The organism is Kosakonia pseudosacchari, assembly GCF_900184035.1.
GTDB lineage: Bacteria > Pseudomonadota > Gammaproteobacteria > Enterobacterales > Enterobacteriaceae > Kosakonia > Kosakonia pseudosacchari.
This window is the reverse complement of record NZ_FXWP01000025.1, coordinates 571,618-657,053: the sequence shown is the minus strand read 5'-3', so window position 1 is coordinate 657,053 and position 85,436 is coordinate 571,618. Positions and strand designations below refer to the sequence as shown.

At 51.2% G+C, this 85,436-nt stretch carries 98 protein-coding genes, 1 rRNA gene, 1 other RNA gene, 1 pseudogene and 1 other annotated feature; of the genes and pseudogenes, 64 read left to right on the top strand and 37 right to left on the bottom strand.

What is annotated here, in order from left to right; genetic code table 11:
* From BN2591_RS21835 to rluD, 4 genes are all read right to left on the bottom strand, one after another.
* Positions 1-108: ribosomal RNA gene (locus BN2591_RS21835) — 16S ribosomal RNA — on the bottom strand; the annotation flags it as partial.
* Between the two features lie 449 nt (positions 109-557).
* The gene (clpB, locus tag BN2591_RS21830) at positions 558-3,131 is read right to left on the bottom strand and encodes an ATP-dependent chaperone ClpB (protein ID WP_086873847.1); all 2,574 of its coding nucleotides are present in this window, start codon (positions 3,129-3,131) and stop codon (positions 558-560) included.
* A gap of 129 nt (positions 3,132-3,260) precedes the next feature.
* Entirely contained in the window at positions 3,261-3,992 is a 732-nt protein-coding gene (gene yfiH, locus BN2591_RS21825) for a purine nucleoside phosphorylase YfiH (RefSeq protein WP_086873846.1), read from the bottom strand.
* Positions 3,989-4,969, bottom strand: a complete 981-nt coding sequence (gene rluD, locus BN2591_RS21820) for a 23S rRNA pseudouridine(1911/1915/1917) synthase RluD (RefSeq protein ID WP_086873845.1) — start codon at positions 4,967-4,969, stop codon at positions 3,989-3,991. The genes yfiH and rluD overlap by 4 nt, the downstream gene beginning before the upstream one ends.
* A gap of 131 nt (positions 4,970-5,100) precedes the next feature.
* Here rluD and bamD point away from each other — a divergent pair, with 131 nt between their 5' ends.
* The 4 genes from bamD to pheA all read left to right on the top strand — a co-directional run bounded on the left by bamD (position 5,101) and on the right by pheA (position 7,870).
* Positions 5,101-5,838, top strand: a complete 738-nt coding sequence (gene bamD / locus BN2591_RS21815; RefSeq protein ID WP_086873844.1) for an outer membrane protein assembly factor BamD — start codon at positions 5,101-5,103, stop codon at positions 5,836-5,838.
* A gap of 275 nt (positions 5,839-6,113) precedes the next feature.
* On the top strand, positions 6,114-6,452 hold the full coding sequence (raiA, locus tag BN2591_RS21810; protein WP_044489450.1) for a ribosome-associated translation inhibitor RaiA: 339 nt from the start codon (positions 6,114-6,116) through the stop codon (positions 6,450-6,452).
* 101 nt (positions 6,453-6,553) lie between these two features.
* Positions 6,554-6,679, top strand: a sequence feature (Phe leader region).
* Entirely contained in the window at positions 6,555-6,605 is a 51-nt protein-coding gene (gene pheL / locus BN2591_RS24660; protein ID WP_189660115.1) for a pheA operon leader peptide PheL, read from the top strand. (Overlaps the previous feature by 51 nt.)
* Positions 6,680-6,709: 30 nt before the next feature.
* The gene (gene pheA / locus BN2591_RS21805) at positions 6,710-7,870 is read left to right on the top strand and encodes a bifunctional chorismate mutase/prephenate dehydratase (RefSeq protein WP_086873843.1); all 1,161 of its coding nucleotides are present in this window, start codon (positions 6,710-6,712) and stop codon (positions 7,868-7,870) included.
* Here pheA and BN2591_RS21800 read toward each other — a convergent pair.
* The 6 genes from BN2591_RS21800 to BN2591_RS21775 all read right to left on the bottom strand — a co-directional run bounded on the left by BN2591_RS21800 (position 7,867) and on the right by BN2591_RS21775 (position 14,130).
* A complete protein-coding gene (locus BN2591_RS21800) occupies positions 7,867-8,739 on the bottom strand; it encodes an SMP-30/gluconolactonase/LRE family protein (RefSeq protein ID WP_086873842.1) in 873 nt (290 codons plus the stop codon). The genes pheA and BN2591_RS21800 overlap by 4 nt on opposite strands.
* Positions 8,740-8,807: 68 nt before the next feature.
* On the bottom strand, positions 8,808-9,929 hold the full coding sequence (gene tyrA, locus BN2591_RS21795) for a bifunctional chorismate mutase/prephenate dehydrogenase (protein ID WP_086873841.1): 1,122 nt from the start codon (positions 9,927-9,929) through the stop codon (positions 8,808-8,810).
* Positions 9,930-9,938: 9 nt separating this feature from the next.
* On the bottom strand, positions 9,939-11,009 hold the full coding sequence (gene aroF, locus BN2591_RS21790) for a 3-deoxy-7-phosphoheptulonate synthase AroF (RefSeq protein ID WP_086873840.1): 1,071 nt from the start codon (positions 11,007-11,009) through the stop codon (positions 9,939-9,941).
* A 183-nt stretch (positions 11,010-11,192) separates the two neighbouring features.
* Positions 11,193-12,554, bottom strand: coding sequence for a PepSY-associated TM helix domain-containing protein (locus BN2591_RS21785; protein WP_086873839.1), 1,362 nt, complete (start codon positions 12,552-12,554; stop codon positions 11,193-11,195).
* 61 nt (positions 12,555-12,615) lie between these two features.
* Positions 12,616-13,197 (bottom strand): DUF2946 family protein, encoded by a 582-nt coding sequence (locus BN2591_RS21780; RefSeq protein WP_143468277.1) that lies wholly within the window; start codon positions 13,195-13,197, stop codon positions 12,616-12,618.
* An 81-nt stretch (positions 13,198-13,278) separates the two neighbouring features.
* The gene (locus BN2591_RS21775; RefSeq protein WP_086873837.1) at positions 13,279-14,130 is read right to left on the bottom strand and encodes a phage repressor protein CI; all 852 of its coding nucleotides are present in this window, start codon (positions 14,128-14,130) and stop codon (positions 13,279-13,281) included.
* Between the two features lie 163 nt (positions 14,131-14,293).
* Here BN2591_RS21775 and BN2591_RS24415 point away from each other — a divergent pair, with 163 nt between their 5' ends.
* The 29 genes from BN2591_RS24415 (at position 14,294) to BN2591_RS21635 (ending at position 33,244) form a co-directional block, all read left to right on the top strand.
* Complete coding sequence (locus tag BN2591_RS24415; RefSeq protein WP_143468276.1) at positions 14,294-14,623, top strand: hypothetical protein; 330 nt, start codon at positions 14,294-14,296, stop codon at positions 14,621-14,623.
* Between the two features lie 38 nt (positions 14,624-14,661).
* Positions 14,662-15,000, top strand: coding sequence for a DUF5347 family protein (locus BN2591_RS21770; protein WP_086873836.1), 339 nt, complete (start codon positions 14,662-14,664; stop codon positions 14,998-15,000).
* Between the two features lie 67 nt (positions 15,001-15,067).
* Entirely contained in the window at positions 15,068-15,295 is a 228-nt protein-coding gene (locus tag BN2591_RS21765; RefSeq protein ID WP_086873835.1) for a DUF2732 family protein, read from the top strand.
* Positions 15,295-15,516, top strand: a complete 222-nt coding sequence (locus BN2591_RS21760; protein WP_020454778.1) for a TraR/DksA family transcriptional regulator — start codon at positions 15,295-15,297, stop codon at positions 15,514-15,516. Before BN2591_RS21765 ends, BN2591_RS21760 begins: the two co-directional genes overlap by 1 nt.
* Positions 15,517-17,571: a replication endonuclease gene (locus tag BN2591_RS21755; protein ID WP_086873834.1), complete on the top strand. Its 2,055-nt coding sequence runs from the start codon at positions 15,517-15,519 to the stop codon at positions 17,569-17,571.
* A gap of 74 nt (positions 17,572-17,645) precedes the next feature.
* Complete coding sequence (locus BN2591_RS21750) at positions 17,646-17,831, top strand: hypothetical protein (protein WP_017459947.1); 186 nt, start codon at positions 17,646-17,648, stop codon at positions 17,829-17,831.
* A 210-nt stretch (positions 17,832-18,041) separates the two neighbouring features.
* On the top strand, positions 18,042-18,245 hold the full coding sequence (locus BN2591_RS21745) for a tail protein X (RefSeq protein ID WP_086873833.1): 204 nt from the start codon (positions 18,042-18,044) through the stop codon (positions 18,243-18,245).
* Entirely contained in the window at positions 18,236-18,466 is a 231-nt protein-coding gene (locus tag BN2591_RS21740) for an HP1 family phage holin (RefSeq protein ID WP_017459945.1), read from the top strand. Before BN2591_RS21745 ends, BN2591_RS21740 begins: the two co-directional genes overlap by 10 nt.
* Positions 18,441-18,950, top strand: a complete 510-nt coding sequence (locus BN2591_RS21735) for a lysozyme (RefSeq protein ID WP_086873832.1) — start codon at positions 18,441-18,443, stop codon at positions 18,948-18,950. Before BN2591_RS21740 ends, BN2591_RS21735 begins: the two co-directional genes overlap by 26 nt.
* Positions 18,947-19,372: an Rz-like lysis system protein LysB gene (gene lysB / locus BN2591_RS21730; protein ID WP_086873831.1), complete on the top strand. Its 426-nt coding sequence runs from the start codon at positions 18,947-18,949 to the stop codon at positions 19,370-19,372. Before BN2591_RS21735 ends, lysB begins: the two co-directional genes overlap by 4 nt.
* The gene (gene lysC / locus BN2591_RS24815) at positions 19,257-19,505 is read left to right on the top strand and encodes an Rz1-like lysis system protein LysC (RefSeq protein ID WP_244173048.1); all 249 of its coding nucleotides are present in this window, start codon (positions 19,257-19,259) and stop codon (positions 19,503-19,505) included. The genes lysB and lysC overlap by 116 nt, the downstream gene beginning before the upstream one ends.
* Positions 19,468-19,935, top strand: a complete 468-nt coding sequence (locus tag BN2591_RS21720; protein ID WP_086873830.1) for a phage tail protein — start codon at positions 19,468-19,470, stop codon at positions 19,933-19,935. The genes lysC and BN2591_RS21720 overlap by 38 nt, the downstream gene beginning before the upstream one ends.
* Before the next feature lie 77 nt (positions 19,936-20,012).
* The gene (locus BN2591_RS21715) at positions 20,013-20,648 is read left to right on the top strand and encodes a phage baseplate assembly protein V (RefSeq protein WP_086873829.1); all 636 of its coding nucleotides are present in this window, start codon (positions 20,013-20,015) and stop codon (positions 20,646-20,648) included.
* Complete coding sequence (locus tag BN2591_RS21710) at positions 20,645-20,992, top strand: GPW/gp25 family protein (protein ID WP_086873828.1); 348 nt, start codon at positions 20,645-20,647, stop codon at positions 20,990-20,992. Before BN2591_RS21715 ends, BN2591_RS21710 begins: the two co-directional genes overlap by 4 nt.
* Positions 20,993-20,996: 4 nt before the next feature.
* Positions 20,997-21,905 carry a baseplate assembly protein gene (locus BN2591_RS21705; protein WP_086873827.1) on the top strand — a complete coding sequence of 303 codons (909 nt, stop codon included), beginning with the start codon at positions 20,997-20,999 and terminating at the stop codon, positions 21,903-21,905.
* Entirely contained in the window at positions 21,898-22,506 is a 609-nt protein-coding gene (locus BN2591_RS21700) for a phage tail protein I (RefSeq protein ID WP_086873826.1), read from the top strand. The genes BN2591_RS21705 and BN2591_RS21700 overlap by 8 nt, the downstream gene beginning before the upstream one ends.
* A 155-nt stretch (positions 22,507-22,661) precedes the next feature.
* Positions 22,662-23,789, top strand: a complete 1,128-nt coding sequence (locus BN2591_RS21695; protein WP_086873825.1) for a phage tail protein — start codon at positions 22,662-22,664, stop codon at positions 23,787-23,789.
* Positions 23,789-24,385: a tail fiber assembly protein gene (locus BN2591_RS21690; RefSeq protein WP_086873824.1), complete on the top strand. Its 597-nt coding sequence runs from the start codon at positions 23,789-23,791 to the stop codon at positions 24,383-24,385. Before BN2591_RS21695 ends, BN2591_RS21690 begins: the two co-directional genes overlap by 1 nt.
* Before the next feature lie 130 nt (positions 24,386-24,515).
* Positions 24,516-25,538, top strand: a complete 1,023-nt coding sequence (locus BN2591_RS21685) for a phage tail protein (RefSeq protein ID WP_086873823.1) — start codon at positions 24,516-24,518, stop codon at positions 25,536-25,538.
* Positions 25,538-26,134, top strand: a complete 597-nt coding sequence (locus BN2591_RS21680) for a tail fiber assembly protein (protein WP_086873822.1) — start codon at positions 25,538-25,540, stop codon at positions 26,132-26,134. The genes BN2591_RS21685 and BN2591_RS21680 overlap by 1 nt, the downstream gene beginning before the upstream one ends.
* 126 nt (positions 26,135-26,260) lie before the next feature.
* Positions 26,261-27,193 carry a phage tail protein gene (locus BN2591_RS21675; protein ID WP_086873821.1) on the top strand — a complete coding sequence of 311 codons (933 nt, stop codon included), beginning with the start codon at positions 26,261-26,263 and terminating at the stop codon, positions 27,191-27,193.
* Positions 27,194-27,391: 198 nt separating this feature from the next.
* Positions 27,392-28,573, top strand: a complete 1,182-nt coding sequence (locus BN2591_RS21670; RefSeq protein WP_086873820.1) for a phage tail sheath protein — start codon at positions 27,392-27,394, stop codon at positions 28,571-28,573.
* A 12-nt stretch (positions 28,574-28,585) separates the two neighbouring features.
* Positions 28,586-29,104, top strand: a complete 519-nt coding sequence (locus BN2591_RS21665) for a phage major tail tube protein (protein WP_086873819.1) — start codon at positions 28,586-28,588, stop codon at positions 29,102-29,104.
* 59 nt (positions 29,105-29,163) lie between these two features.
* Positions 29,164-29,445, top strand: coding sequence for a phage tail assembly protein (locus BN2591_RS21660; RefSeq protein ID WP_086873818.1), 282 nt, complete (start codon positions 29,164-29,166; stop codon positions 29,443-29,445).
* A 32-nt stretch (positions 29,446-29,477) separates the two neighbouring features.
* The gene (locus BN2591_RS21655) at positions 29,478-29,597 is read left to right on the top strand and encodes a GpE family phage tail protein (protein ID WP_086873817.1); all 120 of its coding nucleotides are present in this window, start codon (positions 29,478-29,480) and stop codon (positions 29,595-29,597) included.
* Positions 29,590-31,362, top strand: coding sequence for a phage tail tape measure protein (locus BN2591_RS21650; protein ID WP_086873816.1), 1,773 nt, complete (start codon positions 29,590-29,592; stop codon positions 31,360-31,362). The genes BN2591_RS21655 and BN2591_RS21650 overlap by 8 nt, the downstream gene beginning before the upstream one ends.
* A 14-nt stretch (positions 31,363-31,376) precedes the next feature.
* Entirely contained in the window at positions 31,377-31,835 is a 459-nt protein-coding gene (locus BN2591_RS21645) for a phage tail protein (RefSeq protein ID WP_086873815.1), read from the top strand.
* Positions 31,835-32,971, top strand: coding sequence for a phage late control D family protein (locus BN2591_RS21640; protein ID WP_086873814.1), 1,137 nt, complete (start codon positions 31,835-31,837; stop codon positions 32,969-32,971). The genes BN2591_RS21645 and BN2591_RS21640 overlap by 1 nt, the downstream gene beginning before the upstream one ends.
* Before the next feature lie 78 nt (positions 32,972-33,049).
* Positions 33,050-33,244 carry an ogr/Delta-like zinc finger family protein gene (locus BN2591_RS21635; RefSeq protein ID WP_086873813.1) on the top strand — a complete coding sequence of 65 codons (195 nt, stop codon included), beginning with the start codon at positions 33,050-33,052 and terminating at the stop codon, positions 33,242-33,244.
* Positions 33,245-33,664: 420 nt separating this feature from the next.
* Here the strand turns inward: BN2591_RS21635 and rplS are convergent, their stop codons facing one another.
* From rplS to ffh, 5 genes are all read right to left on the bottom strand, one after another.
* Positions 33,665-34,012: a 50S ribosomal protein L19 gene (rplS, locus tag BN2591_RS21630; protein WP_004104634.1), complete on the bottom strand. Its 348-nt coding sequence runs from the start codon at positions 34,010-34,012 to the stop codon at positions 33,665-33,667.
* A gap of 44 nt (positions 34,013-34,056) precedes the next feature.
* Positions 34,057-34,824: a tRNA (guanosine(37)-N1)-methyltransferase TrmD gene (trmD, locus tag BN2591_RS21625; RefSeq protein WP_086873812.1), complete on the bottom strand. Its 768-nt coding sequence runs from the start codon at positions 34,822-34,824 to the stop codon at positions 34,057-34,059.
* Between the two features lie 30 nt (positions 34,825-34,854).
* On the bottom strand, positions 34,855-35,403 hold the full coding sequence (gene rimM / locus BN2591_RS21620) for a ribosome maturation factor RimM (protein WP_017459924.1): 549 nt from the start codon (positions 35,401-35,403) through the stop codon (positions 34,855-34,857).
* 18 nt (positions 35,404-35,421) lie between these two features.
* Positions 35,422-35,670 carry a 30S ribosomal protein S16 gene (gene rpsP, locus BN2591_RS21615; protein ID WP_017459923.1) on the bottom strand — a complete coding sequence of 83 codons (249 nt, stop codon included), beginning with the start codon at positions 35,668-35,670 and terminating at the stop codon, positions 35,422-35,424.
* A gap of 258 nt (positions 35,671-35,928) precedes the next feature.
* Entirely contained in the window at positions 35,929-37,290 is a 1,362-nt protein-coding gene (gene ffh, locus BN2591_RS21610; protein ID WP_017459922.1) for a signal recognition particle protein, read from the bottom strand.
* Between the two features lie 166 nt (positions 37,291-37,456).
* Between ffh and BN2591_RS21605 the strand changes: the two genes are divergently transcribed.
* Together BN2591_RS21605 and BN2591_RS21600 are read left to right on the top strand one after the other, a co-directional pair.
* Positions 37,457-38,245, top strand: a complete 789-nt coding sequence (locus tag BN2591_RS21605) for a cytochrome C assembly family protein (RefSeq protein WP_017459920.1) — start codon at positions 37,457-37,459, stop codon at positions 38,243-38,245.
* 17 nt (positions 38,246-38,262) lie between these two features.
* Positions 38,263-39,549: an HlyC/CorC family transporter gene (locus BN2591_RS21600; protein WP_086873811.1), complete on the top strand. Its 1,287-nt coding sequence runs from the start codon at positions 38,263-38,265 to the stop codon at positions 39,547-39,549.
* A gap of 45 nt (positions 39,550-39,594) precedes the next feature.
* Here the strand turns inward: BN2591_RS21600 and grpE are convergent, their stop codons facing one another.
* Positions 39,595-40,191, bottom strand: coding sequence for a nucleotide exchange factor GrpE (grpE, locus tag BN2591_RS21595; protein WP_141399377.1), 597 nt, complete (start codon positions 40,189-40,191; stop codon positions 39,595-39,597).
* A gap of 123 nt (positions 40,192-40,314) precedes the next feature.
* On the opposite strand from grpE, the gene nadK reads away from it, so the two are divergent.
* From nadK to bamE, 3 genes are all read left to right on the top strand, one after another.
* Positions 40,315-41,193: an NAD(+) kinase gene (gene nadK, locus BN2591_RS24655; RefSeq protein ID WP_020454803.1), complete on the top strand. Its 879-nt coding sequence runs from the start codon at positions 40,315-40,317 to the stop codon at positions 41,191-41,193.
* Positions 41,194-41,280: 87 nt separating this feature from the next.
* Positions 41,281-42,942, top strand: a complete 1,662-nt coding sequence (recN, locus tag BN2591_RS24650; protein ID WP_086873809.1) for a DNA repair protein RecN — start codon at positions 41,281-41,283, stop codon at positions 42,940-42,942.
* Positions 42,943-43,089: 147 nt separating this feature from the next.
* Positions 43,090-43,431 (top strand): outer membrane protein assembly factor BamE, encoded by a 342-nt coding sequence (bamE, locus tag BN2591_RS21580; protein WP_017459915.1) that lies wholly within the window; start codon positions 43,090-43,092, stop codon positions 43,429-43,431.
* A 127-nt stretch (positions 43,432-43,558) separates the two neighbouring features.
* Here bamE and BN2591_RS21575 read toward each other — a convergent pair whose 3' ends face one another.
* A complete protein-coding gene (locus BN2591_RS21575; protein WP_086873808.1) occupies positions 43,559-43,852 on the bottom strand; it encodes an RnfH family protein in 294 nt (97 codons plus the stop codon).
* Positions 43,842-44,279: a type II toxin-antitoxin system RatA family toxin gene (locus BN2591_RS21570; protein ID WP_208616155.1), complete on the bottom strand. Its 438-nt coding sequence runs from the start codon at positions 44,277-44,279 to the stop codon at positions 43,842-43,844. The genes BN2591_RS21575 and BN2591_RS21570 overlap by 11 nt, the downstream gene beginning before the upstream one ends.
* A gap of 158 nt (positions 44,280-44,437) precedes the next feature.
* On the opposite strand from BN2591_RS21570, the gene smpB reads away from it, so the two are divergent.
* From smpB to BN2591_RS21540, 6 genes are all read left to right on the top strand, one after another.
* On the top strand, positions 44,438-44,920 hold the full coding sequence (smpB, locus tag BN2591_RS21565; RefSeq protein WP_017459912.1) for an SsrA-binding protein SmpB: 483 nt from the start codon (positions 44,438-44,440) through the stop codon (positions 44,918-44,920).
* Between the two features lie 403 nt (positions 44,921-45,323).
* Positions 45,324-45,687, top strand: a transfer-messenger RNA (tmRNA) gene (gene ssrA, locus BN2591_RS21560).
* Positions 45,688-45,891: 204 nt separating this feature from the next.
* Positions 45,892-47,133 carry an integrase gene (locus BN2591_RS21555; RefSeq protein WP_086873806.1) on the top strand — a complete coding sequence of 414 codons (1,242 nt, stop codon included), beginning with the start codon at positions 45,892-45,894 and terminating at the stop codon, positions 47,131-47,133.
* Positions 47,134-47,355: 222 nt separating this feature from the next.
* Complete coding sequence (locus BN2591_RS21550) at positions 47,356-48,582, top strand: hypothetical protein (RefSeq protein ID WP_086873875.1); 1,227 nt, start codon at positions 47,356-47,358, stop codon at positions 48,580-48,582.
* The gene (locus BN2591_RS21545; protein ID WP_047361111.1) at positions 48,582-49,043 is read left to right on the top strand and encodes a three component ABC system middle component; all 462 of its coding nucleotides are present in this window, start codon (positions 48,582-48,584) and stop codon (positions 49,041-49,043) included. The genes BN2591_RS21550 and BN2591_RS21545 overlap by 1 nt, the downstream gene beginning before the upstream one ends.
* Entirely contained in the window at positions 49,040-51,043 is a 2,004-nt protein-coding gene (locus BN2591_RS21540; RefSeq protein WP_086873805.1) for a DUF3732 domain-containing protein, read from the top strand. Before BN2591_RS21545 ends, BN2591_RS21540 begins: the two co-directional genes overlap by 4 nt.
* 78 nt (positions 51,044-51,121) lie before the next feature.
* Here the strand turns inward: BN2591_RS21540 and BN2591_RS21535 are convergent, their stop codons facing one another.
* A complete protein-coding gene (locus BN2591_RS21535) occupies positions 51,122-52,414 on the bottom strand; it encodes a hypothetical protein (RefSeq protein WP_244173045.1) in 1,293 nt (430 codons plus the stop codon).
* 96 nt (positions 52,415-52,510) lie between these two features.
* On the opposite strand from BN2591_RS21535, the gene BN2591_RS21530 reads away from it, so the two are divergent.
* Both BN2591_RS21530 and BN2591_RS21525 read left to right on the top strand, forming a co-directional pair.
* Positions 52,511-52,726, top strand: a complete 216-nt coding sequence (locus BN2591_RS21530; RefSeq protein WP_086873804.1) for an AlpA family phage regulatory protein — start codon at positions 52,511-52,513, stop codon at positions 52,724-52,726.
* A gap of 96 nt (positions 52,727-52,822) precedes the next feature.
* A complete protein-coding gene (locus tag BN2591_RS21525) occupies positions 52,823-54,235 on the top strand; it encodes a YfjI family protein (protein WP_086873873.1) in 1,413 nt (470 codons plus the stop codon).
* A 248-nt stretch (positions 54,236-54,483) separates the two neighbouring features.
* Here the strand turns inward: BN2591_RS21525 and BN2591_RS21520 are convergent, their stop codons facing one another.
* On the bottom strand, positions 54,484-55,110 hold the full coding sequence (locus tag BN2591_RS21520; RefSeq protein ID WP_086873803.1) for an inovirus Gp2 family protein: 627 nt from the start codon (positions 55,108-55,110) through the stop codon (positions 54,484-54,486).
* A 560-nt stretch (positions 55,111-55,670) separates the two neighbouring features.
* Between BN2591_RS21520 and BN2591_RS21515 the strand changes: the two genes are divergently transcribed.
* The 5 genes from BN2591_RS21515 (at position 55,671) to BN2591_RS21495 (ending at position 58,604) form a co-directional block, all read left to right on the top strand.
* On the top strand, positions 55,671-56,171 hold the full coding sequence (locus BN2591_RS21515) for a hypothetical protein (protein ID WP_143468275.1): 501 nt from the start codon (positions 55,671-55,673) through the stop codon (positions 56,169-56,171).
* Between the two features lie 141 nt (positions 56,172-56,312).
* The gene (locus BN2591_RS21510; protein WP_080781774.1) at positions 56,313-57,050 is read left to right on the top strand and encodes a YaaW family protein; all 738 of its coding nucleotides are present in this window, start codon (positions 56,313-56,315) and stop codon (positions 57,048-57,050) included.
* A gap of 20 nt (positions 57,051-57,070) precedes the next feature.
* A complete protein-coding gene (locus BN2591_RS21505; RefSeq protein WP_063845096.1) occupies positions 57,071-57,757 on the top strand; it encodes a helix-turn-helix transcriptional regulator in 687 nt (228 codons plus the stop codon).
* Between the two features lie 8 nt (positions 57,758-57,765).
* Positions 57,766-58,206 (top strand): hypothetical protein, encoded by a 441-nt coding sequence (locus tag BN2591_RS21500; RefSeq protein ID WP_080781775.1) that lies wholly within the window; start codon positions 57,766-57,768, stop codon positions 58,204-58,206.
* A gap of 47 nt (positions 58,207-58,253) precedes the next feature.
* On the top strand, positions 58,254-58,604 hold the full coding sequence (locus BN2591_RS21495) for a hypothetical protein (protein WP_244173044.1): 351 nt from the start codon (positions 58,254-58,256) through the stop codon (positions 58,602-58,604).
* 245 nt (positions 58,605-58,849) lie between these two features.
* Here BN2591_RS21495 and BN2591_RS24645 read toward each other — a convergent pair whose 3' ends face one another.
* Positions 58,850-60,442 carry a hypothetical protein gene (locus tag BN2591_RS24645; protein WP_208616154.1) on the bottom strand — a complete coding sequence of 531 codons (1,593 nt, stop codon included), beginning with the start codon at positions 60,440-60,442 and terminating at the stop codon, positions 58,850-58,852.
* Positions 60,443-60,514: 72 nt separating this feature from the next.
* On the opposite strand from BN2591_RS24645, the gene BN2591_RS21485 reads away from it, so the two are divergent.
* Positions 60,515-60,778, top strand: a complete 264-nt coding sequence (locus tag BN2591_RS21485; RefSeq protein ID WP_086873801.1) for a hypothetical protein — start codon at positions 60,515-60,517, stop codon at positions 60,776-60,778.
* Between the two features lie 184 nt (positions 60,779-60,962).
* Here BN2591_RS21485 and BN2591_RS21480 read toward each other — a convergent pair whose 3' ends face one another.
* A complete protein-coding gene (locus BN2591_RS21480) occupies positions 60,963-61,853 on the bottom strand; it encodes an HNH endonuclease (protein WP_086873800.1) in 891 nt (296 codons plus the stop codon).
* On the bottom strand, positions 61,850-63,427 hold the full coding sequence (locus tag BN2591_RS21475; RefSeq protein ID WP_086873799.1) for an AAA family ATPase: 1,578 nt from the start codon (positions 63,425-63,427) through the stop codon (positions 61,850-61,852). The genes BN2591_RS21480 and BN2591_RS21475 overlap by 4 nt, the downstream gene beginning before the upstream one ends.
* A gap of 369 nt (positions 63,428-63,796) precedes the next feature.
* Here BN2591_RS21475 and BN2591_RS21470 point away from each other — a divergent pair, with 369 nt between their 5' ends.
* From BN2591_RS21470 to flhC, 11 genes and pseudogenes are all read left to right on the top strand, one after another.
* Positions 63,797-64,618, top strand: a complete 822-nt coding sequence (locus tag BN2591_RS21470) for a DUF932 domain-containing protein (RefSeq protein ID WP_086873798.1) — start codon at positions 63,797-63,799, stop codon at positions 64,616-64,618.
* 32 nt (positions 64,619-64,650) lie between these two features.
* Positions 64,651-65,121 carry a RadC family protein gene (radC, locus tag BN2591_RS21465; protein WP_032642914.1) on the top strand — a complete coding sequence of 157 codons (471 nt, stop codon included), beginning with the start codon at positions 64,651-64,653 and terminating at the stop codon, positions 65,119-65,121.
* Positions 65,122-65,129: 8 nt separating this feature from the next.
* On the top strand, positions 65,130-65,351 hold the full coding sequence (locus tag BN2591_RS21460; RefSeq protein ID WP_032642916.1) for a DUF987 domain-containing protein: 222 nt from the start codon (positions 65,130-65,132) through the stop codon (positions 65,349-65,351).
* Positions 65,352-65,372: 21 nt separating this feature from the next.
* Entirely contained in the window at positions 65,373-65,696 is a 324-nt protein-coding gene (locus tag BN2591_RS21455) for a type IV toxin-antitoxin system YeeU family antitoxin (RefSeq protein WP_032642918.1), read from the top strand.
* 31 nt (positions 65,697-65,727) lie between these two features.
* Positions 65,728-66,051 (top strand): TA system toxin CbtA family protein, encoded by a 324-nt coding sequence (locus BN2591_RS21450; protein ID WP_032949840.1) that lies wholly within the window; start codon positions 65,728-65,730, stop codon positions 66,049-66,051.
* 752 nt (positions 66,052-66,803) lie between these two features.
* Positions 66,804-67,190 (top strand): hypothetical protein, encoded by a 387-nt coding sequence (locus BN2591_RS21445; protein WP_086873797.1) that lies wholly within the window; start codon positions 66,804-66,806, stop codon positions 67,188-67,190.
* A 47-nt stretch (positions 67,191-67,237) separates the two neighbouring features.
* A pseudogene (locus tag BN2591_RS21440) lies at positions 67,238-67,882 on the top strand (phage integrase); the annotation flags it as partial.
* 2 nt (positions 67,883-67,884) lie between these two features.
* On the top strand, positions 67,885-69,015 hold the full coding sequence (locus BN2591_RS21435) for a hypothetical protein (protein ID WP_086873795.1): 1,131 nt from the start codon (positions 67,885-67,887) through the stop codon (positions 69,013-69,015).
* A 465-nt stretch (positions 69,016-69,480) separates the two neighbouring features.
* The gene (locus BN2591_RS21430; protein ID WP_159457506.1) at positions 69,481-71,715 is read left to right on the top strand and encodes a KAP family P-loop NTPase fold protein; all 2,235 of its coding nucleotides are present in this window, start codon (positions 69,481-69,483) and stop codon (positions 71,713-71,715) included.
* A 693-nt stretch (positions 71,716-72,408) separates the two neighbouring features.
* Positions 72,409-72,756 carry a flagellar transcriptional regulator FlhD gene (gene flhD / locus BN2591_RS21425; protein WP_086873793.1) on the top strand — a complete coding sequence of 116 codons (348 nt, stop codon included), beginning with the start codon at positions 72,409-72,411 and terminating at the stop codon, positions 72,754-72,756.
* Positions 72,757-72,770: 14 nt separating this feature from the next.
* Positions 72,771-73,328, top strand: a complete 558-nt coding sequence (gene flhC / locus BN2591_RS21420; RefSeq protein WP_162842166.1) for a flagellar transcriptional regulator FlhC — start codon at positions 72,771-72,773, stop codon at positions 73,326-73,328.
* 116 nt (positions 73,329-73,444) lie between these two features.
* On the opposite strand, the gene BN2591_RS21415 is transcribed toward flhC, so the two are convergent.
* The 14 genes from BN2591_RS21415 to fliF form a co-directional block, all read right to left on the bottom strand.
* Positions 73,445-74,044: a helix-turn-helix domain-containing protein gene (locus BN2591_RS21415; RefSeq protein ID WP_086873791.1), complete on the bottom strand. Its 600-nt coding sequence runs from the start codon at positions 74,042-74,044 to the stop codon at positions 73,445-73,447.
* A gap of 68 nt (positions 74,045-74,112) precedes the next feature.
* Entirely contained in the window at positions 74,113-74,892 is a 780-nt protein-coding gene (fliR, locus tag BN2591_RS21410; protein ID WP_086873790.1) for a flagellar biosynthetic protein FliR, read from the bottom strand.
* A gap of 2 nt (positions 74,893-74,894) precedes the next feature.
* Positions 74,895-75,164 carry a flagellar biosynthesis protein FliQ gene (gene fliQ / locus BN2591_RS21405; protein WP_044489457.1) on the bottom strand — a complete coding sequence of 90 codons (270 nt, stop codon included), beginning with the start codon at positions 75,162-75,164 and terminating at the stop codon, positions 74,895-74,897.
* 10 nt (positions 75,165-75,174) lie between these two features.
* Positions 75,175-75,924, bottom strand: coding sequence for a flagellar type III secretion system pore protein FliP (gene fliP / locus BN2591_RS21400; RefSeq protein ID WP_086873789.1), 750 nt, complete (start codon positions 75,922-75,924; stop codon positions 75,175-75,177).
* The gene (gene fliO / locus BN2591_RS21395) at positions 75,921-76,325 is read right to left on the bottom strand and encodes a flagellar biosynthetic protein FliO (protein ID WP_086873788.1); all 405 of its coding nucleotides are present in this window, start codon (positions 76,323-76,325) and stop codon (positions 75,921-75,923) included. Before fliO ends, fliP begins: the two co-directional genes overlap by 4 nt.
* The gene (fliN, locus tag BN2591_RS21390) at positions 76,325-76,726 is read right to left on the bottom strand and encodes a flagellar motor switch protein FliN (RefSeq protein ID WP_086873787.1); all 402 of its coding nucleotides are present in this window, start codon (positions 76,724-76,726) and stop codon (positions 76,325-76,327) included. Before fliN ends, fliO begins: the two co-directional genes overlap by 1 nt.
* 7 nt (positions 76,727-76,733) lie before the next feature.
* Positions 76,734-77,738 carry a flagellar motor switch protein FliM gene (gene fliM / locus BN2591_RS21385; RefSeq protein ID WP_086873786.1) on the bottom strand — a complete coding sequence of 335 codons (1,005 nt, stop codon included), beginning with the start codon at positions 77,736-77,738 and terminating at the stop codon, positions 76,734-76,736.
* A 5-nt stretch (positions 77,739-77,743) separates the two neighbouring features.
* Complete coding sequence (gene fliL / locus BN2591_RS21380; protein ID WP_086873785.1) at positions 77,744-78,247, bottom strand: flagellar basal body-associated protein FliL; 504 nt, start codon at positions 78,245-78,247, stop codon at positions 77,744-77,746.
* Positions 78,248-78,400: 153 nt separating this feature from the next.
* On the bottom strand, positions 78,401-79,654 hold the full coding sequence (locus tag BN2591_RS24640) for a flagellar hook-length control protein FliK (protein ID WP_208616153.1): 1,254 nt from the start codon (positions 79,652-79,654) through the stop codon (positions 78,401-78,403).
* A 1-nt stretch (position 79,655) separates the two neighbouring features.
* A complete protein-coding gene (gene fliJ, locus BN2591_RS21370) occupies positions 79,656-80,099 on the bottom strand; it encodes a flagellar export protein FliJ (RefSeq protein WP_086873784.1) in 444 nt (147 codons plus the stop codon).
* Between the two features lie 15 nt (positions 80,100-80,114).
* A complete protein-coding gene (gene fliI / locus BN2591_RS21365; protein ID WP_086873783.1) occupies positions 80,115-81,482 on the bottom strand; it encodes a flagellar protein export ATPase FliI in 1,368 nt (455 codons plus the stop codon).
* The gene (locus BN2591_RS21360; RefSeq protein ID WP_086873782.1) at positions 81,479-82,192 is read right to left on the bottom strand and encodes a flagellar assembly protein FliH; all 714 of its coding nucleotides are present in this window, start codon (positions 82,190-82,192) and stop codon (positions 81,479-81,481) included. The genes fliI and BN2591_RS21360 overlap by 4 nt, the downstream gene beginning before the upstream one ends.
* A complete protein-coding gene (gene fliG, locus BN2591_RS21355) occupies positions 82,179-83,165 on the bottom strand; it encodes a flagellar motor switch protein FliG (protein WP_086873781.1) in 987 nt (328 codons plus the stop codon). Before fliG ends, BN2591_RS21360 begins: the two co-directional genes overlap by 14 nt.
* Positions 83,162-84,859 carry a flagellar basal-body MS-ring/collar protein FliF gene (gene fliF, locus BN2591_RS21350; RefSeq protein ID WP_086873780.1) on the bottom strand — a complete coding sequence of 566 codons (1,698 nt, stop codon included), beginning with the start codon at positions 84,857-84,859 and terminating at the stop codon, positions 83,162-83,164. The genes fliG and fliF overlap by 4 nt, the downstream gene beginning before the upstream one ends.
* Positions 84,860-85,100: 241 nt before the next feature.
* Here fliF and fliE point away from each other — a divergent pair, with 241 nt between their 5' ends.
* Positions 85,101-85,436, top strand: coding sequence for a flagellar hook-basal body complex protein FliE (gene fliE / locus BN2591_RS21345; RefSeq protein WP_086873779.1), 336 nt, complete (start codon positions 85,101-85,103; stop codon positions 85,434-85,436).

Sequence of the window (85,436 nt, the reverse complement as noted above, 5' to 3'; positions counted from 1 at the left end):
GTCCGCCACTCGTCACCCGAGAGCAAGCTCTCTGTGCTACCGTTCGACTTGCATGTGTTAGGCCTGCCGCCAGCGTTCAATCTGAGCCATGATCAAACTCTTCAATTTAAAAGTTTGATGCTCGATGTTTCTTTATTTCTAAAGAAAAGAACTTCGTAATGAATTACGTGTTCACTCACTGAGACTTGGTATTCATTTTTCGTCTTGCGACGTTTAAGAATCCAGTCACCCTGAGTGCCCACACAGATTGTCTGATAAATTGTTAAAGAGCAGTGCCGCCTCGCTTTTTGCTGCGGCGCGGGTTGCGTATACTACGCTTTCCCGCCGTGAAGTCAACTGTTTATTTTCAGATTTCTTCACCTGACAGGCCGGTGTATTTGCCGTTGTGCCGTGTCAGTGGTGGCGCATTATAGGGCGTTAATTCCCGCTGACAACCCCTAATTTGAAAAAAATAATCGTTTGTTCACTTTTCAGGCGACTTGCACTAAGAAGTTTGCATTTTGCCTGGTTTTCAAACAAAAACGAGCCCCAAAGGGCTCGTTTTCATCTTTTGTGACTTACTGCACTGCCACAATTCGCTCATCTTTCACCACGAGCTGCACCGGTTTGCCCGGAATCAGCTCGCCAGAAAGCATCTGCTGCGCCAGCGGGTTTTCAATCTGCTGTTGAATAGCGCGTTTCAGTGGCCGCGCACCATACACCGGATCGTACCCATTTGCGCTAAGCAGTTTCAGCGCTTCGTCGGAAATGGTAACGGTATAGCCACGCTCTTCCATACGTTTATACAGACGCTGCAGCTGGATCTGCGCAATAGAAGCAATGTGTTTTTCACCCAACGGATGGAACACAACCACTTCATCAATACGGTTGATGAATTCCGGACGGAAGTTCTGGCTAACCACACCTAATACCAGCTCTTTCATGTGGCTGTAATCCAGATCGCCAAAACGCTCCTGGATCAAATCAGACCCGAGGTTGGAAGTCATAATGACGACCGTATTACGGAAATCTACCGTTCTGCCTTGCCCGTCTGTCAGACGGCCATCGTCCAGCACCTGCAAGAGAATGTTGAACACATCCGGATGCGCTTTTTCTACTTCATCCAGCAGAATAACGGAGTAAGGGCGACGGCGAACCGCTTCTGTCAGATAACCCCCCTCTTCATAGCCGACGTATCCCGGAGGCGCACCGACAAGACGTGAAACGGAGTGTTTCTCCATAAATTCCGACATATCGATACGCACCATTGCATCGTCGCTGTCGAACATAAAGTTCGCAAGAGACTTACACAGTTCGGTTTTACCCACCCCGGTCGGACCAAGGAACAGGAACGAACCAATCGGACGATTCGGATCCGACAGCCCTGCACGGCTACGACGAATAGCGTTAGAAACGGCTTCGACAGCTTCATCTTGGCCAATTACCCGATGATGGAGGTCATGCTCCATGCGCAGTAATTTTTCGCGCTCGCCTTCCATCATTCTCGCGACCGGGATGCCAGTCCAGCGCGCCAGCACCTCTGCAATTTCCGCATCGGTCACGCGGTTACGCAGCAGGCGCATGGTTTTGCCTTCGGCCTGAGTTGCGGCAGCCAACTGTTTTTCAAGTTCCGGTATTTTCCCGTACTGAAGTTCCGACATGCGCCCCAAATCACCATTACGCCGCGCTTGCTCCATGGCAATTTTGGCCTGCTCCAGTTCCGACTTAATGGTTTGGGTGCCGGAAAGGGAGGCTTTTTCAGCTTTCCACTCTTCTTCTAATGATGAGTACTGGCGTTCTTTATCTTCCAACTCTTCATTAAGCATTTCGAGCCGCTTGATACTGGCCTCATCGGACTCTTTCATCAGCGCCCGCTGTTCCAGCTTGAGCTGAATGATACGGCGATCGAGCCGGTCGAGTTCTTCCGGTTTCGAGTCAATCTGCATACGAATGCTGGAAGCCGCTTCATCAATCAAGTCGATGGCTTTATCCGGCAGTTGACGATCGGCGATGTAGCGATGCGACAGCGTTGCCGCTGCAACAATTGCCGGGTCGGTAATTTGCACATGATGATGCAGTTCATAACGCTCTTTCAGCCCACGCAGAATCGCAATGGTATCTTCCACTGTCGGCTCGGCCACCAGCACTTTCTGGAAACGACGCTCCAGCGCCGCATCTTTCTCTATATACTGGCGATACTCATCCAGCGTGGTGGCGCCCACACAGTGCAACTCACCCCGCGCTAACGCAGGTTTCAGCATGTTGCCCGCATCCATTGCGCCATCAGCTTTACCGGCACCGACCATCGTATGCAGCTCGTCGATAAACAGAATGACGTTGCCTTCCTGTTTCGCCAGATCGTTCAGCACACCTTTTAAACGCTCTTCAAACTCACCGCGATATTTTGCGCCGGCAACCAGGGCGCCCATATCCAGCGCCAGTACACGGCGGCCTTTCAGCCCTTCCGGCACTTCGCCGTTGACAATACGCTGCGCCAGCCCTTCGACAATCGCGGTTTTACCGACGCCCGGTTCACCAATCAGCACCGGGTTATTTTTGGTACGCCGTTGCAGTACCTGGATCGTACGACGAATCTCTTCGTCACGACCGATAACCGGATCGAGCTTGCCTTGTTCGGCGCGCTCAGTCAGATCGACGGTAAATTTTTTCAAGGCCTGACGTTGGTCTTCGGCCCCCTGATCATTCACGTTCTCTCCCCCACGCATTTGTTCTATCGCCTGGGTCACATTGGCGGTCGTCGCGCCAGCAGATTTAAGCAAATCCGTCAGCGTACCGCGTGATTCAAGCGCCGCCAGAACGAAAAGTTCCGACGAGATAAAATTGTCACCTCGCTTTTGCGCCAACTTGTCGCAAAGATTAAGCACACGCACCAGATCCTGCGAAGGCTGCACGTCACCACCGGTGCCTTCCACCTGTGGCAAGCGGCTCAGCGCTTGTTCAATCGCTGTGCGTAACTGACCGGCATTCACGCCAGCAGAGGTTAATAAAGGATGAATCGAACCGCCTTCCTGGGTGAGTAAAGCGCTCATTAAATGAAGAGGTTCGATAAATTGATTGTCGTGCCCGAGTGCGAGCGACTGGGCATCGGCGAGAGCAAGCTGGAATTTATTGGTAAGACGATCCAGACGCATAACTCCTCCCATAACAGGTCAAAATTGCTACTGGAGATTAAATGAGGTCATCCCTCAATTATTCAAGGTGAATGACCTGAATTATGCGAAAGAAAACCTACGCGTACTGGATCGTCTTGATTCTTTAGGTTATATCAGCCAAATGAAACTTGCCATACGCCCGGTCGTCTTGTCCCGGCGGTATGAGAAAAAATTATCCTTATCGCTGAAGGTACAGCGATCGCCGCCAAACACGTGCTGGACGCCTACGCTCGCCAGACGCTGGCGCGCAAGCTGATAGATATCAGCAAAATATTTTTCACCGTGAGGACGAAAAGCGCGGTCGGCCTGCGGATCGTGCGCCATGAACGCTTCACGAACTTCTGCGCCCACTTCAAAGGCTTGCGGCCCAATTGCCGGCCCCAGCCACGCCAGTAAATTTTCCGGCTTATCGGCGAAACACGCAACCGTCTGTTCCAGTACACCTGCGCATAAACCACGCCAGCCAGCGTGAGCTGCACCAACTTCGGTGCCTGCCTGGTTACAAAACAGGACCGGTAAACAGTCGGCAGTCATTACCGCACAGACTGTACCGGGCGTATTGCTGTATGACGCATCCGCCCGTTTCGACGCATAAGGGCCACCGCCGAGCGTGAGCACGTCGGTGCCATGAACCTGCTCAAGCCACACCGGCCTTGAAGGCAAACCGCCCGCTGCGAATACGCGCGCGCGATTCTCTTCCACATGCTCAGCATTGTCGCCGCAGTGTGCGCCAAGATTCAGCGAATCGTAGGGCGGCAAACTAACACCGCCGATGCGCGTCGAGCTACAGGCCGCCACACCTTTCGGCAATGGCCAGTCCGGGAGGATCAGTGTGGTCATAACCAGGCAACATCATCCTTATGGGTTTCAAAATCAGCGCGCATCGCATCAATCAAATCAACCATATCTTGAGGAATTGGTGCATGCCATTCCATTTCAATACCGCTGATAGGATGGTAAAGGCGCAGCATGGTGGCGTGCAGAGCCTGGCGGTCAAACTTACGCAGTGCATCAATAAACTCGTCCGATGCGCCTTTCGGCGGACGCGGGCGGCCGCCATAGAGCTGATCACCCACCAGCGGATGAGTAATATGCGCCATATGCACGCGAATCTGGTGCGTACGGCCTGTTTCCAGGCGCAGGCGCAGGCGCGTATGCACACGGAAATGTTCCATAATGCGGTAATGTGTCACCGCCGGTTTGCCCATAGGGTGCACCGACATATGGGTACGCTTGGTCGGATGGCGACTGATCGGTTCTTCCACCGTGCCACCAGAGGTCATATGCCCAATCGCTACCGCTTCGTATTCACGCGTGATTTCGCGAAGTTGTAGCGACTCTACCAGCCGCGTCTGCGCGGGTACGGTTTTCGCCACCACCATCAAACCGGTGGTGTCTTTATCCAGGCGGTGGACGATGCCTGCACGCGGAACATCCACAATTGGCGGATAATAGTGCAGCAGAGCATTGAGAACGGTGCCATCAGGGTTTCCCGCGCCCGGATGCACGACCAAATCTCGCGGTTTGTTAATGACAATAATGTCATCGTCTTCATAGACGATGTTAAGTGGAATATCCTGCGGTTCGAAACGCGCTTCTTCTTCGATTTCCGCATTGATAGCAATGAGTTCGCCACCCAACACTTTCTCTTTCGGCTTGTCGCTGACAGCGCCGTTGACCAGCACGCGCTGGTCAAGAATCCATTCTTTTATGCGCGAACGTGAATAATCCGGGAACAATTCGGCCAAAGCTTGATCTAAGCGTTGACCGAGTTGGTTTTCGGATACCGTTGCGGTGAGTTGTACCAGTTGTGCCATATACAGCTTCTTCGTTAACGTTGGGTTTTACGGCTTCGCCGTTTAATATAGTGTGCTATTGTAGCTGGTCTTAGTCGGGAGCAGGAATAAAGAATCTCCCGCGTAAACATTCTGAGGAAAGTCTAAACGTCATGACGCGCTTGAAATATCTGGTGGCAGCCGCCACGTTGAGTCTGGCTTTGGCAGGTTGCTCCGGTTCAAAGGAAGAAGTACCTGATAATCCGCCAAACGAAATCTACGCGACAGCTCAGCAAAAGCTGCAAGACGGTAACTGGAAGGCGGCAATAACGCAACTGGAAGCACTGGATAATCGTTATCCGTTTGGTCCTTACTCGCAACAAGTGCAGCTGGATCTGATTTACGCGTACTACAAAAATGCCGATCTGCCGCTGGCGCAAGCCGCGATTGACCGTTTTATTCGTCTGAACCCAACCCACCCGAACATTGATTATGTAATGTATATGCGTGGGCTGACCAATATGGCGCTGGATGACAGTGCTCTGCAAGGGTTCTTCGGCGTAGACCGTAGCGATCGCGATCCGGCGCATGCGCGTGACGCATTCAAAGATTTCTCCAAACTGGTACGCGGCTACCCGAACAGCCAGTACGTCACCGACGCCACCAGGCGTCTGGTGTTCCTGAAAGATCGTCTGTCGAAATATGAACTGTCGGTCGCGGAATATTACACCGATCGCGGTGCCTGGGTTGCCGTTACTAACCGCGTAGAAGGTATGCTGCGTGACTTCCCGGATACAAAAGCGACCCATGACGCGCTGCCGCTGATGGAAAAAGCCTATCGCGAGCTGCAACTCAACGCGCAGGCGGATAAAGTGGCGAAAATTATTGCGGCGAACAGCAACCGAACCTGATTGACCCGATCGCCTGAAATACAAAACGGCAGCCTCCAGGCTGCCGTTTTTTTATTCATTTTATCTATCACTAAAGCGGTTTAGCCGCAATCCATCCTATCAACTATGACTGCTAATGATGGCGTAGACAAGGTAAATTTGCCCTCTTCCTGCCCTGCCTCACAAAACCCCTTCATTGACAAAAAGTGACAAAATAATGTGATTTAAATCACACATTTTGACATTATGGACGGTATGCTGAAATCACCAAGACGGAAAGACAAGAGGTAAAATTTATGACAATGAACATTACCAGTAAACAAATGGAAATTACTCCGGCAATCCGCCAGCATGTCACAGACCGTCTCGCCAAACTGGATAAATGGCAAACTCAACTGATTAATCCGCATATCATTCTGTCAAAAGAGCCACAGGGCTTTATCGCCGATGCAACGATAAACACACCGAACGGACAACTGGTTGCCAGTGCGAAACATGAAGATATGTATACCGCCATCAACGATTTGATTAACAAGCTGGAACGGCAGCTTAATAAAGTGCAACACAAAGGTGAAGCACGTCGCGCCGCAACATCGGTGAAAGACACAAGCTTCGTTGAGGAAGAAGAAGAGTAGTCTCTACATTGAGCCCATCCCAACGCGCCCACGGGCGCGTTTTTTATTGACAGAGCGAAAACAGTACGGGTACTGTACTTCAGTCACATAATGGAAAACGCCATGAAACTTGTTCCGTTCTTCTTCGCATTCTTTTTTACCTTCCCCAATTAGGGAGGCGATTCGTTTTGTGATAAAGAATGCGAAGACGAACAAAAAGGCCTCCCCCACCGGGAGGCCTTTTTTATTGATAACAATTAAAGACGAAAGGCAACAACATGACGGCTGAAAACCCCTTACTGGATTTACGCGTAAAGATCAGCGCACTGGATGAACAGTTGCTGACGCTGCTGGCCGAACGCCGCCAGCTCTCTGTTGAAGTCGGCAAAGCCAAGCTGGATTCACACCGCCCGGTACGCGATATCGATCGCGAACGTGATTTACTCGAACATCTGATAGAACTCGGCAAAGCGCATCATCTGGACGCCCACTACATCACCCGCCTGTTTCAGTTGATCATCGAAGACTCCGTCCTTACCCAGCAAGCCCTGCTCCAGCAGCATCTGAATAAAATCAACCCGCACTCAGCTCGCATTGCTTTTCTTGGCCCCAAAGGATCGTATTCGCATCTGGCCGCCCGCCAGTACGCGGCGCGCCATTTTGAGCAGTTCATTGAAAGCGGTTGCCTGAAATTTCACGATATCTTCAGCCAGGTGGAAACAGGCCAGGCCGATTACGCGGTGGTGCCGCTGGAGAATACCAGCTCCGGCGCGATTAACGACGTTTACGACCTGCTCCAGCACACCAGTTTATCTATCGTGGGTGAACTGACGGTGCCAATCGACCATTGCATCCTGGTTTCCGGCTACACCGATTTGGAACACATCACCACGGTTTACAGCCACCCGCAGCCTTTCCAGCAGTGCAGTCAGTTCATTAACCGCTATCCGCAGTGGAAAATTGAGTATTGCGAAAGCACCTCCGCCGCGATGGAAAAGGTCGCGCAGGCGAATTCGCCGCAGGTTGCGGCACTGGGTAGCGAAGCCGGTGGCGCGCTGTATGGTTTGCAGGTTTTGCAACGCAACCTGGCGAATCAGACACAGAACATCACGCGCTTCGTGGTGCTGGCGCGTAAAGCCATTGAGGTTTCCGATCAGGTACCGGCAAAAACCACGCTGCTAATGGCGACCGGCCAGCAAGCAGGTTCGCTGGTTGAAGCCCTGTTGGTGCTGCGTAACCATAATTTGATCATGACCAAACTGGAATCACGCCCGATTAACGGTAACCCGTGGGAAGAGATGTTTTACATCGATGTGCAGGCCAATTTGCAATCCGTGCAGATGCAAAAAGCGCTGCGCGAACTCACCGACACCGCGCGTTCGCTGAAAGTCCTCGGTTGCTACCCCAGTGAAAATGTGGTGCCGGTCGATCCGGTTTAACACTCTTTAAACAGCGGTTTCTTCATCCCTGCCACCGTCACCGGCAGGGTGAAGATGGCGCCAGAAAGCGGATATTGCGCCACTTCTTCCTCTGTCATATTTTCCCGCGTGGTAGTGATAAACAGTGTTTTCATCTCCGGGCCACCAAAACAGACCATCGTCGGACAACGCACCGGCAAGCGATACTCTGCCAGTTGTTCACCCTGCGGCGAAAAACGCGCGATGCGCCAGCCGTCAAACATTGCGCTCCAGTAGCAGCCCTCAACATCCATCGCCGCACCGTCCGGAATGCCCTCCCCGGCATTAAAGCGGCGGAAAACCTCGCGTTTACCCGGTTCACCCTGCTCATCAAGCGGCGTGCGGTAAATCACCGCGTTAGGCGTGTCTGAGGTGAACATCCACTGTTTATCAGGGCTGAAAGCCAGCCCATTAGCGCCGTGAATATCGCACTGCACCACTTTCGGCGTGAGATCATTATTAATACGCAACAGCAGCGCGCCATTGTAATCACCCGGCCCCCAGAATGTGCCCGCATAAAAACGGCCAAGATGATCGGTGCCGCCATCGTTAAAGCGCGCCAGTTGCGGGTTTGAAGGGTTGTCGCACACTTTTTGCCGCAGCAAACCGCGCGTATCTGTCAGCCAGATGGCATTACGCATCGCCACGATAAAGCCGCCTTTCTCACGCAACGCAAAGCAGCCAACCTCTTCGGCAAACGAGAGCACCGTATGTTCGCCAGACGGTAAGTGATAACGGTGGATCTCGCCTTCAATAATATCCGCCCAGTAGAGCGCCTGCTCCGCGTCGCTCCAGGTGGGGCATTCCGGTAAATGTCCGGTGTAATCAAACAGCGTGTGCAGCTCAGCCATTGCGCATCCCTTAAATGAAAAAAGCCAGTGGATCACCACTGGCTTTTCAGTATAAACGGCTTTTCTATTTACGGGCGGCTGTCGTTGGCCTGGCGTAACAACACCCGGCTTTCGCTCTGGAAACGTTGCGCATAATCGCCAAACCAGTGTTCAACTTTGCGGAAACTGTCGATAAACGCCTGCTTATCGCCCTTCTCCAGCAGCCCAATCGCTTCACCAAATCGCTGGTAGTAGCGTTTGATCAGCGCCAGGTTACTGGACGACGACATAATAATATCGGCGTACAACTGCGGATCCTGCGCAAACAAGCGCCCGACCATCGCCAGTTCCAGCCGATAAATCGGTGATGAAAGTGCCAGCAACTGTTCGAGCTGAACATTCTCTTCCGCCAGGTGCAAACCATAAGCAAATGTCGCAAAGTGGCGCAGCGCCTGGATAAAAGCCATGTTCTGATCGTGTTCCACCGCGCTAATGCGGTGTAAACGCGCGCCCCACACCTGAATCTGCTCCAGGAACCACTGGTACGCTTCCGGCTGTCGGCCATCACACCAGACCACCACCTGCTTAGCCAGGCTGCCGCTGTCCGGGCCAAACATCGGATGCAGCCCGAGCACCGGCCCTTTGTGCGCACTCAACATTGCCTGTAACGGGCCGCTTTTCACCGACGCCAGATCGACCAGAATACAGTCCTCCGGCAACGCCGGCAGTTTGCCGATCACCTGCTCGGTAACGTGAATAGGCACGCTGACAATCACCATACCCGCATCAGCCAAGAGCGCATCGGCCTGCGCCCAGTCTTCTTTTTCAAGAATGCGCACCTGGTAGCCAGAAAGCGTCAGCATTTTGGCAAACAGTTGCCCCATCTGCCCGCCGCCGCCCACAATTACCACCGGACGCAGTTCCGGACACAGGGTTTTAAACCCTTTATCATTTTCACTGGAGTAGGATTCGCGCATGACGCGACGCAGCACATCTTCAATCAGATCCGGCGGCACACCCAGTGATTCGGCTTCTTTGCGACGCGATGCCAGCATCGTCGCTTCGCGCTCCGGTACATAAATCGGCAAGCCATATTTACTTTTGACTTCACCAACTTCCGCCACCAGCTCCAGACGGCGCGCCAGCAAATCCAGCAGCGCCTTGTCAACTTCATCAATTTGATCGCGCAGCGCGGTCAGTTCAGCAACCATAACACCCTCTTAAGCAAAACGCACCGCCAGGCTGTTACGCAGATCGCTGTCGATTTCACGCAGCAGCGCTTCGGTCGCTTCCCAACTGATGCACGCATCGGTTACGGAAACGCCGTACTTCATCTCGCAGCGCGGCTGCTCAGAGGATTGATTGCCTTCATGAATGTTGCTTTCAATCATCAGACCGGTAATTGAACGGTTGCCATCTTTGATCTGCGCCACCACCGATTCCGCAACGGCAGGCTGGCGACGGTAATCTTTATTGGAATTACCATGGCTGCAATCTACCATCAGCGACGGTCTCAGTCCCGCCTGTTCCATCTCTTTTTCACACTGCGCGACATCCGCCGGGCTGTAATTTGGCGCTTTGCCGCCGCGCAGGATCACATGACCATCCGGGTTGCCCTGGGTTTGCAGCAGGCAGACCTGGCCGGCCTGGTTGATACCCACAAAGCGGTGCGGCATCGCAGCAGCGCGCATGGCATTGATAGCGGTCGCCAGGCTGCCATCGGTGCCGTTTTTGAAGCCAACCGGCATTGATAAACCTGAAGCCATTTCGCGGTGCGTCTGCGATTCAGTGGTTCGTGCACCAATCGCCGACCAGCTAAACAGGTCGCCAAGGAACTGCGGGCTATTCGGATCCAGCGCTTCAGTCGCCAGCGGCAGCCCCATGCTGACCAACTCAACCAGCAGACGACGCGCAATCTTCAGGCCAGCTTCCACATCAAACGAGCCATCCATGTGCGGATCGTTAATCAGCCCCTTCCAGCCAACGGTGGTACGGGGTTTTTCAAAATAGACGCGCATCACCAGATAGAGGCTATCGCTGACCTCTGCGGCAAGGGCTTTAAATCGACGGGCATATTCGATCGCGGCTTGTGGATCGTGAATCGAGCAAGGACCGCAGACCACCAGCAGACGCGGATCGCGCCCGGCAATGATGTTGGAAATGGTCTGGCGGGACTGCGCGATTTGCGCTTCTTGCTCGGTCGTCAACGGGAAGGCCGCTTTTAACTGATCCGGGGTGATCAGAACCTGTTCATCGGTAATATGTACGTTGTTCAGCGCGTCTTTTTGCATGATCGAAAATCCTGTATGGCTCGTTTGCGATAGGTGTTCCTCAATGGAGGATGACGTAACGATACCATAGCCGGTAAAGATTTCAATCCACATAACGTAACGATTACTTTACAAAGGCAAAATAATCGCGATTTTATTGCCGCGAGGTGTAATTATAAATTTACACCGCGCGGTATTTAGCGGCTACATCGTGACGACAGAACGCCTGGCATGTTGTTTCCAGCGCACCGCATCAATGAGTATAAAGAGCAGCAAACTGGCTCCCATGACGGGTAACGCCAGCCCCAGCAACAGCGCCAGTAAGGCGCTGATTACGCGTCCTGACAGCGGTAAACTCAGCCAGGCATGCAGCAACGTGCTTGCCGGATTAGCGTTTGCACTGGCCGGACGACGGATCCACCACAGCCGATAACCAATCACAATCATCACGCACAACGCGCTGCCAAAGGCAATCAGCAGCAACTGGTTGGCCAGGCCAAACAGAATGCCCATATGGAAATCGACGCCCCAGCGAGTCAGCTTCGCCATCAGTGGGAAATCCGCAAAACGCGTGCGATCCACTACCGTCATCGTGTTGCCATCAATTGCCACCGCATCCACGCGCGTGGGCCAGCCGCGATCGATTTCGGTTACCGTCCAGGCTTTATCCGCACTGCGCGGCGGGCGGATCTCCAGCTTGCTGGCGGCGATCCCGGCCAGCCGCGCACTGCGCAACGCTTCGTCGAACTGCACCAGATCCAGCTGCATATCCGGCATATTCATACCATCGTGCATCATATGGTGTTCCGCATGCGGATCGTTCATCTCTTGCATGCCGTGCAGTTGCGTATTGACCTGCGGCGTCATCCAGCCAAACGCCGCACGCAGGCTGTCAACGTTGCCGCCCGCCCACTGCGACCAGGTCAGACCGGTCGCGGAAAAAAGCAGCATCCCAACCAGCAGGATCCAGCCTAAAGAGACATGCAGGCGGCGATGATGTTGTACCGTGTTATTGATACGCCGTTTCGGGCGGGTAAAAAACCACAGCGCAATACCACCAAGCGCGGCAACCCACATCCAGGACGCGGCCAGCTCGCTGTACAGACGGCCAGCATCGCCCAGCAGCAGCGAGCGGTGGAAATAGTCGATCCACTGGCGCAGCGGCAAAATTCCACTGGTACCATAGACCGTCATATCCCCTTTCACTTGCAGCGTTACCGGGTCGATAAATATCGCACGGTTCTCGGATGCGCCCAGTTGTGGGTCAGCAAACATCACGCGGGTCGTCTCATTCCCGGTAAGACCCGGGCGCACCGCGTGCAGACGTAAATGGCCGCCGGTCACCTGTTCAGCCACGGCAATCTGTTCAGCGAGCGGTTGCCGCGTTCCCCCTTCCGCACCGTAAAGCGCATCGTGGTAGAGCCAGTTTTCCAGTTGTGGTGTCGCCACGTATAACGTGCCGCTCAGGGCGGCGACAAAAATAAACGGGCCGACAAACAGGCCAATGTAAAAATGCAGGCGTCGCAGCACGTTGAGCCACGCCGCACGCGGAGTGCAGGTTGTCATACTTTTCCTCAGAAATAGCAAAAGGTTGCCGTTTCGCACAGGCGAACGGACATTTTTAGAGTCAGGAAAAGCAGACGCGCGGCGGGGCGCGGGTGTCAGGGCAAAGCCAGGGAAAGAAGTGCCAGTGCTGAACAGGCCGGCGGGCAGCGGCCAGGCGGATACGCAGCACACGACCGAGCAGCAGCAAAATAACGAGGAAGATAAGGCCAGGGACATGTGCCAGCAGTACGCAGTAGCCACAGGTCTCGGCGTGATCAAGCGGCATACTTTGCGGTGAGCTTTGATGGTGCGACATCGGCTGCGATTCGACATCGTGATGAGCATGCACCGCCATGCTCATCTCGTTCGGCGGCGATGTGACATCGAGGTGTGCATGCACCGGCATGCTCATCTCGTTGGGCGGCGATACGGCATCGTGGTGTGCATGCATCGGCATGCTCATCTCGTTCGGCGGCGATGCGACATCGTGGTGTGCGTGCACCGGCATGCTGATCTCGTGGTGCATACCAGGCATCGCGCTCATCGGGTCTTGCTGCAGCGAGACCGAAATCAGCGGCGCGACGAGGATCAGCAAGATCGCAAACAGCGCCAGCCCTGCGGCTGCGCGTTGTGCTGCGTATTGATGAAAAACGTTCCTCACCACTTGCCCTCCCGGTCGAAGCGGCATTGTAAAGTAAACATCACCAGAAAGTTAATTTACTTGTCGTTTTTCGCGAACATGGCCTCAAACGTGCTTTTCCAGGGTAAAGACCACCACGCCATACGGTACGATCTCCGCTACCGCGCACTCAAAATCCACCGCACTGTTGGAAAGACGCACTTTGCCGCCCGGCAGACGCACCACATCAAACACATCCAGCGTATCGTCAATGCTGATAAACCAGCGGCCATTGCCAATTTTTTGCGCGCGGGTATCCACTAGCCAGCCCGCATTCAGCCCTTCAATAAAATTCAAACCGTCGGTAGACGATGGCGCAAGGCTGCGATCCAGCGACCAGACGCCCGCCTCTTTTAGTTCGCCAGACTCATGGCGAAATTTCGGGATGCTCAGCGCCGCGTCATTTTGCGCGGCGCCCGCGGCTGCAGCGGGATACATTTCGCCTTTGCCCGTCGCCAGCCAGCCTAACGAAACGCCAGTATCCAGCGCACAAGTCACCACCACATCGCCGGGGAAAAACTCGCGTCGCACCCAGGTGCTGATGGTGCCGGAAGAGATATCCAGTAAATCCCCCAGCTCTTTTTGCATTTCGAACCCGTAGGCATCAAGGATACGGCGCAGCACCGGACGCCCGCCGGTCGACAAAATTTCGTCATACAGCGCTTTGCCCTTCGGCACCGGTTTATCCGTCAATTTCGCATTTGCAAACTCACCCGTCACCAGCCAGTGCAGATCCGCGCCAGTGTCGAGTGCGCATTTGACCACCGCTTTATACGACACGCTATCGCGCTGGATCCAGCTGCTGATATTGTTCGCCGGCACATCCAGCGCCTCTGCGAGCGCTTTCTGGCTGGAGACGGAATAGGACGCGGCAATGCGCTCAATCACATCCTGAACACTCATCTTGTTTTCACTCATGGACACCAACATCGAAAAAGTGATTTACACAATCGCATTTGCGATTTATATTGCTATGCATCGACCAAAAAGCACAGCTACGCAGTACATTTTAAACAACAGGAGATAATGCGATATGTCAGATGCAAAATCAACGCCATCGCATCCGCTATCCGGCACTCAAATGCGATCCAAACGTGGCTGCCATCGCCGGGTGAGCACAGAGATAACAGCCCGTTTTCCGGCACTCTCCGCATCAATTTGCATGACAATGCCAGCGCCAATAAAGATGCAAGGACTGCCGGCAAACCATAGCCAGAGCGAATGCCAGCGATGTTTGCAATTCATTGAGCACATACCACTGAGCCAACTTCCCGGCAACGAATCTGACGCCCGCGACACCGCAACATGGCGCGATGCGCAGGTGAATGCCAGCGCTTTGCACTTTGCCTTTACGCAACAGGGAAAGTGCCGTCACGGCGTTAAACGCCCTTTCGGTATGGCATCACGCTGAATTTGCTTTTGCAAGCTAACGCTATCACAGGAGAGCTTATGGCTATCACATCCCCTGTCGTGCATGTTCCGCTTAGCACATCAGAGCGGCTAAGCGGGCTAAACCATATCGCCGAGCTTCGCGGCCGTTTATGGGGCGATAACTGGCGCGACGTAGCTCGCTTTATCGAAGAGCTACGTGACCCGCGCGACGAACACGCAGAAGCGAACAACCGGGCGCTGGCGGCCATTTTCTTTCTTGCCAGAGTGCCCGCCGCGCGCCAGGCGCTCAGCCCGCATGCATTAACGCTTGATGAGAAGCGGGCGGTGATCGCCGCCATGAACCATTTCCGCGCGGTAGTAAGCCAGTTTCCGAAACGGCTCACCATGCCGCTGTAAACCCGAAATCCACCACCATGACGTCAACCCGTCGGGCATCCCCTTGTCCAAATTCAGGAGCAACACAATGAGAAAACAACCCTTCAATTCACCTAACCACAACCCGGAAGCTCTCGCACTTCAGCTTGCGCAAGCGCGTAACAATGAACGCCTGCGCTGCGCCGGTGTTATCTCTGCCCGTCTGGACGCACTGGCCGCATTCATCAGCTCACAACGCCTTGAATGGCACGATGCCGCTGAATTGTTGCGCCAGGAAGCCAGCCACATCGATAACCAGGCGCAGGAGTTGCACTAATGGCCGACGAAATGGATCTCGCCCAGCAACGCGAGATGGAAGAGCGCGAACGGCATATCCAACATGCGCGTAATCGTCTGCTGGCACCTTCAAGGCTGACGTGTGAAAGCTGCGATGCGCCTATCCCGCAAGCGCGGCGCATGGCGCTGCCCGGCGTCACCTGTTGCGTTTGTTGCCAGCAGATTGCCGAACTGAAAGACAAGCACTACAGGAGACGCTAAGTGTCTGTCACCTGGGCTTATCCGTGGAATGCGCCGCGTTCAGCTATCGCCAGCCCCTTGCTCACCCACGCTGAGCTGCATCGCCGCAATCGCCATATTGCGGCGGTGTCGCAGGCACGTCAGGCGCTGGCGCTCCAGCCGGAGTGCGTGCGCGTTTCGCTCATCCGTGCTGCGGATACGATAGAAAAAGAGCACGGTATAGCGCGGGCCGAGGCTTTTCTGCTGCATTTTTATCGCCGCACGTTACCGAGGCTCAACGCGGTGGCGCAGCGCTATCAACTGAGTCACTTACAGCCGCGCGTCTCCAGCGCGGTGTTCAACGGCCATTTTGATACGGTTATCCAGCAGGGGCTGGCGCACCGTTTAGTCTCGCTATTTACCCGCTACAACCAGTTGCCGGATATGAACAAAGCCCCCATCGACAGGCTGGCGGCGGATATTGCCAATTTTATTCGCGGTGAGCTGGCAGAGCACGACGACGCAAGCGCAACGGAACTGAAAACGCTGCATCGCTGGTATCGGCACGCGGGCACCATCGCCTTGCAATTCAATGTCACCCCACCGCACTGGCTGCGGGTGGCGCACAACGTCGTCCGTGCGGAAGATCTCGCCCCGGCGATCATGCGCCTGTTCAGCGAGCAGTGGTGGCGCGGGCATCTGCGCAAAGCCGCCGCGCAGTGGCGTGAGCATTTGCATATCGCACTTGGCAATGTCAGCAAGAAAAAACAGCCCTACGCCAGCGTGCAGTGCGTAACCGCCTGGCGCGAGCAAAAACGGCGTAACCGTGAGTTTCTCAAAAGCATGGAGCTGGAAGATGAAGAGGGAAACCGCATCAGCCTTATTGATAAACACGACGGTTCAGTCGCCAACCCGGCGATCCGCCGCTGCGAACTGATGACGCGCCTGCGCGGTTTCGAAACTATCTGCCAGAACCTTGGCTACGCAGGCGAGTTTTACACCTTAACCGCCCCTTCGGCCTGGCACGCAACAACGCGCGCGGGCTACCGCAACCAGAAATGGAACGGTGCCAGCCCGGCGCAAACCCAGGCGTACTTCACCGGGCTGTGGGCGCGTATCCGCGCGAAGTTGCACCGGAACGGCCTGCGCGTTTTCGGCATCCGCGTGGCTGAGCCTCATCACGACGGCACACCGCACTGGCACCTGCTGTTGTTTATGCAGCCGCAGGAGGTTGCCCGCGTACGCGAGATCCTGCGTGATTTCGCCTGCCAGCAAGACCGTCACGAACTGTCCAGCGCGAAAGCGCAACGGGCACGCTTTCACGCCGAAACCATTGATGCGCAAAAAGGCAGCGCGACGGGTTATCTGGCGAAATATATTGCCAAAAATATCGACGGCTATGCGCTGGATGGCGAAACCGACTTTGAGAGCGGCGCCTTGCTGAAAGAGAGCGCCTGTGCGGTCTGCGCGTGGGCCGCGCGCTGGCGCATCCGCCAGTTTCAGTTTATTGGCGGCGCGCCGGTCACCGTTTACCGCGAGCTACGCAAACTGGCTGACAACGATGCCGCGCGCGGATTAAGCGTGGAGTTTGCGCAAGTGCATGAAGCCGCCGATAGCGGTGACTGGGCGGGTTACGTCAACGCGCAGGGCGGGCCGTTCGTCAAACGCGATGCGGTGCAGGTGCGCACACTTTATGAGACGGACGGCGATGTTAATCAGTATGGCGAAGAGACGCTGCGAGTACGCGGCGTGTATGACAGCGTGGTTGGAAGTGGCTCGCCGCTGCTGACGAGGCTGAAAAAGTGGACGATCGTGCCGAAGCGCGCGCAGGAAAACGTGGCGGATACGGCCCTTTCTTGGAGTTCTGTCAATAACTGTACGCCCTTCGAGCCTGGTCAGCGGTTAAACCGTCGTCAGCGTCGGCAACTTACCGCCTGGCTGCGCAGCGATATTCTGCAGGCGCGCAAACAGAGGCCAAAAAGCGCTTTCTGTACTGGCAGGCATCGCGCGGAAATAGCTGGAAACAGCGGGTTTAACGCGAGAGCAGAAAACCATAATGGTTTTCTTTATCAGCAACATAGTGACGGGAACAAATAATTATCGCTTCCCATTAATAATCAGCCTATGATACTGTACAAACATACAGTACAAGAAATTCATGAGAGGGATTCATGGTCTCTGAGCGACTAAATCAGACTCAGCACAAGTGGGCATGCGTGCAATTCATTGCCGAGGTGTCTCTGCTGGCTAACTGCAAACCGTCCGATCTGAAACTGGCGCTGAGTCTGATTGCGGACCTGGCCAACAGCGAAAACGCCACCGACGAGGATGAAAACATTTTCTACAAGGCCGAATAGCGCCCCGCCACATCCTTTCCTGGCAGTTAACGCTGCCCTTCCCTCGATGCGCCAGCGGCAGTGCTGCCTGGTGCATTTGCGCTTTGCTTTTCTCCCTGCGCCCACCTGTTGTGCCAGCGCTTAACCAGCCCCGAAAGATAGCGTCCATCGCCTGCGGTCAGGAAACTTAACCATGGGGAAAAACCTTCCTGATGGAAAGAGACGTGAACGATGAATGTGAAAACACAACAAGGCGATACCCTCGACCTGCTTTGCCAGCGTTATTACGGGCGCACCGCATCGGTGGTCGAAACGGTGCTCGCCGCCAACCCAGGGCTCGCCGATTTGGGCGTGATTTTGCCTTATGGCACCCCGGTCAACTTGCCGGAAGTTCAGACGCAAACCATCAAAGAGACGGTGAATCTATGGGGCTGACTATCGAAAAAGTCACCTCATCGCTGGCGTACTGGATAAGCGTGGCGCTGACCTTTTTTGGCGCCATGACCCCACAAGACTTCGCCGCCTATTTTGGCGCGCTTGGTGTCGCGGTCACCGTGGCGGTGAACTGGTACTACCGCCGCAAAAGCTATCTGTTCCTCCAGTCCTGCGCATCAACCCAGGAGGTGATGAATGGGATTACCCGTAAAACGCTGTAGCGCGGCGGTGGTGCTGGCGCTGGCGGTGCTGCTGCCGGATTTCCGCTTACTGAGAACCTCACCGCAGGGGCTGGCGTTGATTGCCGATCTTGAAGGTTGCCGCCTGCGTCCTTACCAGTGCAGCGCCGGGGTCTGGACATCCGGCATCGGTCATACCGCGGGCGTTATACCAACGCGCGATATCAGTGAAAAAGAGGCGGCGAGCAACCTTGTCGCTGACGTATTACAGGTTGAACGCAGGCTGGCGCAGTGCGCACCGGTGGCGATGCCGCAGCAGGTGTACGACGCGGTGGTCAGCTTCGCCTTTAACGTTGGCAGCGGCGCGGCTTGCCGCTCGACGCTGGTTTATTTTCTCAACCAAAAGCAGTGGCAACAGGCCTGCGATCAGCTGTCACGCTGGGTGTTTATCGGCGGCGTGCGTAACCAGGGGCTGGAAAACCGCCGCCTGCGCGAACACAGCTGGTGTCTGCGGGGGGCGCAATGAATGCACGTCTGATAGCCCTGTTGATAGCCTCGCTCGGCCTGCTGTGGCTGGTGGAGCAAAACCACTCGCTGAGTGCCTCGCTGGCGCAATCCCGCCAGCTTACGCGTGAGCAAAACAGCGCCATCACGCAGTTAAAAGCACAACTGAACGCCGCTACCGCGTTGGCAGATAAAAACCAGCAGGCGCAGGTCGCGCTGCGCCTGCAACTGGACGCCGCCAGTGCGCAAGCGGTGCGGCGCGAACAATCAATTACGAGGTTACTCAATGAAAATGACGCGTTTCGCCGCTGGTATAGCGCTGAGTTGCCTGACGCTGTGCGTCGGGTGCACCAGCGCCCCGCCTGCCCTTCCGCCGGTCACTGTTTACAACAGTTGCCCGCTGGTCAGCCTGTGCCCAATGCCGGGAAGTACCCCGCAAACTAACGGCGATTTGAGCGCCGATATTCGCCGACTGGAGCTCGCGCTGGAACAGTGTGCGCTGCAGGTCGAAACCCTTAAACATTGCCAGGATGAGATCAATGCTAAAACCCAATACGCTACGCACCGCGCTGACTGACGCTGTGCCGGCGCTGCGCGATAACCCTTCGATGCTGCGCCTGTGGGTGGACAAAGGCAGCAACACCGCCACCCTCGCCAGCTCACTCTCGTTTGAAAAACAGTTCAGCCTCAATGTCACCGTCAGCGGTTTTGTCGGTGATATCGATGCGCTGTTCGTACCGGTGATGGCGTGGCTGCGTGATAACCAGCCCGACATCCTCACCACCGAAGCCGGTCGCAAAGGCAGCTTCAGCTGGTCGCTGCTAACGAACGCCGACAACACCCAGGATGTGACGATGGTGCTGCAACTGACCGAACGCACCAAAGTCACGGAAATCGACGGCGCGCTGCATGCCGAAACGTTACCGGAACCGCCACCACCCGCGTTCGTCACCCGCCCGACCGAGCTGTATATCAACGGTGAGCTGGTGAGCCGCTGGCCGGCCTGAATCGCCTGGCGTTGTGCCAAACGCCGGACAGCCTTGTCCGTTTTTCAACGCCCGTCACGCATAGGATGATTTCCGTTATGAATAGACAACTCTCGCTTCAGGAACTGGCCCGTTTGCTGCGCAATATGATCCGCACCGGGGTAATTGTCGACATCGACCTGAACAGCGGGCGCTGCCGGGTGCAGACCGGCGGCCTCGTAACACAATGGTTGCAGTGGTTAACCCACCGCGCCGGGCATTCCCGGAGCTGGTGGGCACCGTCCATCGGCGAGCAGGTTTTGCTGCTGGCGGTCGGCGGTGAACTTGATACCGCGTTCGTACTGCCGGGGATTTTTTCCGACGACAACCCGGCCCCCTCGGCATCTGCCGATGCCTTGCATGTCGCCTTTCCCGATGGCGCCGTCGTGGAATATGAACCGAAAACCAGCGCGTTAACGGTGAGCGGCATTAAAACCGCCACCATCAGCGCGTCGCAATCCCTTACCGCTACCGTGCCCGACGTGCGAGTGACCGCCACTACCCGCATCACGCTGGATACGCCGGAAGTGGTCTGCACTAACAAGCTCATCACCGGCACGCTGGAGGTACAAAAAGGCGGCACGATGAGCGGCAACATTGAGCACAGCGGCGGTTCGCTGACCTCCAACGGCAAAGTGTTGCATACCCATAAACACCCCGGCGACAGCGGCGGCACAACAGGAGCACCTTTATGACCGTTCGTTACAGTGGCTTAAACCGCACTACCGGCAAGCGTCTGACCGACACTGAGCACATCCGTCAGAGCATCAGCGATATTTTGCGCACGCCGATAGGCTCCAGAGTAATGCGCCGCGATTACGGCTCATTGCTGTTTGAGATGATCGACCAGCCGCAAACCCCGGCGCTGATGTTGCAAATCCAGGCCGCCTGTTACATGGCGCTGTTGAAATGGGAACCGCGCATTACGCTGAGCGCGGTCACCACCGAGCGCCAGTTCGACGGCAAATTGCTGGTCAACCTGACCGCGCAACTCGCCAGCACCGGCGAATCCCTTTCGTTAACCCTTCCAGTGAGTTAAAACCATGCCGATTATCGATCTGAGCCAACTGCCGGCGCCGGATGTGGTCGAGGAGCTTGATTATGAGGCTATCCTCAACGACCGCAAAGCGACGCTGATTTCCCTGTTTCCCGCCGATGAACAAGAGGCGCTGGCGCGCACGCTGGCGCTGGAGTCCGAGCCGCTGACCAAGTTCCTGCAAGAGAACGCCTACCGTGAAGTGATGTGGCGCAGCCGCGTTAACGAAGCGGCCCGCGCGGTGATGCTGGCCTACGCCGCCGGGAACGATCTGGATGTAATGGCCGCCAACAGCAACACGGCGCGGCTGGTCATCTCGCCCGCCGACGACAGCACCATTCCGCCGACGCCGGCGGTGATGGAGTCTGACAAAGATCTGCGGCTACGCGCGCAGCAGGCGTTTGAAGGGTTAAGCGTCGCCGGGCCGGAAGGCGCTTACGAATATCATGGTCGCAGCGCCGACGGACGGGTTGCCGATATTTCGGCCATCAGCCCGAACCCGGCGTATATCACCATTTCCGTGTTGTCCCGCGAGGGCGACGGCCGCGCCAGCGATGAGCTGATCGCCATCGTGGATAAGGCACTGAACGCCGAAGATGTGCGCCCGGTGGGCGACCGGGTGACGGTGCAAAGCGCGGAGATCGTGCCCTACCAGATTAACGCCACGCTCTACTTCTACCCGGGCCCGGAATCGGAACCGATTCGCCAGGCCGCTGAACAGCAGTTAAAAGCCTATATCAACGCGCAACGGCGTTTAGGGCGTGATATCCGCCAGTCGGCGATTTATGCCGCGCTGCACGTTGAAGGCGTGCAGCGGGTGGAGCTGAGCGCGCCGCAAAGCGATCTGGTGCTGGCGAAAAACCAGGCCTCTTACTGCACAGCCTGGAGCATTAACGCCGGAGGCACTGATGAGTGACGACCGTCTGTTGCCTGTTGGCTCATCCGTTCTTGAGGTGGCAGCGGCAAAAGCGGCGGCAGATATTGAGCGCGTGCCGGTGCCGCTGCGCACGTTGTGGGATCCACAAACGTGCCCGGCGGAACTGCTGCCTTACCTGGCCTGGGCGCTCTCCGTCGACCGCTGGGATTTTAACTGGCCGGAAGCAACCAAACGCAAAGTGATTGCCGCTTCATTCTTCGTTCATCAACACAAAGGCACGCGCAGCGCGCTGCGCCGGGTGGTTGAGCCGCTCGGTTTTCTGATTGAACTGCGCGAATGGTGGGAGGACAACGCCGAGCCGGGCACCTTTAAACTGGTGATTGGCGTGCAGGAGAACGGCATTACCGAGGAGATGTACCTTGAGCTGGAGCGGCTGATTAATGATGCCAAACCGGCGAGCCGCCACCTGACCGGGCTCAATATCAGCCTGAGTACCAGCGGTGAGTTTTATGTCGGCGCCGGGTGCTACCTGGGTGAAGAACTGACCGTGTATCCCTACACGCCAGAAGAGATCACGGTCGGCGGCGAATATTACCCTGCCTCAGCGGTTCATCTGATTGATGATGTCATCATCGCTTAACCACGTAACACCAGACAAAACGGGCCGCGGCCCGTTTTTTTTACCCGCCTCGTTGTGCCAGCGGGCAGCCAACCCCGCCTGATAGCGTTCGCCTGTCGCTGAACGGAAAATGCCTTCTGTACTGATTCATCACCCAACAACCTGAGAGTTAACGCATGACTGCAAAATTCTTTGCCATTCTGACCAATCAGGGGGCCGCGAAGCTGGCGAACGCCACGTCGCTTGGCACAAAGCTTAGCCTTACGCAGATGGCGCTCGGCGATGCCAACGGCGTACTGCCCACGCCCGATGCGGCGCAAACTCAGTTGATTAACCAGAAGCGTATTGCCCCGCTTAATCGTCTCTCTGTTGATCCTAACAATGCCAATCAGATCATTGCCGAACAGGTGATCCCGGAAAACGAAGGGGGGTTCTGGATCCGCGAAATTGGCCTTTACGACGATGACGGCGTGTTGATTGCCATCGCCAACTGTCCGGAAACCTATAAACCGCTGTTACAGGAAGGCAGCGGACGCACACAGACGATTCGCATGGCGCTGATTGTTTCATCCACCGCCGCCGTAACGCTGAAAATTGACCCGTCGGTGGTGCTGGCCACACGGCAGTATGCGGATGATCTGATGAATAACCATCTCAAAGCCGCCAACCCGCATACGCAATATGCGCCGCTCGCCAGCCCGACATTCACTGGCGTGCCTACCGTCCCGGATACGCACATCGGCAACTATGGCCAGCAGATCGCCAACACGAAGTTTGTTCATGATGTACTGATTGATGACAACTACATCATGCCCGTAGGGGGTGTTGTTGCCTGGCCGCAGGCAACGCCGCCATTAGGGTGGTTGACATGTAATGGCGCGGCGTTTGATAAAGCCAAATATCCCAAACTGGCGCTGGCGTACCCATCCGGTGTGCTTCCCGATCTGCGCGGCGAGTTTATTCGCGGCTGGGATAATGGGCGTGGGGTTGATTCTGACCGCTCTCTCTTGTCTCTTCAGATGGGTAGCCTAATGGCTTTATCTATTTCCGCTAATACGGCAAATGATGTTTTGAGTGTCATGCACGTATACGCTCCGCCTGACTACAAAACGTTAATAGACGGGGTAGGCATGGATTCAATGGCTAATTATCAGAAACCTTTTAGTGTTAACCGGACTTCATCAGATCTCTCAATTCCATACTCTACAGCGGTATTAGGCACCACCATAAGCGGGCAACCTGCTGTAGGCGGCGTGTCAAGACCACGCAACATCGCATTTAACTACATCGTGAGGGCTGCATAATGACGCAAGCGACACTGAATCAGAACCTGATTGCCACCGTTGCCGGGGAGCAAACCGTCTATAACTTCGCAGCCGATACGCGCGAATATCATTTGACCTCGGTGGAATACCTGGCAATCGGCGTTGGCATTCCGGCAAACGCTGCCATCGATGCGCCGCTGGCAGCCAAAGCGGGATTTGCGGTTTGTCGCAAGGCAGATTTAAGCGGCTGGGAATACGTAGCCGATCATCGTGGCGAAACGGTTTATGACATCACCAGCGGCAAGCAGAAGCCGCTGGATAAACTGGGTGATTACCCGGCAGACGTTACGCCGCTGGCGCCAGAGACCACTTACGATCAATGGGACGGCAGCAAATGGGTAACCGATAACGCCGCACAGCAGGCGGCGCTTATCAGTGAGACGGCGCAGAAAAAAGCGCAGTTACTGACTGAGGCCAAAAACACCATCAGCCTGTGGCAGACCGAGTTGCAGCTCGGCATCATCAGCGATGACGACAAAGGCCGGCTGATTGCCTGGCTGCAATACATCAAGCTGCTCCAGGCGGTAGATCCCGCAACGGCACCAGATATCAACTGGCCGCAACAGCCGCAATAACATCAGACGGGCTACGGCCCGTTTTTTCATTTGCAGTTGTCCTGCCTGCAAACCAACCCCAACAGATAGCCCTGCCCGATGCGCTCACCGGAAAATAGTGCCTCCGTTTCCGACAACTGAGAGTGAACGCATGACCGCGAAATATTACGCCATTCTGACCAACCAGGGGGCGGCGAAGCTGGCAACAGCCACCGCGCTTGGCACGCAAATACATATCACGCAAATGGCCGTCGGCGACGGCAATGGCAGCCTGCCTACGCCCGACGCCACACAAACCCAACTGCTCAACCAGAAACGCATCGGTGCGGTGAACACCCTTACTGTCGATGCGGCCAACACAAACCAGATCATTGCCGAACAGGTGATCCCGGAAAACGAAGGGGGTTATTGGATTCGTGAAATGGGGCTTTTCGATGACGAAGGCGTGCTGATTGCCGTCGCCAACTGCCCGGAAACCTATAAACCGCTCTTGCAGGAAGGCAGCGGCCGCACGCAGACGATTCGTATGGCGCTGATTGTTTCGTCAACGGCTGCGGTGACGCTGAAAATCGACCCGTCGTTGGTGCTGGCGACACGCAAATACGTCGATGACAAAATTATTGAAGTTAAAGCCTATTCCGACGATCTGCTGAAACAGCATGTCGCTGCCGCCAATCCGCATGCGCAATATCTACAACTTTCCGACATCGCAAAATTTACGCCGGTGGGCGTACCGCAACCTTATCCGGCAGCGACACCGCCGATAGGGTGGCTCAAATGTAATGGTGCCGAATTTGATAAGGCGAAATATCCTGGCCTCGCCGCCCTATTTCCGTCTGGGTATTTACCTGATTTGCCCGGCGAGTTTATTCGTGGCTGGGATGATGGGCGAGGAGTGGATGCAGGGAGAGCATTGCTGTTACCCCAAGAAGACGCAATACAGAACATTGTTGGTACTTTTGGACGAACGCAGCTTTTTCAGGACTCCACATTGTCAGGCGCATTCAGGCAAACGGGCTCATCGTTATTATCTGTCGGCCTGGCACCAGCTCCTTCAAACGCAACAGGATACGGTGCATCAAATTGGTCGTTTGATGCGTCTCGCGCAGTTCGTACCGCAACAGAAACTCGTCCACATAACATCGCATTTAACTACATTGTGAGGGCTGCATAATGACGCAAGCGACACTGAATCAGAACCTGATTGCCACCGTTGCCGGGGAGCAAACCGTCTATAACTTCGCAGCCGATACGCGCGAATATCATTCGACCTCGGTGGAATATCTGGCAATCGGCGTTGGCATTCCGGCAAACGCTGCCATCGATGCGCCGCTGGCAGCCAAAGCGGGATTTGCGGTTTGTCGCAAGGCAGATTTGAGCGGCTGGGAATACGTAGCCGATCATCGCGGCGAAACGGTTTATGACATCACCAGCGGCAAGCAAAAGCCGCTGGATAAACTGGGTGATTACCCGGCAGACGTTACGCCGCTTGCGCCAGAGTCCGCTTACGATCAATGGGACGGCAGCAAATGGGTGACCGATACAGCCGCACAACAGGCGGCGCTTATCAGCGAGGCGGCGCAGAAAAAAGCGCAGTTACTGACTGAGGCCAAAAACACCATCAGCCTGTGGCAGACCGAGTTGCAGCTCGGCATCATCAGCGATGACGACAAAGGCCGGCTGATTGCCTGGTTGCAGTACATCAAGCTGCTCCAGGCGGTGGATACCGCAACGGCACCGAATATCGACTGGCCGCAACAGACACAATAACACCACGGGCTACGGCCCGGTTTTGTCTCAAAGTTGTCCTGACCACGAACCAACTCCAACCAATAGCTCTGCCCGATGCGCTCACCGGAAAATAGTGGCTACATTTCCACAACAGAGAGTGAATGCATGACCGCGAAATATTACGCCATTCTGACCAACCAGGGGGCGGCGAAGCTGGCAGCAGCCACCGCCCGTGGCACACAAATTCAGATTACACAAATGGCCGTCGGCGACGGCAATGGCAGCCTGCCAGTGCCGGACGCCACCCAGATCCAATTGCTAAACCAGAAGCGTATCAGCACGGTGAACACGCTCACTGTCGATGCCGACAACCCCAACCAGATCATTGCTCAACAGGTGATCCCGGAAAACGAAGGGGGATTCTGGATCCGCGAGATAGGGCTTTTTGATGACGAAGGTACGCTGATTGCCGTCGCCAACTGCCCGGAAACCTACAAACCGCTCTTGCAGGAGGGTAGCGGTCGCACGCAGACCATTCGCATGTCGCTGATTGTCTCTTCTGCCGCCGCAGTAACACTGAAAATTGACCCGGCGGTGGTGCTGGCAACGCGTAAATACGCCGATGACCTACTGGATACTCATATTAAAGCGGTAAACCCACACAACCAGTATTTGCAAACCAGTCTGGCATTTAAAGAGATCGCCAGTGCAGGAAGCGCAACTGTCGCCACTGCGCTTAAAAACCTTGGGCTGGGTGAGGCGGCGAAAAGAGCGGTGGGTACAGGTGAAAACCAAATCCCTGATATGTCAGCGTTTCAAACTGGCAGTACGACCACAGGCCGCTGGGTCAGGTTTCCTAACGGATGGCTTATGCAAAGCGGCATCGTTTCCAATACGAGCACTACCGCAGGTATAGATATCCTTTTTCCAGTTCAATTTACCGTAGTCCCCAGTATTAGCCTTACCTCAACCGCGAGCATATCCATTAACTCAAATTACACAGGAGCAGATACATCCAGAATTTATGGAATAAGAACATTTAACTCTGCCGGTGCGGCTCAAACGAACGGCGTGTCATGGTTAGCAACAGGCTTCTGATGGCAGCAAGACATCGGTTTTTGTCTCTCATCACCCTGTCTAACGCTTAATGACACGGTATGACATTAATCCCAACGGGCTCCGGCCCGTTTTTTTTGTCTACCGTGTTGTTTCATCCTCACGCCAACCCCGACAAATAGCGCGTTAGCGCTGCGTTCTGGAAAATAGCACTCACCCCAACACCACGGAGTTAAACGGATGAGTGACTACCATCATGGCGTTCAGGTCGTTGAAATTAACGACGGCACACGCGTCATTTCCACTGTCTCAACTGCTATCGTCGGCATGGTTTGTACGGCCAGCGACGCCGATGCGGCAACCTTTCCACTGAATGAACCGGTGCTTATCACCAACGTGCAAAGCGCCATCGCCAAAGCGGGCACCAAAGGTACGCTGGCATCGTCTTTACAGGCGATTGCCGATCAGGCGAAACCGGTGATTGTTGTGGTGCGTGTCGCGGAAGGCAGCGGTGACGATGCCCAGGCGCAGACGATTTCCAACATCATCGGCACCACCGATGCCAACGGGAAATACACCGGCCTGAAAGCGCTGCTGACCGCCGAAGCGGTGACCGGCGTGAAACCGCGTATTCTTGGCGTGCCGGGTTACGACACCCAGGAAGTCGCCACCGCGCTGGCGCCCATCTGTCAGAAGCTGCGTGCCTTCGGTTACGTGAGCGCCTGGGGCTGCAAAACGATTTCCGACGCCATTAAGTACCGCGAGAATTTCAGCCAGCGCGAGCTGATGGTGATTTGGCCGGACTTCCTCGCCTGGGATACCGTAGCTAACGCCAGCGCCACGGCGTACGCCACGGCGCGCGCACTCGGCCTGCGCGCTTATATCGACCAGTCTGTTGGCTGGCACAAAACCCTGTCGAACGTTGGCGTGAACGGCGTGACCGGCATCAGCACTCCGGTGTTCTGGGATTTGCAGGAATCCGGCACCGATGCCGATCTACTGAACCAGGCAGGCGTCACCACGCTGATTCGCAAAGACGGCTTTCGTTTCTGGGGCAACCGCACCTGTTCGGACGATCCGTTGTTCCTGTTTGAAAACTACACCCGCACCGCGCAGGTGATTGCCGACACCATGGCGGACGCGCACATGTGGGCGGTGGACAAACCGATTACCTCGACGCTTATCCGCGACATCATTGATGGCATTAACGCGAAATTCCGCGAGCTGAAAAGCAACGGTTACATCGTCGATGCCACCTGCTGGTTCGATGAATCCGCCAACGACGCCGAAACCCTGAAGGCCGGGAAACTGTATATCGATTATGACTATACGCCGGTCCCGCCACTGGAAAACCTGACCTTACGCCAGCGCATCACCGATAAGTACCTGGCGAACCTGGTCTCCTCGGTTAACAGCAATTAAGGAGCCTGATAAATGGCAATGCCGCGAAAACTGAAATACATGAACGTGTTCCTCAATGGCTACAGCTACCAGGGTGTCGCCAAATCCATCACCCTGCCAAAGCTGACCCGCAAGCTGGAAAACTACCGCGGTGCAGGCATGAATGGTGTCGCACCGATTGATATGGGTCTCGATGAAGAGGCGATGTCAATGGAGTGGTCGCTGGGCGGCTTTCCGGATGAAGCCATCTGGGAACTGTATGGCGCGACCAGTGCCGACGCGGTGCCGATCCGCTTCGCGGGCTCTTACCAGCGTGATGACACCGGTGAAACGGTGGCGGTGGAAGTGGTCATGCGTGGCCGCCAGAAAGAGATCGACACTGGCGAAAACAAGCCGGGTGAAGATACGGAATCCAAAATCTCCGTGATTTGCACCTACTTCAAACTGACCATCGATGGCAAGGAGCTGGTGGAGATCGATACCGTCAATATGGTTGAAAAAGTGAACGGCGTCGATCGTCTCGAACAGCACCGCCGCAATATCGGCCTGTAATGTCACACCCGGTCAGCCTGGCTGGCCGGGTCTTCCCCCGCACAAGCAACGAGGATCGCATGAACCACGAAACTGATAACGTCATTACCCTGCAAACCCCGATTAAACGCGGCGAGCAGTTGATCAATTCCCTTACGCTGATGAAACCGAACGCCGGTACGCTGCGCGGCCTGAGCCTGGCGGCGGTGGCAAACGCCGAAGTGGATGCGCTGATTAAAGTGCTGCCGCGCATCACTTCACCTTCACTTACCGAGCAAGAAGTGGGTGCGCTGGATCTGGCCGATATGGTTGCGCTGGCGGGTAAGGTGGTCGGTTTTTTGTCACCAGCTTCGGGACAGTAAATTTTCCGGCCAGGCTGTCGGTTGACGATCTGATGGCGGATATCGCGGTGATTTTTCACTGGCCGCCATCGGAGCTCTACCCCCTGAGTCTTGGCGAACTCATCACCTGGCGCGAAAAAGCGCTGCAGCGAAGCGGAAACACATATGAGTAACAGCGTAAATATCGAGGCCCTGCTCGCTGCTGTTGATCAAGCGAAGCGGCCCTTTCAAACCCTGCAGACGGCGAATGTCTCGCTGGCTGATGGCATAAAAGCAACGGAGAAAAACCTGAGCGGATTGTATGGTCAACTCGCTCAGGTGGATGGCTTAATGCGGGCGGAAAAAGCCCTTACCTCAGTCAATGTGCGGCTGGAAACGATGCAGCAGCGTGCGCAAAAACTGGCGGAGCAAGGCCCGCCGACGCGCAGCCACGCCAGTTTTTTGCAGTTCACACAACAGCGTGTCAGCCAGCTGCATCTGCAGCGGCTCAACCTGACGGCGAAAGTCGCCAGGCGGAAAAGCGTGGTCACCGAATCCGGCCTTGACGCTGCGGCACCACTGGCGGAAAAGCTGCGGTTGAAAAGCCGCATCAGCGACAGTTCGGCGCAGTTGGTAACCCAACAGCAGAGCCTGAAACAGGAAAACCGGCAGCAACGGCAGAAGAAAATCCAGGATGCCCAGCAGAGCATTACAGGGATGAGTGGAAAAGTCGCCAGCCTTGGGAAAACCAGTATGTCGGTGGCAAACACCGGCTTTAGCCTTGGCAAAAAATTGCTGCAACCAGGTTATGAAGCATCACTGCAAGCGCGCCCTACCATGCAGCCTGCGCCAGCGGGCACCGCTGTCGCCAGCCTCCAGCAGAACGCTGGAAACCGGGCTCAGCCGATCGGCAACCAGCAACAAAGCGGCGACAATGCTGCGGCCGCGACGCAAAACAATGCCGGCAACCTTGGCACGGATTTAGCGGCGCTGCAGGCGGCTTATCAATCCCTGAGCGTGGACATTTTCGCCACTCAGGAGTCGTCGCTGCGCATGCTGGTGCAGACCGCGACCGGTTATCTTGGGAAGATCCAGCAGTGGGTACAAAACAACCAGGGGCTGGTGCAAAGCTTTGGCCTGATTGCGACGGTGATCGTTGGCGTCGCGGGCGCAATCGGCACCGTGGCGAGCGTGATTGCGCCTGTCTTTACGGGGATCAGCACGCTTATCACCATTGCCACGACCTTTGGCAGCGTGTTTACCACCGTTTGTGGCGGGATCATGGCGGTTATCGGCGGACTCACCTGGCCAATTGTTGCCGTGGTGACTGCCATCGCCGCTGGCGCTGCGCTGATTTATAAATACTGGGAGCCCATTAGCGCCTTTTTTAGCGGCGTGATTGAGGGCATTACTGCGGCATTTGCCCCCATTGCAGAGATGTTTGCGCCATTACAGCCGGCTTTCGATGCCATTGGTAGCGCACTGCAAACGGTGAAAGGCACTTTTATCGAGCTGCTAACGCCAATCAAGGCCAGCGAGGAGACGCTCACACAATTCGGCAATGTCGGGCAGATTATCGGTAAAGTGCTTGTTACTGCATTCACCTGGCCACTAACCCTTTTCCGTTCACTGAGCGAGAGCGCGACGGGGTTGCTGGAGACGCTGGGCATTATTGATAAAAAACCCGCGCAGACGCTCAAGCCGCTTATCGAGCAACCCGCCACAGGAGGGGTATCCAGCTATATCCAGCCCACAAGTGCGCAGCCGGGATATAACGCCTATCAGATGGCACGCCCGTCAACAGGCGGCTCTTACCTCGACCAAAGCCGCACGGAATATAACGTCACGCTGCAGGGTGATGTCACGCCGGGCAGCAATAACGAACGCTATTTGCAGGAGCTGTTCCGTCAGGATGCCAATAACCGGCGCAACAACGCCTTATCTCAATTCAATCCGTAAGGAGGGCTCACATTATGATGCTGGCATTGGGGCTTTTTGTTTTTATGCGACAGACACTGCCGTTTCAGAATATGGACCGTACCTCAGCATTTAACTGGAAGAACAACGCGCGCGTGGGCAAGCGCGCGGCGTTTCAGTATATCGGTCCCGGCGAGGATACCATCAATATCGCGGGCGCACTCTACCCGGAACTGACTGGCGGCGTGCTGTCGCTTGCGGCGGTACGTCTGATGGCCGAGCAAGGGCGCTCGTGGCCGCTTATTGACGGAACCGGAATGATTTACGGCATGTATGTAATAAGCAGCGTCACCGAAAACGGTTCGGAGTATTACAGTGATGGTTCACCGCGCAAAATCACCTTCACGCTCAAACTTACGCGCGTTGATGAATCGCTGGAGGCCCTGGCAGGCGATCTTCGCGCTCAAGGGGAACAACTGTTCAGGGACGCAACGAAGATGCTGGGGAACATGTGATGATTGACGTACTCACCCAGGATTTGGGGCGGACAAGCATCCCCCTGTTTACGCTGAAGCTAAAGCAGAAACAGCACGATCCGCAGCAAGCGCAAAAACAGCAAGTAAAAGATATTACCTACGATATTGCGCCTCGCCTGATAGCGTTGACCGTCACCGATAATCGCGGGTTTGAGGCCGATACGCTAACGCTAACGCTGGATGATGCCGACGGGAAAATCCAGATGCCGCAGCGCGGTAATGAGGTCAGTGTCGCCATTGGTCGACCAGGAGAACTGCTCACCAATATGGGCACGTTTACCATCGATCAGGTGACGCACCGAGGTACGCCGGATCAGGTGGTTGTTACCGGCCGCAGCGTCGATTTTCGCGGCAATATGAATAGCCCAAAAGAGTGGTCATGGCATGACACAACGCTTGGCGAAGTTGTCAAAGATATCGCCTGGCGTAATTCACTGAGCGCCAGTGTCGCGCCAGCGCTGGCAAATATAAAAATCGCCCATATCGACCAGTCTAATGAATCCGACATTGGCTTTCTTACCCGGCTGGCAACCCGCAACGGTGCCGAAATCGCCGTGAAATCAGGTACGCTGATTTTCCTTGTTCCAGGCATGTGCGTTCGGGGCGGCAAGGTTGTTCCTTCGGTGACGATCACCCGCAGCGATGGCGACTCACACGAGTTTACCCTTGCCGATCGCGCAGCTTACAGCGGTGTGGTTGCCCACTGGCAAGATACCAGAACGCCAAAAGCGCAGACGAAGCAGGTAAAACTGACGCGCAAAACCGCGACAACCAGCAATGAAAAACAGGAAGCGACCGATTACACCGCTGGATCAAAAGATAATATCTATACCCTGCCGACGACATACTCTTCCAAAGATGAAGCCATGCGGGCGGCAGAGGCGAAGTGGCAAGAGATCCAGCGCAACGCGGCGACATTTACGCTCACCCTCGCTCAGGGGCGTACCGATATCTCAGCAGAAAGCCCTGTGTATGTGTCAGGCTTTAAAGATGCGATCAACAACACGCCCTGGGTAATTAAAAAAGTAACACATGGCATTGATAGCAATGGTTTTATTAGCAAACTGGAGCTGGAAGTGCGGGTTGATGGCGTTGAATATGAAGTGCAGGAATAGCGTCAAATGCATTCTTTGACTTGCATTTGCAAGTTAAAAGGATAATATAACTGGCATATACACGAGGGAGAAACCACCATGATGCATTGCCCGGTATGCCAACAAGCGGCGCACGCGCGCTCCAGCCGCTATCTCAGTTCTGAAACCAAAGAGCGCTATCACCAGTGCCAGAACATTCACTGCGGTTGTACGTTCGTCACCCATGAGTCGCTGGCGCGTTATATTGTCCGCCCGCCAGCGCTGCAAGTGAGCGCGTCTCACGCCGGGAGGTAATCCGGCCAAAATACTCAAAAGCCTGCGCCAGCAGGTTTTTTATTTCTGTATCGATAGCGGTAATGAAAAAATTACGCGGGCAATAGGTGGACATAAAACCGCAGATGCAGAAAGCGCGCAGGCTTCGGCCTGCATTAAAAATAAGCCTTTGCCAGCCCGCTGAGATGTAAGTCCAAAGATAATGATATGAAACCAGAATTTGTTAACGCACGTATCTACAGGACGCTATTTTATTTCGCAATCAAAGAGTTAATCAAGGTGGCGGCCTGTTTTGCACGGTTTAAATCCGGAGACAATAAAGCAAAGCCTTGTGCTGATCACCGCTACACGTGAGGGTGTTGAGATGGGTATAAAAAAGGGGTTGGCATTATGCCAACCCCTTGTTTCATAACACGCTTTGGATGTAGCGTGTGCGCTATCTTAGTTAAGACGCTCTTTGATACGAGCAGACTTACCAGTACGCTCACGCAGGTAGTACAGTTTAGCTTTACGAACGGCACCACGACGTTTGACAGAGATGCTGTCAACTACCGGAGAGTGAGTCTGGAAGACACGCTCAACGCCTTCGCCGTTGGAAATTTTACGAACAGTGAATGCAGAGTGCAGACCGCGGTTACGAATAGCGATAACCACGCCCTCGAATGCCTGCAGACGTTTTTTGGAACCTTCAACAACCCATACTTTCACTTCCACGGTGTCACCCGGACGGAAGGAAGGTACGTCCTGCTTCATCTGCTCTTGTTCAAGTTGCTTAATAATGTTGCTCATAATTTAATCTCTTATCCTGGGTAAACTGATATTCGGGTGGTTTCTTAAACCAACCCATCATGTTTCTGTTGCTGTTGCGCGTGTTCACGCTTGAACTCCGCCAGCAACCTTGCTTGCTCTTCAGTCAGAGCCAGGTTTTCCAGAAGTTCAGGTCTTCTAAGCCAGGTGCGGCCCAGCGACTGCTTCAAACGCCAGCGACGTATCTCGGCATGGTTCCCCGACAGTAACACCCCCGGTACTTCCATCCCTTCTAACACTTCAGGTCGGGTATAGTGTGGGCAGTCCAGCAACCCATCAGCAAAAGAATCTTCCGTTGCCGAAGCTTCATGCCCCAGTACCCCCGGAATAAACCGGGAAACCGAGTCAATCAGCGTCATCGCTGGTAACTCACCACCGCTGAGAACGTAATCGCCGATAGACCATTCTTCGTCAATCTCGGTTTGAATTACGCGCTCATCTATCCCTTCGTAGCGACCGCACACCAGAATCAATTTCTGATTCGTTGCCAGTTCGCTGACGCCCGCTTGATCAAGCTTGCGCCCCTGAGGCGACAGATAAATCACTTTGGCGCCTTCGCCCGCCGCGGCTTTTGCTGCATGAATGGCGTCCCGTAACGGGTTCACCATCATTAACATCCCCGGTCCGCCGCCGTAAGGACGATCGTCCACGGTACGGTGCCGATCATGAGCGAAATCACGAGGACTCCAGCTCTGGATGCTCAGCAGGCCATTTTTTACTGCCCGGCCAGTTACCCCGTAGTCGGTAATCGCGCGGAACATTTCAGGAAACAGGCTAATTATGCCAATCCACATAGCGCCGTCTTTTACCGTATATCCGGAGGTTCAAAAACCAGGATCCCAATCTACTTCAATGGTTTGAGTAGTGAGATCGACTTTCTTGATAACCTGCCCATCGAGGAACGGAACCAACCGCTCCTTGATACCAAATGCATCTTTCAGGTTTGCCTTGATGACGAGAACGTCATTCGACCCGGTTTCCATCATATCGACGACTTTACCGAGGCTGTAACCTTCAGTAGTCACTACCTGGCAGCCCATCAGGTCTTTCCAGTAGTAGTCACCCTCTTCCAGTTCCGGCAACTGCGCGGAATCCACGACAATTTCACAATTGGTCAGCAGATTCGCGGCATCTCTGTCATCAACACCTTTCAGTTTGATGACGATGTCCTGATTGTGGTAGCGCCAGCTTTCCAGCTCAATGCTCTGCCACTGACCCGCCTTCTGGATAAACCAGGGCTGGTAGTCAAAAATGCTTTCGGCGTCTTCGGTGGAGGAAAACACTCTGAGCCAACCACGAATTCCGTAAGAAGACCCCAGCTTGCCGACAATAATTGGCTCAACAGGGACCGGTGCGGCTTGTTGCTTGCTCATCATGACCACCGTGACAGATTAAGCTGCTTTCTGTGCTGCTTTGATCAGCGCGGAAACGCGATCGGAAACGGTAGCGCCCTGGCCAACCCAGTGCTGAATACGATCCAGATCCAGGCGGGTGCCTTCTTCTTTCTCGGAAGCGATCGGGTTGAAGAAACCAACGCGCTCAATGAAGCGACCGTTGCGTGCATTGCGGCTGTCAGTCACAACAACCTGGTAGAACGGACGCTTTTTAGCGCCGTGACGTGCTAAACGAATAGTTACCATAACATCCTCTTGTGTGAATAAAACACCAGGCCCCATCGAGGAACGGAGCCCGGTGTCATATTAAAAGCCCGAAAATTTTACTCATTTTTTGCTAAAAAGCAATCGACAGTTGTGAAACTGTAAGGTGTGAGGCCGTTGGCGTTGCAGCCAGTTTGGTGCCGGCGTGCGCGCAGTCACCGGAGCGTACACGTAGTACGTGAGCATTTCGAGCACACCCCGGAGCTAAAATGGCAAACAAGATAGCCTTATGCCCTTGTTTTAGCGCCCCGGAAAGCCTGGCGGCATCATCCCCTTCATCCCGCGCATCATCTTCGCCATCCCGCCCTTCTTCATCTTCTTCATCATGCGCTGCATGTCGTCGAATTGTTTGAGCAGACGGTTCACATCCTGCACCTGCATACCGCAGCCGGCAGCGATACGGCGTTTACGCGACCCTTTGATGATGTCCGGGTTGGCGCGCTCTTTCAGCGTCATGGAATTAATGATCGCCTCCATACGCACCAGCACTTTGTCGTCCATTTGCGCTTTAACGTTGTCCGGGATCTGCCCCATGCCCGGCAGCTTGCCCATCAGGCTCGCCATACCGCCCATGTTTTTCATCTGGCGCAGCTGCTCAAGGAAGTCGGTCAGATCGAAGCCGTCGCCCTTCTTCAGTTTATTCGCCAGCTTCTCCGCCTGGGCGCGGTCAACTTTGCTTTCGATATCTTCGATAAGCGACAGCACGTCGCCCATGCCAAGAATACGCGAGGCGATACGATCCGGGTGGAACGGCTCCAGCGCTTCGGTTTTCTCGCCGACGCCGAGGAATTTAATCGGCTTGCCGGTGATATGACGAATGGAGAGCGCCGCACCACCGCGCGCATCACCGTCCACTTTCGTCAGCACTACGCCGGTCAGCGGCAGCGCTTCATTAAAGGCTTTCGCGGTATTCGCGGCGTCCTGACCGGTCATTGCGTCGACGACAAACAGGGTTTCCACCGGCTTAATTGCCGCGTGAACCTGTTTGATCTCATCCATCATCGCTTCGTCGACATGCAGACGACCGGCGGTATCCACCAGCAGCACGTCGTAGAATTTCAGCTTCGCCTCTTTCAGCGCGGCGTTAACAATATCCACCGGCTTTTGCGCGACGTCCGAAGGGAAGAAATCGACGTCAACCTGCTGCGCCAGCGTTTCCAGCTGTTTGATCGCCGCCGGACGGTAAACGTCGGCAGAAACGACCATCACTTTCTTCTTGTGCTTCTCACGCAGGAACTTACCGAGCTTACCGACGCTGGTGGTTTTACCCGCACCTTGCAGACCCGCCATCAGCACCACCGCTGGTGGTTGCGCGGCGAGGTTCAGGCTCTGGTTCTCTTCGCCCATCGCCGCAACCAGTTCGTTGCGCACGATTTTGACGAACTCCTGGCCCGGCGTCAGGCTCTTGTTCACTTCATGGCCAACCGCTTTCTCTTTTACGCGGTTGATAAAATCACGCACCACCGGCAGCGCAACGTCCGCTTCCAGCAGCGCCATACGCACTTCGCGCAGGGTGTCTTTGATGTTGTCTTCAGTGAGGCGTCCACGGCCACTGATATTGCGCAGGGTGCGCGACAAACGATCGGTTAAATTATCAAACATTGTCTCTCGCCTGAGGTGATACGATGGCCGCCAGCGCGACGCATAACAGAAATTTTCGGGAGTATAACATGAAGACATTGCTCCTGTATGTGATGCAACTGTTGGAGCCAACGTCACGTAACGTTATACTGCTTTTCTTTCTTCTTCAGTCAACTGCCGACATCCTATGCCCGTTTTTGCCCTGATCGCTCTTGTCGCCTACTCAATCAGCATTGCGCTGATCGTTCCCAGCCTGCTACAAAAAAACAGCGGCTGGCGCAGAATGGCCATCCTTTCGGCGGTGATCGCGCTTATCTGTCACGGCTTCGGCTTGAAAGAGCGGCTGTTCCCGGATGACGGCGGGCAGAACCTGAGCCTGCTGAATGTCGGTTCGCTGGTCAGCCTGATGATCTGTACGGTAATGACCATTGTGGCGTCGAAAAATCGCGGCTGGCTGCTGCTGCCGATTGTCTACACTTTCGCGCTGATCAACCTCGCTTTCGCCGTTTTTGTACCTAATGAGTACATTACCCATCTGGAAGCCACGCCCGGCATGCTGGTGCACATTGGCCTGTCGCTCTTTGCCTACGCCACCCTGATTATTGCGGCTATGTACGCACTGCAACTGGCCTGGATTGACTATCAGTTGAAGAATAAACGGCTGGCTTTCAGTAACGAAATGCCGCCGCTGATGGTGATTGAGCGCAAAATGTTCCACATTACCCAGGTTGGCGTGGTGCTGCTGACGCTAACGCTGTGCACCGGCCTGTTCTTTATGCAGAACCTGTTCAGCATGGAAAATATCGACAAAGCGGTGCTCTCTATTATCGCCTGGTTTGTCTATATCGTTCTGCTGTGGGGCCATTACCATGAAGGCTGGCGCGGCCGCAGGGTCGTCTGGTTCAACGTTGCAGGCGCGGGAATTTTAACGCTGGCCTATTTTGGCAGCCGCATTCTGCAGCAGTTCGCGAGCTAAACACAAAGGAGTTCCCCCTGGAACACATCTCCACCACGACGCTGATTATTACGCTAATCATCATGGTCGTGGTTTCGGCCTATTTTTCCGGTTCCGAAACCGGAATGATGACACTCAACCGCTACCGCTTGCGCCACTTAGCCAAGCAGGGCAACCGCGCGGCAAAACGCGTCGAAAAGCTGTTGCGTAAACCCGACCGCCTGATAAGCCTAGTGTTGATTGGTAACAACCTCGTCAATATTCTGGCGTCGGCGATTGGCACCATTGTTGGCATGCGCCTGTATGGCAATGCGGGCGTCGCTATCGCCACCGGCGTACTAACTTTTGTGGTGCTGGTGTTCGCCGAAGTATTGCCAAAAACCATCGCCGCGCTCTATCCGGAGAAAGTGGCGTTTCCCAGTAGCTTCCTGCTCGCGCCGCTGCAAGTGATCATGATGCCGCTGGTGTGGTTGCTGAACGGCGTGACACGAGTGCTGATGCGCATGGTCGGTATTAAAGCGGATGTGGTGGTCAGCGGCGCACTCAGCAAAGATGAGCTGCGCACTATTGTGAATGAATCACGCTCGCAAATTTCTCGCCGCAACCAGGACATGTTGCTGTCGATTCTCGATCTGGAAAAAGTCAGCGTTAACGACATCATGGTGCCGCGCAACGAAATCGTCGGCATTGATATCAATGACGACTGGAAAGCCATTGTTCGTCAGCTCACCCACTCACCGCATGGTCGCATTGTGCTCTACCGTGATTCGCTGGATGACGCCATTAGTATGCTGCGCGTGCGCGAAGCCTACCGGCTAATGACGGAAAAAAACGAGTTTACCAAAGAGGTGATGTTGCGCGCCGCCGATGAAATCTACTATGTCCCGGAAGGCACACCGCTGAGCGTGCAACTGGTGAAATTCCAGCGCAATAAAAAGAAAGTCGGCCTGGTGGTTGACGAGTATGGCGATATTCTGGGGCTGGTAACGGTCGAAGATATTCTCGAAGAGATTGTCGGCGACTTTACCACGTCGATGTCGCCTGCGCTGGCGGATGAAGCCACGCCGCAAAATGACGGCTCGGTGATCATCGATGGCAGCGCCAACGTTCGCGAACTGAATAAAGCCTTTAACTGGCGCTTACCGGAAGACGAAGCCCGCACGATTAACGGCATGCTGCTGGAGGCGCTGGAAGAGATCCCGGCAGTAGGTACGCGTGTCCGTATCGAGCAGTACGACATCGATATTCTCGACGTGCAGGACAATATGATTAAGCAGGTTCAGGTGATCCCGGTGAAAGCGCTGCGGGAAAGCGTCGCCGAATAAGCGAAAAAAAACCCTCTCCGGGCGGAGAGGGTTTATCAGAAAGCGTTACGCCTTCGCTTTAGCAACGGTCACCATCGCAGCGCGAATGGTGCGGCCGTTTAAGGTGTAACCTTTTTGCATCACGCCCAGCACTTTACCTGCGGCAATCTCTTCAGATTCCACCATAGCAATCGCCTGGTGCACGTTTGGATCCAGCGGAACGTCGGTTTCAGCAATCACTTCCACGCCGAATTTTTTCACCACATCCAGCATGTTTTTCAGCGTCAGCTCAATGCCTTCAACCATCGGTGCCATCTCGGCGTTGTCTTTGTCCGCCACTTCCAGTGCGCGATCCAGGCTATCGATAACCGGCAGCAGTTCATTGACGAACTTCTCCAGCGCGAATTTATGCGCTTTCTCAATATCCTGTTCGGTACGGCGACGCAGGTTTTCCATTTCCGCTTTAACGCGTAAAACAGTTTCGCGCTCGCGGCTTTCCGCTTCAGCTAACTGCGCTTCAAGGTTCGCAATTTTCTCATCGCGCGGATCCACCTGCCCAGCCGAATCGTCAGACTCAACAACTGCCTCAACTTCGTCGTGCTGTTCCATGATAATTTCTTCCGGGGCTTGCCCGTCAGGCGTTTTCTGTTCTTTACTACTCATGAATTTCTCCGCGTTTTTTTGCATTCATCTCGCTAACCTGCATTATTATGGGGATCAGTTTCCGGGATTCAAGGGAACGTGACAGATTGTCATCATTTCATTCGCCACAAGGACCTCCAGAAAATGACCCATCATTTCAAGTGTATTGGTATTGTCGGGCATCCACGGCACCCTACCGCACTGACCACACATGAAATGTTATATCGCTGGTTAAGCGCCAAAGGTTATGACGTCATTGTCGAACAACAAATTGCCCAGGAATTGCAGCTTAATAATGTGAAAACCGGCACGCTGGCAGAAATCGGTCAACAAGCCGATCTCGCGGTGGTTGTCGGCGGCGACGGCAATATGCTGGGCGCGGCCCGCACGCTGGCGCGCTATGACATCAAGGTTATTGGGATTAACCGCGGCAACCTCGGCTTTCTCACCGATCTCGATCCCGACAACGCGCAGCAACAGTTGGCAGACGTGCTGGAAGGTCATTATATCGCTGAAAAACGTTTTCTGCTGGAAGTGCAAGTCTGTCAGCAAGAGTGCCAGAAGCGCATCAGCACGGCGATAAACGAAGTGGTGCTGCACCCGGGCAAAGTGGCCCATATGATCGAATTTGAAGTCTATATTGACGAAGTTTTTGCCTTTTCCCAGCGTTCCGACGGGCTGATTATCTCAACCCCTACCGGTTCCACCGCCTATTCACTCTCCGCCGGCGGGCCAATTCTGACGCCATCGCTGGATGCCATCACGCTGGTACCGATGTTCCCGCACACATTGTCTGCGCGCCCGCTGGTAATAAACAGCAGCAGCACCATTCGCCTGCGTTTCTCCCATCGCCGCAGCGATCTGGAGGTGAGTTGCGATAGCCAAATCGCGCTGCCGATTCAGGAAGGCGAAGATGTACTCATCCGTCGCTGCGACTATCATCTCAATCTTATTCACCCTAAAGATTACAGCTATTTCAATACGTTAAGCTCTAAACTTGGTTGGTCGAAAAAATTGTTCTGAAAATCATCGCACAACGCTTTACTGTATATAAAACCAGTTTATACTGTACGAAAACACAGTTATGGTTTTTCATACAGGAAAGCGACCATGTTGGCACAACTGACCATCAGTAATTTTGCTATCGTTCGTGAACTCGAGATTGATTTTCACAGCGGAATGACAGCTATTACCGGCGAAACCGGGGCGGGTAAATCTATTGCCATTGATGCGCTCGGGCTATGCCTGGGCGGTCGTGCGGAAGCCGACATGGTGCGCGCTGGTGCGCCGCGCGCCGATCTGTGCGCCCGCTTCGCACTCAAAGATACTCCTGCCGCCCAACGCTGGCTGGAAGAGAACCAGTTAGAAGATGGGCGTGAGTGTTTACTTCGCCGTGTTATCAGCAGCGACGGACGTTCCCGTGGTTTTATCAACGGCACGGCTGTGCCGCTTTCCCAGTTGCGCGAGTTGGGTCAGCTGCTCATTCAGATTCACGGCCAACACGCGCACCAGTTACTGATTAAACCTGAGCACCAGAAAAACCTGCTCGATGGTTACGCCGGTGAGTATGCGCTCACTCAGCAAATGACCGAACACTACCGTGCCTGGCATCAAAGCTGCCGCGAACTGGCTCAGCATCAACAGCAAAGCCAGGAGCGCGCCGCTCGCGCAGAACTTTTGCACTATCAATTGAAAGAGCTGAATGAATTTAACCCGCAGCCAGGGGAGTTCGAACAGATTGATGAAGAGTACAAACGCCTCGCCAACAGCGGGCAATTGCTCTCTACCAGTCAGCATGCACTGAACGTACTGGCAGACGGTGAAGAGACCAATCTGCAAAGCCAGCTCTATACTGCGCGCCAACTCGTTGGCGAACTGGCAGGTATGGATAACCGTCTTTCCGGCGTGCTGGATATGCTCGAAGAAGCGGCCATTCAGATTAGCGAAGCCAGCGACGAACTGCGCCACTACTGTGACCGCTTAGATCTCGATCCAAACCGCCTGTACGAACTGGAACAGCGTATCTCACGGCAGATCTCGCTGGCACGCAAACATCACATCAGCCCTGAAGAGCTGCCTCAGTTTCACCAGTCGCTGCTTGATGAACAACAGTTACTCGACGATCAGGCTGATTCCCAGGAAACCCTGGCGCTGGCTGTCACGCAGCACCACCAGCTCGCGCTGGCGACCGCCCAGCAGCTGCATGACCAGCGTGTGAAATATGCGCAGGAACTCGGGGAATTAATTACCGAAAGCATGCATTCGCTCTCCATGCCGCATGGCGTGTTTACCATTGATGTGGCGTTTGATGCCCACTCGCTGACAGCTGAAGGTGCCGATCGCATCGAATTTCGTGTGACCACCAACCCAGGTCAACCGCTGCAATCAATCGCCAAAGTCGCCTCCGGTGGTGAGCTGTCGCGCATTGCGCTGGCTATTCAGGTGATCACCGCACGGAAGATGGAAACCCCGGCGCTGATTTTCGACGAAGTTGACGTTGGCATCAGCGGCCCGACGGCCGTTGTTGTTGGCAAGCTACTGCGCCAGCTGGGAGAATCCACGCAGGTAATGTGCGTAACACACCTGCCGCAGGTTGCCGGTTGTGGTCATCATCACTTCTTTGTCAGCAAAGAAACAGATGGCGCAATGACCGAAACGCATATGCAGCCGCTGGATAAACGCGCCCGTTTGCAGGAACTGGCTCGCCTGCTTGGCGGTAGTGAAGTGACCCGCAACGCGCTGGCGAATGCCAAAGAGCTGCTGGCAGCGTAAACTTTTTTGTAATATGACGGTCTGAGTTCTCGACAAAATCGACAACAGACCAGCCGGCAAAGGTTTTAAACTGGCGAAAGGTCTATTATCATCGGCATATTACATATGAGCCACGTATTGTTCGGGCCGAAAAGGAATCAAATCACTATGCGCTGTAAAATGCTGACTGCTGCCGCAGCGGTTCTTCTGATGTTGACCGCAGGTTGCTCTACCGTAGAACGCGTGGTTTACCGTCCTGATATCAATCAGGGGAACTACCTGACGCCAAACGATGTTTCTAAAATCCGCGTAGGTATGACGCAACAGCAGGTTGCTTATGCACTGGGTACGCCGATGATGACCGACCCGTTTGGCAGTAACACCTGGTTCTACGTCTTCCGCCAGCAGCCGGGCCATGAAGATGTTTCGCAGCAAACCCTGACGCTGACTTTCAGCAGCAACGGCGTATTGACCAATATGGATAACAAACCTGCGCTGACCAAAGGCTAAGGTTGCAGAAATGCAAAAAGGTGCTCAATGAGCACCTTTTTTGTTTGAACCACTTATATCGCCTCTTTTCCCGTGGTGTTCGGGGCCTTACTTACCTGCGCGGGGAACATAACCCACCGCTATTAGCTTACGCTTTCTTTGCTGACTTCTCAGCGCGCTGGCGACGCAACTCTTTCGGATCGGCAATCAGCGGGCGATAAATCTCTACGCGATCGCCATCATGCACGCGATCCTGCAATTTCACCGGGCGGCTATAGATACCCACTTTATTCACTTTCAGGTCAATATCATCACGCAGCTCGAGCAAGCCCGAAGCACGTATCGCCTGCTCAACGGTTGCGCCCTCTTCGAGCGTCACCCGTTGAAGGTACTGTTTCTCCGGCAGTGCGTAAGCCACTTCAACAGCGATATTACCCGGCACGGTAAACCTCTTTCGCCCGATGCGTAAACGCCTGCACCATATTGGCCGCCAGCTCTTTGAAAATGCGGCCAAACGCCAGCTCAATCAGCTTATTGGTAAATTCAAAATCAAGCTGGAACTCAATCCGGCAGGCCTCGGCACTCAGTGGAGTAAATTTCCACCCACCAATCAAAGACTTAAATGGGCCATCGACCAGATGCATCAAAATGCTTTGATTAGTGTTTAGCGTATTTCGCGTGGTAAATGTCTTGCTGATCCCGGCTTTGGAAACATCCACTGCCGCTGTCATTTGCGTCGGCCCGGATTCCAGCACCCGGCTGCCAGTACAGCCAGGCAAAAATTGCGGGTAAGATTTTACATCATTCACTAACTGGTACATTTGTTCCGCGCTGTAAGGCACCAGCGCAGTACGGCTAATCTGAGGCATATCGTTTTCCGCGTTCACACAATCGTCAAATAATACCATTTCCCCAGGATGAAAGGAAAACGCTATGCCCGAACTCATGCTAAGATAACCGGCTAAACCTCACAGGACGCAATGAGGTCAGTTTCAGATATCAGATTACCGGATGGCTTCACGACACTATGACGAAGAAAAAAGCATACAAACCAGGTTCAGCCACCATTGCGCTGAATAAGCGCGCCCGCCATGAATACTTCATTGAAGAGGAATTTGAGGCCGGGCTGGCACTGCAAGGCTGGGAAGTAAAATCCTTACGCGCCGGTAAAGCAAACATTGGCGACAGCTACGTTATTTTGAAAGACGGCGAAGCCTTTCTGTTTGGCGCAAACTTTACGCCGCTGACCGTAGCCTCCAGCCACTACGTTTGCGATCCGACTCGCACACGCAAGCTGCTGCTTAACCAGCGCGAACTCGATTCACTCTACGGTCGCATTAACCGCGAAGGTTATACCGTTGTGGCGCTGTCGCTGTACTGGAAAAACGCCTGGTGTAAAGTAAAAATCGGCGTGGCGAAAGGTAAGAAACAGCACGACAAGCGCACCGATCTGAAAGAGCGCGAATGGCAGTTGGATAAAGCACGCATTATGAAAAACGCCGGGCGTTAATCACGTCCGCGTCGCCCTCTCACGCCGGGAGAGGGCATCGAACACTTCTCAGCGCCTCATTCAGTGTGTTCAGCGGTTTAATCAGATAATCCAGCACCGATTTTGATCACTACATTCGCAATCATCCCCGGCAGGCCCGGAAAGATTGTCCAGGGCGGCTGTTCAGCCCCGCTTCTTATGTGCGCATAACCCACTGCTTAGTGCGATCAACAACAGGCGAGCGGAATCAGTTTCATACCCTCTATTAAGTTAGCCGTCTTGTATGAACGCATCAGGCAATGGCAAATACAGCAGTTGCGGTTATGTGTGAACACAAACCAACCACATTTTCCTCGTCAAAAGTCATTGTGATCTGGACTGGAATGGCACGTCATAAATCTGTTATACTCACCGTCACACTTTTGGGGCTGATTCTGGATTCGACGGGATTCGCGAAACCCAAGGTGCATGCCGAGGGGCGGTTGGCCTCGTAAAAAGCCGCAAAAAAATAGTCGCAAACGACGAAAACTACGCTTTAGCAGCTTAATAACCTGCTTAGAGCCCTCTCTCCCTAGCCTCCGCTCTTAGGACGGGGATCAAGAGAGGTCAAACCCAAAAGAGATCGCGTGGATGCCCTGCCTGGGGTTGAAGCGTTAAAACTAATCAGGCTAGTTTGTTAGTGGCGTGTCCGTCCGCAGCCGGCAAGCGAAATTAAAGACTGGACTAAGCATGTAGTACCGAGGATGTAGGAATTTCGGACGCGGGTTCAACTCCCGCCAGCTCCACCAAAATTCTCCATCGGTGATTACCAGAGTCATCCGATGAAGTCCTAAGAGCCCGCACGGTGCAAGCCCTGCGGGCTTTTTTGTGCCCTCAATTTGTCCCGCGAAGTCCGAAGAGAACTAATTAAATCCAAACCTTTTAGGCACCTTGTTAGGCACCTCATAAAGCTATATTGTTTTTGAGGTGCCTAAAACTATGGAAACCCGGCAATGGCAAGACAAACCAAACCTCTATCCGTTAAGGAAATCGAATCTGCGAAACCTAAAGACGCGGACTACGTTCTCTATGATGGCGATGGCCTTGAGCTACTCATCAAATCCAGCGGGAGTAAAATCTGGCAGTTTCGCTACATTCGCCCTGTCACTAAGAAACGAGCGAAGAAGAGCATTGGTCCCTACCCGTCAGTTACCCTTGCCGATGCCAGAAACTATCGCGCAGAGTCTCGTTCTCTACTGGCGAAACAAATCGACCCTCAGGAACATCAGCAAGAACAACTTCGCAGTTCACTGGAAGCCAAAACCAATACTTTCCAGCTTGTAGCTGAGCGTTGGTGGAATGTGAAAAAAGCCAGCGTGACAGAGGACTATGCGGAAGATATCTGGCGCTCTCTTGAAAGAGATGTCTTTCCTGCGATTGGCGACGTTAGCGTTACAGATATTAAAGCTCACACACTGGTTCAGGCCGTTCAACCGGTTCAGGCCAGAGGAGCACTGGAAACCGTTCGTCGCCTCTGCCAGCGCATTAATGAGGTAATGATCTATGCCCAAAACACAGGGCTGATTGATGCTGTTCCCAGCGTTAATATTGGTAAAGCCTTCGAGAAGCCTCAGAAAAAGAACATGCCCAGCATTCGACCGGATCAGCTACCTCAACTGATGCAGACAATGCGAACAGCCAGCATTAGCCTTTCCACACGCTGCCTGTTCATGTGGCAACTTCTTACTATTACCCGCCCTGGCGAAGCGGCTGAAGCTCGCTGGGAAGAGGTAGACATAGAAGCGCAAGAGTGGAAGATTCCTGCAGCACGCATGAAAATGAACCGCGACCATACTGTTCCATTGTCAGATGAAGCAATTACGATACTGGAGATGATGAAGCCGTTAAGTGGAAATCGAGAATTTATCTTTCCCAGCCGCATCAAGCCAAACCAGCCGATGAACAGTCAGACCGTTAACGCATCGCTAAAACGCGCAGGTTTTGGTGGGGTGCTCGTTTCACACGGCCTGCGATCTATCGCCAGTACAGCCCTTAATGAACAAGGCTTTCTGCCTGATGTTATTGAGGCTGCATTGGCCCATGTAGATAAGAATGAAGTACGTCGAGCATACAACCGCACTGATTATCTGGAGCAACGTCGTCCAATGATGCAGTGGTGGGCTGACTTCGTTATGGCCGCGGATCGTGGAAGTACCATGGAAGGTGGGATGAAAGGAATGCGGTTAGTGGGGTGACGGATATGATTTAAGGCCAGCTCAGACTTTTATCTGGGCTGGATAAAACTTTATCTTCAACTAGGTATATGAAAGAAACAGACTATTGTCAACTTTTTGAATGGTTAAAGTTGATTATTTTTGAATTAATCCTTAGTTTTAGGAGGTTATGAAAAATTTTTGGCCAAGATGATGTAATCAATCGTTCTTTGGCTGATTTTATTTATCAAGATTGGAGTGATTGTGAACACTAAACTCGATTTTGACGCTACCAACCTTTTCGAGGCTCTAAAGTATCAGATCCATGTAGCGATCGATTACTGCCACACATTAGAAAAGCATAATGTTCTGTGGATCGAGGTATTTGGCGATGTTACTGTCGAGGGGCGAGATCAGATAGAGGTCAAGAATTACAGCGGAGATCTAACTGATGGTCATGATAATTTTTGGAACACACTCAATAATTGGTTAAAGCCTGATTTCGCCTATCAACAATACACCAACTTAATTCTTCTGACGACACAGGCATATGGTGAGCGGGCGTCACTAAAAAATTGGGATACAATGGATGTAGCACAACGTTTAGCTACATTGGAATCTATTCATAAAAATACTGAAACTCGCTTTGAAAACTCAAATAAAGTAAATAATGACGAAAAAGAGTTTATCAACGAAGAAGCAGCCGTATCTTCTGCTGTGCCTAATACTATCAAGCCACCTAAATCATTAAAGCTTCAGCGAAAAATTCTCGCACCGGATCTTCGAGAATCATTACTGCAAGTTTTACCGAAGATCAAGATTATTACTGAACAACCTGATCTGTTGGAACTAATTGAGCGCTATAAGAAGCGGCATCTTAAAAGCATCTCACCACTCAGGATGGATGCATTTCTAGACGATCTGTTCGGATTTATGACTAGTACACTAAAAATTACAAAAACTTGGAAATTCAGTGTTGACGAATTTGATAAAAAGTTTGCCGAACTCACCGCAAGATATTTAATTGGCACGCTAAAATTCCCTCGTATTGATAGCGATAAAATCGAAAATGAAGCGGCTAGACTGAATGTAAAAGAACGCCGTTTTGCTATGAAATTAGATGAAATCGGTGGAGGAAATGACTTAATATTACAAGCTACTGTCGATTTAATTCATGCTCAACAATATATTGTTGAAGTGATTAAAGATTACACTACATCACAACAAGATATAGAAGACTATAGTCGAAACCTGCTGCGGATACATTGCTCTAGCAGATTAAGTGCCATCTATAAATGCGATCCCGCATTGCAACAACAACAATTAAAAAGAGCATCTTGTGCTTTTTATGGGGAACGTTGCGCTGAAGCTGTCACTCCTTTAAGTACTTATGATTATACTCCAATAGAATTTCGTAATGGTATTTATCACATGTTAGCTGATGAGGAGCCGAAAAACCTTAGATCTGAATTTCATTGGAGGCTCTGGTAATGATATCTACACCTATTGAGCACCTATTTACGATTCAGCGCTCACCTATTGTATTGGCTCCGCTAATACATCAATTTTATGCCAGTTCCCAGCTCCGAGAAAAAGATCTTTTGCTCAGCTATCTTATTCTTCCTATGGTGCTATACCCGTCAATGCAAAAGTACCTGTTAAATGTAAGGAAGACTAGTAACATCCGTACCATGTGCAGTGAGCAGTCTAGACTAGTGGGATTAACCCACAATGTTCAGCAGTCTAAGCCACTGACTCATGCGGCCATGCTTGTGCTTAAGGCAGAACAAGCAATTGAAATAACAAATGAATTATCAGTAAGGTCGGTTCGGGATGTAAAAATTGATAATGCTAACCCAAAACAACTTGAAGCAGCGCATCGATTATCTATGGTTTTTGCTGACACAGATATCGTTTCCATTTACAGGACGTTAGGATTTAAGTCGCTATGAAATGTTTTTTACGGTACATCGGTGTTGTTGACACACAAGAGAATATTCATCAGGTACGTCTTGAACCTGGACTTAATGTAATCACAGGTAAATCCTCGACAGGGAAAAGTGCAATTCTTGAAATTTTTGATTACTGTTTGGGTAGTAGTGAAGACACCATCCCAGTGGGGAAGATTACTGAGCGTGCGGAAACTTTCTTCATTGCTCTTCAATTTACTCGCTATTTCCTTGTAGCAGCCAGGAAAAAAAAATCAGATCGCTGCTTTCTTATGGAAATAAGAAGTACAGATGCTGATCATTTATTGAAGCTTATCGAACAACCAAATTCATTCTTTGATACAAAACATTACATGCCGTTGGCAGATTTCAAGAAAAATTTAGGCCGTCATTTTGCTATTACGTTAGAAAACATTGATGAAGATCCTTTTATCAAACTAACTGGACGAAAAAAATCCTCAACTCCATCAATCCGAAGTTTTTCATCCTTTATGCTACAACATCAGAATCTGGTAGCAAACAAGCATGCGATTTTTTATCGATTTGATGAGAAAGAAAAACGAGACCAAGCCATTAATCACTTTAAAATATTAATGGGTCTTGTAGACGAAAAATACTTTGAATTACATAAAGAATATGAGCTTGCTAAATATGAGCTAAAAAAAACACAAACGCAGATCCCTAAACAGATACAGCGTAAAGAAATGTTTATTGCACGCTATAATCGTTTCCTGGCTGAATATAAAAGTTTGGCTGGCTTACCACTTTTAAATGCCAGCGGCGAAGATATATATTCGAAACCAAAAGCTTTCTTAAAAATCATTTCTGAATACCTAGTCAAAATTGATGTGCTTTCTAATCAAATTGAGGTACGCCGAGCAGAATTACAAAAAGATCGCGTCGATGCACTTGTGAATAAGCGCAAACTTCAAGGGCAAATGAGATTGCTCAATGATTCTCTTTCCACAGCGATGCAGTTTAGCCAGAATATGATGGAAACGAACCTGCCAGCATCTACTGTGCTAACTGAGGCTCATTGCCCTGTATGCGATGCCCAAACTTCAGCACCAGCGGTTGAAGCGAGTAAGCTCATAAATGCAATTGAATGGCTAAATGAAGAACTAAGGCTTTCTTCTTATGCCCGGGAGAGTTTTGCGGAAGAACGTCGAAACATTAAAAATCAGCTAGAGAAACAGGATGAAATACTCCGTCGAATTCAGGACGACATCCGACCCCTTGATGAGGAAATAAATAAACTTAAAACTTCAAAATCGATTGATGAGCAAGCCTTGAAGACCAAACTTAGGCTGGAAATCGCCATCCAAGAACAGTTGGATAAGCCTGAATTTGAATTATCCGAGCAGGAGAAATTTTGGCAAAAAGAGATCACTCGCCTCTCTGCTGAGCTTGCTATATACAATGTGGAAAACCGTCTTCATATTTTAGCCCAAAGCATCAATACAAAAATGTGTGAGTTTGGTAATAATTTCGACTTTGAAGAGAACTATAAACCATCAGCTCTTCGTTTCGATACAGAAACGTTCGATCTATGGCATCAACAAGACAACAAAACACGTGTGTACCTACGTTCTATGGGAAGTGGAGCTAACTGGCTTTACTCTCATTTGGCACTTTTTATGGCCTTACATTACCAGTTTGCTTCTCTCTCGGAAGCTGGTTGCAAAATTCCACCGATTCTCTTTCTAGATCAACCGACGCAAGTATACTTTCCGGCGTCTCTAGATGATGCAGAGGAATTTAAACCGAAAGAATTGGCTAAGCAAGCCAAGCGTGAAACTATTGTCGACGAAGATATGAAGGCTGTGACTAATATGTTTACTCAACTTGCGAAATTCTGTTTCGAGACTGGTGAAACTACGGGCGTCATCCCGCAGGTCATTGTCTCAGATCACGCCGATAACCTCACACTTAGTGAGGGGTATAAATTCCAAGATTATATCCGTGCATCTTGGCGTACCCGTGGATTTATTAGTGACAATTGACAGTATATTAAAATAAAAACCGGAGGTAACCTCCGGTACTCCCCCCCCCCCAAAAAAAAACGTAAATAAAATGCATTATTAATCCTTCTCATTAATTACTGTGTTATCGAAACTCAAAGCCATATCGTAATAATTATTTTTATCAAGATGCCATGGGGTTATGAATTTCTGATTCAGCAAAAGAAAGCAATAATACCTCAATTGAGAGTAACGTTCTTTTTTTACAGATTTATATCGGAGATAAAGGCTCCGAGCTGATACACTAAAACCATACCCCAAATACTTCAATCTTATTTCTTCTGAAATAGTCCGACTATTATCTTCCTCATAATAAATGGCCATCTCAGGTTCTTCATCATGTTCGCATGCAATATCAAATGCCCCCAGTGTTCCCAACCAACTGCCTTGGGTTCCGCTAAACATACGTTTATGAAGATAATATTTATTTATATTCCCCAAAAAAACCTCTACATCCTTAATCGAAATATCACCTTTGCATTGAAAACTCACAAACGATTGCCTCCCCTCCCCCATAAACCAGTCATCTACTAACCTTTTATAGTAATCAGAAATATTTTTTTGTTCTAGGGGAGACATTCTTGGGTCAGGAGATGGTAAAGCAATCGTATTGTTGTTTTTTAGCGATAATATTACCGCTACCGCTCGTTGCAGTATCTTAAACTCGAAAAGCAAACATGCTCTGAGAAACAACAACGACACCCCTAACTCATATTTTTTCGCATACGTGTCAATATTTAGAGAATATTTTCCACATGAGATAATACCAAGACTTACCAGCTCCCGATAAAACCCAAGAGGGGCCTCTGCATATTCCAATGCATAGCAGCATTCGACAAGACGATATCTAATGAGATAGGGTGTAGCTGATAATTCTAGCTCTTGATCATTAACCAACTCTTCTAAAGCTCTATCAATGAACTCACCCTGCACACCATTGTTCTCCGCAGCAGTGTAAAGCATTGTGAGACTAAAATTACTCGCCGTTTGAGTACTCATGTCATAATTAACCCCTTCTTCAAAAAGCGTATTTGTATCGGACTGTTCAGCATACTCAGCCATAGTTGAAGAAAGTTCACCGTCTACGGATAGATGGATTTCCAACGCTCCTAGCAGGTAGTGCTTAGCTATCGCAGCCTGCTTTCCCGTCATTCCTGCTTCTCGCAGCATCTTATTGATTTTGAGGATAATGCGAGAATACCACTCTGCAATGGAATCTTTGCATACTTCACTCATCACAACCTGAGTGAAGTGAAGGGTATCGATCACATCAAAAGCTGCTTTTTGGATAGGTGTCGTCGCTGGCATTTTTAGTGTCAAAAAAAGTAGTGCATAACTTGAAATTTTAGACACTAAAGAACTTCATTACAATCCCCTCCGTACACAAAAAAACACCGGTGTTAGGTAAGAAAACGAAATATTAACTATTGAAAACAATGAGGTAACGTAATGACCTGTATTGCCCCATCGGTAAAAATTCTGCGCATCGGAGCACTTGCAAAAAAAATTGGAATAAGCCGCTCAACAATCTATGACTGGCTAAATCCGAAGTCGCCACGCTTTGACGTAACATTTCCTAAACAGCGCCGCCTGGGTATGCACTCTGTTGGCTGGATGGAATCTGAAATCGATAAATGGCTGGAGGAATGCTGTCCTCAGGTTTAATTGCTGAACTTATAGCCTGTATCAGTTGTGGCTCATATGGAATCACAACTGATACTGATAATTTCCTTTTATTTTTTCCTTATGGGAGAGGACACAATGCAATTAGATAATAATTTTCCTGTTGATCAGTTTCCTCCTGTCATCAGAAACGCAATCCATGAAGCACACCAGATAACAAAAGCCCCCATCGCTCTGATTGCAGCATCCGCTCTGGGGGCAATTTCTCTGGCCTGCCAGAATCGTATTGATGTTATGCGTCCGGGGAATCATCGTGGCCCCGTATCGCTTTTTGTGCTGACTATCGCTGAATCAGGCGAGCGCAAAAGTACCGTTGACAAACTGTTGCTAAAGCCACTGCACGCGAAAGAAGAACAGCTCGAAAATATTTATAATGGGGAGTATCAGGTCTATTTCAAAGAAAACCAGTTAGCGATCTCAGTAAGAAAAGCGCTGGTAAATAAGCTTAAATCTCAGATTCAACGCAACAAAGACATCACTGAGATAAAATCAGAAATAATGGCGCTTCAGCCTCCGGAGGTGCCTGTCAGACGCAAACTGACGTTCAACGATGCCACTCCCGCTGCCATTAAAGCGTTCCTCTGCGGTAACTGGAATGCTGTGGGTGTGATATCCGATGAGGCTGGAACCATTTTGGGTGGTCATGCTCTGAACGAATTACCTTTCGTCAATACAATGTGGGATGGTGGTAGATTTAGCGTCGAACGTAAAAATGAACCCGACGCGGTTATTAGCGACGCCCGTATGACGTTATCATTGATGGTTCAGCCTGAAGCCTTCCGTGATTACCTTGAGCGTAAAGGTAGCATGGCTAAAGGTGTCGGCTTTTTTGCCCGGTGTCTGATTAGTCATCCGACATCCACACAGGGATCACGTCTGATCACCGTACCAGTGACATCACAGGAGCACATTCCTAAATTTCACGGCCGTCTAGAGGAAATTATTAACGAAAGCCTGGCCACTAACACTGGCGAGCGCCTTTGTCTTAAATTTTCACCTGAAGCTGAAAAACGCTGGATTGATTATTATAATCGTATTGAAAGAAATATCGGTATTCAGGGCAATAATGGGCTGAGTGATTTCAAGGATTTCGCGTCAAAAGCGGCTGAAAATGTAGCACGTATTGCTGCATTAATTCATTACTTTGATGGCCATACTGGAGAGCTCTCCGATAGCGCAACTCAATCAGCCATAGAGATTTTTAGTTGGTATGGAGAAGAACACTTGCGCCTTTTTGAAAAAGTAGATACTGCTGAAACACTGGAGCAGGATGCGCTGGAGCTTTTGGTCTGGATTAATCAAGAATGCTCCAAATCCCTATCAAAAGCTATTAAAAAGAGCCTTATCCGCCAATATGGGCCTAACCGACTCAGACAGCTAGCCATACTCACTGAAGTACTTGACTTCCTTGAACGTCAGGGAAAAATAATTCAATCGCCATGTGGCAAGGGAACTTTAATCCAAATTAACTGGGCGGCACGCCCATACTAAAAAAATAAATTTTCTATAAAAATCCAGCAGAAATCACCTGCTAACAATAAAAGGTAACCATATAGTTACCTTTTATTGTTATTTCATTTTTTCTTAATTATCAATTATCGAATGCATTGACCTTGTATATTTTTACGCAAGAGACAAAGTAATTAAATCACCAGTGATAAATTACCTGAACCATTATGAACAAGTTCCTACAGGTAACATTACAGAGAATGTATCTGGTTTCCCCCTGACATTGCATTTTACTTTCCCATAATAATCGAAGGATTGTTCTGACTGCACCCAAAAGAACGTCCATCTCCATAGTGCTTTGTGTACTCTTTTGCCAGGTACATTGCTCTCTGACGTACTGCAGCATACTGGTCTTCATGCTCAGGACGTTTACGCTCTATCCAGCCACAGGGTTGTTCCGGAAAATGAACCTGGCCTGCATAGGCCTCCCAGGGTAATTTCAGCGCACTACACCAGGCTTTCTGGATTACATTCGCCAGTGAATCTATACCATTGTTGCATTGAGGCCGGTAATCTCCCAGTGTATAGAAGGTATCCTTGTTTACCAACAGCATCACATGGTAATGGCGGTTGTCTTCCACCTGGCCGTATTCTCTGCACCAGATATAACGTATGGACGTCAGATTCTTACAGGTAAGTCCTGCATGCCTTCGGGCAGTCATCTGAGCATTTGCATGGTATTTCAGCGAATCAAAGAAGCGCGAGATAACGCGCTCATCACGACGACCAGTACCGTCAGTCGGAAACCGCAAATCAAAACGAAATGTAGAAAGCCTGGGGTATTGATCAGTCGCTGCTGCCAGTGTTCGTTCTACGCCATCAGTGTATCGCGGATCGTATGTATATTTCGAATTCATAACTTTAGCCCTAGTATAATTTACATCTGTATTCCGAATAAGTTACAGATAAATATCATTCATTTTATAATAACAACCCCCAACGGAATTCAATATGTTTTCTGCATTACACACTCACCTTCTTTTATTTAATAATACCAATACGGAGCGACTTATTACCAAACACCGCCACCGGAGGCAATAGAAGCAAGCAAAACCATCGCAGAACACATCATTTTATTTTCTGGAGTTATTTCTTAAATAAAATAAATAACAGGAGAAAGCTAACCATTTACTCATAGGCATTTTTTGAGACTAACTCATCTCATATGCCAGACACGTAAAAAATTACATAAAGAATACACAGTCGCTTACTATGAGATTTCGGCAAAAACTGAAAATAAAAAAAATACAGATATATATCACCTTAACGACAACCATCTGGAGTTGTCGATAAGGAGGATAGTCTGGATATTACTGTATTACAGCGTCTCTTTGACGGGATGTATGCCCTGGCGGTGGAAGGTACCGCCGTCACGGACTCTGCCGCAGTGCTGGCCGACAGTTACCTTCAGAATGACATGAGTCGTATTGATGCGGCTGAATCGCTGGTGCTGTACGAGTCCCTGAAAGCCTGCGGCTCCGGCTTTTCTTGTGGTCTTACCGGTGGCGCGCTGCTGCCGCTGACCGTCACCGCCGACGTCTGCTCTTCGCTGTTCATTCAGATGCGGCTGTGTGCAGCCGTTGCCATCATCGGAGGCCATGACACTGCAGACCCACGGGTACGCCTGCTTTGCTGGGGCGCGCTGGCCGGGGATGCCTGCTCGGATGCCATCAGTGGCATCATCACCCGGTTACTGACCCGCGCACTGAGCCAGCCTCAGGCCGAGACCGCTCTGCTGACGGTGGTTCGCGATGCATTACTGCTGAAAAGCAGTCAAGTGTTACTCAGGGAAAGCCTGCTGCTCCCGTTACTGGGCGGGGTAATCAACGGTGGTGCCGCCTGGCTCGTCACCCGCCTGACGGGGCAACTCGCCATTCGTCTGTTTATTCCACCGGTAACTCCGCCCTGCGCAGCATAATCCTCTGTATTTCATTTTCGGACATCACCTGTCCGTCATTACTCGTATAGCACGCTGATTTTCCTGACGCATCGGCCATGTCCTTACAGGCGGGTTTGTTATCGTTTTTGTCCTGACGATACAGACCTGAATGGAGGGCTAATGGCCGTTTATCGCGAAGATGCTGACCTGCGGTTTCTGGGGCGTTGTGAGAATGAGGACCTGGATTTACTGGTCAGCCTCATTACCCATGACCCACGGGACAAAACCCTGCGCTGGACGGAAACGCTGTCCGGCAGCGACAACTACAAACGTTTTTATCCAGCGCACCGTAATTACTGGCAGGAGATTGCCGCTGAAATCCAGACCTTTGGTGCCAGCAGTATTGCCAGTGTATTCCGGGGTGGGAAAGGCGTGCTGTATCGGGAAGTGTTATGCGATGTCTGTGACCATACGGGCGTGAAATACCGGAAGGAGGAAACCACCGAAGCCATTGAGCTTTCCCTGCTGATGGCGTTACTTGAAAAAAGTCTCAGTGAGATGTCAGCCGAAGAGTTGCAGGAGTTTGCTGACAGTATGGGCACTGAGCTGACCGTACCGACAGCACCGCTGATTTTAATGGCCATACGGACTGCCGTCCGAGCCTCGGGCTTTGCAGCCTATCGCCTATCAGCAGTGATGGTCAGTACACTGGCACGAGTGATACTGGGGCGATCCCTGCCGATGGTGGCCTATCTGACACTGAGCCGCTCAATCGCCGTCCTGGCGGGACCGGTTGGTATAGCACTGAGCTCTGGCTGGCTGGTTGTGGATATGGCAGGCCCTGCACGGCGTGTCACCGTGCCGGCTTGTCTGCTGGTCGCTTGTCTGCGTCAGCAACATCTTCACCACTCACAGTAACTACACGGAAATCCTTCACTATGTCTGCGGAAGAAAAACAACACGATCGCATGGCATCAAGGCTGGCGATCATCATCAGTCGCCTGCTGATGGGGGAACAATTATCGGTACAGGCATTGGCTCTGGAATTTAAGATCTCTGAACGTACCCTTCGTCGGGACTTTCGGGAGCGTCTGAGTTGTCTGGAACTGATATACCGACAGGGAAGCTGGTCACTGGCCCAGCCGCTTTCCGGCATTCACACCAACAGGGCGATCCTTCACTTTGCCCGCGCCACCAGCATAGAGCAATTGTTTCCGGCAATGGATAACAAGCTGATAGCGGTGCTGACCGACAGTAGCATCCCGTCGCCCTATATCGTCTGGCTTTCGCCTCCAGGGCGTAAACCGACCCCCTTTGGTGGTTTCTGGCGCATTACACAGGCGATCCTCGACCGTACTTTGCTGGACTTGACCGTGGATACAGAGCAGTACCGCTGGTTCGCCCCCTATCGTCTGATTTATTTCGAAAACAGCTGGTATCTGCTGGGTGAATACCAGCAGCAGGCTTATGTCTTTCGCCTGGAAAGCATCGCAGATGTCTTTCTGACGAAAAGGCAATTTCTGCGCAGGCGGCAGATTGATGCACTGACCGCCGATCCACATTTTATTCTTTCTTTACCCCACTTTCAGTACTTGCGGAAAGTACTGGCTGATACTGCAACATAAGGAACATCATGAAAAAAATAACGTTTTTACTGATACTGCTTGCCTCCGCGCAGGCTGGAGCGGCCGTAAACCAGTGGACCAGTACCCGGGTTCAGGGCGTTACTGAATACCTCATTCAGAATAAACAGGGGGCTGAACTGCTGATGACCTGCTCGCCCGACGACAATGTGTTCGTCCGGTACACATCACCCGATGGCAAAACGCTCACCAGCGGCAATGATGATGGGCGCAGCGTTCAGGCACAAACCGACAGTGGCGACACGTTCCTGATTAACGACACGTTTTCTGATGCCGGGGGCAGTAACTTCGAAGCCTTCTGGGATGCAGCCAGAAAATCCCATCGTATCCATATAACGGCGACCGGACTGACCTCCGCTACCTTCACCTTCAGCAATTCCGCAAAGATTTTGCCTGAGTTTGATAAATCAGGATGTCTGACTCGCATGTGAGCCTTTATTGCTCCAACAAAAATAAGGAAAAAATAATGAAAACAGCAATGAGTATCCTCGCCGTGGCACTGGTGGTCTCACCTCTGCTGCACGCCGCAGAGGCTCCCGTCAGGATTGGTCTTGAGCAGGTTAAGAATCCGTATTACCCGAATCTGCATCAGCAGCGTGTTCATGTTCAGTCACTGACTGACAGCGTCACCATTAACGATGTTGTCGTTAACCGGGGTAACTGCCCGATTCAGAAGATGCCCACGGTTTACGCAGGTAGTAAGCCTGTAGCTTTGGTACCTTCAACGTTGCCTTACGGGAAAGAGATTGCCGTCTACATTAAAGGCCCATGCAGTGTGGCAGAGATTAATGTCATCACCAGTCAGGGGGACTGGCTGATGAAGTACTGATTTCGTTTGAATAATTTCTGGTCTGACAATCAGTTGTCAGACCCTGTTGTGGTATCAATCTTTATATCAAAGAAATCAGGTATTAATACTGCGTATTAATAGCCATTATAAACCCCTCCCCCGTAAGGTCCCTCCCCTTACGAAGAATTAACCATATTATACATCTTTACTTCAGCATATTGAGTATATGCCGCACAACGCCTTATAATTATAAGTGATGAGTCGGCTCCTCAAATCCCGCTTGTTTATTCCTGACATATTACGCACCCGAATGCTCCGACCTCAGTACACGCAGCGAAGAAGGATGATAGCAACCAATATAGCTGGACAAAGTATGGACTCGGGGTATTACCCGCTTCAATATCCCTAAATGTTTGCTCAACTGCAGCCTTGCTCAGAGATGAAGTCACAATGGCCACACGTTTTGAGGTGTGCGGGGCATTCCTGCAAATCTCCACTGCAGTCTTTAAATCAGCAGGTGTGCCACGGCATGTACGTTGAATACCTGTCCTCACATTGTTATTGCTGTAAAGTCGCCCCCATCGGGTAAATTTTTTGCTCATGGCTGGAGCGGGCAATGTGAGGTTGCCCAGGTTCTTGATCGCCTGACTTACTGAAATGTGAAATGCGCCGGCTCCGAGTGTCAGCTCACCGTGCTTTGCATGATAGAAGGTGACTCTTGGGGAAGCAGGATCCGTTCTAAACCCAACGAAATCTGCCCATTCATCACCGAGATCATCGCAGACTATGACATCATCTTCTCGAGCGATCGTCGACAGTACTGCCCCGAACGTAGAATTTGGATCGAAAGTACGATGGGCAGCAGTAAAGGAACCTTTCTCATCAGTGACGGTTGCTAACTCTGTATTACCGAAGAGATAGCCCAAGAACTGGGTGCCACCATTGACCAAAGTGTCGTCTTGATAAAGACTGCCATCTAAATAGGCAAATTTCGGCTGGTCAAACAAGACGATAAACGTGTCCTGTTTGTCGATGAACTGCTTAAGCGGGGCGCGATTATCATCCGCGCCAAGTGCGAAATGAGTATCCTCTACGTATACATCGGCGAGCAAAGGCAGCGAAAGGCGTTTTAGAGCGATTCGCGTTTTATTGATCGCGATCTCACCTACCTCTAAACCTGTTACTGGCTGTAACACCAGCAACTTGCCATGGGCGTTTTTGGCAACGCGCAAGATATTTGTGAGCTCCGTGAGTAACAGATCAACCTCTGCCTTTGGCAGCTCTCGATAGCCCATTCCGTCACGCTTGACCAAGCGGATGATTTTGTCATCAAAGATGGCCTGTCCGAGGATGGCGGTATCAACTGCAAATTGGGTGGGGTTTGCCGTCAGATCTGATAGCTCCAACGGTCGTGCGAAAGCTGCCAGGAAAGGGGAGGATGATGGTCTTCCAGGACGAGGTTGTAAGCGTTCGATGATACGACAGGCATAATCAACTAGTTCCAAATAGCCTGCACGATCCGCACGAAGCGAGATTCGCCCGGTGCGCGGCGTCGTTGAAAAGTGTTCGTCTTCTTCAGTGAAGCTGTAACCTAACGGGGCAAATCGAGCCGAGGATGCCATACCTACATTGTTCTGAAGGTTCTCGCCTTCAAGCGTCTTGCTGCGCAATGCAAAGCGGGACAGAGTCATATGCCTGAGTCGAACCCGGGCAAATACCGAGTCCTTACTCGTCAGTCCACGGTCGACATCTTGGGCACCGATACGCTGCAAATACCTTTTCGAGAAATCAGGAGGGATATCGATCTGGGATTTGAAAATGGCAACATAGTCGCGATGCTCGACTATCAGCAAATATCCGGTTACCCGGTCGATCACGCCTTTAGTGCCAGGCAGGAAAGCCGGTACCTTGTCGAATTGAAAGCACAAAGCAGACCAAAATGATGCTCCGTGGGGCTGCCGAATGAAAGAGAAAAAATTGTTGGAGGGGTGAGTTTACGCCTTTCTGATATCCCGGAACAGTTCCGTGATCGCGACTTTCGTGATTGGAGCTTTTTGGCGGTAGAAATAGCAAGATTTGCTGGCTTGAAGTTCGTCGATCATATCCGAGTCCCTATGAAAATGGACGAAGCGAAAATCCCTCTGAATGAGATGCTAACCCAGTACCATCATTATTGTCTAGATAGTTTCTTGCGGGCAAAAGAAGGTTCGTAAGGGACAGCTCCGTGCCAGGAACGGACATTGCAAACATCCTTCTCGGGGCAAGTCACTGTTGCCAATGACCTGCCCAGGAATTGGTTAGCAAATTACTACCAGATTTTGTAAAAATAGCCCCTTCATATTAAAAGTATGCGTTCACTTTCAATAAGCGTCTTAATTTTCTATCTTTCATCATGTTCTAGATCCCCCTGAAAAACTCTGCTGAGTTTGCCAGGCACTGATACATAACTCTTTTCCAATAATTGGGGAAATCATTCAAATCTATAATAGGTTTCAGATTTGCTTCAATAAATGCCGACCGTAGCTGCTGAGAGGTGGCGATTGGACTAAATTGTCTTATAACTTTTACGAAAGAGTTTCTTTGAGTAATCACTTCACTCAAGTGTTTTCCTGCCTCCAAGCGATATCTGTTAGCAATATTTAAAAGCGTGAAATGATGAATAGCTCTGTGTTTGTCTTCCTGCCGCCAGGTCGCCGGGCATTCAACATAAAAACTGATAGCTCCCGGGGTTCCGTCAACGAAATTTGCATATACCCATTGCTCACGAAAGAAAATATCCTTGTCGATATAGGGATGAATCGCCTGGTGTTCCTCATCCACTGCGAAAACTTGACCTTTCTCCCCCATATTGCAGTCGCGGCACGACGGAACTAGATTAATAGGCATCACCGAAAACTCAGGATAATGTGCAACAGGAAGAAAATGATCGATATTTTTTGTCTGTCCTATATCACCACAAAATGGGCATTTTTCACCTGATGAAACCAGCATGTCATCGTAATATTCTCTAGCGGGTTTGTTTTTATCTCGGAGATTATTTTCATAAAGGTTTTCTAATTTAACCTTTGTTAGGTTACCAACTACCAAGGTTGTAGGTGCAAGAGGGTGTGTCCTAGCGTAGGTAAATAACTGACCTGTTGAGCTTAATGCCCTATATTGCTGTTCTTTATGCAAAAAAGTGGGGAAGTGAGCAATGAAGTTATTTCTAACATTTATCTGCTTCATACCTTCCGAGCACTTATTAAGCATTTCGCTATAAGTTCTCGCTGGAAGAGGTAGTTTTTTCATTGTACTTTACCTTCGTCCCTATTCATTATCATCGCTTTTAAAACAGTTCGTCCTTCTAATCCTATCTGTTCATTATAATTTTTTAGAATAGCTTCATAAGAAAGCCCTGAATCAACGGACTGTAATAATAAATGGTGGTATCCTGAATTTGTCACTTCAAGTAAAAACACCTCACGAGTTAAAACACCTAAGTTCTCACCGAAAGTTTCAATATCCGGACGGATAATATTCATTGCTTCTCTTGACCGCAGAACTTTCCACACGCAGGATTTTGGAACCTCTTGCAGTACTACTGGGGAATGAGTTGCAATTATTGCTACACCATTGCGTGCATCGAGTAAGTCGCTTAATGTTCGTAAAAAAGCAGAGAGCAAAGGTGGATGCAAATGAACCTCTGGTTCATCGAATAAAACTAATGACTTTTCACCAACGACATCTACTAATCTTGTGATAGTAAATAAAACAATTGCATGCCCAGAGCTCATTCGTAGCAGATACTTCTGAATATTATCATAAAGCAATTTAGTGAATTTATTATTGTCTACTTGAATCTGTGATTCATTACGTCTTAATTCTTCATATTTAGAAATGAGACTGATGAGTTCCATATTGGAAAAGTTTTCATCACTACTTAGTTTTTTAATGGCTTCAAGCCAGAGTTGTCTCTTTCTATCTGCTCTCATGCAACCAATAAATGCTGAAACGAATTCCAGACGAAGATCGTCTAGTGATTTTAAACTATTACTGGCAGCATTCTTAAGTCCAATATAAAAATATTGTGTACCTTTTGCAGGGTCTGGTTGTTCTTTAGGAGGAGTAAAAGGATCAAATGCGCTAAACGAAACTGAAATAAGCGATCGAAAATATCCTTTTGGGATTCGTGACTCGATAAATCTATTATTTTCAGAGAAAAAATACTCATTACTTTCTGGATTGGTGATTGCACCAATCATCCCATTCAAAATTGTTGTTTTGCCACACCCATTCCGCCCGATAAAAGCATGAATGTTCGTGCTGGGCATTGAATTAACCGCCACTTCAAAAGGTATAGTTAAATCACTGAATCCGGAAGCACCTTTTCTGTTAAATGAAAAGTGGAAATCTGACAACTCCGGCAAACCATTTAACACGCGTGCGAACTGCCCATGAATTTCTGAAAGAGTGACCCCTCTAAGTAATGAGGTGTTGAGGACACTTTCATTTTCAATGTCTACTAATCGATTTGGCCGTACTACTAAATCCTGCATAGCTTTAAGAAGGTTATTTTTAAAATCATTGCTTAACTTGCTGAGATTAACATAATAGTCAATACTTTCACCTAAGGAAAAAAACATTTCAGGGAGTTGACTGAATTTTTTATCTATTAATGAATAAGTACTTACTTCTTCTTTTTGACCGACAAAACCAATTTTAACATTTCCGATATCGCATTTTTCACCATGCTCATCAAAGACAGTAAGATAAAACATTGTAACAAATGAATAATCATTCCAGCCATCTGCCCGTAGGAAGGCCTTATTTTTTTCCACTGCAGGAATATACCCACCTCTTTCAATAACCCTAAACTCTAACATATAGTAACCCTTAACTTTTATTAAAATAACCGAAATGTATTTGGCGGCAACACAGGATCTTTCATTTAAGTTACTCCCTATTACATACGTTTTCCATCTAACAATTAGTAGTATTGAACTTAACAGGTCATCGTGACCTGCTCCCGGTTGATTATTACACGCCAATGTTAGTCCTACATCCCTGCGGTTATGACAAATGCCAACTTCCGCTCCTCGCTCATAGCAGACATTAGCTAGCTGTCGCCTCCCTCAACAACAAAGAGTTTTCCCCTATTACCCCTGCAACACCAAATCAATGCAGAAAGGCCGCGCTTCTTTACCGGAAGCGCGGCCTTTCTGCATTTGTGCCATTAACCACGAAGGAGTTTTATCATGAAATTAGCCAGCCGCTTTGGACAAGTTAACCAGATACGCCGCGACCGCCCACTGACAAACGACGAGTTGATAGCCTATGTACCCAGTGTATTTAGTACTGACAAGCACGAATCCCGCTCGGATCGCTACACCTACATCCCGACCATTACCCTGCTTGATAGCCTCCAGCGTGAAGGCTTTCAGCCGTTCTTTGCCTGCCAGACCCGAGTGCGTGACCAGAGCAAGCGAGAGCACACGAAACACATGCTGCGCCTGCGCCGGGTAGGGCAAATAACCGGTAAGCAGGTACCGGAAATCATTCTGCTCAACAGCCATGACGGCTCCAGCTCATATCAGATGTTGCCGGGGCTATTTCGTGCAGTCTGCCAGAACGGCCTGATTTGCGGTGAGAGTTTTGGTGAGGTACGTGTGCCACATAAAGGCAATGTGGTGGAGAAAGTCATTGAAGGGGCTTACGAAGTGCTGGGGATATTTGACCGGGTGGAGGAGAAGCGGGATGCCATGCAGTCGCTTTTGTTACATCCACCAGCACAGCAGGCGATGGCAAAAGCGGCATTAACCTATCGCTTTGGTGAAGAGCATCAGCCGGTGACGGAATCGCAAATCCTTTCCCCGCGCCGCTGGCAGGATGATAGCAACGACCTATGGACCACTTACCAACGCATTCAGGAGAACTTGATAAAAGGCGGACTGTCAGGACGAACGACGAAAGGTCAGCGTGCTCAAACCCGTGCTGTCAAAGGTATCGACGGAGACGTAAAGCTCAATCGCGCTCTGTGGGTGATGGCTGAAAATATGCTTCAACTTGCTTCATAAACGACTTTAACTATTACCTCCAAGGCCCTGTCATGTCAGAGATAAATCTACCTCCTGATCTTCCGGTAACTGAAGCACGCACCATTCGTCGCGCTCTCCGCTTACTGGAAAAATATCAGCGCCAGCCTGGCGAACAATTTAATTCCACTACCTTCACCAAAACCTGGCTACAACTGCGTCTTGCTCTGCAGGAGCGCGAAGTTTTTCTTGTTTTATATCTCGATAATCAGAACCGTCTTCTGGAATGCGAGACGCTCTTTACGGGCACGATTAACCATACCGAAGTCCATCCACGCGAAGTGGTGAAACTGGCACTACGCCATAACGCTGCCGCTGTGATTCTGGCCCATAACCATCCATCCGGAGAGACAGAACCGAGTAAACAGGATCGAAACATCACTCAACATCTGGTGAACGCGCTGGCTATGGTAGAGGTGCGGGTGCTGGACCATCTTATTGTTGGCATCGATGTGCTTTCTTTTGCTGAACGTGGCTGGCTATGAGGCTAACCATGAAAATCATCGATAAAAAGGCCGCGATGGCGATTCAGCGACAGCATCCGGATTCCCGGATCTTTCGCTACTGCACGGGCAAATACCAGTGGCACGGCAGCGCCAGTCATTATACCGGTCAAGATGTCGCGGAGATTTCCGGTGTGCTGGCGGTTTACGCAGAACGCCGTCGTGACAACCACGGTCCGTATACACGCCTGATGTGCATCACCACCAACTGACACTAAATAAGGAGTTGAAAAATGCAAAATTCATGGGGACTGAAGCGCGACATCTCGCCGTGCTTCGGTGCAAGGCTTGTGCAGGAAGGCTGTCGCCTGCATTTTCTGGCGGACCGTGCAGGTATTAGTGGTACGTTTAACGAGGAGGAGGCACTGCGTCTGGATCAGGCATTTCCGCTAGTGATGAAACAGCTTGAATTGATGCTGACAACCGGTGAACTAAATCCGCGCCATCAGCATTGCGTCACGTTGTATCATAACGGACTAACTTGTGAAGCTGACACTCTCGGCTCTCATGGCTATGTTTACATCGTTATTTATCCTCAGGCATTTGCAACCAGGTAACACCTTCTCTTCTTTTATCAGGATCCAACTCATGCAAATTTCATCTGTACCGGCCACGGTGCCGGTTTCGTCACGCCTGTCGCCCGTAATGGTGTGGCAGCAGTTGTTAACGTATCTGCTGGAGCACCACTACGGCCTCACACTCAACGACACACCATTTCATGACGACACGGCCATTGAGGAGCATATCGATGCGGGGATAACGCTTGCCGATGCTGTTAATTTCCTGGTCGAAAAGTACGAACTGGCTCGTATCGACCGCAAGGGATTTACATGGCGAGAGCAACCCCCCTTCATTACTGCAACGGATATTCTGCGTGCCAAAAAGAACATCGGGCTGTTGCCCAGATCTTAAATTTTTCTAAGTACATGCTGCTCATGTGTTGCTATTTCCGCTACAGTAGCGGAAATAGCAACGGCATCGCATCTGACATTTAAAAAAATCAAATAAATATTGATAATATTTCTCATTTTACCATGAGCAAAGATCGAAGCCTTATGAGTCCCTAAGTGCTGCAAACCAATCTCTCATTTCTCACCAAAAGAAGATGGTAAAAATTTTAGGCACCTTCTTAGGCACCAACGAAAAGTTGAATTAGACATTAATTCAATAAATTCATTTAATTACAAACCCAATTCAGACTCCGCCAGCCCACCACTTCATGATCCGGATACGTCCGGTGAAATCCTGAAAGCCCGCACGGCACAAGCCCTGCGGGCTTTTTTGTGCCCTCAATTTGTCCCGCGAAGTCTGGACTGAAGCCCACTAACCATAGCCGAACCTTTATGGCACCTGTGTAAAATTGAATTAAAAGATAGTTAAATCTAACCAATGATATATACAACAAACTCAGCCTATACCGGCATATAAAACAAAAGGTTACATAAAAGCTTAGCTTTTTTTGATAGTGGCGACACAATCGCAGCCAAGATACCCAATGCAAGCTTTTAAGCAGCGTAAAAAACACAATGTCATAAATGGCTTTTGTGCATTCATTTCTGAATTTTGCTATCTGCTCTTCCTAATAATTTTGCACCAGAAAAATCTGGAAATCTAATCGAAATAGATTTATTTTCTTATAAACAGAATTTTTTGAGGATAAGACAATGGTTTTAAAAAGGACTTTTATATTAAGTGTTTTAACGTTTTTTTCCATTAATGTTGTTGCTGAAGACACTAAAGTTTGGTATCCAATAACTGACTCCAATAGTACTGCTTACTTTGCAAAAGCTGGCACCTTTCAGCGTTCAAAAAACACATCATCTATTCTGGTACAAATTACCGACAAACTAAATAACAAGACAAGTTACGCTAAGGTATATATGACTGATCAAGACTGCGATAATGGGTATGGCGTAATTAGTTTCTATACGCTCAGAGGTGCTTTAGACTTTAATTCCGACTACGTTTCACAAGGTCAAAGTGTGGGTGCAGGTATTGGCGATTTCATCTGCGGGGTTCGGAATGAACTTCGAAAACAAGGGAGGAAATAATAATTTCCGCGAGCTTCCAACTGAACTAAGATGAGAAAACATTCAACATGTCGTCAGTAAAGCCTCGAACCGTAAACATTGAACAACTTGATCTTTCTTCTGTTTTTGGAACGCTAAAAAAATTCGACCACTGGTCAGCACCAAACCCCATTGACGGGCTTCCTACCTTTAAAATTACCGAAGGTGAACTAACGTGCCTAAGCAAAGAAAAAATCAAGACAGTGCTGAACGCATGCGCAGAATCAGCAAACCCCTGCTTACCTATCATCGCAAAAATCTGTCTGGCCACAGGCGCTCGCTGGAGCGAGGCGGAAGGTTTAAGCGGCCATCTGATACAAAAATACCTTGTTACCTACACGAAAACTAAAGCAAAGAAAAACCGCACCGTTCCGATCAGCGAAAAGCTCTATAACGAAATCCCGTTAAAACGTGGAAAATTATTCACTCAATGTCGCAAAGCCTTTGAGCGAGCGATAAAACGAAGCGGAATTGACCTGCCAGAAGGACAATGCACACATGTATTGCGGCATACATTCGCAAGTCACTTCATGATGAATGGTGGAAACATTTTGGTATTGAAGGAAATTTTAGGGCATGCCGATATAAAGATGACCATGATTTATGCACACTTTGCGCCAGAACACCTAGAAGACGCAGTAACTAAAAACCCGTTATTTCATATGGAAATTTGAAAATGTTAAAGAAAATTAGAGCGCTGAGTGCCTTAAAAAAAATATTAATTTCTATATCTATTCTGGCATTACTTTCATTGATTTTATGTATATTAATTATTTGTAACGAACCTGTATTTTTCTCCTTAGCACTAACAATAGGTTTGATTCTATCATTATGTTTTTACTGGTTTATTGGTTGGTTTGAATTATCGCATAAAAGTCTTTTCAATCAACCTCTCTTCTGGTTGAGCATCTTAATTCCACTTCAACTTTTCTTTTTTATTGGTATTTGGTCATGGAAAGGACACTCAGTGGATTTTTCCTCAGATGGTTTTAATAATTTCCTTACGATAAGTAAACTACCTTTATTTTTCCTCGCATCATCCGTCCCCTTAACTTCGATAGTCAATAATATTCACCGAACAATTCAAACTGAAAAACAAATCAATGAGGCCGAGAGAAAAAATCTTTCAGATTCATATTATACACATTTCAAAAACACGTTAGATCTTTTTAAAAATATTGAATCGAAAGAAATATCCCTTTCCGAGCAAGGATATAAATTTAAACTTTCAATAAATAGTCCTGTAAGCCTTTATAATAAAATCTACCAAAAATCATCTTATAAATCGGGGGCTGACTATACCGTCTCCGATTATTTTATTGATGAAATAAAACATGACTGGGACAAAATAAATAAAGGGATTAAAAAACTAAAACCCTTGATGTTACAACAAACTGAAGGTTTATCTCCTCGAAAACGAATAAGGGTATTAATTAACCTTTATCGCATTGAGTCGGCTTTTGAAAGAATATGTCAAAATTTGGGTCTTGGGGATTTAGAACATGAATCAAGACCTGTATATAAAACCACCATGGTGGACTATATAGGACTTTTCCATAGCTCAATAAACTTAAAAGATGGCATTAATGAATTAAATAAAATTTGCTTAAGGATTTTTGACATTGTTTTATCTACTGATGAAAAAAGAAAAAGTTTTAACCCAAGATATTTTCTTCAAACAAAGGTTTTTATAAATTATGCCAGCATCTCACATTTAAAAATTACTCAGCAAACATTTACATTCATGGTCTCTCTTCATTTCCACAGAAAACAGACCAAAAATGGCGACAAATTGGCGGCAGAGTAAGCAAAAAGGTACTAACAGAACCAAACACAAACCAATATAAACACTTAAATTACAATTAGTTGTTTCAAGATCATTGATTCTATTGTTGTTAAAATGGTATGTAGGAATTTCGGACGCAGGTTCAACTCCCGCCAGCCCAAAATTCTCCATCGGTGATTACCAGAGTCATCCGATGAAGTCCTAAGAGCCCGCACGGCGCAAGCACTGCGGGCTTTTTTTTCCCCCTCCCCGCTCAACCCTCACCCATAATACATTAATATTCAATTAGTTAAGAAACCTTCATTACCTCATTACAGACCGTGCTCAAGCCCCTCCTACATTTCATAGGTTGCGGCTTGTCTTTTTCCTCAAGACACTCACTTAATACGCTATGCGATAGATAAACTAAAAACGCGTATGGGAATATCAGGCCTGGCGCGCTTGTCTTCCTGTGCCGTTATTTGCATGAATGGAACAGGTATCAAAATGAAAACAGATGGAAGATATGGCATGGTTGGTCCGGACGCACCGGTAAAAAACGCGGATGAAGATCGTTACGGGCTTACGGCGGTTGCCAAAGGATTAGCGCAGGCAATCCAGGCAATGGACGATGAAGGTTCCGCCGTGATTGGTATTGAAGGGGTCTGGGGGTCGGGGAAAACAAGCCTCATCAACTTACTGCTTCACGAACTGGACCAGACGAAGCCAGAAAAGACGCATGTGTTGCATATCTCTCCCTGGCTTAACGGCGACGGCATTAGCCCGGTCGCATCGCTTTTAATGCCCGTCGCGCTTATCCTGGACCAGGAGCAAACTCGTACATTATCTGAAGAAGAGCAGAAGATTAAGCGCGCAAAAAAGACGCTGAATGAGACAAAAAATCGTGTGCTGCGTTATGTCCGCTCGACTGCCAGACTCGCCCAACCGCTGGCGGATATGGCGAGTATCATCCCGCTTCTGGGGGGCGCGGATAAGATTACTGAAGCGCTGACAAAACTCGGCTCAGACAGTGAGAAAAGCGCCGCCGATCTGCGCTCAGAGATCGAAAGCAGCCTCGAAGAGCTTCAGCTGACGTTTATCATTGTCCTCGACGATCTCGACCGGCTGGAACCGGCGCAAGCGGTCGAAATATTGCGTATGGTGCGCTCGGTCGCCGATTTTCCCCGCTTTCGTTATGTTATGTGCTACGACCGCGACGTGCTGGCAAAAGCTGTCGAACATGGCCTTGGCGTCACGGATGGTCGTTTATATCTGCAAAAAATCGTGCAACTCTCGTTCAGCTTGCCGCGCCCGGAAGCCTTCGACCTGCACCGGGAATTCAGGGACGGCGCGCTTGAACTGTATAAAAAAATACAGGGGCGCGAGTTAGATGCCGGGGCGTTTTCAGTGCTGAATACAGCGGTGGATGCCTATGGCAACGAGCTCTCCACGCCGCGTGAAGTCCGCCTGGCATTAAACGCCTTACAGTTTCGTTATCCGGCCATGCGCGATTATGTCTATTTCCCCGATCTCTGTTTCCTGCAACTCATTCGCGTCGTTAACCCAGGCCTGCATGACTGGGTCGAACACTATCTCACCGAGCGCTCTATTGTCGAATCCGGTGATGGCCAGATTAACAGCGAAGATCTTGGCGCGATGGCGACTGACCTGGCGAACAAACTTGCTCTGTTCAAATACGCCTCAGGGCGCAACGCATGGACGTTGGGGAAGTGGGTTCCCGGTGTGCAAGGCGGTGGCGATAAAAACATACACTTGTTTAGCGAAATAGATGAAAACAAGCGAGACGAACTGACAACGCTAAGGCGTCTTGGCAGCGCAGGTTACTGGCGCTATTACTTCTCCTTTTCCGCACCGCAAAACGTGCTACCGGAGTCTGCCATTCAGGAGATTTTGTCCATGGCGGGTAATGATGAAGAAAAACTCGCTCAGCACCTGCTCAGTAAAATCCACAGCAAAGGCGTCTCATCACAGACCTGGTTTGAGCATATTGTTACCCGCCTCACCTCACGCGTCATTGCCGAAGCGGAACCAAAGCAACTGTTTGGCCTGCTCAACTTCTTCTTTCAACAAGGTGATGTCGTTGAAGCCAAATTCGAGGAGCGTGATGCGTATTACCGCCAGCAAGAGTCCGGCACGCGTGCGCTGGCGTTGCAGATCACAAGGCAGTTATTAATTGAAGATCGAACCCATTTATGCGCATTTCTTGGGGAAAGGATAAAACAGGGTGAGGCTCTGCGCTGGATTGTCCAGTTTGGCCAAAGCCTGCTCGCTCCTCTTCAGCCCAAAAGTATGGAATCGCACGATGTACCCTCGTTTTCCGCCAGCGAGTTAAACACATTGCGCAGACAACTTGCCGGGCGCATGGGTAACGATAATGTGAAGAACCAACTTTTACACATTCCGCACTTATTGAGTTATCTCAATGCGTGGCGAGATATTGACAGCCTGGACGTAGTAAAAGCATGGGTTGCAAACGTCAGCCAAACCGATGCCGATTTTCTGCAACTGCTACTGGCGATACGTAACACCTTGATCACCGGTGATAGAGAATCCTATCGCGTGTTGGAAATAGGAAAAATGGCCGTGTTTTTTGACGAAAAAGCCGATCCTGCGCAGCGATTAGAGAAGATCGCCAGAGCGAATACCCCATCGCTATCCGGGCTGCTGGCAGAGGTCAACAAAGCGATAGAGCTGGCGGCTCCCTTTGGCGGGCCCTTTTAGGGTTATTTGCTAACCCTTTCATTTTTGGGTTCTTTCGGGCAAGCGGTGCCAGTGAACTGCATTTTTATCGCTGCTTGCCCCGATTCATTAAATACACTTGAGAAAAAACTTATACAAAAACACTTTATTTGTATCGGGTTAGATCAACTCATTAAATAAGCGTTGTGATTTTTCCTATATGTGACATTTATCGGTTTTCTTGTTAAACCGATGTAATAAATTAACGTAAGAAAAAAACTATTATCATTCACGAAAACCACCATTGTTTATAGATAAAATTCAATAACATAAAGCACACCTGAAAAAGATAATTTTTCTCAACGTGTTTTTGCGCATTTTGTAATTAAAGTTATCCACTTTCTGAAACTTTCTCTAACTCGCTGTAATCACTAAAGTTAAATTAGTAACAAAAACACAACTTTACAAACCGCCTATTTTTTCCGCATTATTTTCATTGTTCGCATGAATCCTTTTGTGTAAACTTATTTCCGTTCTCAGGAAAAGTCCTGGAAACAAAGATTTAAGCAGGAACATAATACAATCACCTGCACAACCATATTAATGCTGTTAAAAGATTTACCTTTTAGTATTTTTAATTAATATCGAAATAAAGTGGTTGCTCGCATATTTAATTTTAATTTTTAAATAACAGCGAAAGACAGCGCATCGCCTGTTTTTTGCGGGAGCAACTTTATGAACGAACAAAATTTTGACGAACAAATGCAATCTATCCAGGATCTGAACCTGTCCTATTTATTACTGGCACAGCGTCTGATTCGTGAAGATAAAATTGCAGCTGGTTTCCGTCTCGGTTTAAACGAAACCACGATGGAAACCCTACGCAGCTTGTCACTACCGCAACTGATTAAACTGTCCACTTCAGGCCAGCTGATTAGCCGGTTGCGTATTGATGATGATGTGATGATCAATTGCCTGACCAAAGACTCGCGTATTGATGCGCTTCAGCGTTTGCATACCGGCATTATTTTGTCGAGCAATCTGCTTAGTACGCTCAATCAAGATGGCAGCGAGGCGGCGTAATGGAAGACTCAATGTTGCAAGAAAAAAGCATTATGTCGGAAATTAAAGATACGCATATTGCCATGCAGTTGATTAATTTCGGCGCCAGAATGCAGGTGCTGGAGAGTGAAACCAGCCTTAGCCGCAGAAAACTGTTAAAGCTTTATAAAGAGCTGAAAGGGGAGTCCCCGGCGAAAGGTATGCTGCCTTTTTCCGCCGACTGGTATATGGCGTGGGAGCAAAATATTCACTCATCCATTTTTTATAATATTTATCTTTACTTGCAGAAGGTCGAACCTGGCCGCTCAGTCGAAGTGATGCTGAAAGCCTTCCGTCTTTATATGGAACACGGTTTGACGGAAGAAAATGAAGAACCGGTGCTGGGGTTAACCCGCGCGTGGACGCTGTTGCGCTATATCGACGGCGGCATGCTCAAACAGACGCAGTGCGACTGTTGTGGTGGCAACTTTATCACCACGCCGGAGCACATGTTCAACGGTTTTACCTGCAGCCTGTGCGTGCCACCGTCACGCGCGCTGAAACGTAGCCCGCTGCTCAACTTCGCGGCTGGCGCCCCCGCCACATTGCAGTAATGGCATGAGTTGCCCCGACAGCGGGCAAACTCATCTTCACACCGCCAATAACAGCCTCGCCTGCTCAGCATAATATTGAGCAGGCGAGGCTGTTGTGTTTCTGTTATTTGCGACCGTTATGACAAGCGGCCGGTAAAGACACCACGATAATAACTTGGGCTAATGTTAAGCCGCATCAGGATATCGCGCCGGTGCACGTAAGCCGTTTTCAGGCTGATCCCAAGCTCGACAGAGACATCCTGAGCGCTGGCACCGGAGGCCAGCAGACAAAGCACCTCGCGCTGACGCTGTGTTAACAGCGGTAGCGCAGGATAGCGCGGCGATGCAGCCTTTTTACGTGACAGCAAACGGTTGATTGACGCATAGATATGGCGGATAGGCGTGTTCAGACACAGCGTCGGAATATCCGGCATTAAAGCAGGTAAAACCGGGTCAAGCTCGTCGCTCAACAACAGGCACGGCAAATCAGGCTTTGCTTCGCGCAGATAGTGCATGGTGTTCATCAACGACATCAGATTGGTGGTCTGCGTGGCAACCGCAATCACAAAGCGCACTTTATTGACGGATACGCCCTGCGCGTCCTGTGGGCTTGCGATATGGCTAATACGCAAGTTAGGGCGATAGAACTTAATCAGCGTGGTTAATCCCAGTGTCGAAAACACATCTTCGCTGTAAACCAGAACGTTAGCGATACTGACTGCCTTTTTTTCACTCATAGTCCCTTACCTACTCAGCGTCACATCCCGTGACGAATTACGATGATTAAAAAACATCCCTTCCGCTGTTATTTGAATCCCGTCAGGATCACAAACAGATGGTCAAAAATGCCGGCCATCATGTTTTCAAAGAAGGGTGCAAGTGTGTACATCACCAGCGACATGGCCACCATGCCGACGGTTAAAGAAAGCGGAAAACCGACCACAAAAATCGACAACTGCGGCGTCAGGCGGTTGAGCAACCCCATTGTCAGGTTGAGGCACAGCAATAAAGTGATAACCGGCAGGCCCAGCATTAAGCCGTAACGAAAGATCAGGCTGCCTGCTTTGACCATCGCCATAAACCCTTCATGGCCGAGCGGTGCGGCGCTAATCGGGAAAGCCTCAAAGCTGTTCGCCACCACTTCCAGCATATAAAGATGGCCATTGAAGGTCAGAAACAGCAGCGTGACAAAGAGGTTCAACAGCCGCGAAACGACCGGCATACTCGGGCCGCCGCTGGGGTCATACACCATGGCGAAAGAGAGGCCCATCTGCATACCGATAATCTCGCCGGCGTGACGCACCGCCACGAAAATCAGCTGTACCGCAAGCCCGATAGCAATGCCGATAATCAGCTGCTGACAACAGGCCCAAAAGCCGTCGAACGAGGCGATCGCGATGTTACTCTGCGGCAGTTGCGGGGCGACGAGAAAAGCAGTGATCAACGCCAGCGCGACTTTTAACCGCGCACTCATCTGTTTTTCACTGAAGATCGGTGCCGCACCGAACAGGGCGAGCATGCGCAGGCACGGCCAGAAATACTGGTTCACCTGGTCATAAAGCGTAACCAGCGAGAGCGTAAGCATAGTTATCGAATGATATAAGGCAGGCTACTGTACAGACCACGCATGTAGTCAACCAGCGTTGACAGCATCCACGGCCCGCAAGCGATCAGCACCACTACAATGGTGAGGATCTTCGGAATGAAAGAGAGGGTCATTTCGTTGATCTGCGTCGATGCCTGCAAAATACTGACAATCAAACCCGCCGCCAGCGCGGCTAACAATAATGGTGTGGCAATAAACAGCCCGACTTTCGTCGCCTGGAAGCCAAGCGACATGACACTTTCAGGGGTCATCTTCTTCTCTCTAACTAAAAAAGCTCTGCGCCAGGGAACCGATAACCAGCTGCCAGCCATCCACCAGGACAAACAGCATCAGCTTAAAAGGCAGGGAAATCGTTGCCGGAGGCACCATCATCATCCCCAGCGCCATCAGCACACTTGCCACGACCAGGTCGATAATCAAAAAAGGAATGAACATCGTAAAGCCGATCTGGAAACCGGTTTTCAGTTCGCTGGTCACAAACGCAGGAACCAGAATGCTCATTGGCACATCGTCGGCCGTATTAAACTGCTCCGCTTTCGCGATGCGGGAAAAGAGCGCCAGATCCCCTTCGCGGGTCTGTTTAAGCATGAAGGCGCGCAAGGGTTGCGACCCTTTTTGCAACGCGACTTCCATCGAAATCTTGTCCTGCGAGAGCGGCACCCACGCTTCGTCGTAAACACGGTTTAACACCGGCGACATCACGAAAAACGTCAGAAACAGCGCCAGTCCCAGCAGCACCTGGTTAGGCGGCGTACTGGCGGTGCCAAGGGCGTTTCGCAGCAACCCAAGCACAATTACAATGCGGGTGAACCCCGTCATCATCAGCAATATCGCGGGCAAAAACGTCAGTGACGTCATCAAAACCAGCGTTTGTACCGGCAGTGACCAGCTCTCGCCATTCGCTGAATGGCTAAGCATGATGTCGGTGTTGGCCGCCCAGGTCAGCCCGGCGGGGAAGAAAATGCCGGCTAGCGTTAGCAGTCCCGGCAGCAGGCGCGTGTTGCGTTTCATTTTTTGCCCTCGCCTTTATGCCGGGTAATGCAATTCACTAAAGCCGCCTGAAAACTGGCAGCAAACGGCACGACCGGAACCGGCTCAACGTCCGCTTTTTTCTCCATCGTCATCAGAGTCGTGATGTTTTCCTGCGTCACGCCCAGCAGCAGCCATTTGTCATCCACTTCGACAACCACCAGACGCTGTCTCGCGCCAAGGGAGTGAGTATGTTTTACCGACAGAATGCTATTTCCCTTTACCATTCGTGAAGCGACACCCGTGCGACGGCAGATCCAGGCCACCGCCACAATCAGCAACAACACCAGCGCCAGCGCGCCGACAACGTTGCCAATCGAGACCGGTGCCACGGCAGGCCCGCCGGCAACGGGCTGAACAGTATTAAGCGTTGGGGTATTCATTATCTGCTCAGGCGGTGCATACGCTCGGAAGGCGTAATAATATCGGTGATACGAATGCCGAATTTATCCGAAACGACGACCACTTCACCCTGGGCAATTAAGTAACCGTTAATCAAAATATCCAGCGGCTCACCGGCTAACCCGTCCAGCGAAACAATGGCGCCTGGGCTAAGTCTTAATAACTCTTTGATCGTCATTTTTGTGCGCCCCAGTTCGACGGTCATTTTGACCGGAATGTCGAGCACCAAATTTAAATCTTCAGAAAAATTAACCATCACATCGTCTTTCGCCGCAGCGTGCATCTCGGCGCTATTGTCGTTCATTTGTTCGCTCATCGCATCGCCCCAAAGGTCGTTAAGCGAGGATTTATTTGACCCCGATTCAAGTTCCATATCACTCATTCGTTGGTCACTCCTTCTTTAAGGCTAATAATGTAGAATTCATCAAATTTTCCACCTGAATGGCATACTGATTGTTGGCGCAGCCATATTTACCCGACATCACCGGGACATCGTTAACATACCCACCGATCTCTTCAGGTTTTTCCAATGGAATAATATCGTCAGGTTTCAGGCTCATAATTCTGGACAAGCGGGTCGAAATCTCAGCGAATTTCACCACCAGTTCCATTTCGGTATCACGCATTTGCGAAGCGAGCGCGCTGCGCCACTGATTATTTTCGTGCTGCGAGTTTTCCAGCGGCGGGTTGGTCAACAACTCGCGAACCGGTTCGATAATGCTGAACGGAATACAAATTTGTAATTCGCCGCTATGCGAACCAATATCCACCTGAAACGGTGTGGTCACCACAATATCATTCGGTGACGACGTGATATTGGTGAACTTCACCTGCAATTCAGAACGGACAAATTCTGTTTTGATCTTATAAATGGATGTCCAGGCGTAATCATATGCTTCGCGCGCCATGGCCAACATCCGCTGGATAATACGCTGTTCTGTAGGCGTAAATTCGCGGCCATCGGCCTTTGTCGGGAAACGTCCGTCGCCGCCAAACAGGTTATCCACCGCGGTAAACACCAGATTGGGTGAAAAAACGAACAGCGCCGTGCCGCGCAGCGGATGCATGTTAATCAGATTCAGACTCGTCATTACCGGCAGATTGCGGGCAAACTCATGGTACGGCTGAATTTTAATGTTTCCGGCGGTGACATCCGGGCTACGGCGCAAAATGTTAAACAAGCCGATACGAAACTGGCGCGCAAAACGTTCGTTAATAATTTCCAGAGAATATAAACGTTCACGAATAACCCGACGCTGGGTATTAGGATCATAAGGCTTGATATTATCTTCTGCTGAAGAAAGCGCCGTTTCCGCACTATTTTTCTCTTCGCCGCCGGGGCCGCCATTCAAAAGATTATCGATCTCGTCCTGTGATAAAATGCTGTCCGACATAATAGTTACCGTAAAATGAATGCATTAAACAGGACGTTTGTCACCATCGGTTGAGGCTGGCCAGCAAGTGAGGCGTTAACCGCGTCTTTTACTTTTAATGCCAACGTTTCTTTCGCCTTATCGCCGACTAATTCAGCCGCTGTTTGTTGAGAAAAAAGCACTAACAAATTACTGCGAACTTCAGGAAGATGTTTTTCCAGCATGGCTTTCGTTGCGGTATCTTTAATTTTCAACGTAAGACCAATATACAGAATGCGATCATTTTCCTGGGCATCAGGTTTCAGACTGACGGTAAAGGTATCCAGATCTAAATAAACCGGCTCTGCTTGCTCAACGGCTGCGGCAGGAGTTTCACCCTCTTTCCCATTAGCAACTTGCGTTTTAAGTTTATTAATTTCCATATAGGCATAAGCGCCACCAGCGCACATCCCAATAAGAATTAACAACATGAGTAAAAGCAACAGCGGGCTTTTTTTCCCACTCTGGGCGGCTTGTTTCTTCTTCGGCATTTGATGAATAACTCTGTAATTAAAAATAAATCAGGAATCATACTTAAGACAGATAACCTGCTGGATGCCGTTATTTTAATACAGCACCCATGCAGGACAATTCCCTGATAAACTGAAATTACTGTCAGCACCTTGCCATTTAGCGCATTCGCCTTACGCGAACGTATTGATTCCGCGCGAGTAATGCATGATGCGCGAACGTGCCGGACGCTCTTCTTCCAGCGAAATAGCCCCGTCACCTTGTTCTGGATCAGATTTTCCTTGCCCGGCGGTATTACCCGATGTCGTATCCCCCGCTGAAGAGGAAGTTTCTGCGCCCACGCTACTCTGTCCAAGCGAAATACCGGACTCTTCCAGCATAGTGCGCAGGTTCGGTATCGCCGATTCCAGCGCCGAGCGCACCTGATGGCTCTCGGACACGAAATGGACCTGGGCCTGATCGTTATTCACGCGCAGGCTGATTTGTAACGCGCCCAACTCCTCCGGGTGGAGACGCAACTCCGCATGATGAACACCATTACGGGTGAACACCGCAATCTGCTGCCCCAGCGATTGTTGCCACGCAGGCGTGCCAACTTCAGCCTGTAAGGTGCCGGTCGCCATCGCGGGCGAAGTTAATGCTGGCGTGGTTGACGGTGCCGTAACGGGTGCCGCCTGAGAAATCGCACTCAGTTGCGGTAGCGGTTCACCGGTTTTCACCGCATGCAGTGCCGTTGCGAAACTCTCGCTCGCCGGTGCTGCCTGGGTCTGCCCATTGCCCGCAAGCTGCGCGGTGTCCGTTGCTGGCAAAGGTGAGTCGCTGCCCTCGACGGCTTTATCCGCAAGCGGTGTGGCCGTGTGCAGCGCCGCCGTTATCCCCTGCCCTTTCCCGGTCGCGGGTGCGCGCTCGGTTGCGGCTGTCACTGGCGTCTGCACTTTCTCACCGAGCACGGCGGAGAACGTCACCTGCGCTAACGGGTCTGTGGGCTGAACATCGGTCGCCACGGCGGCCGGCGTCAGTGCATTTGCCGGTGTTGCAGCCAGTGCAGGCTCAATCGCGTTTTGCGGTAACGCCGCCAGATCCGCCAGGGCCGGTTGCGCGATCTGTTCGCCCTGGGCCAGCAGCGCATCCGCGGTAGTTACCTCCGCAGGCAACGCGATGGTCTTCGCCACTTGCGCCAGCGGATCGATAGCCAGTGTCGCAGACGGAGTTGGGCGGGCATCGTCTGACGGCTCCTCTTTTTTGTCCGCAGGTTTTTTATTCCCTTCCTGCGCAGGCGCTTTTTTGTCGGTTTTTGCGGGTTGTTCTGCCGCCAGCTGTTTTTTCAGTGCGGAAGAAAACTCGCCCTCTTCCTGCACGCTTGAGGTGGATGCCGTCTGGCGTCCGCTATCGCTTGCCGGAGCAGGGTTTGAAGGTCTGATAATCATCTTATATGTTCCTTTGGCTGGCGCGACGGGCAAACTCATCCATCAGCTTTTGTTCCAGCCGGTTCTCTTTTAACAATTGCTGGGCTTCAGCACGGTTTTTCAGCGCTTCAAAAGCATTCAGCCGCTGCTTATCTTTTTTCCAGGCGTCCTGCACGTTATCCACGGCGAACTGGCTGGCGGAAACCCGCCTGACCTGTTGCTCAACCACCCCATCCAGAGAGGTTAAAAATCGCTGCTGTGTCTGTAGCGCCATGATCGACACGCGACTTTGCGTCAGCGTGGTTTGCATCTGCTGGCGGTATTCCTGCGAGTACGTGCGCAACTGCTCCAGGCGGGAAGTCTCCTGGACATGCGCCTGGCGTGCGCTACCGAGTTGTACCGTCGTGTCGTTGAGCTTTTTTTCCGCCAGCTCACGCAGTACATCCATGGGGTTATGGCTGGCCATTACGCACCGTCCGCATTAGTTCGCCCCGGCATCCGGAAACAGCGCAGAAAGCTCCGCGCAGGAGGTCGGATAATCACAGGATTCATGAATCCCCTGGTGGAGATATCGCTCCATGTTGGGGTAAAGGCTAATGGCCTGATCCAGCAACGGATCGCTGCCTGCCGCATACGCGCCCACGCTCACCAGATCGCGGTTGCGCTGATAAGACGAGAGCATCTGTTTAAAGCGCTGCACTTTTTTGTAGTGCACCGGTTCGATAAGTTCGGTCATCGCGCGGCTTATCGAGGCTTCGATATCAATCGCCGGGTAGTGGCCCGATTCCGCCAGCCTGCGCGAGAGCACAATATGGCCATCGAGGATCGCACGCGCCGAGTCGGCAATCGGATCCTGCTGGTCATCCCCCTCCGTCAACACGGTATAAAACGCGGTGATCGAACCGCCGCCTTTGGTGCCGTTACCGGCACGTTCCACCAGCGCGGGCAATTTCGCGAAAACTGATGGCGGATAGCCTTTGGTCGCGGGCGGTTCACCGATGGCGAGCGCAATTTCGCGCTGCGCCATCGCATAACGGGTTAACGAGTCCATGATCAGCAGCACATCAAGGCCGCGATCGCGAAAATCTTCGGCGATACGCGTGCAGTAAACCGCGCCCTGCATACGCAGAATCGGCGACACATCCGCAGGCGCGGCGATGACGACGGAACGTTTAAGCCCCTCTTTACCAAGAATATTCTCAATAAAGTCCTTCACCTCACGGCCACGTTCGCCAATTAAGCCGACGACGATGACATCCGCTTTGGTAAAGCGCGCCATCATCCCCAGCAGTACACTTTTGCCGACGCCGGAACCGGCAAACAGCCCCATACGCTGGCCGCGCCCCACGGTTAACAAACCGTTGATCGCACGCACGCCAACATCGAGCACGTTTTTAATCGGATCGCGCTGCAGCGGGTTAAACGGCGCGGTAAACAGCGGCCCGCGATCGGTCGCCCCCGGCGGCGGCAGGCCATCCAGCGGCCGCGCGCTGGCATCCAGCACGCGGCCCAGTAATTCCGGCCCCAGCGGCAGCGATTTGCCTTTGGTGTTATTACCAAAGGCATACACTCTGGCGCCAGGCAGTACGCCTTCGACGTTTTCCAGCGGCATCAAATAGAGGGTTTCGGCATTGAACCCCACCACTTCACTTTCAACGCGCTGAATGCCCGTTTCGGTCTCGCGTTCGACAATGCAAAGCGTGCCGATCGGCAACTTCAGACCGACCGCTTCCATTACCAGGCCCGTCGCGCGCGTCAGCCGACCGTAGCGGCGAAACAGCGGCAGTTCCGCCATTTTGTGCTCGCGCTGATCAATGCCATCAAGCCACTTTTTCAGCCGGGCGGTCATAACGCGAAGTCCTCGCGACTCAGGTTACACAGCTCGTTCCAGCGGGTTTCCGTGGTCGCGTCCAGCTCGCCGCCGTCGGTGGTGATACGGCAACCGCCTGGCAACATCTGCGCATCGGTACGCAATTCCCAGCCGCGGGTTTCCAGCACCGAGCCCAGCATCTCCTGCACAGCGGCTGACTCCTCGGCGCTGACCCACAGCTGCACATTGCCTTGTTGCAGCGTATCGTCTTGCAGCAGTTGCTGAATGCGCGTCATCAGCCAGGCGTTGGTCGAGGTCGATACCACGCTTTCGCCCAACAAGCTGCGCGCCGCCATCAGGGCGACCTGCACCAGCCGCGCAGGCATCACGCTGTCGAGGCTGTCGAGCGTTATCTTGACGTTATCAACCAGTTGAGCGAACGCATCCGTCTGCTTCTGCTGTTGCTGCCGGTAGTCCGCCGCGCCCTGCGCAGCGCCCTCTTCCCGGCCTTGTGCAAAGCCCTCTTCGTAACCCTGTTTTTTTCCGGCTTCCAGCCCCTGCGCCTGCCCCTGGGCAAAGCCTTTTTGCTCGGCCTGTTTGCGCAGACGCGACAACTCGACCTGCATCGCGGCTTCTGTCGCCGGATCGCTTGCCGGTACCGCCTCGCGCAGTTCGCTCTCCTGGCCGAAGGCGTCCTGAAGTAAATTCTCCGGCTGCCAGGACTTCCACTGCTGCTTAGACGTAGACATCGTCGCCTCCACCCAACACGATTTCGCCGGTTTCCGCCAGACGACGGACAATCAACAGGATCGCTTTCTGCTCGTTTTCGACTTGCGACATACGAACCGGGCCACGGGAATTCAGATCGTCACGCATAATATCGGCCTGACGTTTGGACATATTGCGGAAGAACTTATCGCGCAGTGCGTCGTCCACGCCTTTGAGTGCCACCAGCAGCGATTCGTTATCCACTTCCTGCAAAATACGCTGGATGCTGCGATCTTCCATTTCGACAAGGTTTTCGAACAGGAACATCTCGTCGATGATCTTCTGCGCCAGCTCCTGGTCGTATTCGCGCACTGCTTCGATAGCCGCGTCTTCCTGGTGGGATTTCATCATGTTAAGGATCTCCGCCGCAGGACGTACACCGCCCATCTTGTTGCGCTTGATGTTCTGACCGTGCAGCAAGTTGTTCAGCACTTCGGTCAGCTCCTGCAACGCCACTGGCTGCACGCCGCCGAAGGTGGCGATACGCAGCATGATGTCGTTACGTTCGCGTTCATCGAATTTCGCAAGCAGATCGGCTGCCTGGCTGCGTTTCAGATGCACAAGAATGGTGGCGATAATCTGCGGATGCTCATCGCGGATGAGGTCAAAGACCATCTGCGGTTCCATAAAGTTGAGCGTCTCAATACCGTTGCGCTCATCGTTGGCATCCAGCAGATCTTCCAGCAGCGCATTCGCGCGCTCTTCACCCAACGCTTTCACCAGCGCACTGCGCAGGTATTCGTTGGTATTCACATCCAGCACGGCAAACTCACCTGCATCACGGCGGAACTCTTTCATCACCGCGCCCAGCTGATCGTGGGTATAACTGCCGATATGAACCATGGCACTACTGATTAACGTCACTTCATGGGTATTCAAATGTTTAAACACTTCGGCTGCACGCTCGTCACCGAGCGTCAGCATGACTATGGCGCTTCTCTGGGCGGCGTTCATGACGACTTCTGCTCCTTATTCAACCATTGACGAAGAACCAGCGCGATAACCTGCGGTTCCTGATCGGCCATTTCACGCAGCTGCTGCGCACCTTGTTCCGCCTCAACGCGCAGCTGTGCTTTCGCCATTTCCGCGCTCTGGCGCTTACGAATTTGCTCATCCAGCTCGGCCTGGCGCGCCTCTTTTTCCATTTCCATGCGCTGCAACAGCATCTCCTGGTGGCGCGTCCAGAACGGTTGCACCGCTTTACGCCACAGGATCCAGGCGATCAGCACCACAAACAGGTAACGCGCGCCGGACATCATCAGTTTGATGACTTCTGGCTGTTTCCACAGCGGAACCGGCGGTTCGCCATCTTCCACGCTGAACGGGGTGTTCACGACATTCAGCGTATCGCCGCGTTTGTCGGAGTAGCCCATCACTTCTTTCACCAGCGCGTTGATCTGGTCGAGCTTATCTTTACTCAGCGCAACGGCTTTCCCATCCGCGCCGGGAACAAAGTTCACCACCACCGCAACAGAGAGGCGTTCCACCGTGCCGGTGCTGCGCTTGATGTGGGTAAGCGTTTTATCCACTTCATAGTTGGTGGTTTCATCGCTCTGCTTGTTGTACGGCGTCGCCGGTGCAGCGGGTGCCGCCGTTGCGTTCACATTCGCGTTGGCGTTGGTCGCACCTTGCCCATTGGCTTGCTGTGCTGGCGGTTGCTCAATCGGCGCAGAAACCGGTGCAGGCGGCTGGTTGCTTAACGCACCAGGGACGCCACCTACCGCATTCTTACCGCCCTGCTCGGCATTGCTGCTCTGACGGCTGCGGATCGCCATATCTTCCGGACGGCTGTTAGGCTGGTACTGCTCGGCAGTTTGTTCGTGCTGCGTGAAGTCAACCTGCGCGGTCACCTGCGTTCTGACGTTTTGCGCGCCGACAATCGGTGCCAGGATGGCCTGAATGCGATTCTGGTATTCGGCTTCAATTTTGCGCGTGTATTTCAGCTGCGTGGTCTGCGTCGCCTGCTCGCCGCTCTGCGTCATCAGGTGTCCGCTTTGATCGACAATCGTCACGCGATCGGCGCTCAGACCCGGCACGGCGCTGGAGATCATGTACGAGATAGCGCTTACCTGCCCGGCATCCAGCGTTCGGCCATTGATCAACGTCAGCGTCACCGACGCGGAAGGTTTCTTCTGATCGTGCAGAAACAGGGACGGCTTCGGCATCGCCAGATGCACCCGCGCCGCGCTGACCGGACCAAGCGTTTCGATGGTGCGCGAAAGCTCACCCTCCAGCGCGCGCTGGAAGTTCACTTGTTCGTTAAACTGGCTGATGCCAAATTTTTCCTGATCAAGCAGTTCAAAGCCTACTGCGCCACCTTTCGGCAGCCCCTGCTGGGCCAGCTTGAGACGCACTTCATACACCTGCTCAGCGGGTATCTGAATAGAACCGTCATGCTCCGCAAAGCGGTACGGTATCTGCATCTGTTTCAGTTGCGTGACGATCGCGCCGCCATCCTGCTCGCTAATATTGCTGTACAGGACACGATAGTCTGGCTCTTTAGCCCAGAACAGCAGCGCAATGACAATTGAAATAGCAGCTGCGGCGGCAATGAAAAATATCATCCGGGGGTTAAGCCGAATATTATCAAGCAGTGCCTTAATATCGACAATGCCTTTCTTGTTACTGTCTTGGGTCGTGGCAGTCATGCCAATATCCTGTAAAAGTGATCGCCGCAATAAAAATTAAAAAGCATTACGGCTCGCCTCATTTGGTATGAAATAAGTAAATGCAAAATTATTTCCCAGGGGAATTCCTGGTGAGTATTATCTACAAAACAGGCCGTTTTCTAAGTGGTAAAAAGGTGAAATTTGTGTCAGCTATTCAGGTTATGTCGTTTTTCGCGCCACATGATAAGCTTACGGCCAATTACTACTAAGGTTGTTTTCTATGTCTATGAATGCAATAGGCGGGGTACTGGATCAGATTCAGTCCCAGGCCAGAAAAGTCTCAGATGCGTCAGCGCTGAACCCCTTTATTTCTGATCGTAATGTCGAGAATAAGTCACAATTCTCTGATATTTTATTTAACAGTATTAACAATATTAGCCAAATGCAGACCACAGCCAAAACCCAGTCACAGGCTTATCTCGCCGGCGTCGAAGGTATTGGCTTAAACGATGTGATGGTGTCAATGCAAAAATCATCACTGGCATTAAACCTTGGTATTCAGGTACGCAACAAATTAGTAAGTGCGTATCAAGATATTATGAATATGCCGGTATAA

Excerpts from the sequence above, each read along its gene's own strand:
- fliJ (WP_086873784.1), bottom strand. The coding sequence starts at position 80,099 with ATGGCCAGCCATAACCCCATGGATGTACTGCGTGAGCTGGCGGAAAAA.
- BN2591_RS21670 (WP_086873820.1), top strand. The coding sequence starts at position 27,392 with ATGAGTGACTACCATCATGGCGTTCAGGTCGTTGAAATTAACGACGGC.
- nadK (WP_020454803.1), top strand. The coding sequence starts at position 40,315 with ATGACCCATCATTTCAAGTGTATTGGTATTGTCGGGCATCCACGGCAC.
- fliN (WP_086873787.1), bottom strand. The coding sequence starts at position 76,726 with ATGAGTGATATGGAACTTGAATCGGGGTCAAATAAATCCTCGCTTAAC.
- BN2591_RS21445 (WP_086873797.1), top strand. The coding sequence starts at position 66,804 with ATGGTTTTAAAAAGGACTTTTATATTAAGTGTTTTAACGTTTTTTTCC.
- BN2591_RS21745 (WP_086873833.1), top strand. The coding sequence starts at position 18,042 with ATGAATGTGAAAACACAACAAGGCGATACCCTCGACCTGCTTTGCCAG.
- trmD (WP_086873812.1), bottom strand. The coding sequence starts at position 34,824 with ATGTGGATTGGCATAATTAGCCTGTTTCCTGAAATGTTCCGCGCGATT.
- BN2591_RS21525 (WP_086873873.1), top strand. The coding sequence starts at position 52,823 with ATGCAATTAGATAATAATTTTCCTGTTGATCAGTTTCCTCCTGTCATC.
- BN2591_RS21800 (WP_086873842.1), bottom strand. The coding sequence starts at position 8,739 with ATGGCTGAGCTGCACACGCTGTTTGATTACACCGGACATTTACCGGAA.
- clpB (WP_086873847.1), bottom strand. The coding sequence starts at position 3,131 with ATGCGTCTGGATCGTCTTACCAATAAATTCCAGCTTGCTCTCGCCGAT.
- bamD (WP_086873844.1), top strand. The coding sequence starts at position 5,101 with ATGACGCGCTTGAAATATCTGGTGGCAGCCGCCACGTTGAGTCTGGCT.
- BN2591_RS21785 (WP_086873839.1), bottom strand. The coding sequence starts at position 12,554 with ATGACAACCTGCACTCCGCGTGCGGCGTGGCTCAACGTGCTGCGACGC.
- pheA (WP_086873843.1), top strand. The coding sequence starts at position 6,710 with ATGACGGCTGAAAACCCCTTACTGGATTTACGCGTAAAGATCAGCGCA.
- radC (WP_032642914.1), top strand. The coding sequence starts at position 64,651 with ATGTCAGAGATAAATCTACCTCCTGATCTTCCGGTAACTGAAGCACGC.
- fliL (WP_086873785.1), bottom strand. The coding sequence starts at position 78,247 with ATGCCGAAGAAGAAACAAGCCGCCCAGAGTGGGAAAAAAAGCCCGCTG.
- BN2591_RS21735 (WP_086873832.1), top strand. The coding sequence starts at position 18,441 with ATGGGATTACCCGTAAAACGCTGTAGCGCGGCGGTGGTGCTGGCGCTG.
- BN2591_RS24640 (WP_208616153.1), bottom strand. The coding sequence starts at position 79,654 with ATGATTATCAGACCTTCAAACCCTGCTCCGGCAAGCGATAGCGGACGC.
- BN2591_RS21705 (WP_086873827.1), top strand. The coding sequence starts at position 20,997 with ATGCCGATTATCGATCTGAGCCAACTGCCGGCGCCGGATGTGGTCGAG.
- BN2591_RS21645 (WP_086873815.1), top strand. The coding sequence starts at position 31,377 with ATGATGCTGGCATTGGGGCTTTTTGTTTTTATGCGACAGACACTGCCG.
- BN2591_RS21545 (WP_047361111.1), top strand. The coding sequence starts at position 48,582 with ATGATATCTACACCTATTGAGCACCTATTTACGATTCAGCGCTCACCT.
- BN2591_RS21480 (WP_086873800.1), bottom strand. The coding sequence starts at position 61,853 with ATGAAAAAACTACCTCTTCCAGCGAGAACTTATAGCGAAATGCTTAAT.
- fliO (WP_086873788.1), bottom strand. The coding sequence starts at position 76,325 with ATGAATACCCCAACGCTTAATACTGTTCAGCCCGTTGCCGGCGGGCCT.
- BN2591_RS21635 (WP_086873813.1), top strand. The coding sequence starts at position 33,050 with ATGATGCATTGCCCGGTATGCCAACAAGCGGCGCACGCGCGCTCCAGC.
- BN2591_RS21530 (WP_086873804.1), top strand. The coding sequence starts at position 52,511 with ATGACCTGTATTGCCCCATCGGTAAAAATTCTGCGCATCGGAGCACTT.
- BN2591_RS21685 (WP_086873823.1), top strand. The coding sequence starts at position 24,516 with ATGACCGCGAAATATTACGCCATTCTGACCAACCAGGGGGCGGCGAAG.
- BN2591_RS21700 (WP_086873826.1), top strand. The coding sequence starts at position 21,898 with ATGAGTGACGACCGTCTGTTGCCTGTTGGCTCATCCGTTCTTGAGGTG.
- BN2591_RS21770 (WP_086873836.1), top strand. The coding sequence starts at position 14,662 with ATGGCTATCACATCCCCTGTCGTGCATGTTCCGCTTAGCACATCAGAG.
- BN2591_RS21495 (WP_244173044.1), top strand. The coding sequence starts at position 58,254 with ATGAGTATCCTCGCCGTGGCACTGGTGGTCTCACCTCTGCTGCACGCC.
- BN2591_RS21500 (WP_080781775.1), top strand. The coding sequence starts at position 57,766 with ATGAAAAAAATAACGTTTTTACTGATACTGCTTGCCTCCGCGCAGGCT.
- bamE (WP_017459915.1), top strand. The coding sequence starts at position 43,090 with ATGCGCTGTAAAATGCTGACTGCTGCCGCAGCGGTTCTTCTGATGTTG.
- fliP (WP_086873789.1), bottom strand. The coding sequence starts at position 75,924 with ATGAAACGCAACACGCGCCTGCTGCCGGGACTGCTAACGCTAGCCGGC.
- flhD (WP_086873793.1), top strand. The coding sequence starts at position 72,409 with ATGAACGAACAAAATTTTGACGAACAAATGCAATCTATCCAGGATCTG.
- BN2591_RS21515 (WP_143468275.1), top strand. The coding sequence starts at position 55,671 with ATGAGTCGTATTGATGCGGCTGAATCGCTGGTGCTGTACGAGTCCCTG.
- rplS (WP_004104634.1), bottom strand. The coding sequence starts at position 34,012 with ATGAGCAACATTATTAAGCAACTTGAACAAGAGCAGATGAAGCAGGAC.
- BN2591_RS21435 (WP_086873795.1), top strand. The coding sequence starts at position 67,885 with ATGTTAAAGAAAATTAGAGCGCTGAGTGCCTTAAAAAAAATATTAATT.
- rimM (WP_017459924.1), bottom strand. The coding sequence starts at position 35,403 with ATGAGCAAGCAACAAGCCGCACCGGTCCCTGTTGAGCCAATTATTGTC.
- tyrA (WP_086873841.1), bottom strand. The coding sequence starts at position 9,929 with ATGGTTGCTGAACTGACCGCGCTGCGCGATCAAATTGATGAAGTTGAC.
- BN2591_RS21475 (WP_086873799.1), bottom strand. The coding sequence starts at position 63,427 with ATGTTAGAGTTTAGGGTTATTGAAAGAGGTGGGTATATTCCTGCAGTG.
- rluD (WP_086873845.1), bottom strand. The coding sequence starts at position 4,969 with ATGGCACAACTGGTACAACTCACCGCAACGGTATCCGAAAACCAACTC.
- BN2591_RS21740 (WP_017459945.1), top strand. The coding sequence starts at position 18,236 with ATGGGGCTGACTATCGAAAAAGTCACCTCATCGCTGGCGTACTGGATA.
- BN2591_RS21660 (WP_086873818.1), top strand. The coding sequence starts at position 29,164 with ATGAACCACGAAACTGATAACGTCATTACCCTGCAAACCCCGATTAAA.
- BN2591_RS21505 (WP_063845096.1), top strand. The coding sequence starts at position 57,071 with ATGTCTGCGGAAGAAAAACAACACGATCGCATGGCATCAAGGCTGGCG.
- BN2591_RS21720 (WP_086873830.1), top strand. The coding sequence starts at position 19,468 with ATGCTAAAACCCAATACGCTACGCACCGCGCTGACTGACGCTGTGCCG.
- ffh (WP_017459922.1), bottom strand. The coding sequence starts at position 37,290 with ATGTTTGATAATTTAACCGATCGTTTGTCGCGCACCCTGCGCAATATC.
- BN2591_RS21450 (WP_032949840.1), top strand. The coding sequence starts at position 65,728 with ATGCAAATTTCATCTGTACCGGCCACGGTGCCGGTTTCGTCACGCCTG.
- fliE (WP_086873779.1), top strand. The coding sequence starts at position 85,101 with ATGTCTATGAATGCAATAGGCGGGGTACTGGATCAGATTCAGTCCCAG.
- aroF (WP_086873840.1), bottom strand. The coding sequence starts at position 11,009 with ATGCAAAAAGACGCGCTGAACAACGTACATATTACCGATGAACAGGTT.
- BN2591_RS21570 (WP_208616155.1), bottom strand. The coding sequence starts at position 44,279 with ATGCCTCAGATTAGCCGTACTGCGCTGGTGCCTTACAGCGCGGAACAA.
- BN2591_RS21360 (WP_086873782.1), bottom strand. The coding sequence starts at position 82,192 with ATGTCTACGTCTAAGCAGCAGTGGAAGTCCTGGCAGCCGGAGAATTTA.
- grpE (WP_141399377.1), bottom strand. The coding sequence starts at position 40,191 with ATGAGTAGTAAAGAACAGAAAACGCCTGACGGGCAAGCCCCGGAAGAA.
- BN2591_RS21650 (WP_086873816.1), top strand. The coding sequence starts at position 29,590 with ATGAGTAACAGCGTAAATATCGAGGCCCTGCTCGCTGCTGTTGATCAA.
- BN2591_RS21775 (WP_086873837.1), bottom strand. The coding sequence starts at position 14,130 with ATGAGTGAAAACAAGATGAGTGTTCAGGATGTGATTGAGCGCATTGCC.
- BN2591_RS21665 (WP_086873819.1), top strand. The coding sequence starts at position 28,586 with ATGGCAATGCCGCGAAAACTGAAATACATGAACGTGTTCCTCAATGGC.
- BN2591_RS21460 (WP_032642916.1), top strand. The coding sequence starts at position 65,130 with ATGAAAATCATCGATAAAAAGGCCGCGATGGCGATTCAGCGACAGCAT.
- BN2591_RS21510 (WP_080781774.1), top strand. The coding sequence starts at position 56,313 with ATGGCCGTTTATCGCGAAGATGCTGACCTGCGGTTTCTGGGGCGTTGT.
- BN2591_RS21765 (WP_086873835.1), top strand. The coding sequence starts at position 15,068 with ATGAGAAAACAACCCTTCAATTCACCTAACCACAACCCGGAAGCTCTC.
- BN2591_RS21655 (WP_086873817.1), top strand. The coding sequence starts at position 29,478 with ATGGCGGATATCGCGGTGATTTTTCACTGGCCGCCATCGGAGCTCTAC.
- BN2591_RS21555 (WP_086873806.1), top strand. The coding sequence starts at position 45,892 with ATGGCAAGACAAACCAAACCTCTATCCGTTAAGGAAATCGAATCTGCG.
- fliF (WP_086873780.1), bottom strand. The coding sequence starts at position 84,859 with ATGACTGCCACGACCCAAGACAGTAACAAGAAAGGCATTGTCGATATT.
- BN2591_RS24415 (WP_143468276.1), top strand. The coding sequence starts at position 14,294 with ATGCGATCCAAACGTGGCTGCCATCGCCGGGTGAGCACAGAGATAACA.
- BN2591_RS21605 (WP_017459920.1), top strand. The coding sequence starts at position 37,457 with ATGCCCGTTTTTGCCCTGATCGCTCTTGTCGCCTACTCAATCAGCATT.
- BN2591_RS21680 (WP_086873822.1), top strand. The coding sequence starts at position 25,538 with ATGACGCAAGCGACACTGAATCAGAACCTGATTGCCACCGTTGCCGGG.
- fliG (WP_086873781.1), bottom strand. The coding sequence starts at position 83,165 with ATGAACGCCGCCCAGAGAAGCGCCATAGTCATGCTGACGCTCGGTGAC.
- fliM (WP_086873786.1), bottom strand. The coding sequence starts at position 77,738 with ATGTCGGACAGCATTTTATCACAGGACGAGATCGATAATCTTTTGAAT.
- recN (WP_086873809.1), top strand. The coding sequence starts at position 41,281 with ATGTTGGCACAACTGACCATCAGTAATTTTGCTATCGTTCGTGAACTC.
- BN2591_RS21520 (WP_086873803.1), bottom strand. The coding sequence starts at position 55,110 with ATGAATTCGAAATATACATACGATCCGCGATACACTGATGGCGTAGAA.
- BN2591_RS21750 (WP_017459947.1), top strand. The coding sequence starts at position 17,646 with ATGGTCTCTGAGCGACTAAATCAGACTCAGCACAAGTGGGCATGCGTG.
- BN2591_RS21540 (WP_086873805.1), top strand. The coding sequence starts at position 49,040 with ATGAAATGTTTTTTACGGTACATCGGTGTTGTTGACACACAAGAGAAT.
- BN2591_RS21760 (WP_020454778.1), top strand. The coding sequence starts at position 15,295 with ATGGCCGACGAAATGGATCTCGCCCAGCAACGCGAGATGGAAGAGCGC.
- raiA (WP_044489450.1), top strand. The coding sequence starts at position 6,114 with ATGACAATGAACATTACCAGTAAACAAATGGAAATTACTCCGGCAATC.
- BN2591_RS21715 (WP_086873829.1), top strand. The coding sequence starts at position 20,013 with ATGAATAGACAACTCTCGCTTCAGGAACTGGCCCGTTTGCTGCGCAAT.
- smpB (WP_017459912.1), top strand. The coding sequence starts at position 44,438 with ATGACGAAGAAAAAAGCATACAAACCAGGTTCAGCCACCATTGCGCTG.
- fliR (WP_086873790.1), bottom strand. The coding sequence starts at position 74,892 with ATGCTTACGCTCTCGCTGGTTACGCTTTATGACCAGGTGAACCAGTAT.
- BN2591_RS21675 (WP_086873821.1), top strand. The coding sequence starts at position 26,261 with ATGACCGCGAAATATTACGCCATTCTGACCAACCAGGGGGCGGCGAAG.
- yfiH (WP_086873846.1), bottom strand. The coding sequence starts at position 3,992 with ATGACCACACTGATCCTCCCGGACTGGCCATTGCCGAAAGGTGTGGCG.
- BN2591_RS21415 (WP_086873791.1), bottom strand. The coding sequence starts at position 74,044 with ATGAGTGAAAAAAAGGCAGTCAGTATCGCTAACGTTCTGGTTTACAGC.
- BN2591_RS21640 (WP_086873814.1), top strand. The coding sequence starts at position 31,835 with ATGATTGACGTACTCACCCAGGATTTGGGGCGGACAAGCATCCCCCTG.
- rpsP (WP_017459923.1), bottom strand. The coding sequence starts at position 35,670 with ATGGTAACTATTCGTTTAGCACGTCACGGCGCTAAAAAGCGTCCGTTC.
- BN2591_RS21695 (WP_086873825.1), top strand. The coding sequence starts at position 22,662 with ATGACTGCAAAATTCTTTGCCATTCTGACCAATCAGGGGGCCGCGAAG.
- BN2591_RS21430 (WP_159457506.1), top strand. The coding sequence starts at position 69,481 with ATGAAAACAGATGGAAGATATGGCATGGTTGGTCCGGACGCACCGGTA.
- BN2591_RS21455 (WP_032642918.1), top strand. The coding sequence starts at position 65,373 with ATGCAAAATTCATGGGGACTGAAGCGCGACATCTCGCCGTGCTTCGGT.
- BN2591_RS21710 (WP_086873828.1), top strand. The coding sequence starts at position 20,645 with ATGACCGTTCGTTACAGTGGCTTAAACCGCACTACCGGCAAGCGTCTG.
- fliQ (WP_044489457.1), bottom strand. The coding sequence starts at position 75,164 with ATGACCCCTGAAAGTGTCATGTCGCTTGGCTTCCAGGCGACGAAAGTC.
- fliI (WP_086873783.1), bottom strand. The coding sequence starts at position 81,482 with ATGACCGCCCGGCTGAAAAAGTGGCTTGATGGCATTGATCAGCGCGAG.
- BN2591_RS21690 (WP_086873824.1), top strand. The coding sequence starts at position 23,789 with ATGACGCAAGCGACACTGAATCAGAACCTGATTGCCACCGTTGCCGGG.
- lysB (WP_086873831.1), top strand. The coding sequence starts at position 18,947 with ATGAATGCACGTCTGATAGCCCTGTTGATAGCCTCGCTCGGCCTGCTG.